Source organism: Streptomyces sp. DF42 (assembly GCF_058267695.1).
This window is the reverse complement of sequence record NZ_CM177859.1, coordinates 9,517,328-9,629,281: the sequence shown is the minus strand read 5'-3', so window position 1 is coordinate 9,629,281 and position 111,954 is coordinate 9,517,328. Positions and strand designations below refer to the sequence as shown.

107 protein-coding genes and 6 pseudogenes (2 of these 113 only partly in view) are annotated in these 111,954 nt (G+C 71.0%); 56 read left to right on the top strand and 57 right to left on the bottom strand.

All coding sequences use genetic code 11. From position 1 onward, the window contains the following. Positions 1-2,374, top strand: partial view of a SpoIIE family protein phosphatase gene (locus ACYUED_RS44355; RefSeq protein ID WP_491294728.1) — the 3' portion only. 89 nt of this gene lie to the left of the window's left edge; 2,374 of the gene's 2,463 nt are visible here — the last part of the coding sequence; its start codon lies beyond the left edge, outside the window; the stop codon is at positions 2,372-2,374. A 41-nt stretch (positions 2,375-2,415) separates the two neighbouring features. Here the strand turns inward: ACYUED_RS44355 and ACYUED_RS44350 are convergent. Together ACYUED_RS44350 and ACYUED_RS44345 are read right to left on the bottom strand one after the other, a co-directional pair. Then, positions 2,416-2,670: pseudogene (locus ACYUED_RS44350) on the bottom strand (transcriptional regulator); the annotation flags it as partial. A 58-nt stretch (positions 2,671-2,728) separates the two neighbouring features. Further along, positions 2,729-4,699 carry a potassium transporter Kup gene (locus ACYUED_RS44345; RefSeq protein WP_491290043.1) on the bottom strand — a complete coding sequence of 657 codons (1,971 nt, stop codon included), beginning with the start codon at positions 4,697-4,699 and terminating at the stop codon, positions 2,729-2,731. A gap of 185 nt (positions 4,700-4,884) precedes the next feature. Between ACYUED_RS44345 and ACYUED_RS44340 the strand changes: the two genes are divergently transcribed. Then, entirely contained in the window at positions 4,885-5,883 is a 999-nt protein-coding gene (locus ACYUED_RS44340; RefSeq protein ID WP_491290042.1) for a TIGR01777 family oxidoreductase, read from the top strand. Between the two features lie 29 nt (positions 5,884-5,912). Next, positions 5,913-6,353, top strand: a pseudogene (locus tag ACYUED_RS44335) (SAM-dependent methyltransferase); the annotation flags it as partial. A gap of 65 nt (positions 6,354-6,418) precedes the next feature. Here the strand turns inward: ACYUED_RS44335 and ACYUED_RS44330 are convergent. After that, positions 6,419-6,550 (bottom strand): hypothetical protein, encoded by a 132-nt coding sequence (locus ACYUED_RS44330; protein WP_491290041.1) that lies wholly within the window; start codon positions 6,548-6,550, stop codon positions 6,419-6,421. 314 nt (positions 6,551-6,864) lie between these two features. Here ACYUED_RS44330 and ACYUED_RS44325 point away from each other — a divergent pair, with 314 nt between their 5' ends. The 5 genes and pseudogenes from ACYUED_RS44325 (at position 6,865) to ACYUED_RS44305 (ending at position 11,273) form a co-directional block, all read left to right on the top strand. Continuing rightward, on the top strand, positions 6,865-7,332 hold the full coding sequence (locus tag ACYUED_RS44325; protein WP_491290040.1) for a MarR family winged helix-turn-helix transcriptional regulator: 468 nt from the start codon (positions 6,865-6,867) through the stop codon (positions 7,330-7,332). Between the two features lie 116 nt (positions 7,333-7,448). Continuing rightward, positions 7,449-9,119, top strand: a complete 1,671-nt coding sequence (locus ACYUED_RS44320; RefSeq protein WP_491294726.1) for an MFS transporter — start codon at positions 7,449-7,451, stop codon at positions 9,117-9,119. Next, a pseudogene (locus ACYUED_RS44315) lies at positions 9,109-9,543 on the top strand (aldehyde dehydrogenase family protein); the annotation flags it as partial. The gene ACYUED_RS44320 and the pseudogene ACYUED_RS44315, both read left to right, overlap by 11 nt. Positions 9,544-9,686: 143 nt before the next feature. Next, positions 9,687-9,983, top strand: a complete 297-nt coding sequence (locus tag ACYUED_RS44310) for a hypothetical protein (protein WP_491290039.1) — start codon at positions 9,687-9,689, stop codon at positions 9,981-9,983. Between the two features lie 780 nt (positions 9,984-10,763). Further along, positions 10,764-11,273 (top strand): hypothetical protein, encoded by a 510-nt coding sequence (locus tag ACYUED_RS44305; protein ID WP_491290038.1) that lies wholly within the window; start codon positions 10,764-10,766, stop codon positions 11,271-11,273. Positions 11,274-11,278: 5 nt separating this feature from the next. On the opposite strand, the gene ACYUED_RS44300 is transcribed toward ACYUED_RS44305, so the two are convergent. After that, on the bottom strand, positions 11,279-11,425 hold the full coding sequence (locus ACYUED_RS44300; protein ID WP_491290037.1) for a hypothetical protein: 147 nt from the start codon (positions 11,423-11,425) through the stop codon (positions 11,279-11,281). A 52-nt stretch (positions 11,426-11,477) separates the two neighbouring features. Here ACYUED_RS44300 and ACYUED_RS44295 point away from each other — a divergent pair, with 52 nt between their 5' ends. Then, positions 11,478-11,693 (top strand): DUF4177 domain-containing protein, encoded by a 216-nt coding sequence (locus tag ACYUED_RS44295; protein ID WP_266524541.1) that lies wholly within the window; start codon positions 11,478-11,480, stop codon positions 11,691-11,693. Between the two features lie 716 nt (positions 11,694-12,409). Here ACYUED_RS44295 and ACYUED_RS44290 read toward each other — a convergent pair. Then, positions 12,410-13,609 carry an amidohydrolase gene (locus ACYUED_RS44290; protein ID WP_491290036.1) on the bottom strand — a complete coding sequence of 400 codons (1,200 nt, stop codon included), beginning with the start codon at positions 13,607-13,609 and terminating at the stop codon, positions 12,410-12,412. 187 nt (positions 13,610-13,796) lie between these two features. On the opposite strand from ACYUED_RS44290, the gene ACYUED_RS44285 reads away from it, so the two are divergent. Further along, a complete protein-coding gene (locus ACYUED_RS44285) occupies positions 13,797-14,360 on the top strand; it encodes a hemerythrin domain-containing protein (protein WP_491290035.1) in 564 nt (187 codons plus the stop codon). 38 nt (positions 14,361-14,398) lie between these two features. Here the strand turns inward: ACYUED_RS44285 and ACYUED_RS44280 are convergent, their stop codons facing one another. Next, the gene (locus tag ACYUED_RS44280) at positions 14,399-14,926 is read right to left on the bottom strand and encodes a hypothetical protein (RefSeq protein WP_491290034.1); all 528 of its coding nucleotides are present in this window, start codon (positions 14,924-14,926) and stop codon (positions 14,399-14,401) included. 168 nt (positions 14,927-15,094) lie between these two features. Here ACYUED_RS44280 and ACYUED_RS44275 point away from each other — a divergent pair, with 168 nt between their 5' ends. After that, positions 15,095-15,628, top strand: a complete 534-nt coding sequence (locus ACYUED_RS44275) for a DoxX family protein (protein WP_491290033.1) — start codon at positions 15,095-15,097, stop codon at positions 15,626-15,628. Between the two features lie 5 nt (positions 15,629-15,633). Here ACYUED_RS44275 and ACYUED_RS44270 read toward each other — a convergent pair whose 3' ends face one another. Together ACYUED_RS44270 and ACYUED_RS44265 are read right to left on the bottom strand one after the other, a co-directional pair. Beyond that, complete coding sequence (locus ACYUED_RS44270; protein ID WP_491290032.1) at positions 15,634-16,416, bottom strand: alpha/beta fold hydrolase; 783 nt, start codon at positions 16,414-16,416, stop codon at positions 15,634-15,636. Between the two features lie 149 nt (positions 16,417-16,565). Continuing rightward, on the bottom strand, positions 16,566-16,802 hold the full coding sequence (locus ACYUED_RS44265) for a hypothetical protein (RefSeq protein WP_491290031.1): 237 nt from the start codon (positions 16,800-16,802) through the stop codon (positions 16,566-16,568). A gap of 297 nt (positions 16,803-17,099) precedes the next feature. Here ACYUED_RS44265 and ACYUED_RS44260 point away from each other — a divergent pair, with 297 nt between their 5' ends. Continuing rightward, complete coding sequence (locus ACYUED_RS44260) at positions 17,100-18,341, top strand: cytochrome P450 family protein (RefSeq protein WP_491290030.1); 1,242 nt, start codon at positions 17,100-17,102, stop codon at positions 18,339-18,341. A gap of 123 nt (positions 18,342-18,464) precedes the next feature. Here ACYUED_RS44260 and ACYUED_RS44255 read toward each other — a convergent pair whose 3' ends face one another. The 3 genes from ACYUED_RS44255 to ACYUED_RS44245 form a co-directional block, all read right to left on the bottom strand. After that, positions 18,465-20,015, bottom strand: coding sequence for a helix-turn-helix domain-containing protein (locus tag ACYUED_RS44255; protein ID WP_491290029.1), 1,551 nt, complete (start codon positions 20,013-20,015; stop codon positions 18,465-18,467). Positions 20,016-20,131: 116 nt separating this feature from the next. After that, entirely contained in the window at positions 20,132-21,316 is a 1,185-nt protein-coding gene (locus tag ACYUED_RS44250; RefSeq protein ID WP_491290028.1) for a GDSL-type esterase/lipase family protein, read from the bottom strand. Between the two features lie 16 nt (positions 21,317-21,332). Then, positions 21,333-21,911, bottom strand: a complete 579-nt coding sequence (locus ACYUED_RS44245; RefSeq protein WP_491290027.1) for a TetR/AcrR family transcriptional regulator — start codon at positions 21,909-21,911, stop codon at positions 21,333-21,335. Positions 21,912-21,981: 70 nt separating this feature from the next. Here ACYUED_RS44245 and ACYUED_RS44240 point away from each other — a divergent pair, with 70 nt between their 5' ends. The 7 genes from ACYUED_RS44240 to ACYUED_RS44210 all read left to right on the top strand — a co-directional run bounded on the left by ACYUED_RS44240 (position 21,982) and on the right by ACYUED_RS44210 (position 29,554). Next, the gene (locus ACYUED_RS44240; protein ID WP_491290026.1) at positions 21,982-22,476 is read left to right on the top strand and encodes an FBP domain-containing protein; all 495 of its coding nucleotides are present in this window, start codon (positions 21,982-21,984) and stop codon (positions 22,474-22,476) included. Positions 22,477-22,485: 9 nt separating this feature from the next. Further along, positions 22,486-23,106 carry an L-threonylcarbamoyladenylate synthase gene (locus ACYUED_RS44235; RefSeq protein WP_491290025.1) on the top strand — a complete coding sequence of 207 codons (621 nt, stop codon included), beginning with the start codon at positions 22,486-22,488 and terminating at the stop codon, positions 23,104-23,106. A 129-nt stretch (positions 23,107-23,235) separates the two neighbouring features. Then, the gene (locus tag ACYUED_RS44230; RefSeq protein ID WP_491290024.1) at positions 23,236-23,991 is read left to right on the top strand and encodes a dienelactone hydrolase family protein; all 756 of its coding nucleotides are present in this window, start codon (positions 23,236-23,238) and stop codon (positions 23,989-23,991) included. Between the two features lie 185 nt (positions 23,992-24,176). Continuing rightward, entirely contained in the window at positions 24,177-25,376 is a 1,200-nt protein-coding gene (locus ACYUED_RS44225) for a glycoside hydrolase family 64 protein (RefSeq protein ID WP_491290023.1), read from the top strand. A 449-nt stretch (positions 25,377-25,825) separates the two neighbouring features. Continuing rightward, complete coding sequence (locus ACYUED_RS44220) at positions 25,826-26,740, top strand: MHYT domain-containing protein (protein ID WP_491290022.1); 915 nt, start codon at positions 25,826-25,828, stop codon at positions 26,738-26,740. A gap of 194 nt (positions 26,741-26,934) precedes the next feature. Further along, the gene (locus ACYUED_RS44215) at positions 26,935-28,440 is read left to right on the top strand and encodes a metallophosphoesterase family protein (RefSeq protein WP_491290021.1); all 1,506 of its coding nucleotides are present in this window, start codon (positions 26,935-26,937) and stop codon (positions 28,438-28,440) included. A 79-nt stretch (positions 28,441-28,519) separates the two neighbouring features. Beyond that, complete coding sequence (locus ACYUED_RS44210) at positions 28,520-29,554, top strand: LLM class flavin-dependent oxidoreductase (RefSeq protein WP_491290020.1); 1,035 nt, start codon at positions 28,520-28,522, stop codon at positions 29,552-29,554. Positions 29,555-29,556: 2 nt separating this feature from the next. On the opposite strand, the gene ACYUED_RS44205 is transcribed toward ACYUED_RS44210, so the two are convergent. Further along, positions 29,557-30,531, bottom strand: a complete 975-nt coding sequence (locus ACYUED_RS44205) for a TauD/TfdA dioxygenase family protein (RefSeq protein WP_491290019.1) — start codon at positions 30,529-30,531, stop codon at positions 29,557-29,559. Between the two features lie 268 nt (positions 30,532-30,799). On the opposite strand from ACYUED_RS44205, the gene ACYUED_RS44200 reads away from it, so the two are divergent. Beyond that, the gene (locus ACYUED_RS44200) at positions 30,800-31,234 is read left to right on the top strand and encodes a cupin domain-containing protein (protein ID WP_491290018.1); all 435 of its coding nucleotides are present in this window, start codon (positions 30,800-30,802) and stop codon (positions 31,232-31,234) included. Here ACYUED_RS44200 and ACYUED_RS44195 read toward each other — a convergent pair whose 3' ends face one another. From ACYUED_RS44195 to ACYUED_RS44180, 4 genes are all read right to left on the bottom strand, one after another. Continuing rightward, positions 31,235-33,577: an ATP-binding SpoIIE family protein phosphatase gene (locus ACYUED_RS44195; RefSeq protein WP_491290017.1), complete on the bottom strand. Its 2,343-nt coding sequence runs from the start codon at positions 33,575-33,577 to the stop codon at positions 31,235-31,237. Between the two features lie 76 nt (positions 33,578-33,653). Continuing rightward, a complete protein-coding gene (locus tag ACYUED_RS44190) occupies positions 33,654-34,121 on the bottom strand; it encodes a peroxiredoxin (protein WP_491290016.1) in 468 nt (155 codons plus the stop codon). Beyond that, entirely contained in the window at positions 34,118-34,498 is a 381-nt protein-coding gene (locus ACYUED_RS44185) for a DoxX family protein (protein ID WP_266524483.1), read from the bottom strand. The genes ACYUED_RS44190 and ACYUED_RS44185 overlap by 4 nt, the downstream gene beginning before the upstream one ends. Positions 34,499-34,769: 271 nt before the next feature. After that, a complete protein-coding gene (locus ACYUED_RS44180) occupies positions 34,770-35,516 on the bottom strand; it encodes an AraC family transcriptional regulator (protein ID WP_491290015.1) in 747 nt (248 codons plus the stop codon). Between the two features lie 87 nt (positions 35,517-35,603). Between ACYUED_RS44180 and ACYUED_RS44175 the strand changes: the two genes are divergently transcribed. Next, on the top strand, positions 35,604-36,770 hold the full coding sequence (locus ACYUED_RS44175) for an MFS transporter (RefSeq protein WP_491294724.1): 1,167 nt from the start codon (positions 35,604-35,606) through the stop codon (positions 36,768-36,770). Between the two features lie 12 nt (positions 36,771-36,782). Here ACYUED_RS44175 and ACYUED_RS44170 read toward each other — a convergent pair whose 3' ends face one another. After that, positions 36,783-37,310, bottom strand: a complete 528-nt coding sequence (locus tag ACYUED_RS44170; protein ID WP_491290014.1) for a MarR family winged helix-turn-helix transcriptional regulator — start codon at positions 37,308-37,310, stop codon at positions 36,783-36,785. 464 nt (positions 37,311-37,774) lie between these two features. Between ACYUED_RS44170 and ACYUED_RS44165 the strand changes: the two genes are divergently transcribed. Further along, positions 37,775-38,149: a hypothetical protein gene (locus ACYUED_RS44165; RefSeq protein ID WP_491290013.1), complete on the top strand. Its 375-nt coding sequence runs from the start codon at positions 37,775-37,777 to the stop codon at positions 38,147-38,149. A gap of 19 nt (positions 38,150-38,168) precedes the next feature. Beyond that, complete coding sequence (locus ACYUED_RS44160) at positions 38,169-38,852, top strand: response regulator transcription factor (protein ID WP_491290012.1); 684 nt, start codon at positions 38,169-38,171, stop codon at positions 38,850-38,852. A 122-nt stretch (positions 38,853-38,974) separates the two neighbouring features. Here ACYUED_RS44160 and ACYUED_RS44155 read toward each other — a convergent pair whose 3' ends face one another. Next, positions 38,975-39,667, bottom strand: coding sequence for a TetR/AcrR family transcriptional regulator (locus ACYUED_RS44155; RefSeq protein WP_491290011.1), 693 nt, complete (start codon positions 39,665-39,667; stop codon positions 38,975-38,977). Between the two features lie 117 nt (positions 39,668-39,784). Between ACYUED_RS44155 and ACYUED_RS44150 the strand changes: the two genes are divergently transcribed. From ACYUED_RS44150 to ACYUED_RS44125, 6 genes are all read left to right on the top strand, one after another. Continuing rightward, positions 39,785-40,534 (top strand): SDR family oxidoreductase, encoded by a 750-nt coding sequence (locus tag ACYUED_RS44150; protein ID WP_491290010.1) that lies wholly within the window; start codon positions 39,785-39,787, stop codon positions 40,532-40,534. A gap of 21 nt (positions 40,535-40,555) precedes the next feature. Then, entirely contained in the window at positions 40,556-40,927 is a 372-nt protein-coding gene (locus ACYUED_RS44145) for a hypothetical protein (RefSeq protein WP_491290009.1), read from the top strand. Between the two features lie 122 nt (positions 40,928-41,049). Continuing rightward, a complete protein-coding gene (locus tag ACYUED_RS44140; RefSeq protein ID WP_491290008.1) occupies positions 41,050-42,042 on the top strand; it encodes an ATP-dependent DNA ligase in 993 nt (330 codons plus the stop codon). A gap of 142 nt (positions 42,043-42,184) precedes the next feature. Next, complete coding sequence (locus ACYUED_RS44135) at positions 42,185-42,961, top strand: NPP1 family protein (protein WP_491290007.1); 777 nt, start codon at positions 42,185-42,187, stop codon at positions 42,959-42,961. Between the two features lie 265 nt (positions 42,962-43,226). Further along, entirely contained in the window at positions 43,227-44,396 is a 1,170-nt protein-coding gene (locus tag ACYUED_RS44130; protein ID WP_491290006.1) for a lactate 2-monooxygenase, read from the top strand. After that, complete coding sequence (locus tag ACYUED_RS44125) at positions 44,393-45,373, top strand: 2-hydroxyacid dehydrogenase (protein WP_491290005.1); 981 nt, start codon at positions 44,393-44,395, stop codon at positions 45,371-45,373. The genes ACYUED_RS44130 and ACYUED_RS44125 overlap by 4 nt, the downstream gene beginning before the upstream one ends. Positions 45,374-45,379: 6 nt before the next feature. Here ACYUED_RS44125 and ACYUED_RS44120 read toward each other — a convergent pair whose 3' ends face one another. From ACYUED_RS44120 to ACYUED_RS44110, 3 genes are all read right to left on the bottom strand, one after another. Then, positions 45,380-46,990 carry an RICIN domain-containing protein gene (locus ACYUED_RS44120; RefSeq protein ID WP_491290004.1) on the bottom strand — a complete coding sequence of 537 codons (1,611 nt, stop codon included), beginning with the start codon at positions 46,988-46,990 and terminating at the stop codon, positions 45,380-45,382. 428 nt (positions 46,991-47,418) lie between these two features. Next, positions 47,419-47,796, bottom strand: a complete 378-nt coding sequence (locus ACYUED_RS44115) for a toxin Doc (protein WP_266524452.1) — start codon at positions 47,794-47,796, stop codon at positions 47,419-47,421. Positions 47,797-47,799: 3 nt separating this feature from the next. Then, the gene (locus ACYUED_RS44110) at positions 47,800-48,045 is read right to left on the bottom strand and encodes a hypothetical protein (protein WP_491290003.1); all 246 of its coding nucleotides are present in this window, start codon (positions 48,043-48,045) and stop codon (positions 47,800-47,802) included. 103 nt (positions 48,046-48,148) lie between these two features. On the opposite strand from ACYUED_RS44110, the gene ACYUED_RS44105 reads away from it, so the two are divergent. After that, positions 48,149-48,238, top strand: coding sequence for a 2OG-Fe(II) oxygenase (locus ACYUED_RS44105; RefSeq protein ID WP_491294722.1), 90 nt, complete (start codon positions 48,149-48,151; stop codon positions 48,236-48,238). A 114-nt stretch (positions 48,239-48,352) separates the two neighbouring features. Here the strand turns inward: ACYUED_RS44105 and ACYUED_RS44100 are convergent, their stop codons facing one another. Together ACYUED_RS44100 and ACYUED_RS44095 are read right to left on the bottom strand one after the other, a co-directional pair. After that, entirely contained in the window at positions 48,353-48,982 is a 630-nt protein-coding gene (locus ACYUED_RS44100) for a hemerythrin domain-containing protein (RefSeq protein WP_491290002.1), read from the bottom strand. Beyond that, complete coding sequence (locus ACYUED_RS44095) at positions 48,979-50,592, bottom strand: DHA2 family efflux MFS transporter permease subunit (protein ID WP_491290001.1); 1,614 nt, start codon at positions 50,590-50,592, stop codon at positions 48,979-48,981. Before ACYUED_RS44095 ends, ACYUED_RS44100 begins: the two co-directional genes overlap by 4 nt. 168 nt (positions 50,593-50,760) lie before the next feature. Between ACYUED_RS44095 and sigJ the strand changes: the two genes are divergently transcribed. Together sigJ and qcrB are read left to right on the top strand one after the other, a co-directional pair. Next, the gene (gene sigJ / locus ACYUED_RS44090) at positions 50,761-51,705 is read left to right on the top strand and encodes an RNA polymerase sigma factor SigJ (RefSeq protein WP_491290000.1); all 945 of its coding nucleotides are present in this window, start codon (positions 50,761-50,763) and stop codon (positions 51,703-51,705) included. Beyond that, on the top strand, positions 51,702-53,177 hold the full coding sequence (gene qcrB, locus ACYUED_RS44085; RefSeq protein ID WP_491289999.1) for a cytochrome bc1 complex cytochrome b subunit: 1,476 nt from the start codon (positions 51,702-51,704) through the stop codon (positions 53,175-53,177). Before sigJ ends, qcrB begins: the two co-directional genes overlap by 4 nt. Here the strand turns inward: qcrB and ACYUED_RS44080 are convergent. Beyond that, the gene (locus ACYUED_RS44080; RefSeq protein WP_491289998.1) at positions 53,168-55,411 is read right to left on the bottom strand and encodes a glycoside hydrolase family 9 protein; all 2,244 of its coding nucleotides are present in this window, start codon (positions 55,409-55,411) and stop codon (positions 53,168-53,170) included. The genes qcrB and ACYUED_RS44080 overlap by 10 nt on opposite strands. A gap of 151 nt (positions 55,412-55,562) precedes the next feature. Next, positions 55,563-58,658, bottom strand: coding sequence for a glycoside hydrolase family 2 TIM barrel-domain containing protein (locus ACYUED_RS44075; RefSeq protein ID WP_491289997.1), 3,096 nt, complete (start codon positions 58,656-58,658; stop codon positions 55,563-55,565). A gap of 256 nt (positions 58,659-58,914) precedes the next feature. Between ACYUED_RS44075 and ACYUED_RS44070 the strand changes: the two genes are divergently transcribed. Next, positions 58,915-61,299, top strand: a complete 2,385-nt coding sequence (locus tag ACYUED_RS44070; protein ID WP_491289996.1) for a SpoIIE family protein phosphatase — start codon at positions 58,915-58,917, stop codon at positions 61,297-61,299. Between the two features lie 4 nt (positions 61,300-61,303). Here the strand turns inward: ACYUED_RS44070 and ACYUED_RS44065 are convergent. Beyond that, a pseudogene (locus ACYUED_RS44065) lies at positions 61,304-61,537 on the bottom strand (RNA polymerase sigma factor); the annotation flags it as partial. A gap of 364 nt (positions 61,538-61,901) precedes the next feature. Here ACYUED_RS44065 and ACYUED_RS44060 point away from each other — a divergent pair. Together ACYUED_RS44060 and ACYUED_RS44055 are read left to right on the top strand one after the other, a co-directional pair. Beyond that, positions 61,902-62,609, top strand: coding sequence for a DUF4232 domain-containing protein (locus tag ACYUED_RS44060; protein ID WP_491289995.1), 708 nt, complete (start codon positions 61,902-61,904; stop codon positions 62,607-62,609). A gap of 109 nt (positions 62,610-62,718) precedes the next feature. Further along, positions 62,719-63,973: pseudogene (locus tag ACYUED_RS44055) on the top strand (SLC13 family permease). Positions 63,974-63,982: 9 nt separating this feature from the next. Here the strand turns inward: ACYUED_RS44055 and ACYUED_RS44050 are convergent. Further along, on the bottom strand, positions 63,983-65,791 hold the full coding sequence (locus ACYUED_RS44050; protein WP_491289994.1) for an RICIN domain-containing protein: 1,809 nt from the start codon (positions 65,789-65,791) through the stop codon (positions 63,983-63,985). Between the two features lie 437 nt (positions 65,792-66,228). Further along, entirely contained in the window at positions 66,229-67,131 is a 903-nt protein-coding gene (locus ACYUED_RS44045; RefSeq protein ID WP_491289993.1) for a helix-turn-helix domain-containing protein, read from the bottom strand. Between the two features lie 72 nt (positions 67,132-67,203). Here ACYUED_RS44045 and ACYUED_RS44040 point away from each other — a divergent pair, with 72 nt between their 5' ends. After that, positions 67,204-68,013, top strand: a complete 810-nt coding sequence (locus ACYUED_RS44040; RefSeq protein WP_491294721.1) for a phytanoyl-CoA dioxygenase family protein — start codon at positions 67,204-67,206, stop codon at positions 68,011-68,013. 9 nt (positions 68,014-68,022) lie between these two features. Here ACYUED_RS44040 and ACYUED_RS44035 read toward each other — a convergent pair whose 3' ends face one another. Further along, positions 68,023-68,994, bottom strand: a complete 972-nt coding sequence (locus tag ACYUED_RS44035) for an aldo/keto reductase (protein WP_491289992.1) — start codon at positions 68,992-68,994, stop codon at positions 68,023-68,025. A gap of 243 nt (positions 68,995-69,237) precedes the next feature. On the opposite strand from ACYUED_RS44035, the gene ACYUED_RS44030 reads away from it, so the two are divergent. Further along, positions 69,238-70,080 (top strand): endo alpha-1,4 polygalactosaminidase, encoded by an 843-nt coding sequence (locus tag ACYUED_RS44030; protein ID WP_491289991.1) that lies wholly within the window; start codon positions 69,238-69,240, stop codon positions 70,078-70,080. An 85-nt stretch (positions 70,081-70,165) separates the two neighbouring features. On the opposite strand, the gene ACYUED_RS44025 is transcribed toward ACYUED_RS44030, so the two are convergent. The 4 genes from ACYUED_RS44025 to ACYUED_RS44010 form a co-directional block, all read right to left on the bottom strand. Next, a complete protein-coding gene (locus ACYUED_RS44025; RefSeq protein ID WP_491289990.1) occupies positions 70,166-70,717 on the bottom strand; it encodes a flavoprotein in 552 nt (183 codons plus the stop codon). Between the two features lie 25 nt (positions 70,718-70,742). Then, positions 70,743-71,201: a nuclear transport factor 2 family protein gene (locus ACYUED_RS44020; RefSeq protein ID WP_491289989.1), complete on the bottom strand. Its 459-nt coding sequence runs from the start codon at positions 71,199-71,201 to the stop codon at positions 70,743-70,745. 287 nt (positions 71,202-71,488) lie between these two features. Then, positions 71,489-71,683 carry a ferredoxin gene (locus tag ACYUED_RS44015; protein ID WP_266525776.1) on the bottom strand — a complete coding sequence of 65 codons (195 nt, stop codon included), beginning with the start codon at positions 71,681-71,683 and terminating at the stop codon, positions 71,489-71,491. A 31-nt stretch (positions 71,684-71,714) separates the two neighbouring features. Further along, positions 71,715-72,914 carry a cytochrome P450 gene (locus tag ACYUED_RS44010; RefSeq protein WP_491289988.1) on the bottom strand — a complete coding sequence of 400 codons (1,200 nt, stop codon included), beginning with the start codon at positions 72,912-72,914 and terminating at the stop codon, positions 71,715-71,717. A 279-nt stretch (positions 72,915-73,193) separates the two neighbouring features. Between ACYUED_RS44010 and ACYUED_RS44005 the strand changes: the two genes are divergently transcribed. Continuing rightward, positions 73,194-73,817: a LysE family transporter gene (locus ACYUED_RS44005; protein WP_491289987.1), complete on the top strand. Its 624-nt coding sequence runs from the start codon at positions 73,194-73,196 to the stop codon at positions 73,815-73,817. Between the two features lie 110 nt (positions 73,818-73,927). Then, on the top strand, positions 73,928-74,374 hold the full coding sequence (locus ACYUED_RS44000; protein WP_266593653.1) for a nitroreductase family deazaflavin-dependent oxidoreductase: 447 nt from the start codon (positions 73,928-73,930) through the stop codon (positions 74,372-74,374). 125 nt (positions 74,375-74,499) lie between these two features. Here the strand turns inward: ACYUED_RS44000 and ACYUED_RS43995 are convergent, their stop codons facing one another. Next, positions 74,500-75,468, bottom strand: a complete 969-nt coding sequence (locus ACYUED_RS43995) for a cation diffusion facilitator family transporter (RefSeq protein WP_491289986.1) — start codon at positions 75,466-75,468, stop codon at positions 74,500-74,502. 95 nt (positions 75,469-75,563) lie between these two features. Between ACYUED_RS43995 and ACYUED_RS43990 the strand changes: the two genes are divergently transcribed. Both ACYUED_RS43990 and ACYUED_RS43985 read left to right on the top strand, forming a co-directional pair. Continuing rightward, positions 75,564-76,577, top strand: coding sequence for a glutathione S-transferase family protein (locus ACYUED_RS43990; RefSeq protein WP_491289985.1), 1,014 nt, complete (start codon positions 75,564-75,566; stop codon positions 76,575-76,577). 60 nt (positions 76,578-76,637) lie between these two features. Next, positions 76,638-76,922, top strand: coding sequence for a DUF4235 domain-containing protein (locus ACYUED_RS43985; protein WP_491294720.1), 285 nt, complete (start codon positions 76,638-76,640; stop codon positions 76,920-76,922). 27 nt (positions 76,923-76,949) lie between these two features. On the opposite strand, the gene ACYUED_RS43980 is transcribed toward ACYUED_RS43985, so the two are convergent. Both ACYUED_RS43980 and ACYUED_RS43975 read right to left on the bottom strand, forming a co-directional pair. After that, positions 76,950-77,342, bottom strand: coding sequence for a VOC family protein (locus ACYUED_RS43980; protein ID WP_491289984.1), 393 nt, complete (start codon positions 77,340-77,342; stop codon positions 76,950-76,952). A gap of 129 nt (positions 77,343-77,471) precedes the next feature. Continuing rightward, positions 77,472-78,191, bottom strand: coding sequence for a TetR/AcrR family transcriptional regulator (locus tag ACYUED_RS43975; protein ID WP_491289983.1), 720 nt, complete (start codon positions 78,189-78,191; stop codon positions 77,472-77,474). A 130-nt stretch (positions 78,192-78,321) separates the two neighbouring features. On the opposite strand from ACYUED_RS43975, the gene ACYUED_RS43970 reads away from it, so the two are divergent. The 4 genes and pseudogenes from ACYUED_RS43970 to ACYUED_RS43955 form a co-directional block, all read left to right on the top strand. After that, positions 78,322-79,824: an APC family permease gene (locus tag ACYUED_RS43970; RefSeq protein WP_491289982.1), complete on the top strand. Its 1,503-nt coding sequence runs from the start codon at positions 78,322-78,324 to the stop codon at positions 79,822-79,824. Between the two features lie 19 nt (positions 79,825-79,843). Next, entirely contained in the window at positions 79,844-81,478 is a 1,635-nt protein-coding gene (locus tag ACYUED_RS43965; RefSeq protein WP_491289981.1) for an amidohydrolase, read from the top strand. Between the two features lie 535 nt (positions 81,479-82,013). Then, positions 82,014-83,687: a hypothetical protein gene (locus ACYUED_RS43960; protein WP_491289980.1), complete on the top strand. Its 1,674-nt coding sequence runs from the start codon at positions 82,014-82,016 to the stop codon at positions 83,685-83,687. Between the two features lie 187 nt (positions 83,688-83,874). Further along, a pseudogene (locus tag ACYUED_RS43955) lies at positions 83,875-84,141 on the top strand (IS982 family transposase); the annotation flags it as partial. Positions 84,142-84,301: 160 nt separating this feature from the next. Here ACYUED_RS43955 and ACYUED_RS43950 read toward each other — a convergent pair. Genes ACYUED_RS43950 through ACYUED_RS43930 form a run of 5 tightly spaced genes read right to left on the bottom strand, consistent with a single transcriptional unit; the run spans position 84,302 to position 88,652 of the window. Further along, positions 84,302-85,549, bottom strand: a complete 1,248-nt coding sequence (locus ACYUED_RS43950; protein ID WP_491289979.1) for a cytochrome P450 — start codon at positions 85,547-85,549, stop codon at positions 84,302-84,304. Beyond that, on the bottom strand, positions 85,546-86,151 hold the full coding sequence (locus tag ACYUED_RS43945) for a GTP-binding protein (RefSeq protein WP_491289978.1): 606 nt from the start codon (positions 86,149-86,151) through the stop codon (positions 85,546-85,548). The genes ACYUED_RS43950 and ACYUED_RS43945 overlap by 4 nt, the downstream gene beginning before the upstream one ends. Next, on the bottom strand, positions 86,132-86,503 hold the full coding sequence (locus tag ACYUED_RS43940) for a DUF742 domain-containing protein (protein WP_491289977.1): 372 nt from the start codon (positions 86,501-86,503) through the stop codon (positions 86,132-86,134). Before ACYUED_RS43940 ends, ACYUED_RS43945 begins: the two co-directional genes overlap by 20 nt. Continuing rightward, entirely contained in the window at positions 86,500-86,910 is a 411-nt protein-coding gene (locus ACYUED_RS43935; RefSeq protein WP_491289976.1) for a roadblock/LC7 domain-containing protein, read from the bottom strand. The genes ACYUED_RS43940 and ACYUED_RS43935 overlap by 4 nt, the downstream gene beginning before the upstream one ends. 5 nt (positions 86,911-86,915) lie before the next feature. Beyond that, positions 86,916-88,652: a sensor histidine kinase gene (locus ACYUED_RS43930; protein WP_491289975.1), complete on the bottom strand. Its 1,737-nt coding sequence runs from the start codon at positions 88,650-88,652 to the stop codon at positions 86,916-86,918. A 314-nt stretch (positions 88,653-88,966) separates the two neighbouring features. Between ACYUED_RS43930 and ACYUED_RS43925 the strand changes: the two genes are divergently transcribed. Together ACYUED_RS43925 and ACYUED_RS43920 are read left to right on the top strand one after the other, a co-directional pair. Further along, positions 88,967-89,329: a DUF1304 domain-containing protein gene (locus tag ACYUED_RS43925; protein ID WP_491294719.1), complete on the top strand. Its 363-nt coding sequence runs from the start codon at positions 88,967-88,969 to the stop codon at positions 89,327-89,329. Beyond that, on the top strand, positions 89,326-89,889 hold the full coding sequence (locus tag ACYUED_RS43920; RefSeq protein ID WP_491289974.1) for a TetR/AcrR family transcriptional regulator: 564 nt from the start codon (positions 89,326-89,328) through the stop codon (positions 89,887-89,889). Before ACYUED_RS43925 ends, ACYUED_RS43920 begins: the two co-directional genes overlap by 4 nt. A 4-nt stretch (positions 89,890-89,893) precedes the next feature. Here the strand turns inward: ACYUED_RS43920 and ACYUED_RS43915 are convergent, their stop codons facing one another. Both ACYUED_RS43915 and ACYUED_RS43910 read right to left on the bottom strand, forming a co-directional pair. Next, positions 89,894-90,745, bottom strand: coding sequence for a hypothetical protein (locus ACYUED_RS43915; RefSeq protein WP_491289973.1), 852 nt, complete (start codon positions 90,743-90,745; stop codon positions 89,894-89,896). Between the two features lie 118 nt (positions 90,746-90,863). After that, on the bottom strand, positions 90,864-91,823 hold the full coding sequence (locus ACYUED_RS43910; protein ID WP_491289972.1) for a GlxA family transcriptional regulator: 960 nt from the start codon (positions 91,821-91,823) through the stop codon (positions 90,864-90,866). Between the two features lie 71 nt (positions 91,824-91,894). Between ACYUED_RS43910 and ACYUED_RS43905 the strand changes: the two genes are divergently transcribed. After that, positions 91,895-92,845, top strand: a complete 951-nt coding sequence (locus ACYUED_RS43905) for an NADP-dependent oxidoreductase (RefSeq protein WP_491289971.1) — start codon at positions 91,895-91,897, stop codon at positions 92,843-92,845. A gap of 7 nt (positions 92,846-92,852) precedes the next feature. On the opposite strand, the gene ACYUED_RS43900 is transcribed toward ACYUED_RS43905, so the two are convergent. Together ACYUED_RS43900 and ACYUED_RS43895 are read right to left on the bottom strand one after the other, a co-directional pair. Then, a complete protein-coding gene (locus ACYUED_RS43900; RefSeq protein WP_491289970.1) occupies positions 92,853-93,959 on the bottom strand; it encodes an NAD(P)-dependent alcohol dehydrogenase in 1,107 nt (368 codons plus the stop codon). Positions 93,960-94,181: 222 nt separating this feature from the next. After that, positions 94,182-95,636, bottom strand: coding sequence for an aldehyde dehydrogenase family protein (locus tag ACYUED_RS43895; protein WP_491289969.1), 1,455 nt, complete (start codon positions 95,634-95,636; stop codon positions 94,182-94,184). Positions 95,637-95,739: 103 nt separating this feature from the next. Between ACYUED_RS43895 and ACYUED_RS43890 the strand changes: the two genes are divergently transcribed. Together ACYUED_RS43890 and ACYUED_RS43885 are read left to right on the top strand one after the other, a co-directional pair. After that, a complete protein-coding gene (locus ACYUED_RS43890) occupies positions 95,740-96,177 on the top strand; it encodes a MarR family winged helix-turn-helix transcriptional regulator (RefSeq protein ID WP_491289968.1) in 438 nt (145 codons plus the stop codon). A gap of 242 nt (positions 96,178-96,419) precedes the next feature. Further along, the gene (locus tag ACYUED_RS43885) at positions 96,420-96,800 is read left to right on the top strand and encodes an anti-sigma factor antagonist (protein WP_491294717.1); all 381 of its coding nucleotides are present in this window, start codon (positions 96,420-96,422) and stop codon (positions 96,798-96,800) included. A gap of 34 nt (positions 96,801-96,834) precedes the next feature. Here the strand turns inward: ACYUED_RS43885 and ACYUED_RS43880 are convergent, their stop codons facing one another. Both ACYUED_RS43880 and ACYUED_RS43875 read right to left on the bottom strand, forming a co-directional pair. Further along, positions 96,835-97,788, bottom strand: coding sequence for a ribose-phosphate diphosphokinase (locus ACYUED_RS43880; RefSeq protein WP_491289967.1), 954 nt, complete (start codon positions 97,786-97,788; stop codon positions 96,835-96,837). A gap of 292 nt (positions 97,789-98,080) precedes the next feature. Continuing rightward, on the bottom strand, positions 98,081-99,271 hold the full coding sequence (locus ACYUED_RS43875) for a cytochrome P450 (protein WP_491289966.1): 1,191 nt from the start codon (positions 99,269-99,271) through the stop codon (positions 98,081-98,083). Positions 99,272-99,415: 144 nt separating this feature from the next. On the opposite strand from ACYUED_RS43875, the gene ACYUED_RS43870 reads away from it, so the two are divergent. Then, positions 99,416-100,078 (top strand): DUF4230 domain-containing protein, encoded by a 663-nt coding sequence (locus ACYUED_RS43870; protein WP_491289965.1) that lies wholly within the window; start codon positions 99,416-99,418, stop codon positions 100,076-100,078. On the opposite strand, the gene ACYUED_RS43865 is transcribed toward ACYUED_RS43870, so the two are convergent. Genes ACYUED_RS43865 through ACYUED_RS43840 form a run of 6 tightly spaced genes read right to left on the bottom strand, consistent with a single transcriptional unit; the run spans position 100,079 to position 103,816 of the window. Continuing rightward, a complete protein-coding gene (locus tag ACYUED_RS43865; protein ID WP_491289964.1) occupies positions 100,079-101,839 on the bottom strand; it encodes a complex I subunit 5 family protein in 1,761 nt (586 codons plus the stop codon). Beyond that, positions 101,839-102,186 carry a sodium:proton antiporter gene (locus ACYUED_RS43860; RefSeq protein WP_266525771.1) on the bottom strand — a complete coding sequence of 116 codons (348 nt, stop codon included), beginning with the start codon at positions 102,184-102,186 and terminating at the stop codon, positions 101,839-101,841. The genes ACYUED_RS43865 and ACYUED_RS43860 overlap by 1 nt, the downstream gene beginning before the upstream one ends. A gap of 8 nt (positions 102,187-102,194) precedes the next feature. Then, complete coding sequence (locus tag ACYUED_RS43855) at positions 102,195-102,935, bottom strand: MnhB domain-containing protein (RefSeq protein WP_491289963.1); 741 nt, start codon at positions 102,933-102,935, stop codon at positions 102,195-102,197. After that, entirely contained in the window at positions 102,932-103,192 is a 261-nt protein-coding gene (locus tag ACYUED_RS43850; protein ID WP_491289962.1) for a Na(+)/H(+) antiporter subunit B, read from the bottom strand. Before ACYUED_RS43850 ends, ACYUED_RS43855 begins: the two co-directional genes overlap by 4 nt. After that, the gene (locus ACYUED_RS43845) at positions 103,185-103,637 is read right to left on the bottom strand and encodes a monovalent cation/H+ antiporter complex subunit F (protein WP_491289961.1); all 453 of its coding nucleotides are present in this window, start codon (positions 103,635-103,637) and stop codon (positions 103,185-103,187) included. Before ACYUED_RS43845 ends, ACYUED_RS43850 begins: the two co-directional genes overlap by 8 nt. Continuing rightward, positions 103,634-103,816 (bottom strand): hypothetical protein, encoded by a 183-nt coding sequence (locus tag ACYUED_RS43840; protein WP_491289960.1) that lies wholly within the window; start codon positions 103,814-103,816, stop codon positions 103,634-103,636. Before ACYUED_RS43840 ends, ACYUED_RS43845 begins: the two co-directional genes overlap by 4 nt. Positions 103,817-104,259: 443 nt before the next feature. Between ACYUED_RS43840 and ACYUED_RS43835 the strand changes: the two genes are divergently transcribed. Further along, the gene (locus ACYUED_RS43835; RefSeq protein ID WP_266802273.1) at positions 104,260-104,742 is read left to right on the top strand and encodes a VanZ family protein; all 483 of its coding nucleotides are present in this window, start codon (positions 104,260-104,262) and stop codon (positions 104,740-104,742) included. A gap of 264 nt (positions 104,743-105,006) precedes the next feature. Here the strand turns inward: ACYUED_RS43835 and ACYUED_RS43830 are convergent, their stop codons facing one another. Beyond that, the gene (locus ACYUED_RS43830) at positions 105,007-105,243 is read right to left on the bottom strand and encodes a hypothetical protein (protein WP_491289959.1); all 237 of its coding nucleotides are present in this window, start codon (positions 105,241-105,243) and stop codon (positions 105,007-105,009) included. A gap of 108 nt (positions 105,244-105,351) precedes the next feature. On the opposite strand from ACYUED_RS43830, the gene ACYUED_RS43825 reads away from it, so the two are divergent. From ACYUED_RS43825 to ACYUED_RS43815, 3 genes are all read left to right on the top strand, one after another. Beyond that, entirely contained in the window at positions 105,352-106,389 is a 1,038-nt protein-coding gene (locus tag ACYUED_RS43825) for a PHP domain-containing protein (protein ID WP_491289958.1), read from the top strand. Positions 106,390-106,426: 37 nt separating this feature from the next. Continuing rightward, positions 106,427-107,089 (top strand): HAD family hydrolase, encoded by a 663-nt coding sequence (locus ACYUED_RS43820; protein ID WP_491289957.1) that lies wholly within the window; start codon positions 106,427-106,429, stop codon positions 107,087-107,089. 289 nt (positions 107,090-107,378) lie between these two features. After that, the gene (locus ACYUED_RS43815; RefSeq protein WP_491289956.1) at positions 107,379-108,338 is read left to right on the top strand and encodes an SDR family NAD(P)-dependent oxidoreductase; all 960 of its coding nucleotides are present in this window, start codon (positions 107,379-107,381) and stop codon (positions 108,336-108,338) included. 137 nt (positions 108,339-108,475) lie between these two features. On the opposite strand, the gene ACYUED_RS43810 is transcribed toward ACYUED_RS43815, so the two are convergent. Beyond that, positions 108,476-109,306 carry an alpha/beta fold hydrolase gene (locus tag ACYUED_RS43810; protein ID WP_491289955.1) on the bottom strand — a complete coding sequence of 277 codons (831 nt, stop codon included), beginning with the start codon at positions 109,304-109,306 and terminating at the stop codon, positions 108,476-108,478. 206 nt (positions 109,307-109,512) lie between these two features. Here ACYUED_RS43810 and ACYUED_RS43805 point away from each other — a divergent pair, with 206 nt between their 5' ends. Next, positions 109,513-110,541: an SDR family oxidoreductase gene (locus tag ACYUED_RS43805; protein ID WP_491289954.1), complete on the top strand. Its 1,029-nt coding sequence runs from the start codon at positions 109,513-109,515 to the stop codon at positions 110,539-110,541. 55 nt (positions 110,542-110,596) lie between these two features. On the opposite strand, the gene nrfD is transcribed toward ACYUED_RS43805, so the two are convergent. After that, positions 110,597-111,583: an NrfD/PsrC family molybdoenzyme membrane anchor subunit gene (gene nrfD / locus ACYUED_RS43800; RefSeq protein ID WP_491289953.1), complete on the bottom strand. Its 987-nt coding sequence runs from the start codon at positions 111,581-111,583 to the stop codon at positions 110,597-110,599. Then, a protein-coding gene (locus ACYUED_RS43795) for a 4Fe-4S dicluster domain-containing protein (protein ID WP_491289952.1) crosses the window boundary here: on the bottom strand, positions 111,580-111,954 show its 3' end. It continues 453 nt past the right edge of the window; only the last 375 of its 828 coding nucleotides appear in the window; its start codon lies beyond the right edge, outside the window; it ends in the stop codon at positions 111,580-111,582. The genes nrfD and ACYUED_RS43795 overlap by 4 nt, the downstream gene beginning before the upstream one ends.

The following is a 111,954-nucleotide window of genomic DNA, read 5'->3' as shown; positions in this document are numbered from 1 at the left end:
CAGGGGCGGGGACGGCGGTCCCGGGCGGACGTCCCCGGTCGGCAGGCTCGCAGCGACGGTGGAGCGCCTGCGCCGGGAGGTGCGGGCGGCCCAGGCCGAGGCGGACGGGCGTGCACTGATCGAACTGGCCAAGGGCATCCTGGTCGAACGGCTGGGCTGCGGACCGACGCAGGCCGCACGGCAGCTCGCCGAGCTGACCGAGCAGGCGGGGATGACGCCGCTCGAATTCGCCGTCGAGGTCATCAACCAGGCCTCGCGCGACCAACTGTCGGAGGTGGCCACCGCCTTCCTCGCCGCCACGTCCAGGACCGAGGCCGCCGGCTCACCGGGAGGCAGAGGCCCTTCCTCCGCCGTACGGCTGCGGGCGGCCGAGAGCGGTGCACTGGCCGCCCACGACACCCAGGCCGTCGCCGATTCCCTGCTGGAACACGCCCTGACCCCGCTGGGTGCGGAGGCGGTGGCCATCTGGTCTCTGGGCACCGACGGCTCCCTCACCCTGGCGGGCAGTGCGGGGTTCTCTCCCGCCGAGGCCGGACGATGGCGGCACGTGCCCCCGGGCGTGGCAACGGTCGCGCGGCGCGGGCTCGCCGAGCGCGCGGGCCAATGGATTCGCAGCCTTTCCGAGGCCGGACTGCCCTCCATCGGCCAGCACCACCATGCGGACGGCGGCCGGGTCGCCGTACCGGCCGGTGCCGTCGGTCGGATCCACGGGGTGCTGGAGATCGCGTGGGCCACCCCGTTGGACACTCCCGCCCCGCAGATCGTGCGCCAGATCGAGGCCCTGGCCGAGTTGTGCGCGCACACCCTGGAGACCTATGTCCCCCAACACCCCGACGCAGAGGCGAGTTTCGGGGTTCTGCCGGACGTGGCCGAACTGATGGACCTCTCCGACGGGCTCCACGACCCTGCCCTGGTGCTCGTGCCGCACCTGGACGCCGACGCACACCTCGTCGACTTCCGCATCCACCACGTCAACAGCCGCTTCCTGGACCCCGCCGGCCGGCCGCGAGGCGTCATAAGCGGCGCCCTGCTGCTGGAGACGTACCCCATGGCAGCCGGCCAGAGCGAGCTCTTCGAGCACGTGGAGCGCGTCTACGCCACCGGCGAGCCCTACCGCACCCGCCGGATGAGACTCACCGCCCTGGTGGACGACGTGCCCCTGGCGGCGGTTGCCGACATCAGCATCAGCCGGCACGGCGGCAGCGTCCTGCTGATCTGGCGCATCGAGGACGAGACGGCCCGCCTGGCGAGTCTGCTCCAGCACGCCCAACGCCTGGGCCGTATCGGCGGCTTCGAGGAGAACCTCCTCACCGGCGAGATCTCCTGGAACGCTCAGCTCTACCACCTCTACGGCAAGCCCGCCTCCAGCGTCCCCGTGCCGCTGGAGGACCTGGCCGCCCACGCCCATGCCGACGACGCCGTCACCATCGGCCGGTTCCTGCGGACGCTGCTGCACCATCGTCGGCCGGCGTCCACCTCGTTCCGCCTCCAGCGTCCCGACGGGGTGACCCGCCACATCCGCGTCGTGGCCGAGCCGGAGCTCGACTCCGACGGCCAACTGTTCGTCGTACGCGGGGCGTATCAGGACATCTCGGCCCACCACTGGACCGAGGTCGCGCTGGCCGCCACGCGCGACCAGCTCGCCCACAGCGAGCAGCGGGCCAGTGAACGCAACCGGCTCACCCTCCAGTTGCAGCACGCGATCATGCCTCCGGCGCAGGCGCCGCTGGAGGCTCCCGGGCTGCGCGTGGCCGTACGCTACCGCCCCGCGGAGACCCAGCATCTGGTCGGCGGCGACTGGTACGACGCGGTCGTGCTGCCGTCCCGGCTGGTTCTGCTGTGCGTGGGTGACGTCGCCGGGCACGGCATCGAGGCGGCCACCAGCATGGTCGTCCTGCGCAACGCGCTGCGCGGGCTCGCCGTGACGGGCGCCGGGCCGGGACAGTTGCTGTCCTGGCTCAACATGGTGGCGCACCATCTGACGGGCTCCGTCACCGCCACGGCGGTCTGCGGCCTGTACGACCCCGACCTCCACACCCTGCGATGGGCCCGGGCCGGCCATCTGCCGCCCGTTCTGGTGCGTGGCACCGAGGCGGCGCCCCTGCCCCTGATCAAGGGACTCCTGCTGGGTGCCGTACCCGAGGCCACCTACGAGGAGCACGAGGTCCAGCTGGCCGTCGACGACACGTTACTCATGTACACGGACGGTCTGATCGAACGTCGTGACCGGTCGGTGGAGGAGTCCCTCGCCCAGTTGCTGACGGCGGCTCGCATGATTTCTCCCACCTTGGACCAGCAGTTGGACCGCCTGCTCACACACAGCAGGTCGGACACGGACGACGACACCTGCATCGTCGGGATCCGCGTGGTCTGATACACGCCCCAGGACCGCGGCGGGCCCGGCACGCCCTGTTCGGCGGTGGTGGATGCGCCGACGGTGCAGGTGTCCTTGACCTTCACCTCGGTGACGGCGCGGACGACCATCAGGCCCTCGTCGTAGGCCCGGTGCGCCTTCCACCACAGGTTCACGAAGGCCTGGGAGCGGATCAGGTGCATCCAGTCGGTGCGATACAGCTCCCGGTTGTAGTTCGTCTCCCCCATGGTGAAGACGAACTTCGAGTACATCGCCTTGACGTGCTCCAGCGTCACCTCGTCGTCCTCGGCGATCGCCGGTCCGGGCGTCCCTGCCCGTATGCGGGGCGCCGCGGGCCGTCGGTCGCCGGTGCGTCTACAGCTCGATGTGCGAGCCCATGATGACGGTGCGTTCGCGGGGCAGGCCGAAGTGCTCGGCGGCGTCGGCCGTGATGTAGGAGGTGGCGATGAACAGGCGTTTGCGCCAAGGGGCCATGGTCGGGGCGCTGCCGCGCAGGAGTTCGATCTTCGACAGGAAGTAGGACGCGTGGTCGAGCTGCAACTGTCCCTCGGTCTGGCCGGGGTTGAGCATCGCCAGCGTGCCGGGCACATCCGGCGTCTCCATGTAGCCGATCCGAGCGGTGACGTGGACGATCCCGTCGTCGGCGTAGCCGAGATCGTCGATGACGATCCGTCGGTCGGCCGGGACGCGGGGCACGGGCTCGGTCTTGATGGACAGGATCACGACCTGCTCGTGCCGCACGTGGTTGTGCTCCACGTTGGCCCGCATGGCCAAGGGGGCCGTCTCCTTCCCCCGGTTGAGGAAGACGGCGGTGCCGGCGACCTGGATCGCCGGCAGCTCTCCGCTACGGAGGTCGTCGACGAACGCTCGCAGGGGGCCTTCGTGGCGAGCGCGTTCCGCGGTGACGACCTCGCGGCCGCGTTGCCAGGTCGTCATGACGGTGAACACGGTGAGGCCGATCAGCAGGGGCAGCCACGCGCCGTGGACGAGCTTGGTCAGGTTGGCCGCCACGAACAGCAGGTCCACGGAGAGCAGCAGGGTCGCGCCGATGACGATCAGCCACCTGGGCGTCCCCCATTTCGCGCGGGCGACGTAGAAGAACAGCAGGGTGGTGATGGTGATGGTGCCGGTGACGGCCATGCCGAACGCGAAGGCCAGCGCCGTGGAGCTGCGGAAGGCGAACACCAGGGTGAGTACCGAGACCATCAACAGCCAGTTGATCCAGGGGACGTAGATCTGCCCCATGGTGGACTCGGAGGTGTGCGCGATGCGGAGCCTCGGCAGATAGCCGAGCTGGGCGGCCTGGGAGGTGACCGAGTACGCGCCGGTGATCACCGCTTGGGAGGCGATCACCGTGGCCGCCGTGGCCAGCAGGACCACGGGCCAGCGTCCCCAGTCGGGCACGAGCAGGAAGAACGGGCTGCTGATGTTGTCCGGATCGTCGAGGATCAGCGCGCCCTGGCCGAGGTAGCTGAGGATGCAGGCGGGGAAGACGAGGAACAGCCAGGCGCGGGTGATGGCCGGGCGGCCGAAGTGGCCCATGTCGGCGTAGAGCGCCTCGGCGCCGGTGACCGCGAGTACGACGGCGGCCAGGGCGAAGAAGGCGGTACCGAAGTGGCCGAACAGGAAGCTCAGTGCGTACGTCGGTGACAGCGCCCGCAGAATGCCCGGGTGGTCGGCGATGCCGGAGACGCCGCACGCGCCGATGGTCAGGAACCAGGCGATCATGATCGGCCCGAACACTCGGCCCACCGCCGCCGTTCCACGGCGCTGCACCAGGAAAAGGATCACGATGATCACCGCGGTGATGGGCACGACCGCGTCGCCCAGCGACGGCTCGACGACCTTGACCCCCTCGACCGCGGACAGCACCGAGATCGCGGGGGTGATCATGCTGTCGCCGAAGAACAGCGACGCGCCGAAGATGCCCAGCGCGGCCAGTACGACGGCGGCCCGCCCGTCCCGCTGTGAACTCCACCGGCGCAGCAGCGTGATGAGCGCCATGATGCCGCCCTCGCCGTCGTTGTCGGCGCGCATCGCCAGCAGCACGTAGGTGATCGTGACAATGATCATGACCGACCAGAAGACCAGCGACACCACGCCGTACACGTTCTGCGTGCTGACCGGGACCGGGTGCGGGTCGCCCGGGTCGAACACGGTCTGGAGGGTGTAGATCGGGCTGGTCCCGATGTCGCCGAAGACCACGCCGAGCGCACCGATCACCAGCGCGAGCCGCACCGTTTGGCGCGGGCTCGCCGGTCGAGCCTCCGGCAACCGCGTCGCCGGCCCCTCTCCCGACGGGGTCTCGGCCTGGCGATCGGCCATCGTGATCCTCCTCCTCGCGGACTGCGGTGGCACGGGCCCCCGCTGCATCGGGGCGGACACTACCCATGCGCCGGCGCAATCGCCGGTAGGAGTGCGCCGACCCGTCTCGAACGGTGGGCCGAGCTCGAATTTGAACACGTTCAAACATCTGGTTAGGCTGAGCCCACCAGAGCTGAGGGGGCTCCATGAAGGTAGTGCTGCCCGGGGGAACCGGACAGGTGGGCGCAGTCCTCGACCGCGCGCTGACGGCGGCGGGTCACGAGGTGGCGGTGCTGACCAGGAGCCCGAAGCGGGAGCGTGAGATCGGCTGGGACGGGGAGACGATCGGCCCGTGGGCCGAGGCGATCGACGGCTGCGACGTCGTGATCAACCTGGCGGGGCGCAGCGTCTCCTGTCGCTACACCGACGAGAACCTGCGGGACATGATGGATTCCCGGGTGAACTCGGCGCGGGTCGTCGGCGAGGCGATCGCCGCCGCCGCACGACCCCCGCGGGTCTGGCTGCAGATGAGCACCGCGACGATCTACGCCCATCGCTTCGACGCGGCCAACGACGAGGCCACGGGGGTGATCGGCGGCTCGGAGGCAGGGGCGCCGGACTACTGGGCGTACAGCGTCGAGATCGCGAAGAACTGGGAGCGGGCGCAGGCCGAGGCGCCCACGCCGGGGACCCGCAAGGTGGCACTGCGCTCCGCGATGGTCATGAGCCCGGACCGAGGCGGAGTCTTCGATGTCCTGCTGCGCCTGACTCGGCTGGGGCTGGGCGGCCCGGTCGGCGGCGGCAAGCAGTACGTCTCCTGGATCCATGACGAGGACTTCGTGCGGGCGGTGGAGTTCCTGATCACCCGGGACGACATCGAAGGGCCGGTGAACCTCGCCTCGCCCGGCCCCCTCCCGCACCGGCAGTTCATGCGGGCACTGCGCGCGGCCCGGGGCGTCCCGGTGGGACTGCCGGCAACGCGCTGGATGGCGCAGCTGGGGGCGTGGGCGATGCGCTCGGACGCCGAGCTGTTGCTGAAGAGCCGCCGGGTGGTTCCGGGCCGACTGTGTGCGGCCGGCTTCACCTTCGCGCATCCCGAGTGGGACAAGGCCGCCGCCGACCTCGTACGACGGGCCAGGGCACCTCACTCGGCACAGACGGGCGAGCACGGGCCCAACCGCCTGCTGTCCCGCCAACGCCCCTGACCCCTGCCCCCTGCGCTTGCGACAGCAACAGCTGTCCCGAGGGAGTCACCGACTACATCGAGGCCGACGTTCGGAAGCCTGACGAAATCGTCCAACACGCCCGGCACACACTGGACTTCAATCGCCCCATCGCGCTCTCACCCATTGCGCTGATGCGCTTCATCACCGACGAGCAGGGGGCCCACGACATCGTCCGCGATCTCGTAGCCACCCTGCCGCAGGGCAGCTGTCTCGTGCTGTCGCACGCCTCGTCCGACCTGTTTCCGGAACTCGCCGAACAGGTCACCGCCGAGTACGCGAAGGGGGGCATCGAGCTCGGTCTCCGTACTCGTCCGGCAGTTGAGCGTTTCTTCGACGGCCTGGACCTCGTCCCGCCCGGCCTGGTGACGGCCACGGAATGGAACGCACCCGGCCGGACGACGGAGCCGGAGGCGAGTGGTATCTACGCAGGAGTGGCACGCGTCGCCTGAGTCGACACGCCGTCAACGCATCGCGGGGACAAGGCACTCGACCCAGCCACCTTCCGCGCGCCGACTCAGCCGAGGCGCCCGAGGAGCCAGGTGACGGTCCAGCGGACGAGCGCGCCCAACGCGGCCGCCAACGCCACCTTCCCAGTCTTGCGCGCGACACGGCGAACCCTTCCGGGCTCGTGCTCAGGCTTCGTCATGAGAACCACCATTCAGTGAACAGATGGACACTGACTGATCAGACTAAGGAGCGATGAGCGAATCGCTCCGGGTGAGACACCACTCAACTCGCCAGTGTTTCTTGGCTACTTCCCACAGGTGCTGTATGCCGTGAAGCACCCGGCCGCATCATCTTCGCCTTTGCCTTCACCTCTTGACGGGGCCGATTCAGACCTTTCGGTTCCGCCACGAGGGGCGCCCGCGTCGCCTTCTACGGGCTGACCGTCTCCCACAACGAAGCATTTACTTACAGTTGGTTGAGCAGTCCCAACTGATAAGCCTAGCGTTAGTACCCATGAAGGTGGATGACGGAACAGGGCACGGCGACACCCGCGACCCGATCGATACCGCCAGACTGGCGTCCGACCTCCGGCTCGCGATGGGCCGCGTGACCCGGCGTCTGCGCCAGGCTCATGCCGTGGGGGACGTGTCACTGTCCGGTATGTCGGTGCTCGCCCGGCTCTCCAACGACGGTCCCGACACGCCGACAGCCCTCGCCGACATGGAACGCGTGCGCCCGCAGGCGATGGCGAGCACCCTCGCCCAGCTCGAACAACGCGGGCTCGTCCGCCGTACCCCTGACGCCTCCGACGGGCGGCGGAGCATCGTGGCGATCACCGAGGAGGGACGCGCCATGCTGGCCGAGCGGCGCTCCGAGTCGGTTCACCGGCTCGGAGCCGTCATCGACGGGTTCACGGCCGAGGAGCGTGCCGCACTCACGGCGGCGCTTCCTCTCCTCGACCGTCTCGCGGAGCAGCTGTGAGCGGGCCGTTCGGGTTCGGCGCGCTGCGCTCGACGCGCGGCAAGGACACTCCCGTCGGACCGGGCTACAAGTGGGTCGCGCTGTCGAACACCACGCTCGGCGTGCTCATAGCCACGATGGACGCCTCCATCGTGATCATCTCGCTGCCCGCGATCTTCCGCGGTATCGGCCTCGACCCGCTCGCTCCGGGCAACATCGGCTACCTGCTCTGGATGATCCTGGGCTATCTGCTGGTCTCGGCCGTGCTGGTCGTGGTGCTCGGCCGGCTCGGCGACATGTTCGGGCGGGTACGGATCTACAACCTCGGCTTCCTGATCTTCGCGTGTGCCTCGGTGGCGCTCTCCCTGGACCCGTTCCACGCCGGGGCGGGCGCCCTGTGGCTGATCATCTGGCGCATAGTGCAGGCCTTCGGCGGCTCCATGCTCACCGCCAACTCGGCCGCCATCCTCACCGACGCGTTCCCCGCGCGGCAGCGTGGCATGGCCCTGGGCATCAACCAGATCACCGCGCTCGCGGGCCAGTTCCTCGGCCTCCTCGCGGGCGGCCTGCTCGCCGCCGTCGACTGGCGGGCCGTGTTCTGGATCAGCGTCCCGATCAGCATCACCGGGACGATCTGGTCCTACCTCAGCCTCCGTGAGACCTCGGCAGGCCGCCCCGGCCGGGTCGACCGGCTGGGCAACCTCACGTTCGCGGTGGGAGCCGGAATCCTGCTGGCCGGCATCACCTACGGCATCCAGCCCTACGGCGACAGCGCCACCGGCTGGGCGAACCCATGGGTCCTCACCGGCCTGATCGGCGGCGCCGCTCTGCTGCTCCTCTTCTGCTACGTCGAGACGCACGTCGCCGAACCCATGTTCAACCTGGGCCTGTTCAAGGTGCGCGCCTTCGCCGCGGGCAATCTGGCCGCCCTGTTGACCGCGATCGCGCGTGGGGGCCTGCAGTTCATGCTCATCATCTGGCTGCAGGGCATCTGGCTGCCCCTGCACGGCTACGACTTCGAGGACACGCCGCTGTGGGCCGGGGTCTTCATGCTCCCACTCACCATCGGCTTCCTGATCGCCGGGCCCGTCTCCGGTTTCCTGTCGGACCGGTTCGGCGCGCGTCTGTTCTCCACGGCCGGCCTGGTCGTCGTGGCGTGTTCCTTCCTCGGCCTGCTCACGCTGCCCGTCAACTTCGACTACGGGCTGTTCGCGGCGCTGCTGCTGCTCAACGGGCTGGGCCAGGGCATGTTCTCCGCGCCGAACACGTCCTCGATCATGGGCAGTGTGTCGCCCGAGTACCGGGGCGTCGCATCGGGCATGCGCTCCACGTTCCAGAACTCCGGTACCGCCCTGTCCATCGGTGTGTTCTTCTCCCTGATGGTCTCGGGGCTCGCCGCCTCGCTGCCCGGGACGCTGAGCAGCGGGCTCCAGACGCACGGCGTGCCGGCCGGCGCAGCCGAACAGGCGGCGGCGCTGCCACCCGTGAGCACACTGTTCGCCACCTTCCTCGGCACCAACCCCATCGAGCACCTGCTGTCGTCCAACGGAGCCCTCGACCACGTCTCCGCGGCGCAACGAGCGGCGCTGACCGGCCACACGTTCTTCCCGCAGCTGGTCTCCGGTCCCTTCCATCACGGCCTGACCATCGTCTTCAGTGTTGCCGCGGGCATGGCTCTGGTCTCAGCGGCCGCATCGGCGCTGCGCGGCAGCCACCGTGCCGGGTACGACGGTTCCCGCAAGGACGGGCCGAACCCGGCCGGCGACGCCCAGGAGACGTCACAGCCCCAGCACAACGCGCCGTCGTAACAGCCGCCCGGCCCCCACACGTTCGGTGCCTGCGGGGCGCGACAAGGGTCCGTGGCCCCGGACGGCGCCGACGGACCGCATCGCCGTTCTTCGGCGGCTCAACGAGCTGCGCGAGGCAAACGCCGAGAAGATCGCCGCCCACATCTCGCCGAGAACGGATCGGCCGGATGGTTCACACCGACGGCCGGCCGGGACTGAGCACGCAGGCAGCCGCCTACCTCAAGGCCGCCGAGGAGTTCGGCTGGGAGGAGCCCCTGTCACCCTCCGACCCCGCCTCCCCCACCCGAAGCGTCGGGCGCCGCGAGCCCATCGGCGTCGTGGCCGCCGTCATTCCGTGGGACCCCCCGTTCTCCGCGGCCATGGCCAAGATCATCCCTCCCTGCCGGCCGGTGACACCGTCGCCCTCAAGGTGTCCATGGACGACGGGCCCGCTGTCACCAAGGCCCGCCCACGGGCGCGGTTTCAGCCACCTCCGCGCACACCCCTTCGCGCACGCCCTTCGGCGTAGCTCACCCAATCGGCTGCGCTCGGCGCGAAATTGGCCGGGCGGCCGTAGAGGGTGACTGCATGAACACACCACTGCACAACCACCCGAACACGCCCGATCACGCCGAGAAGACCAGCACCCGGATTCCGCGAATACTCGCCGTGGGTACCGCCCTGGGCATCGCCTGTGCGGCGCTCGTGGGAGCCGCCGGGTCCGCCGTGGCCGCCCCGCACGACGACGCCAGGGACAAGGCCTCCTCGTCCGCCCAGGCCCGAGGCCACGGCCAGGAGGAACATCGCGGCCACGGTGGTTACGGCGGCTACGGCGACGACGGCGACGACTGCGACGGCCTCATCGTGCTCATCTGCCACGGATAACCGACCGGGCGCGGACAACCGTCGGCAAACAACTCGCAGCAGTTTCAGCGGACTTCGAGGCCTGCGGCCGGGAGCGGCCACGCCCGTCGCGGCGCCCACGTCGCCGTCTCATCGACGAGGATGCGAGCGGCACTCCAGGGTCCCGTGTTCTGCACATCGGCGACGATGTGCAGAACACGGGGCTTTCCGGCGTCTCCGGTCGAGAGGGCCAAGCGGCGCTGGGCGGCGCTGGGCGAGTCGTCGTCTCGGCTTGCATGCCCGCTCGGGCCGGTGCGTCCTCGGCTGTTCGGCGAGAGTCCCAACGACGCCTACGAGGCCGGCGCCGGACCGCACATCGTCGATGAGGTCGACGGCCGCACTGGTTCACACCGTAAGCGGTGGGAGACGAGGTAGGGGTGGTCCGTGGCGCGCGCCGTGCATCTCGACGGCCATCGGGCGCCGCGGGGCGCCGGCGGCGCCCAGCCCCGGGGCCGCAGCCGGCACGGGCACCGGTGCGACCAAGGGCGTGAACGGCAGCGTGGACCGTCCTTCCGGTCACCGGGCCCCCGGCCTCCGTCCCCTGGGCCACGATGACATCGGCACCCAGGTCCGATGCCGCACCCCGATCAACCTGGCGAACGGCGTCGTATACGCGACGGCGGACATCTCGCGCCGCGCGGACCGGCAGGTCATCCGGCACCCCCGAACGACACGGCCGGCCCGGGCATTAGCCTGGCAGTGCTGCTGGATCGATTCCGGACGCCTGGCCGCCCGAGAACAGACGAGAACGGAGCAGGCGACGTGAGCGACACGCAGACCGGCGACCGCGAAGGGGCTGCTGTACCGACGGCGAGAGCCGAGCTGCTCGAGCGAGTACGCCGGCACCGGCGGCAGACCCTGGAACTGCTGACCGTCTGCTCCATCGCCCTCGTCCCGTGGACCGTCCTGCTGGCGCTGACGTTGCCGTCCGGATACAGGGTCCACCACTGGCGCGCGGCCTGGGTGGGATTCGACGTTCTGCTGTTGGTCGCGATGGCGTCCACCGCGATACTCGGCTGGCTGCGGCACCGTGCGGTGATGGTGCCGGCACTCGCGACGGCGGTGCTGTTGGTCTGCGACGCGTGGTTCGACGTCTCGCTCTCCTTCGGCACCTCAGAGGTCTGGCCGTCGGCTGCGCTCGCCGTGTTCGGCGAACTGCCCCTCGCCTTCTACTTGATCCACCGCGTGATGGGGATGATCTCGCTGGCACGGTGGCCGTCAGCCGAGACCGCCAACGACGGTCACGGGCAGCCCACCGGCCCGGACGTCTGACGTTCTCAAGGGTGCACGCCCCCTGCCGGCCCTCCCGTGCTGTCCGTGCTGTCCGCGCTGTCCGCGCTGTCCGCGCTGTCCGCGCTGTCCGCGCCGGAGAAGATCGCGCCGAGGCGGGTCGGTGCCCGGTCACCGAAGGTTCCCGTGGCCATGATTGGCTGGTTTCCAGCCACCGCAGCCGATACACAGGAGGTCGCCTCAGCCATGAGCCACGCCTACACCTACGAGTACAAGGTCGTCACGTTCAGGGAGTCACTGATCGGTGACGCTCTGGACAGCGACAAGCTGGAGAAGGTCCTCAACAAGCATGCCGAGGACGGCTGGGGCCTCAAGGCGATCACCTCCGCCGACGTCAAGGGCCGGATAGGGCCCGGATCGGTCGAGGGCCTGCTGCTCACCTTCGAGCGGCCCCGCGCCTGACACAGGACCATCGCTTCCGCTGACGGGTCCGCGCACAGCGCGGGCCCATCAGCGCGTCGGCCGGCCGCCGTCGGACACCGTCCGGCCGTCCGGTCCCGGCGCGGCGCGGCGGGGCGGGGCGGGCGGGCGAGCGGGCGGGCGGGCGAGCGGGGCGGACAAGCCTCGGTGGACGTTCCGGACGACGTGTCAGCCCAGGGCTGTTCACCACTGGGCCCGCCTGTCGGCCTGCCTGCCTGTCGGCCGACCCCTGTCCCTCACTGGACAGTTAGGCTCGGGAGATGGATGACGCGTTGCCCCTGCTTGCGATCTTCGCCGGTCTCGTCGCGATCCTGTGCGGCCTTGCGTGGCTCGCGTCTCACGTGCGCCGCCGTGGTACGGCCGGTGTGGCCATGCGCTCGGCTCTGGCGTCGTGGGAGGAGGCGTACCGCGTGACCTCTCACGAGTCGTATCAGGAGATCAAGGCGCAGACGGACCGTAGGGCGCCCCTGCTGTCACCCGACGGCCACTGGCAGTCCGGGGACCGCGACGGCATGCGGACGGAACCGGGGCCCCGGCCGTCTCGGCCGTCCCGTCCGCGTCGAGGGCGGCGAGCGTCAGGCGGCTGGCTCGGCGCCTGCGTCAGAGGCGCTGACCGGACCGTCAGGCCTGCGCGCCGGCCCCCGGGCGAGGCATCGCGCGCGGTCGGAGGCGGCAGGAAGGTGTGTGTTTCCGGGACGTCATCGCCCGGCCGCAACGACGGCACCGCGCCCGTGCTCGCGCCACGCCCGCTCTCGGAGTTCCGCGGACATCAGCAACTCGACCGCCGTGCAGGCGAGCGCCTCCGTCGCCGCCAGCATCGCCCGGCGGCCGCGGTCGGAGGACGCCGCGGCGGCGAACTCGGCGGTGTGGTCGGAGCCGTCCGGATCCATGATCGCGACGAAGGGGTGGATGGCGGGCACGCGGCCGCTGACGTTGCCGATGTCGGAGGAGCCCGGGTAGACGCCGGGCTGGGGAGGCGTCAGGCCGATACCTGTGCGTGCGAGGTGCCGGGCGAACCGTCCTGACAGCACCCCGCTGTCGCGGAAGTGCTCGTAGGACGGGGAGACGCGCCCGAACGTGACCGTCGTCCCCGTCGCCCGGGCCACCCCTTGAGCGCAGGTCAGCAGCTCCCCCGCCAGCTCCTCCAGGGCGGTGGTCGTCCCTGCGCGCAGACCGAACAGTCCCTCCGCGTACTCGGGGACGATGTTCGTCGCCACGCCCCCGTCGGTGACGATGCCCTGCACATGTGAGGCCTCGGGGAGCCGTCGGCCCACGACGGCAAGGGTGTTGAACAGCTGGATGAGGGCCGCGAGGGCGTCGATGCCCTCGGTCGGGTTCCCGGTGGGGTGGGCGGCGCGGCCGTGGAAGCCGACGCGGTACCGCGTCTGGGCGGTCAGGGGCGCCCACTGCCAGCTGTGCACCCCGGGGTGGAACATCAGCGCGGCGTCGACATCGTCGAACAGGCCCGCCTCGGTCTCGGCGACCTTGCCACCGCCGCCCTCCTCGGCAGGCGTTCCCACGGCCCATACGGCTCCTGCGCCCTCCCCCACCACGGCCCGTGCCGCGAGCGCGGCACCGAGGCCGGCCGCGGCGATCAGATTGTGGCCGCACGCGTGCCCGAGCCCGGGCAGGGCGTCGTACTCCAGGAGCAGGGCCACCGCCGGGCGGCGTACGCTTCCCGCCCGCGCGGCGAACGCGGTGGGCATTCCGGCGAGACCACGCTCCACGACGAACCCCTCGCGTTCGAGTTCGCCGCTCAGCAGCCGGGCCGCCCGGTGTTCCTCGAAGGCGTACTCGGGATCCGCGTGCAGGGCGAGGGCGACCTCCCACAGGCGCTCCGCCCGCACGGCAACCTCCCTGACCACCCGTCCGACCGCCACGTCCACCGTGTCTGTCACGCCGGCCTCCCCAGGTGCGCCATCCATGTCGGCTCCTGTGGGCGGGTTCCAACAAGGCGGCGGCCCACACCCCGTCCGAACGGGCGAGCCGCTGTGGTCGGGCGTTAGCGCAGCGGGGGCCGGGGCACTCGGGGCTCGCGGTGGATCCGGACCGGGAGCCACCGCTTCCTGGCTGGAGGTGGAGAGCATGGGACATGGTGGAAACGTCATCGACGAGCTGATGACCGATCACCGGGAGGTCGAGGAGCTGTTCGGCCGGATCGAGGCACTGCCGTCCGGAGACAAGGACCGCAAGGTGTACGCCGACCAGGCCACGATGGAACTGGTGCGGCACTCGGTGGCCGAGGAGGAGTACCTCTACCCGGCGGTGCGGGAACACCTGGTCAACGGGAACACCATGGCGGACAGGGAGATCGAGGACCACTCCAAGGCCGAGCAGCTGATGAAGGATCTGGAGAGCTGCGAGGCGGGCGACGCCGAGTTCGACCGGCTGGTCGGGACGCTGATGAGCGAGGTCCGTTCGCACATCGCCGACGAGGAGCAGAACCTCTTCCCCCAGCTGCGCGCGGCGTGCACTGCGGAGGCACTCGACGACCTGGGCGACAAGGTCCGCCGGGCCAAGAAGCTGGCGCCGACCCGGCCGCATCCCTCGGCCCCGGACACCCCTCCCGCCAACAAGCTGCTGGCGCCGGGGGCCGGAGTGGTCGACCGGATGCGGGACGCGCTGAGCGGACGCGGCAAGCACGGCTGACGGGCTGCAGGCCGGCCCCCCGCAGCGGGTGGCCGGTCTCAGGCGGTGAGCGGGAGGGGCGGCTTGAGCAGGTGCAGCAGCTGGTCCTGGTGAAGTGCGACGACGGGGGCGAGCAGGTCGGGGTGGCGCAGCAGCGTCGCCGCCCGCAGGTCGCCGGCGTCGGGTGCGAGCAGGCGTCGGAACGCGACGGGCGTACCGGCCGTGTGGCTGCTCTCGGCGGCGGCTGCCACCGCGAGGGCGGCCAGTCCCGGGTCGCTCAGCAGGCCGGACGCCCAGCTGGCGACGACCTCGTCGACCCAGGTGCGCCAGGCGTGGACTTCGGTGTCCTGGCCGGTGAGGTCGTGCGCGCCCGCGAGCCGGTCGAGCCGGGCGGATCCGCCCGCGCCCGCCATCCCGACGAGCGCGGCGTCCATCGGGGTCGGGTAGCGCAGCCAGGCCGCGACCGTCACGGCCTGGCGGGCCTGCGCCTCGCACAGGGCCGAGGCCAGAGCGCCACCGCCCGAGGGATAGGCGCAGGTCAGCCACTGGGCGGTCGCCGCGATCAGCGGGGAGAGGTCTGCGAGCACTGCGGGGCCGTCCGTACTGCGTGGGAGGACAGGTAACTGGGCAAAAACGGTAACTCGCGGCCGCCGGAGAAGAACATGCCTTCACCTCGCCCGATGACGTGGCATCGACCACAGCACGGCGGGGAACCCGGTGGCTCTCTGCACGCGCTCCTACCCTGGGAGAAAGTCATGAGCTTCCTGCGTCTGGTCGGCCGCCCCATGCTCGCCTCGATGTTCGTCTCCGGCGGAATGAACTCGCTGCGCGCTCCCGAGCAGGTCGCCCCCGTGGCCGAGCCCGTCGTCCAGCCCCTCACCGAGCGGGTCGACGCCCTGCCCGACTGCACCGAACAGGTCGTGCGGCTCAACGGAGCCGTACAGCTGGTGGCCGGTCTGCTGCTGGGCACCGGGCGTCTGCCGCGGCCCGCCGCGCTGGCCATAGCGGCCACACTGGTGCCGACGACGCTTGCGGGTCACCGTTTCTGGGAGGTGGAGGATCCGGACGAGCGCGCCCAGCAGCGCATCCACTTCCTGAAGAACCTGTCGATGCTCGGCGGTCTGCTGATCGCGGCCGACGACACCGCCGGCGCCCCCTCCCTGGCGTGGCGGGGCCGTCATGCCGCCCATGACCTGCACCGTGAGGCTCATCTGGTACGGCGTTCCGTCGGTGCCTCCGCACGGCCCGCCGCGGCGGTCGGCGGTGTCAGGGCCAAGCTGGCGCGCTGATCACCTCACCCGCGCGCTGGGGTCACGAACCGGTCGAGGGCCGTGGTCAGTTCCGCCGGCTTCTCCACCGGCAACTCGTGGCCGGCGTCGATGATGCGGACCACCGCGTCCGGGTAGTCCTTCGCCATGCGCAGCATCTGCTGCACGGGCAGCTGAATGTCGTGATAGCCGTGGACCATGAGGGTGGGTACGAGGATCTCGCCGACCCTGTCCAGTACGTCGAAGGCGCGCATGGCGCCGTAGAGCGTCATGACGACCTCGCGCGGGGTGTCGGCGGAGGACTTGACGTAGGCGCGGATCTCGTCGCGAGGATGGCCGGGGGCGAAGGCGCGCTGGATGTTGGTGGCGACGAACAGCTTGTACGGGGCGAGGGTCGAGGCCGCCATCAGCAGACCCCTGCCGCGGCTGAAGGCCATGCGTCCGATGGAGTTGACCAGTACGAGGCGTTCGACCCGCTCGGGGTGGTCGAGGGTGATGGTCTGCGCGATCATGCCGCCCATCGAGTGGCCCACGAGAACCGCCCGGTCGACCTTCAGGTGGTCGAGGAGCGCGATGACGTCCCTGGCCAGCTCCGCGACGGTGCGCACCCCCGCCCCGCTGCTCTCGCCGTGACCGCGCAGGTCCAGGCGGATCACCCGGCGCTGCTCGGCGAAGTGCGTCATCTGGTGGTCCCAGCGGCGCCGGTTCGCCGTCCAGCCGTGGATGAACACCAGCGGCACGCCGTCGCCGTCGCGGGGGCCCTCGTCGTCGTACGTCAGCGCTGCGCCGTCGACCTCGAGCTGCGGCATCGGTGCCTCCTGAATGTGACCGGTTACTGGCGAGTAGGGTAGCGCTCGCCGAGGCACACGTCACCGGCGCAGGCGGAGAAAACCGACGCAGGCACACGGTCGGGCCCCGTGCGGGCGCACGGAGCCCGGGATTCTGGGGGGGGTGGGCGTCAGCCGCCGTCAAGGCGTGCGCGCAGGAGCCTCTTGCCCAGTTCCGCACCCTTGCGGCTGTCCGCCTGCGCCTTGCGGAACAGGTCGGCCACCTCGGTGTCCTTCTCGCGTTCGGCGTCCTGGATGTAGTTCTCCAGGCGCAGCGCGTTGCTCAGGCACGCCTCCACGTACCAGATGAGGTTGTAGTCCTTGTCCGGCGTGCCGGTCACGCCGCCGGTCTCCGTGTTGCTGGTCATCCGGACCTCCTCCAGCGGTAGCTGCTCCGGAGCCTGCCGAGTACCCGTCCCACGACGGGCATTCAGCCGACGCCCACAGGAAGCGGTGGGTGTGAATGCGGTGATGGCACACCCCAACGGGGCAGTCGATGATCCGAGAAGCGGGCCGCAAGTGCGACGGGGCGCCTCAGGCCGGAATGTCGCGGCGAAGTTTCGCTTAACCGTGCGAGAGCGAGGGGTGGCGATGTGTAGTGTGCTGCGAGTGTCCGCTGCAGGGGCCACGTCGCCCTGCCCGCCTTCCATTCCGGGAGATCCGTAGTGACCGTGACCGACCGGCTCGACCGCTTCGTCATCGACCCGTTCGGAGCCGACATCGCCGCCGAGAGCGCCCGGTTGCGCGCCCTGGGCCCGATCGTGCCGGTCGAGTTGCCGGGCGGCATCCCCGCCTGGGCACCGACCGGCTACGACACCCTGAAGGTCCTGATCCTCGATCCTCGGGTCAGCAAGGACCCGCGGCTGCACTGGAGGTTGTGGCCCGAGCTGGGTGAACACCCCTCGTGGGGCTGGATACTGGGCTGGGTGGGCGTGGTCAACATGCTCTCGGCGTACGGCGGCGACCACGCCCGGCTGCGCAAGCTGGTGGCGCCGAGCTTCACCCGTCGGCGCACCGAGACGATGCGCGCACGGGTGGAGGCGATCTCCGCGGAGCTGCTCGACACGCTGGAGGCGGCGGGCGCCGACGGCCAGGTGGTCGACGTCAAAGCGCTGCTCGCACATCCGCTGCCGATGCGGATCATCTGCGAACTGTTCGGCGTGCCGGACGAGTTGGTGGACGCCACGGGTCGGCTGATCGCGGCCATCATGGACACCTCCGACCCGAGCCCGGAGCACGCCGCGTCCGTGCAGCGGCAGATCGGGACGGTGCTGCCGGCGCTGATCGCCCACCGCAGCGAGCACCCCGGGGACGATCTGACCACCGAGTTGATCCGGGTGCGGGACGAGGACGGCGACCGGCTCAGCGACGAGGAACTGCTGTACACCCTGCTGCTGGTGATCGGCGCAGGGTACGAGACCACGGTCAACCTCATCGGCAACGCGATCGTCGCCCTGCTCAGGCACCCGGGACAGCTGGCCGCCGTACGTGCCGGGACGACCGGCTGGGACGGCGTCGTCGACGAGACGCTGCGGGTGCACCCGTCGATCGCCGCGCTGCCGCTGCGCTTCGCCGTCACCGACATCAGGGTCGGCGACGTCACCATCCCCGCGGGCGACGCCATCATCACGACGTACGCCGCCGCGGGGCTGGATCCCGTGCACTACGGGGCCGACGCGGACGTCTTCGACGCGGCGCGCGGGGCCGAGGACCATCTGGCGTTCGGCATCGGGGTGCACCGGTGCATCGGTGCTCCGCTGGCCCGGGTGGAGGCGCTGACCGCGCTGCCCGCTCTTTTCGGACGTTTTCCCGGGATGCGGCTGGCCGTCGGCGAGGACGAGCTGCGGCAGGTGCCGTCGTTCATCGCGTTCGGCTGGCAGGAGGTGCCGGTGCGGCTGCGCGCGTAGAACCGCAGCAAAGGGGGCCCGACCGGTCCCCCGTTCCGGTCGTGCCCCCGCCGCCCGTCGAATTTACGTCCAGGGCGGATCGGTTGTGTACCGCGTCAGTGCCCGCTGCGGTGTGCGCAGGGCTCACTTGTGCACAGGCGCGCCCGGATGGCCCCGGTTCGTCCGGTTGAGGTCGGGCTGGTCGAGGTCACCGAGGGCCAGGTGGGCCAGCACGACCTCGTAGAGATCGGAGCCGGAGGCGAGCAGTTGGCGTTCGAGGACGGGTTCCGCGCTGCGCACGTGCTCGCGCACGGTCTGCGCGTGCACGCCGAGGAGGTGGGCGGCGCGTTCGGCGTTGCCGCCTGCCGCGATCCAGGTGCGGAGGGTGCGGCGGAGGTCGCGGGCGTCGGACTCCAGGCGGCCGAGCAGGTCGTGTGCCCAGGTGCGCAATGCGGGGCCGGCCAGCAGGTCGCCGAGCGGAGGGTCGGCGGTGTCCGTGGTGCCGGCCGTGCCGGCGGGACCGGTCTCGTGGGGTTCCTCCGGCAGGCCGACGCGGGCCTTGAGCGCGAGGTGGACGACGGCTCGGGCGGGGAGGTCGGAGAAGTCCGCGTGCAGCAGGCCCTCCACGCGCTCCATGCGGGCGCGGACGGTGTTGCGGCTGACACCCAGGACCTTGGCCGCGTTCACGGCCGTGAACTCCAGGCCAAGGCGGGTGGTGGCGAGGAGTTCGGCGCGGGTGTGGTGCGCGAGCGTGTCCAGCGGGCGCAGGACCTCGGTCGTCCAGCCGTGGAGCACGGCCGGGTCCATCAGGCGTTCGGGGTGGGTGCGTTCGGCGTAGGCGGCCTGCCTGTCGGGTCGGAAGCGGGCGACGGCGAGGGCGCTGACGGCCTGTCCGTAGGCGGTCGCGGTGCGGACGAGGCTCTGCGGGGCGCTGCCGCCGAGGAAGGTGCCCGGCCGCCTGCCGACCAGCAGGCGCAGCTCCGCGGCGGCCGCGTCGTGCGGAGCGACGACGATGACGTGCGTGTCCACGGCGGGACAGCGCACGACCAGGGCCTGCTCGTCCGTCGCGTCCAGGCATTCCTCGGCGATGCGGTCGCGGTCCTGGGCGCCGGCTTCGAGCACGTAGACGCATGCTGTGTCGGTGTCGAGCAGGCCGGGCCACAGGCCTGCGGCGACACGACGCGCCGAGACGGTTTCCTCGACCATCAGGAGCTGCAGGATGGCCAGGCGCAGGTCGGACGTCGCCCGTTGCAGACGGCGTCCGGCCATGCTCGACTCGTGTGCCCTGAGCAGGAGTTCGACCACCTGGGCGGTGTGGGTCACGATGTCTGAGGCCCGCCGGTCGAAGGGGTCCGTGCGGGACACCACCAGTACACCGCCCGAGGCGGGCTGCGGCAGCTCCACTCTGACGAGGCGCAGATGACGCCCTTCGTCGTCCCAGGCCGCGGAGGCGATGCGGCCGGAGACGATGTCCGCGACGAGGCCCTCGTCGAGCGGTGTCGGCGTTCCGGCGAGGAGGCTGCCCGTGTCGTCTTGCAGACAGGCCGTCCCGTGCACCACGTCCGCGAGCCAGGCGGCGACCAGGCGGATGTCCCGTCCGGTCGGCCGGAGGTGGTCGAGCAGTTCCTGTGCCCACGTCGCGCCGTCGGCGCCCGTCACCTGCGCAGGGCGGGCCCGGTCCTTTCGGCCAGCCATCTCGGCCTTCTCCTCGTCCATCGCATCGACCTCGGCATATCGGTCGGGGACGTTACCTCACGTGTGCCCGAAGGCGACACGAGTACGACGTCCGAACGGCGAGGCGACGGTCGCCTTCACAGGCCCCGACCACCGAAGACGCCCCCTTCGGCGAAGGCCAGTTCGGCGAAGCGTTCGCCGATGCGGAGGTGGGTGGCGGCATCCGGGTGGAGCTGGTCGGGCAGCGGGAGTTCGGCCGAGTCGGACTCCCCGTACAGGTCGCGTCCGTCGAGGTAATGCAGGTTCGGGTCCTCGGCCGACCGTTGGGCCACGATGCGGTTCAGCTCGTCGCGGATCACGCCCAGGGCCAGTTTCCCGTCGGCGCGTTCCGCCGGATCGCCCATGGCGTGGAACTGCAGCCGGCCGTCGCCGAGTGAGGTGAAGTCGATGGCGCTCGGGCCGGGCGTGTCCTCGTGCATGGGGCACAGGATGGGTGAGACGACCAGCAGCGGTGTGGTGGCGTGACCTTCGCGGACGGTGTCGAGGAAGCCGTGGACGGCCGAGGTGAACGCGCGCAGGCGCATCAGGTCGGTGTTGACCAGGTTGATGCCGATCTTGACGCTGATCAGGTCGGCGGGGGTGTCGCGCAGCGTCCGGGCGGTGAACGGGTCGAGCAGGGCGCTGCCGCTCAGCCCGAGGTTGATCAGGTCCACGTCGCCGAGGGAGGCTGCGAGCGCGGGCCATGTGGTGGTGGGGCTCGCCGCGTCGGAGCCGTGACTGATCGAACTGCCGTGGTGCAGCCACACCTTGCGGCCGCTCGGCGGTGCCGGCTCCACGGCGGCGTCGGTGCGCAGGGCGACCAGTTCGGTTGTCTCGTTGTGCGGGAGCCAGATCTCCACGTCCTTGTCTCCCTCGGGCAGGCCGGTGAAGCGCAGGGTGCCCACGGGGCCGGGACGGACGTCGGTGGTGCCGGCGGCCATGTCGACGGTCACCGTGTTGCCGCCCGTGACGCTCGCGCGGCCGGCCGCGCGGCCGTCGACCAGGAGGTCGTACACGCCGTCGGGACGCGGCGGGGCGCCGACGTAGACGCGCTTGGTGGGCAGGGTGTCCAGTTCGACGGCGGTGGCACGCGTGCGGAAGGCCAGCCGTACGCCGGAGGGCTGGGACTCGGCGCCGGCCAGCTGTGGATCGGTGCACTGGGCGCGGGCCCGGGCGGGCAGTCGGTGCGGCAGTACGCCGTGTTCGGTGTGTGCCACGTCGAGTGCGCCGCGCAGCAGGTCGGCGGTGACGGGCGTGGTGATCCAGTCGTACGTGGTGTGCATGTACTCCGCCTGTCGTTCAAGTGGTCGGTGCGGTGGGCCAGTTGCGCAGCAGGGCGTCGAGGGCGTCCAGGATGCGCGTCCAGGACTCCTCGGAGCCGGGGCCGCTGTAACTGAAGCCGCCGGCTGCCTCCAGGCTCGAATAGCCGTGGAAGACGCTGCCAAGCAGCCGTACGGCGTGCGTCTCGTCCGGCTCCCTCAGGTCGTAGCCGCGCAGGATCGCCCGCGACATCTGGGAGTGGCGGACGCCCGCGCCGGCGGCGGCCGTCTCGGGGTCCAGTCGCAGCCGGGCAGCGGCCGACCGGCCGGGGTGTTCGCGGCCGTAGTCGCGGTAGACGTTCGCGAAGGCCACCAGGGCGTCCTTGCCGGCCCGGCCGGCCAGGGCGTCGGCGGCCCGGTCGGCCAGCTCCTCCAGGGCGAACAGGGCGATCCGGGTCCTGAGGTCCTGGGAGTTGTGCACATGCGAGTACAGACTCGCGACCTTGACGCCGAAACGCCGGGCGAGCTCCGAGACGGTCACCTGGTCGAATCCCACCTCGTCGGCGAGCTCCGCACCGGCCCGCACCACACGCTCCGTGGTCAGCCCTACGCGTGCCATAAGCAACCTCCCCTTCGGCTGAAGCGATTATGCGTTTGCCTAAACCTTTTAGGCAAATTACCGTGGCCTTATGGAACCGCTGACCGAGCAAGAGATCCGTGTGGCGTTCGTGAACTGCACCAAGGGCGAGGCCAAGCGCCTGAACATCCCCCGCGACCTGGCCCTCCAGCCCTGGGAGGACCTCGACTACCTCGGCTGGCGCGATCCACAGGCCCCCAACCGCGCCTACCTCGTGGTCGAGCTGGAGGGCCGCCCCAGGGCCCTCGCGCTGCGCGCCTCCGCCGCCGCTTCCTGGCAGGCGCGGCGCAGCATGTGCTCGATGTGCCTCACCACCCACTCCGGTGGGGTGTCCCTGATGGTCGCGACGAAGGCGGGGAAGGCCGGACAGCAGGGCAACTCGGTGGGCGCCTACATCTGCAGCGATCTGGCCTGCTCGCTGTATGTGCGCGGCAAGCGGGACGCGGGCGCCGGCGCACGGCTCCACGAGACGGTCACGCTGGAGGAGAAGATCAAGCGGACCGTGGCGAACGTCGCCGCGTTCGTCGCCAACGTGACCACGGCATAAGCTCGCCCAATGGCGAAGTACTTCGACGTGCACCCCGACAACCCCCAGCCGCGCACCATCACCCAGGTCGCGGACAGCATCCGCGCCGACGCGCTCATCGCGTACCCCACGGACTCCTGCTACGCGCTGGGCTGCCGGCTGGGCAGCCGTGACGGAATCGAGCGGATCCGGACCATCCGCCATCTCGACGACCGGCACCACTTCACCCTGGTCTGCCAGGACTTCGCGCAGCTCGGCCAGTTCGTACGGGTCGACAACGACGTGTTCCGGGCGATCAAGGCCTCGACGCCCGGTAGTTACACCTTCATCCTGCCGGCGACGAAGGAGGTGCCGCGGGTGCTGCAGCACCCGAAGAAGAAGACGGTCGGCGTGCGCATCCCCGACCACGTCGTCACCCAGGCCCTGCTCTCCGAACTCGGCGAGCCGCTGCTGTCCAGCACGCTGCTCCTGCCCGACGAGGACGAGCCGATGACACAGGGCTGGGAGATCAAGGACCGCCTCGACCACGTGCTGGACGCGGTGGTCGACTCCGGGGACTGCGGCACCGAGCCGACGACGGTCATCAACTTCTCGGACGGCGAGGCCGAGATCGTACGGCGAGGGGCCGGGGACGTCAGCCGGTTCGAATGAGGGCGTCCCGGTGAGGCCGGGGGCCCGTCGGCGGGACGAGTGGCCGTGCAACGATGGCCGCGACCGGCCCGTCAGGCCGACGTGTCGCTTCGCCGCAAAGTACGCAAGTACGCAGAGAGGTAGTCCCCCATGACCTCCGTACAGGGAACAGCCGTTGACGTCCCCACCGAGGACGGCGTCGCCGACGCCTATGTGGCACACGCCGCCGACGGCGGTCCCCGGCCCGGCGTCCTGCTCTACCAGGACGCCTTCGGGTTGCGCCCCCATCTGACGTCGATGGCCGACCGGATCGCCGAGGCCGGCTACACGGTGCTGGTGCCCAACATCTTCTACCGTCACGGGCGTTCGCCGGTCGCCGAGCTGCCGGAGTTCATCGACCCCGAAGCGCGACCGGAGATCTGGGGGAAGGTCTGGCCACTCATCCAGTCCCTGACGCCCGACCTCGCGATGCGGGACGCGGACGCGTATCTGCGCTGGCTGGCCGACTCCCCCCTGGTCGCGGACGGCCCGGTCGCGCTGACCGGTTACTGCATGGGTGCGCGGCTGGCCCTGTACACCGCGGGCACCTACCCGGAGCGGGTCGCGGCCGCGGCCGGGTTCCACGGTGGCCAGCTGGCGACGGACGCTCCCGACAGCCCGCACCTGGTGGCCGAACACGTCACCGCCGAGCTGTACTTCGGCCACGCCGACGAGGACTCGTCCCTGCCGCCCGAGCAGATGCAGCGCCTGGAGGACGCGCTGACCGCTGCGGGCGTACGCCACCGCTGCGAGGTCTACCCGGGCGCGGCCCACGGCTTCACGCAGGCGGACACCGCGTCGTACCACAAGGACGGCGACGAGCGGCACTGGGCCGCGCTGCTCGGCCTCCTCGAGCGCACCTTCTGACGCGTACCGCCCGAACCGGCCAAGGCGCCCGCGGAGTTCGCTCCGCGGGCGCCTTTCGTCGGCCATGTTCAACTTATTGACATGCACGCAGCCCGGTGCCAGTTTGAGAGCGCTCTCAAAGAGGTCCGGACCTACCCCCTCAGGTGATCCCCCCACAACAAGTGAACCCCCCACGGAGGTGGAGCGTGCTCAGAAAGCTCACTCACCGGCTCCTGGCCCCGGCAGCGGCGGCCGCGCTGCTCGCCGCGGTCCTCGCCATCCACTCGCCGTCGTCCGCCGACGCGGCGGTGCCCGACACCATCCCCCTGAAGCTGACCAACAACTCCGGTCGCGGTGAGCCGGTCTACGTCTACACCCTGGGCACCCTGCTCTCGACGGGCCAGCAGGGCTGGGCGGACGCGAACGGCACGTTCCACGCCTGGCCCGCGGGCGGCAACCCGCCGACCCCCGCACCCGACGCGTCGATCGCCGGACCCGCCACCGGCCAGTCGAAGACGATCCGGATCCCCAAGTTCTCCGGCCGGATCTACTTCTCCTACGGCCAGAAGCTCGTGTTCAAGCTGACGACCGGCGGTTTGGTGCAGCCGGCCGTGCAGAACCCGAGCGACCCCAACCGCGACATCCTGTTCAACTGGTCCGAGTACACGCTCAACGACTCCGGCCTGTGGCTCAACAGCACCCAGGTGGACATGTTCTCCGCGCCCTACGCAGTCGGGGTGCAGCGCGCCGACGGCAGCACGGCCACCACCGGACACCTCAAGTCGGGCGGCTACAACGGCTTCTTCAGCGCGCTGCGGGGGCAGCCGGGCGGATGGGCCAACCTGATCCAGGCGCGCTCCGACGGCACCGTCCTGCGCGCACTGGCACCGGGCTACGGTCTGGAGAACGGAGCCCTGCCGGCGTCCGTGATGGACGACTACGTGAGCCGCGTCTGGCAGAAGTACGCGACGAGCACTCTGACGGTGACACCGTTCACCGACCAGCCGGACACGAAGTACTTCGGCCGGGTGTCGGGCAACGTCATGAACTTCACCAACAGTTCGGGAGCGGTCGTCACCAGCTTCCAGAAGCCGGACGCGGACAGCATCTTCGGCTGCCACAAACTGCTCGACGCGCCCAACGACCAGGTGCGCGGACCGATCTCCCGCACCCTGTGCGCGGGATTCAACCGCTCCACCCTCCTGGCCAACCCCAACCAGCCGGACACCACGACGGCGCACTTCTACCAGGACACGGTGACCAACCAGTACGCCCGGAAGATCCACGCCCAGATGGCCGACGGCAAGGCCTACGCCTTCGCCTTCGACGACGTCGGCAACCAGGAGTCCCTGGTGCACGACGGCAGCCCGCAGCAGGCGTACCTGACCCTCGATCCCCTCAGCTGAAAGCCGAACACCGCGTTCCCGCACACGGGTTGTCCCGTGCGCGGGAACGGTGGGTCCGGCGCGATGCCCTGGATGTCCCGCGGCAGTGTGAAGCGGGCGGTCACGCTCCTCGGCCAACGACGTCTTCCACGTTCAGCCGGGGCATCGAGCAGTTCCACAACGGCTACCCGTGTCTCGACCTCACCGCTCTCGGGCGCCAGGAGGAGTGGGAGGAACCGAAGGGCCGCGCCGTCCCGCTCGGTCTCCAGGTGGGCGGCCCCGCACTGCGCCTGCCCGACGAATATGACATCTGAATGTGGCGCATGGCCGATACTCGCGCAAGAGTGACCGGAGTTAACCGCTGAGAGTTGAGAGTTATTCAGTTACCAGTGGTAATACCTTGCCTTCACCTGACCTCCACCCGTAGACCTTGCTCCACAATCTGCCATGGCTCTGGGGGGAGTTGGCATATGCACGGCACGGTTGACGGGTTCCGCTATGGCGCGGTGACCCCTGTGGCTGCCTATCTGATGGCCTGTCTGGGAGGGGCGCTGGGACTGCGCTGCATCGTCCGGTCCCTGCTCAACGAGGAGTCGTGGAAGCCTGGTTGGCTGGCGCTCGGCGCCGCGTCGATCGGCTGCGGCATCTGGACGATGCACTTCATCGCCATGCTCGGTTTCCAGGTCGAGGAGAGCGGGATCCGCTACGACACGGGCCTCACCCTGCTGAGCCTGGCCCTGGCGATCATCGTGGTCGGCATCGGCGTGTTCATCGTCGGCTACCGAGGCTCCGGAAGGATCACGCTGGGCGTCGCCGGCGCCGTCACCGGTATCGGTGTCGCCGTGATGCACTACCTCGGCATGGCCGCGGTGGAGGTGAACGGCGACATCCGGTACGACCCGCTCACCGTCGCCCTGTCCGTCGCCATCGCCATCGTCGCCGCGACGGCCGCGCTGTGGGCGGCCGTCAGCATCCGCGGCTTCATGACGAGCCTCGGGGCGAGCCTGGTCATGGGTGTGGCGGTGTCCGGCATGCACTACACGGCCATGGCCGCCGTCAGTGTCCATGTGCACGGCAACGGCAACGACTCCTGGGCGGGCGACTCGCCCACCTCCCTGCTGCTGCCCATGCTTCTCGGACCGGCCGTCTTCCTGCTGCTGGCCGGGGTGGTGGTCATGTTCGACCCGCTTCTGGTGCTGGGCGACGGCGAGTGGGGCAAGTCGGCCACGTCCCGGCGGACCTCGGCGGCCAAGGAGGCGAAAGAGCCCGTACCGCAGCACAGCAGCGCCGGCTTCGGCGCGCCGGTCGGCCAGGCCCGCCCCCGGCAGGATCACTACGGGGCCGCCTCGCCGCAGTGGGCCCCACCGCCCGGCCACGACTGGTGATCCGCGGCAGCCTTCCACGTGCGGACGGACCGGACGGTACAGCGGCCCGTCCACACGGGAAGCAGGCCCTCAACTCTGCGCGCCGGCCGGGTCCCCGCAGCGGGAGCCAGTAAGCCGGGCGACCGGCCGAACTCCCGCGTGGGGCAACCCACCCCACCAGGGGCGGAGGAAACCAGGATTGTTACGGTGCAGCGGTGTCTGACTCTTCACGCGATACCGCCGAAGGCGCCGGCTGGGGTTCCACAGAGCGCGGCGAGTACAAGCGGCTGATGCCGCACAGGACAGAGAAGCTCTCCTGGCTCAGCCCCAAAACGCTGTGGGCCGCTCGCAACGGCGTGCTGGCCTCATGGTTCGGGGACCCCACGGGCCGCACCCGCAGCAGATGGGTGGCCCAGCGCCAAGCCGCCGGCGCGCCCGCGGACAAGGTGATCCGGCGCGAGGACGCGGACCGGTTCTCGTTCATGGTCATCGGTGACACCGGGGAGGGCGACGACCCCCAGTACGCGGTGGTGCCGGGCTTCTTGAAGGTCAGTCAGGGGACGGACTTCGCTGTCATCGCCAGCGACGTCATCTACCCGGTCGGCAGCGCGGACGACTACGCCACGAAGTTCTTCCGCCCCTACCAGGACTACCGGGCGCCGATCTACGCGATACCCGGCAACCACGACTGGTACGAAGACCTCGGCGCCTTCATGCGCGTCTTCTGCGAGGACGCCCCGCCCCTCGCGCCCGAGCCGGCAGCGCGGCCGCTGACCCGGGCCTGGGCACGCGGTCTCCTGTGGCACCGACCGCGCCCGACTGACGGTCAACACCTGGGCGAGGCACGGCAGTTGCGGTCCGAGCCGGACCAACGGGCCGTCCAGCCGGGCCCGTACTGGGCCGTGGACGCCGGACCGGTGCGGATCATAGGCATCGACACGGGCCTGCTCGGCACCATCGACGCCGAACAGGGCGCCTGGCTGCGGGAGGTGTCGAAGGGCCCCCGGCCCAAGATCCTCATCACCGGCTCGCCCCTGTACGTCGACGGTGAGCACCACCCCTGCACCATCGAAGGGGGCAACGGCACCGTCGACGACATCGTCCGTGACCCCGACCACCACTACGTCGCGGCGATAGGCGGCGACATCCACAACTACCAGCGCTACCCGGTCCAGGTGGACGGTCGCACCATCCAGTACGTCGTCTCGGGCGGCGGCGGCGCGTTCATGCACGCCACCCACACCATCCCCCGCATCGACATCGCGAACGTCACCGAGAAGGACTTCCGCTGCTACCCGCTGCGCGGTGACTCCCTCGCCTTCTACAGCAGGCTCTACGGACGCCGCCTGCGCCTGCCGCGCCTGTTCACCCTCACCGAGCACGAGGCGATGGCCGTGATCGCCGAGCGACTCGGCATGGCGCCGACCCGTGCCCCGGGCGGCCCGGTGCGCGTCACCCGCCGTGCCAGCATCGTGGCCGGTCTGCTGGGCGCCGGCGGCCGCCCCGACCGCACCTCGCGCCTGCGCCTCCCGGTCCGCAAGATCTACACGCAGCTGTTCTCGCCGGGTTCGGCGACGTACAGTCCGCCCTTCTTCAAGTGCTTCCTGCGTCTGGACGTCACTCCGGAGGCGATCCGGCTGCGCTGCTTCGCAGCCACGGGCAACCGCGCCCAGGAGGTCGAACCGCCGGTCGAGGACGAGTTCACCATTCCCCTGACCTGAGCTTGAAAGTGGGAACACTTCTTGCGGGGATCCGGTTGACGCTGCCGTGGACCTTGATCGACGAACGACGGAGGACGCTGTGTCGCCGACCTCACGCCCCTTGCGCAAGCTGGGTTTCCTGACCATCGGCCTGTTCGACGAGACGGATCCGCGCCGGGGGCACGAGTCCACGCTGGAGATCATCGAACTGGGTGAGCGGCTCGGCTTCGACAGCGCGTGGCTGCGGCATCGCCATCTCCAGTACGGCATCTCCTCCCCCGTCGCGGTGATGGCGGCGGCCTCGCAGCGCACCAGCCGTATCGAGCTGGGCACCGCGGTCATCCCGCTCGGCTGGGAGAACCCGCTGCGCCTGGCCGAGGACCTGGCGACGGTCGACATCCTGTCCGGGGGCCGGATCAACCCGGGTGTCAGCGTCGGGCCGCCGATGCACTACGAGCAGGTGAAGGAAGCTCTGTACCCGGACACGGCCGAGGCCGAGGACTTCTCCTACGAGCGGGTGCGGCGCCTGCTGGATCTCGTGCGGGGCAAGAGCGCGACGGACTTCAGCGGTGTCGAGGGCTTCGAGGTGTTCTCGGACCGGGTGCAGCCCCACTCCCCCGGTCTGGGGCGCCGGCTCTGGTACGGCGGTGGCAGTCTGGGGTCGGCTCGCTGGGCCGGTGAGCACGGCATGAACTTCCTCACCAGCAGTGTCGTGAAGGCCGAAGGGGCGGGCGGGGAAGGGGACTTCGACTTCGCGGAGATCCAGCTGTCCCACATCCGCGCCTTCCGCGCCCATCACCAGGACGGCGAGGACGCGCGCGTCTCGCAGGGCCTGGTCGTCATCCCCACCGACTCCGCCTCTCTCGGGCAGCGTGCGAAGTACGAGGAGTACGCGGCCCGGCGCACCCCTCGCACGGCCTCACCTCAGGGCCCGGCCCGCCTGATGTTCGCGCCGGACGTCGTCGGCACCTCCGAGGAGATCGCCGAACGGCTTCGGGCTCATGCCGCGTTCCGCGAGGTGGACGAGGTGGCGTTCGCGTTGCCGTTCACCTTCGAGCACGAGGACTATGTGCAGATCCTCACCGACATGGCCACGAAGCTCGGTCCCGCGCTGGGCTGGCAGCCCGCCGGGTGAGGTCACCAGCGCCCCGGCTCGGTTCCGGTGATCGGCTGCGACGGCCTGCCGTCCACGCCGACGGGTACGTCGCCCGTCAGCATCACCCGGTGCATGATCCGTGGGACGTCGAGGTGGGTGTTGTCGCTGGGGGCGAGGTGGATGGTGGCCCGGTTGTCCCAGAAGGCCACGCTCCCCGGCTCCCAGCGGAACCGCACCGTGTACTCGGGCCGGACCGCCTGCTCCAGCAGCATGTCGAGGATCGCCCGGCTCTCCGGGCGGGAGACGTCGGTGATCTGCTCGAGGTAGTAGCCGTTGACGAACAGCACCCGCTCGCCCGTCTCGGGGTGCACGCGCACCAGCGGGTGCACGGAGGCGACCTGATGGTCCAGCAGGTGGCGCAGGTAGCTGTCGTCGCCGGGGCGCGGCTGGTAACCGACGCCCAGGCGGTGTTCCGCGCGGAGCCCGTCGACGAACGCCCGCACGGGAGCGGAGAGTCCGGCGTAGGCGGCCGCCAGGTTCGACCATGTCGTGTCACCGCCGTAGGGCGGTACGGTCTCGGCGCGCAGGATCGTCGCGGCCGGCGGGTCGATGCGCGCGCCGTGGTCGCAGTGCCAGCCGCGCAGCAGCGTGTGCCGTCGGCGCTGCAGCCACTCGTCGTGCTCCATGCCGAACCTCCCGCCCAGCTCAAGGCGGTCGGCGGTCGTCTCGACCTCGGGGACGTCCGGCGGCGAGGCACTGCCCCGTTTGCGCGGCACGACGGGCTTGCCGAAGCGGCGCGCGAACGCCACGTGCCCGGCGTGGTCGAGCCGCTGCCCGCGGAAGAACACCACCTTCCAGCGCAGCACCGCCGCCCGGATCGCGGTGACCACGGCATCGTCCGGTGCGGAGGCGAGATCGACCCCTGTGATCTCGGCTCCGATGTGCCCGGCGACCGGTTTCACCTCGATCCCCGCGGTCTGTTCGACGCCCGTCACCGTGTCCCGCTCCGTCGTCATACGCGCTCCGATGATCACCGGGCCGACCCCGCTCGGCCGGTCCCGTATCCGATCTTCGCAGGGAACGCGGGGGACGTTCCATGCCCGGATCCCGGGTCTCAGGGACGACAGGAAGCCGGCGGACGTGTACGGGAGCGGACCGCCGTATGACGCCTGAGTACGGATTGAATCATTCAGGCCCCAACTGCCTTTGTGGACCTCTATGTTCACGTCGTCACTCGGTCTTCGTCCCCTCGTCCCACGTCCCTCGTCTCGGGAGGCTTTTCACATGCGTAACGCGCTCCGTACCGCCGTCGTCGGCGCGGTCGTCACCGGCACCGTTCTGACCTGCAACACCGCCGGAGCCACGCCGCCCGGCCCGGGGGTGAGCGGGCGGCTGATCAGCCAGACCACCGTCGGGGACACCGACTACGTCGTCCGGGAGATCACCGTCCCGCCCGGCCAGAGCACCGGCTGGCACTACCACGACGGCACGGTCTACGGCTTCGTCCGACAGGGCACCCTCAGCCACTACCACGCCGACTGCGCCGAGGACGGCGTCTACAGGACCGGCACGACCCTCCGCGAGCCGGGCGGACCGAGTGACGTCCACCTCGGCCGCAACGAGGGCACCACTCCACTGATCCTGGAGGTGCTGTACATCCTGCCGCACGGTGCGCCCTTCTCGGAGGACGTGCCGAACCCGGGCTGCTCGTTCCAGTGATCACTGCGGGGTCAGCGACTGTTCGGCCCAGATCGTCTTGCCCTGGCCCGTCTGCCGACTGCCCCAGCGCTGGGTGAGCTGGGCGACCAGCAGCAGTCCGCGGCCGCCCTCGTCGAAGGCGTGCGCCCGGCGCAGGTGCGGTGAGGTGGAACTGCCGTCGGACACCTCGCAGATGAGGGTGCGGTCGCGGATCAGCCGCAGCTGGATGGGGGGCTGGCCGTACCGGATCGCGTTGGTGACCAGTTCGCTGACGACGAGTTCGGTGACGAAAGCCGCCTCGTCCAGCCCCCAGGCCGTCAGTTGCTCGGTCGCCGCCTGCCGGGCCGCGGCCACGCGCTCCGGGTCCGGGGTGATGTCCCAGGTCGCGACCCGGTCCTCACGCAGCGCCCGGGTGCGCGCCAGGAGCAGCGCCACGTCGTCACCGGGCTCCTCCGGCAGCACGGCCTTGAGGACCGTGTCGCACAGCATGTCGAGGGTCCCGGCGGGGGCGGAGAGCGCGCGGCACAGTTCGTCGATGGCGTGGTCGACGTCACGGTCGCGGTCCTCGATCAGGCCGTCGGTGTACAGGGCGACCAGGGAGCCTTCCGGCAGTTCCAGCTCGGTGGCCTCGAAGGGCAGGCCGCCGACACCGAGCGGAGGCCCGGCCGTCATGGGGATCAGGCTCGCGGTGCCGTCGGGCAGCACGAGGGCGGGCGGTGGGTGGCCGGCCGCGGCAAGACTGAGGCGACGCGAGACGGGATCGTAGACGGCGTACAGACAGGTGGCACCGAGCTCGGCGGCCTCGGCACCGCTGTCGTCCGACGCCAGGTGGATGACCAGGTCGTCGAGGTGCGTGAGGAGTTCGTCCGGCGGCAGGTCCACGTCCGCGAGGGTGCGTACGGCCGTACAGAGGCGGCCCATCGTCGCCGAGGACGGGATGCCGTGTCCGACCACATCGCCGACGACCAGGGCGACACGGCTGCCGGACAGCGGGATGACGTCGAACCAGTCGCCGCCGATGCCGACCGGCGATCCGCAGGGCAGATAGCGGTGGGCCACTTCGACCGCCGCCTGTCCGGACAGTCCCCTCGGCAGCAGGCTGTTCTGCAGCGCCAGTGCGGTGGTGCGCTCGCGGGCGAAGCGGCGCGCGTTGTCGATGCAGACCGCGGCCCGGCTGGCGAGTTCCTCGCCGAGAACGGCGTCGTCGTCGCCGTAGTCGTCAGGATTCGCGATACGGACGCCGACCGCGACGCCCAGCGTGGTGCCCCGGGCCCGCAGCGGCACCGCGAGCATCGAGTGGACGCCCCTGCGGTACGGGCGGCCCACGGGCTCCCGCGTGTTGCGCTCGGCGACCCACCGCACGAAGTCCGGCTCGCCCGCCTGGCTGAGGACGGCCCGCCCCGTGTGCAGGGCCTTCGCGGTCGGCGAGAACGGCGGGTAGATGTCGGTGTCCCCCACGTGCACGGCGGCCTCGGGCGTGCCCTCGGTGGCGGAGCCGTGGGCGACCCGCCGCATCATGACGTCGGCCTCCGGCATCACGGGCCGCTCCTCCGCGCCGAGGACCCAGTCGAGCAGGTCGACACTGGCGAAGTCGGCGTAGCGGGGCACCAGGAGTTCGATGAGTTCCTCGGCGGTGCGGACCACGTCCAGGGTGGTGCCGATGGAGGCCGCCGCCTCGTTCAGCAGTGCCAGGCGCTGACGGGCCCAGTACTGCTCGGTGCTGTCGAACGCGGCGAGCGCGACCGCGTACACCTCGCCGGAGGGCTCCCGCAGCGGCCACATCTCCGTGGTCCAGGCATGATCCCGATTCAGTGCCGGGGCACCGCCGTAGCTCTCGTAGCGGGTCGCGCTGCCCGTCTCGGCCACATGGCGCAGATGGGCCAGGAAGCCGCTGCTGTGCTCGGCGTCCGCCACCGTGTCAGAGAAGAACCGGCCGAGCAGGGCGTCCTCCGGCACGCCCATGACGCGGGACGCGACGTCGTTGAGGCGCAGATAGCGCTGGCGGACGTCGAAGACGGACATCGACATCGCGGCCTGTTGAAAGGCCCGGCCGGCCAGGACGGAACGGTGGTGGTCACCGGCGGGATCGGCCGTGATCATGTAACCGCCGGCCTCGCCGGCCTCGGTCAGCATCACGCACGCCCGCACCATGAGCGGGACAGCGGAGCCGTCGCGATGCCGCACCACGACGGTGCCGGTCAGCGCGGCGACGGCCTCGGGCGGGGGTTCCTCGGCGAGCAGGTCCCGCACCGGCCGGCCCACCGCCTCGCCCGCCGGGTATCCCGTCAGTTGCCGGGCGCCCTCGCTCCACCCTGTCACGATGCCGCGGGCGTCCACGACCGCCGCGTTAGAGGCGTGCTCCATAGCCCTCAGAATGGTGCTTTTGTCCCACCGCTTCAACCGAAACGGAGGACCGGCCGGGTCCTCCGCTTCGCGGGTGTCACTTCTGTTGTGCGCGCAGAGCGGCCAGAGCCCGGTCGGCGTGGGTGTTCATCCGCAGTTCGCTGCGGACGATGTCGAGGACGGTGCGGTCCTGGGCTATGACGAAGGTGACGCGTTTGGTGGGTGCCAGGGTGAAGCCGCGCTTCACGCCGAACAGCTCGCGGACCGTTCCGTCGCGGTCGGAGAGCAGCGGCATGCCGAGCGTGTGGCGGCCCGCGAACTCCTGCTGGCGTTCGACGGGGTCGCCGCTGATGCCCACGGGCTGGGCGCCGACGGCGGCGAACTCAGCTGCCAGATCGCGGAAGTGGCAGGCCTCCGCCGTGCAGCCGGCGGTCAGGGCGGCGGGGTAGAAGAAGAGCACCACCGGCCCGTCGGCGAGCAGTTCGGACAGCATGCGGGGGGTGCCGGTCTCGTCCGGCAGTTCGAAGTCGTCGACCTTGTCACCGATGGCGAGGCGCTCCGTCACGACCGTCCCTCCCCGCTCCTCGCGACGCTGCGGGCCCACAGCACGAGGGGCAGCTGCAGGGGCAGTCGTCCCAGGGCCGCGGCCTTCTGCGGGGTGGGGCGGTGGCGCCAGTCGACGGCCATCTTCACGTTGGCGGGGAAGACGCCGACGAAGAAGGCGGCCGCGGCCAACGCCGAGGCCTTGCGGGTGCGGGGCAGTGCGATGCCCGCGGCCAGTGCCAGTTCGGCGGCGCCGCTGACGTACGTCCATGTCCGGGGCGCGCCCGGCAGGGCACGCGGAATGGTCGCGTCATATGGGCTCGGCGCGGCGAAGTGGGTGACGCCTGCTGCGGCCAGCAGGCCGGCGAGCAGCAGGGGCGAGCGTTCGGACCGTGGCACGGTTCCTCCTCTGATGACCTGCCGGGCGATGTTACCGGAGGGTAGAGAGGCGACGTACCGGGCGTCCGGCATGGGCGGCCTTCCGCTCTCTCAGACCAGGGCGACCGCGGCCTTTCCGCGGGCGTGCCCTTGTGTGGCACCTGCCGTCGGCGACGTCGGCCGGGCACTGCCCCCGGAGGCGGCCCTCGTCTGCCTTGACGAAGGTACAGCGTCCGCCCGGTGCACTCCCTCGAGGTATACGGCGTATGCCCGCGACGCCGCCGTACCGGGCCTAGGTGCGGCGGTTGTGGGTGCCGGGGGTGTAGCCGAAGGAGCGGCGGAAGACGTCGATGAAGGCGCTGGTGGAGGACCAGCCGCAGTGGTGGGCGACGCTGGTGACGGGTGTGTCGTCGGCCAGCATGCGCAACGCGTGGTACAGCCGGGACTGGGTGCGCCATTGCGGGAAGGTCATGCCGCACTCGCTGCGGAAGAGGCGGCTGAGGGTGCGCTCCGAGGCCCCGGTCGCGGCGCCGAGCGCGGCAAGTGTGCGCGGGTCGGCGGGGTTCGCGTGGAGCATCGCGCAGACGGCGGCCAGGCGGGGGTCGGTGGGGGTGGGCAGGCGCATCGGCTGCTGGGGCGAGGCGCGCAGTTGGTCACGCAGGACGGCGAGCAGGCGGCGGCGTTCGGGTGTGGTGTCGTCCGGGTCGCGGGTGTAGGCCAGGATCAGCTCGCGCAGGAGCGGGCTGACGGCGAGGACGGTGGGGGCGTCCAGGGCGAGCGGGTTGTCGTCGGCGGGCAGGCCCACCAGGTGCAGGTCGAGGTGGCCGTGGGCGCGGTGGGCGTGGACCGTGCCGGCCGGGACCCAGATGGCGCGGGTGCCCGGCGCGAACCAGGTGCCGGCTTCGGTCGTGACGGCGAGGACACCGGCGCCGGCGTAGACGATCTGGTGGTCGTCGTGGCGGTGCGCGTCGATGCGTTCCCCGGCGGCAAGGCTCCGGGCGTGCGTCGGCGCCTTGGGCGAGTGGCGGATGTTCGACACAATCAGGCAGATTAACGGAAGTTGGCCGGCACCCGGTGCCGCGACGATCGCAGGGTGTCCATCCTTCGCAACCGCCCCATCACCCTGATGTCCCTGGGCCACGCCTGCGTCGACGTCTACCAGGGCGCCGTGGCCGCGCTCGTGCCGTTCTTCGTCTCCGAGCGTGCCTATACGTATGCCGCGGCCTCGGGCATCGTCCTGGCCGCCTCCCTCTTGTCGTCGGTGGTGCAGCCACTGTTCGGGGTGCTCACCGACCGGTGGCCGATGCCGTGGCTGCTGCCGGTCGGCGCACTGACCGGCGGCGCCGGTGTGGCTCTGTGCGGGGTCGGCGACTCGTACATGCTGACGCTCGCGGCGGTCGCGGTGTCCGGGATCGGTGTGCCCGCGTACCACCCGGAGGCGGCGCGCGCGGCCCGCGCTGCCGCGGGTGGCAGCAACACGGCGATGGGCTGGTTCTCCTTCGGCGGCAACATCGGCTTCGCGCTGGCACCGCTGCTCGTCGCCGCAGTCGTCGCCGACGGAGGCCTGAACGCCTCTCCCCTGTTGGTCGTCCCGGCGCTGGCGGGGGCGGCACTGTGCGCGGCCGCGGCGCGCTCCTCGGGGAGCCGCGCGGCGGACTCCTGTGGGGTTGCGGCCTCCGGCGCCGACGACTGGACGTCGTTCGTGCGGCTGTCCGCTGCGATCGTGTGCCGCTCGATCGTCTTCGTCGGCCTGAGCGCGTTCGTCTCGCTCTACGTCCGGCAGCGGACGGGCGGCGGTGAGGCGGCCGGCACGGCGGCGCTGTTCGTGTTGTACGGGGGCGGCGCGCTCGGCACGATGGCCGGGGGCAGACTCGCCGACCGATACGGACGCATCGCGGTGGTGCGCCGGTCGTACGCCCTGACCGTCCTGGCCGTCGCCGGCGTGATCCTCGTGCCCGGTCCGGCGGTCTACCTGTTCGTCGCGCTCACCTCGGCAGGGCTCTACGTCCCCTTCGCGCTGCACATCACGCTCGGCCAGGACTTCCTGCCGCGACGGCCGGGCACCGCGAGCGGGGTCACCCTGGGGCTGACGGTGAGCGTCGGTGGGCTCGCCGCCCCGGCTCTGGGTGCGCTGGCCGACGCCACCTCGCTGCGGACCGCCCTGATCCCGCTGATCATGCTGCCCGCCCTGGGCCGACTCCTGCTGTGCGGTCTGCGCGAGCCCGACCCGGCGGTGGAGCCGGCGCCCGTACGGCAGCCATCCCGCCGACGCCCCCGCACCACCTCGGCGTGAGCCTGCGTCGGGTCAGGCGGTGCCCGCCCGCGCGACCGGCTGCTCCTCCGCGTCGTCGAAGGAGTAGGAAAGGAAGTCGTCGACCATGCGGTGGAAGAGAGTGGCCAGCTGCCGCAATTCCTCCGGCTTCCAGTCCGAGAGGGCAAGCTGCATGCCGCGGGATCCCGCGTCCCGGACGCGGACTATGGCCTGTTGTCCGGCCTCGGTGAGCTGGATGCGCTGGGCGCGACGGTCGTCGGGGTCGGGAACGCGGGTGACGTAACCGGACTTCTGCAGTTGCTGCACCGTGCGCGTGACGTGGGACGCCTCCACTCCCAGCCGGTTGGCCAACTCTCCCGGGCGCAGTGGCTCAGCATCAGCGACCTGCCGCAGCAACGCCACGGCCGCGCGGTCCAGCGGCACACCGGCGAGGGCCATCAGCTGGTCATGCTTCCGAGCGCGCGTACTCAGGTAGGTGATGCGAGTGAGCGCCCGCTCGATCTCGATCACTTCGTCCGAGGCGGGGGTGTCGGCGATTTCGTGGAGCGGTGGAGGGGACATGCGATCCACTTTACCATATTGTTGCGTAACTCAAGTAATCTACTGCGTGTGCTGTATTGCGTTTACTCCGCATAGAAACAGCGGGTCATCTCGCTCACGGTGACCTCGCTGCGCACGTCCACACCCCGCTCTGCAGGGGCGCGGGTGAGCATCATGCCGCCCTCCTGGCCGACGGAGTGGGCGAGGGGCACTGGCGCCGGTTCGAGGACGTCCGGCGTCCGGCGTCCGGCGTCCGGCGTCCGGCACAGCATCCGTCGTCGACGCGGCGGGTGAGCGGCTCACCCGCAAGGACCCGTGGCGATCCGGCCACCGCCGAACCGGCCGCAGGGGTGCCCGCCCCCGTCTGACCTCCCCGGCTTCCCTCCGAGAGCGTCGCTCGTGTGGCGGGACACGGGCGATCCTCACCCGTCGTTCCCGGCATGCATCGCCCACCATTGCTTCCAGGACCCGACCGGAAAGACGCGATGAGCATCCCTTGGCAGCGCTATGCGGGCGACCACCTCCGCACCGTCGACACCATGATCCTCACCGACCTCACCTGTACGACGTCCTCGGCGCTGGGCGAGATGAAGGCCACCGTGGGTGTGTTGCGCCAGAAAGACGAGGACCACCTGACGATCACCTTCACCGACGACGGCACGTGCGCCGTCGTCGCGAGCCCCGCCCCCGGGGCACGGCTTCGGGCTGATCGGCATGCGCGAACGCGCCCACTCCGTCGGCGGCGCCCGCCAGGGCCGCCACCGCTGGAGGACGGATTCGAGGTCGCCCCCCGACTCTCCCTCTACCCCACCGCTCCCTGCCGTGACGGACTCCCCGGCGCCAGGGAACGGCAGCCATGAGACGACAAGAACGGACACCATGACCCTCCGCGTGCTGCTCGCCGACGACCAGGCCCTCCTCCGGGCCACGTTCCGGATCCTGATCGACTCCTGCGACGACATGGAGGTGGTCGCCGAGGCCACCAATGGCGGCGAGGCCGTAGCCCTCGCGCGCGTGCACCGCCCCGACCTCGCGCTGATGGACATTCGCCTGCCCGGCACCGACGGCCTGGCCGCCACGTCCGCGATCTGCTCCGACCCGGATCTGTCGAGGACGCGCGTGCTGATCCTCACCACGTTCGAGATCGATGCGTACGTCGCGCAGGCGCTGCGGGCCGGCGCGAGCGGGTTCCTCGGCAAGGACGTGACCGCCGACGCGTTCCTCGACGGCATCCGGACCGTGGCCGTGGGTGACTCGCTGCTCTCCCCGCTCGCCACGCGCGCGCTGATCACGCGCTTCCTGGCTGCCCCCGCGCAGAGGGTGCGCCCGACGGCGTCCGTGGATCTCTCCGCACTGACCGCAACTGAGCGCGAGGTGATGGGCTGGGTGGCGGAGGGCCACTCGAACGAGGAGATCGCCAAGAAGCTCTCCGTCAGCCCGCTCACGGTGCGCACGGAGGTCCACCGCGCCATGACGAAGCTGGGCGCCCGCGACCGCGCCCAACTCGTCGTCATCGCCTACCAGTCGGGCCTCACGACGGTCTCGCCGCCCGCGGAGCGATAACCGCTGACATCTCACATCCACACCTGACATCCGCCATCCAACGGCCAGCGTCCGGCATCAGACGCCCCACGGCTCACGGCTCACGGCTCACGGCTCACGGCTCACGGCTCACGGCTCACGGCTCAGCCTGCTGAGAGTCTGTCCAGCCACTGTTCCAGCAGCGCCGACTCGGCAGGCGTGAACACCGGGGCCTGTTGGGCACGCAGGCGGGCGGCCAGGGTCGCGGCGGCGACAGGGACGGCCCTGTCCCGTTTACTTGGCTCGCTCGTCTCGGCGGGACGGGTCAGCGAGTCGAGCACGCTGTCACGCAGTCGCTCGGAGAACTGCGGGTCCGGGTACTGCTCCGGTCTGGTCAGCATCGACAGGGCCGCGCCGACGTTGGCCGACATGATCATCTGGGTGGCGAGGGCGGGCGGGACGGTGAGCCGGCCGGCGGCAGCGCAGCGTTCGAGGATCCCGTGCAGCAGGGCGTGCGCCTCCTGGGCGGCCGCGGGCGGTGCCGTCAACTCGGGCGAGTACATCAGGCGGTAGTGGTTGGGGTGTTCCAGCGCGAAGCGCATGTGGTTGTCCCAGCCGCTCCGAAGGTCGGCGACCGGGTCGTCGCTGGGCCGGGCGGCCCGCTTCGAGGCGAGATACTCCGCGAAACCGCGGTCGACCACGGCGGCCAGCAACCCGGCCTTGTCGCCGAAGAGCCGGTAGAGCATCGGCGCCCCCACCCCGGCCGCCTCGCAGACCGCGCGCGTCGAGACATCCGCGACCGGCGCCTTGGCCAGCAGGTCCGTGGCGGCTTCCAGGATCTTTTCCCTCGCATCCATACGTCCACGGTACGCCATTCGTAGCGCCGATACGAAAGGGGCTGTACCGCCGCTACGCATACGTGTTATCGTCGATACGAATCAGTCGTAGCAGCGCTACCAGTAAAGGATGCAGTCATGACCACTCAGCCTCGGACGGACCGGCGCGCCGCGATCGTGACAGGCGGATCGCGCGGCATCGGACGGCAGGTCGCCCAGCGGCTCGCCGCCGACGGATTCGCCGTGGTCGTCGGATACGCGGGAAACAAGGACGCGGCCGACGACGTCGTACGCACCATCGAGGCGGCGGGCGGCACGGCGTACGCAGCCCGCGCCGATGTCGGCGACGAGACCGAGGTCGCCGCCCTGTTCGACCTGGCGGAGGCCACGTACGGCGGCGTGGACGCGGTCGTCCACGCGGCTGGGCGCATGGCCCTCTCCCCCGTCGCCGAGCTCGACCTCGGTGAGCTCGACGCCGTGTACCGCACCAACATCCGCGGCACGTTCGTCGTCGACCAGCAGGCCGCCCGCCGACTGCGCCCGGGCGGGGCGCTCGTCAACTTCTCCACCTCGGTGGTGGGTCTCGCCTTCCCCGGTTACGGCGCCTACGCCGCGAGCAAGGGCGCGGTCGAGGCGCTGACGCTGATCCTCGCCCGGGAGATGCGCGGCCGTGACGTGACGGTGAACGCCGTCGCGCCCGGTCCCACCGCCACCGAGCTCTTCCTCGACGGCAAGGACGAGGAGACCGTCGCCCGCCTGGCCGCGCAGCCCCCGCTGCAGCGACTGGGGACGCCGGAGGACATCGCCAACGTCGTGTCCTTCCTCGCCGGCCCCGAGGGCCACTGGATCAACGGCCAGGTGCTGCGGGCCAACGGCGGCATCATCTGACGGCGCGCCACGTCCTTCGATGTGAGCCATGCCGCGGAACTCGTACGGTTCGGCATCGACACCTCGATCGTCGTGCCGGGCGCCTTCACCTCGGGCACGAACCACTTCGCCCGCGCCGGAGCACCGGCCGACGCCGACCGGGCCGCCGCCTACGACAGCCGGTACAAGGCGCTGGTGGAGGACGTGCACGAGCGGCCGGCCGGGCTGATACCGCCGGACGCCGATGTCGCCGACGTGGCGGAGGCCGTCGTACAACCGTCGAACTGCCGCCCGGCAGGCGGCCGTTCCGGATCCACGTGGACCCGAGCCGCGACGGCAGTGAGGTCGTCTCCGCCGTGGCCGACCGCATCCGCGTCGAGTTCTTCCGCCGGGTGGGTCTCGACGATCCACTGACCCCGGTAAGCAGTCTGTAGGCAGCTTGGTTCAGCTGCGGACAGCGCCGTTCAACAGCGCCGTTCAGGGGAAAGCGGCGCGCGGAGCGAATGGCGGCGGGCCGCACCGTCGACAGTCATCCCGTGACGCTCCCCCTGATCCCGCCCATGCTCGCCAGGGCCGGCAAGCTGCCGCCCACCGCACAGGACGCCCGCTGGGCCTACGAGACCAAGCAGGACGGCCAGCGCGTGGTGGCCTACCTCGAAGGGGACGGCAGCGTCCTGCTGCGCGCACGGTCCGCGGAGGACATCACCGGCGCGTACCCCGAGCTGCGGCCGCTCGGCACGGCGCTCGGTACGACACCGACCGTGCTGGACGGGGAGGTGCTGGCGCTGGACGACCGGGGGCGCGCCGACTTCCAGTTGCTGCAGTCCCGCATGGGGCTGGCGCACGCGCCCGGCAGGGCGGCACGGCAGGCGGCGAATGTGCCCGTGCACCTCGTCCTGTTCGACGTGCTGCACCTGGGCGGGCAGGACCTCACGGCGCTCCCCTATGCCCGACGGCGGGGGCAGCTGGAGCGGCTGGATCTCGACGGTCCGTTCTGGTCCACCCCGGCCGCGCTGGTCGGGAACGGCGACCAGGCCCTGCGGGCCACCCGTGAGCACGGTCTGGAGGGCCTGGTGTGCAAGCGACTGGACTCGGTGTACGAACCCGGGGTGCGTTCCCGGGCCTGGATCAAGATCCGCAACATGCACAGTGAGGACGTCATCGTGGGCGGCTGGCTGCCCGGCAGGGGGCGGCTGTCGGGGCTGCCCGGCGCCGTCCTGGTCGGGCAACGGGCCGCGGGGCGGCTGCGGTACGTCGGGAGCGTGGGCACCGGCTGGAGCGAGGCCGAGCGGGCGCAACTGGCGGCACTGCTGGGGGCCGCAGCGACCGACGTATGCCCCTTCGACCCCGTACCGCCGGTCGCGGGGCCCCACTGGGTGGTGCCCCGGCTGGTCGGCGAGGTCCGCTACAGCACCCGTACCCGGGCCGGAATGCTGCGCCAGCCGTCGTGGCTGCGGCTGAGACCCGACCTGGCGCCCGAGGAGTCGTCGGCCGACATCCCGGACGATCCGGACCGGCCCACGCCCTGACACGCCGTCATCAGCCGAACACTGGGCTGCGCTTCACCACTGGTACGCCTGCGCCCTCTTGGCCCGGAAGTGAAAACCGGGGATGCTGAACTCCCTTGCCCCCCAAAGCCGTTGGGCTGTCCCGGACCAGGAGGAGGACGCAGTGTCGTCGCAGAAGTCCAAGCTGCATCGCAGAAGGTGGCTGACCGCTCCGGCGGTTGCCGCCACGCTCGTCATCGCCTTCCCCGCCGCCGCCTTCGCCGCCCCGCCCCAGGCGCTGCCCGCGGCCGCGGACGCCGCGGAGTTCACGTACCAGCCGGCTTTCGACTACGACACGGACGGCTGCTACTCCAGCCCCGCCATCGGCCCCGACGGCACGATCAACGGCGGCCTCAAGCCGACCGGCGCCCTCAACGGGCAGTGCCACGACGCCTCCGAGCTCGACAACACCAACAGCTACTCGCGCTACAGGTGCAACAACGGTTGGTGCGCGTACATGTACGGCCTGTACTTCGAGAAGGACCAGGCTCTCGCCTGGAGCAGCATCGGCGGGCACCGGCACGACTGGGAGCACGTGGTGATCTGGGTGCAGGACAACCAGATCAGGTACGTCTCGACGTCCAACCACGGCTCGTTCTCGGTGCAACGGGCCTCCGAGGTCCGTTTCGACGGCTCGCACGCGAAGATCGTCTACCACAAGGACGGCATCAGAACGCACTGCTTCCGGCTGGCGAACACGAACGACGAGCCGCCGGAGAACCACAAGCACACCTGGCAGTACCCGCCGCTGGTCGGCTGGAACGGCTACCCCGCGGGCCTGCGCGACAAGCTGAGCGCCTACGACTTCGGCAGCGCCCACTTCGGTCTGAAGGACGGCAACTTCGCCGCACATCTCTCGTCGGCGAAGCCGTCCGGAATCGCGTTCGATCCCAGCGCCTGATCGCGCCACCCCCGGGTGCGGTCGTGCACGATCGACGGGCGAGCGGCCGAACCCGTCCTGCCCGGTGACGCAACCGGACACCATACGGTGGACGCGGTCCTCGGGGTGTAGCTCGTCGGCGTCCACCGGCCCGCGTTCTCACAGCCCCGTGAACCGGCGCGCGTCCTGGGTGAGTCGGCGGTCGCACCCTGCCTCTTCACCCGACCTACCGGCCGGTATCGTCGGCGTGCAGCGCGTTCTCTGAGACGAGAGACGGGACCCTTCCATGGCCAAGCACTGGGCGGACTTCCAGTACGAGATCTATCTCAACGGGATGTCGGGCGCCGTACCCAGGCTGCCCACCGACCTGACCCGGCTGGAGGAGCTGACCGAGCAGCGCCTCGGCCCCGGACCGGTCGGCTACGTCGCGGGAAGTGCGGGCGACGGCAGCACCGCACGGGCGAACAGGGCGGCACTCCAGCGACGCCGGATCGTGCCGCGAATGCTGCGGGACGTGCACGAGCGGGACCTGTCGGTCGAGGTGCTGGGCCGTGCCCTGCCCGCCCCGCTGGCACTGGCGCCCGTCGGCGTGCTGTCGATCATGCACCCGGACGCCGAACCGGCCGCCGCCCGGGCCGCCGCCGCGCAGGGGGTGCCGTACATCCTGTCCTCGGCGTCCAGCACGCCGATGGAGCAGGTCGCGGAGGCGATGGGCGACGCGGAGCGCTGGTTCCAGCTGTACTGGGCCAAGGACCGTGAGGTGACGCGGAGTTTCCTGAGCCGGGCGAAGGCGGCCGGGTTCACGGCGCTGGTCGTCACCCTGGACACGCCGTTGCTGGCCTGGCGCCCCCGCGATCTCGACCAGGCCTATCTCCCCTTCCTGCACGGTGTCGGCACGGCGAACTACTTCTCCGACCCGGCCTTCCAGGCGGGCCTCGCCAAGCCGGTGCACGAGGACCCGAACGCGGCCGTGCTGCATTTCGTCGGAATGTTCGCCGACCCGGGCAAGACCTGGCCCGACCTGGCGTTCCTGCGGGAGAACTGGGACGGCCCGATCGTTCTCAAGGGCATCCTGCACCCGGACGACGCACGGCTCGCCGCCGACGCCGGCATGGACGGCGTGGTCGTCTCCAACCACGGCGGCCGTCAGGTCGCCGGATCCGTCGCGGCCGCCGACGCGCTGCCCCGGGTGGCCGAGGCGGTCGGAGACCGGCTGACCGTCCTGTTCGACAGCGGCGTGCGCACCGGAGACGACGTTTTCAAGGCCCTCGCGCTCGGCGCGCGGACGGTGCTGGTGGGGCGGCCGTACGTGTACGGGCTCGGCCTCGACGGGCAGGCGGGCGTCGAGCACGTGATCCGCTGCCTGCTCGCCGAGTTCGACCTCACGCTCGCCCTGTCCGGACACGCCTCGCCCGCCACGATCGGGCCCGCCGACCTCATCGAGGAATCAGCATGACCACTGCCCGGAAGAACGTTCTCGCCGTCGTCGCCCCGCACGTCGGCGGCCGTGCCGCCGGCGCCGGACTCGCCACCCTCTTTCCCGGCGAGGCGAACGTCACCGTCGTCGAGGCGACCGACGAGGACCCGGCCGCCCTGCAAGCGGCGCATGTGATCATCACCGCGCTGTCCCCCGTGACGGCCGAACACCTGGCCGCCGCAGCGGACTTGGAGCTGGTGCAGTGCGCCAGCCACGGCTTCGACTACGTCGACCTGGAGGCCGCCAGGGCCCAGGACGTACGCGTGTGCAACATCGGCTCCAGCGGCGCCGAGTCGCAGAACGTGGCCGAGCAGACCTTCGCCCTCATGCTCGCGCTCGCCAAGCAGCTGATCCCTGCGCACACCGCGCTCGTCGAGGCCGACTGGGCGCTGCCCCGGCTGCAACGCTCGCTCACCGAGCTGTCCGGCAAGACGCTCGGCATCGTCGGGCTGGGGAACATCGGGCAGGAAGTCGCCCGCCGCGCGGTCGCGTTCGACATGAGCATCATGTACACCGGCCGCCGCAGGCTGCCCGAGGAGACGGAGGCCCGCCTCGGCGGGGCCCGCCACGTACCGCTCGACGAACTGCTGCGCACGGCGGACTACGTCTCGCTGCACGCCCCGCTGACCACCGAGACCCGGCATCTGCTCGACGCCGGGCGACTCGCGCTCCTCAAGCCGACGGCGTTCGTGATCAACACGGCGCGTGGCGCCCTCATCGACCAGGACGCCCTCGCGGACGCGCTGGAGAAGGGCGCCCTGGCCGGGGCGGGCATCGACGTCTTCGATCCCGAACCGCCCACCCAGGCCCTGCGTCTGCTCAGGTCCCCGGGCGTGGTGCTCTCACCGCACGTCGGCGGGGTGACCCGCGAAACGCTGGTCCGCATCGCGCTGGCCGCCGTGCAGAACGTGGCCGGCTTCCTGTCCGGCGGGAAGCCGAAGGACGTCGTGGGCTGAACCCGGTCACATGGTCCGCTCCGACAGTCGCGCGGTGCGCACCACGGGGCTGTCGGTGCCCGTGATCGACAGCGAGCCCTGGTCGGCCGACGCCGTCGGATCTGCCAGCCAGCGCTGCGCCGGTGAGCCCTCGCGGACCTTGACGACGATGTCCGCGCCCGGGTCCTCGGCGGTGGCGGTGAGGGCGAGCTGCTTGTCCCAGCGGGGCAGCAACTCCCCCTTCGCGGTGAGGTCGTAGCGCACGTCGTCGCCCCGCTTGTCCTTCTCGGCGGCGCACTTGCCGAGGACGACCACGCCGGCGTCCACATGCGAGTCCAGGCACAGGCCGGCGTCCGCCACACTGCGCACCAGCCCGTTGCTCTCGTACGACCACCGCTGGGTGCGAGCGTCCGAGCATGCCGCCAGCTCGGTCCCCGCCCCGGCTTTCGCCTCGCCCCTGATGCCGAGGCACAGGTCCGCGCCGGCGTTGCGCAACCTGGACCGGCCCGGCGCCGTGGGGAGGTGGGCGGTTCCGGGTGACGACTGGGAGCCGACGCCCGGCGTGGTCCCGCTGTTCGCGGCGTTGGAGGCGGCCGGGTCGACGCCGTCGTCGTGCGAGAACAGTCCGGCCGCGAACACGGTCGCGAGCAGCCCGGCGGAGGCGACGCCCACTCCGGTCAGCAGCGCCCGCGAGTTCCGTGGCGCCCCGGAAGACCGGCGGCCCGGGAGCGGGAAACGGGGCATGATGCGCGGGCGTCCTCCGCCGTGCCGTGCGGAGGAATTGCGCGTGCGCTCCGGCTGCTGTGCGCGGCCCGGTCGGCTGTCGAGGTAGCGAAGGGCGCCCCAGCCGAGCACCGATTCGGCCAGAAGTACGCCCAACCCGCCCTCGAAATGGCTCAGTTGCTCAGCGGCGAAACGGCAGTAGGGGCACTGGGCCAGATGCTGCTGGACATCCGGCAGCAGGGTCCCGCCCCGGCGAATCGGAACGTCGAGGAGGCGGTTGTAGAACCGGCAATCCTTGCTCGGCGCGAGTTCCCGATGGGCATGTACACAACCTTCGCGGAATTTTTCACGCGCCTGTTCGAGTGCCGCCGACGCGGTGTCGGTATCCATGCCGAGCAGGCCGGCGGGGATGGAAATGGGCTCCGCCTCGACCTCGGTGTGCCAGAGCAAACACCGGGAAAGTCCGGGAAGGGCCTGAAATGAACGCTCGGCCAGCTTGCGATTTTCGGGCGTCATGGACTTCGCCGTACGCATACCGCGCCCGCCGGCCGGTTTCAGCAGCTCCGGCAGAACGCCGGATATCCGGTCCTCTGCGGACCACACCCGGGCTGTCTCCCTGACGGCCACCAGGAGGCGGGGGCGCACCGCGAGCGCGGCCTCGCCCAACGCCAGCCGGTCGAGGACCTGGTGAAACGTGGCCGCGGTCACCATGGAGACGACGTCGGTCCGGGAGGCGAGGCAGATCTCCGCGTAATCGCGGGCGGGCTGCCAGTGCCGCGCCATGAGCAGCGCGACGGATTGGGCGACCTCACCGTCGGGACGACCCCTGAGCCGGGTGGCGAGATTCTCGTCGGATTCTCCGGGAACCCCGCCTGGCGGCGGGTAAGGGGGTCGAGGTGGGTGGGGGGTGGGCACTGAGCGGATTCCTTCCCACGCGCATGGGACATACAGGAGGGCGTGAATTCAGCTATGTCCGTTCGCCCCGGTTCCGATAGGCCGATCGACACCCGGCCATTACACCCCCCGCACGGATAGTTCACTCTTGCACAACACACTCATGACCAACAAGCCACTCAGGCAACGTCCGACTCTTTGAAAGTTGGTCAGAAGCGGCGACAACCCGCCTCACCCGCATGAGCTTTCGTCATTCCATGCGCCCCGTGTGAAAGAGGCGCACGCGCCGGAGCGCCGCGCACGCTCCCGGCGCGCACCACCCCGTAGTGCACTGGGTACGGCCCTTCTCGGAGGCCCTGCGCAGGACGGCGGCTCTCCTGCGCCGCACGGGCCGCCGACCTTGTTCCTCCCGCCCTCGGTCGGCGGCCCCGGGGGCGGGTCGACGGCTCTCAGATCTGCCAGGAGCGCAGCCGGTCGGCCGCGCCGTAGACATCGGCCTTGTTGGACATCAGATCGCGGGCAAGGTCGACGAGGGCGCCGTAGGGCGGATCGATGCCGACGCCGCTGACGAACATGTACGCCACGGCCGTCGCGCAGGCGAAGCGTGCGTTGGCCGCGGGCAGGGGCCTGAGCAGGGCGAGGGTGTGCAGCAGGGCGGCGGCTCGCCAGGCCGGGTCGGAGTCCACGCCCAGGCGCGGCGGGTCGACACGGTGGCGGGCGACGGCGGCGACCAGCGCGGAGAAGTCGTTGACGGTGGGCTGGTCCGGCAGGACCTCTTCGTGGCGCTGCAGCAGCCAGGGCACGTCGATGTGGATGACGGGTGCCATCGGTCAGGCGACCCGCCCCTCGCTGGTGTGGGCCGGCTCGTCTTCGGGGAAGGCGGCCGCGAACTCGTCGGCGTGGGACGCGAAGAAGCGGCGGAAAGCTTCCGCGCCCTCCTGCAGCGCACGGTGCCGGGCTATGTCCGCCGCGGCGGCCTCGCGCACGAGTGCTTTCATCGACGTACCGCGCTCCTTGGCGATCTGCCGCAGGTCCTCAAGTTCGCGGTCGCTGAACTCGACATTCAGGGCTGGCATGCCTTCACGGTACCGCTGTGGTACTTACTCGTAAATATGTGCAGGCCACAGCACCTCTCGGCCGGTACCTTCCGGGCTTGTCACCGGCTGAGGACCAGGTCCGATTACCGTCGGTGACGGGCTGCACGGCGTGAGCACGGTCCGCTCCGGCCGCCGGCACACGCTGGGCATCGTCTTCCACGACGCCGCCTGAGCGGCCGTGGCGAGTCCCGTGCGGTACCGCGCCCCGTAAGAGGCAGGGCACGGTACCGCACCACCATCCCCGCCCGCGGGTTCGTCAAACCGCTTACAGCGGAGCGCTTGGGCGTCAGGCTCCGGCCCACAGGCCCCTGCGCCGGTACCTCCCCTCCCACAGAAGGCGGTTGAGGATCCGGGCCGGCGGCGGCAGGGCGCCCAGGAAGCGGGCACGGTCGGCCGGCGGGGCGCCGTCGACGATCCACGGCACGAACACCGAGGCGCCGCGCAGGCCTTGGGTCCTGCGGATGCGGCCGGTGAAGGCGGCCCAGTCGGCTGCCGTCAGGACGTCCTGCATCAGCGGCAGGGCGCTGTCCTCCTCGTGCTCCAGGTGGTCGTCGAGGGTGGCCGCCAACGCCCGTACGAGATCCGGAAGTTCGGGCGCGCAGTCGGCCAGTGCGGTGTCGACCGCCGCGAGCAGCGGGTCGATGCGGGAGTGTTCCGCCTCCATGTCGTCCAGCAGGGCGAGGTCGCGGGGGCGGCCGGCGGCGCGTTCGCGCACCCGCGGCCACAGACCGCCGTCCTCGGTGGTGTGGTGGATGTGCAGCTGCCGCTTGAAGTTCTCCCAGCCGGCACGGACCCGGGGCGAGCCGGCCCGCCCTTCGGCGACGGCGGTCGCGAGGCGCTCCAGATCGCGACGGAAGGCGTCGTGGGAGGCGTACATCGGAGTGAAGTCGATCGTCTTCCGCGGGCTGTCGGTCATCGGCCGGCCTCTTCCAGTTCGGGATCGGACACGGGCAGGGCATGGGGGTTGGCGGACGGGCCGCTGTGGCGCCGTACGGCGAGACAGGCGAGCGATCCGGCCAGCAGCACGGCCGCGGACACGTACACGGCCGGGCCCATGGCGTCGACGAAGCCGTGGCCGAAGACGTCCCCGCCGAGGGCGCGCATGCGCTCGGCGACGTCCTGCGGCACCCCGTGCGGCACGCCGCCCTGCTGCCGGGCGCCGACATCGGACTCGGCCCCGGAGAAGGCGGCGACGAAGGAGTCCCGGTACCCGGCGGGCAGCCGGCCGGCGCTCTCGCGGGCCCGGTCCGTCAGCGTGGAGGCGAGCTGGTTCTGGAGCACCGCGCCCACGACGGCGCCGGCGAGCACGGAGCCGACCTGCCTGAGCGCGTTGGTCACACCTGAGGCCGCTCCCGCGAGCCGGGCCGGGACGCCCCGCATGACCTCGGTGGCCATCGGGGCGAAGGTGCACCCGACGCCGAGCCCGGTGAGCAGGAGCGGGAGGGCGATGCTCAGCCATCCCGACCCGACGTCCGCGACCGCCGCCACCCACGTCAGACCGGCCGCCCAGGCGAGCAGGCCGCCCATGAGGATGAACTTGCCGCCGATCCTGTCCGCGAGGGCGCCGGCGGGCCCGGCCGTCACGAAGGAGCCGATGGCGACGGGGAGCAGGACCAGCCCGGACTTGAGGGCGCTGAAGCCGAGCACGGACTGCAGGTAGATCGTCAGCGGCAGGAACATGCCGACGACGCCGAACGACACCGTGACGCCGACGAGGTTGACGAGGGTGAAGTTCCGGTCGCGGAAGAGGGCGAACGGGACCAGCGGCTCGCCCGTCTGCCGGCCGCGTTCGTGCAGCAGGAACGCGGCGAACAGGACGGCGGCCGAAGTGAACAGGCTCCAGATCCAGGGGTTCCAGTCGTAGCGCTGCCCCTCGGTGAGCCCAAAGGCCAGGCAGAACAGGGCAGTTGAGGCGAGAACCACGCCGAGGGTGTCGAAGCTGTGGCGTACCGTGCGCTGTGCGCCCGGGATGATCGCCGCGGTCATCACCAGCACGATCACGCCGAACGGCAGATTGACGAAGAAGATCCACCGCCAGCTCAGGTGGGTGATCAGGGCCCCGCCGAGGATCGGCCCGAGCGCTCCGGACACGCCCGCGACCGCTCCCCAGATCCCCATCGCCACACCGCGCCGGTCGGCCGGGAACACCTCGGCGATGATCGACAGGGTCTGCGGCATCAGCAGCGCCGCGCCCAGCCCCTGCACCGCCCGGAACGCGATCAGCTGGGCGGGGTCCCGGGCCAGGCCGCAGGCGAGGCTCGCCAGGGTGAACAGGGCGACTCCGGCGGCGAAGAGGTTGCGTTTGCCGCGCAGGTCGCCGAGGCGCCCGCCGGTGATCAGCAGGACGGCCAGCGCCAGGGTGTAGGCGTTGACGACCCACAGGATCTCGTCGAGGGACGCGTCCAGGTCCTCGCCCAGTTGCGGGATCGCGATGTTCACGATCGTCAGGTCGAGGAGGGTCATGAAGAACCCGAGCGAAAGGGTGGCGAGAATCGCCCACGGGTTGCCGTGCCACTTCTTGAACACGATGTCGGTCTCCTAGTGTCGGACTCGCGTTCAAGAGGGCGGGGCGGCGGGCGAGTGTGACACGGCGGGACTTCCCTGAGACGTGGGTCACATTTCGTCTCTTGGATGTCACATTCCGACCCCTGGGCGGCCTCGCAGTAGTGAGTACGCCACCGGGGAGGCCCACGTATGTCCGAACGCTCTGTGACCGATGAGGCGACCGATGTCTTCATGGACCATCGGGAGCTGTTGTTCGGCCTCGTCTACAACATGCTGGGCAGCGTCGCCGACACCGAGGACGTGCTGCAGGAGACCTGGCTGTCGTGGTCGGGCCGGGGCGCCGCCGGCGTCGCCAATCCGCGCGCCTATCTGGTCCGTATCGCCGTCAACCACGCCTTGCAACGCCGGGCCTCGATCACCCGCCGTCGCGAGACCTATGTCGGCCCGTGGCTGCCCGAGCCGCTGGTCGCCGACGGCGCGAGCGCCGACGACCCGGCCCTGCGCTCCGAGTCCGTGTCCATGGCCATGCTGGTGGTCCTGGAGTCACTGACCCCGCTGGAACGTGCGGTGTTCGTCCTCAACGAGGTGTTCGGGTACGCCCACACGGAGATCGCGGAGATCATCGACCGCACTCCCGCGGCGGTACGGCAGCTCGCGCACCGCGCGCGGGGCCATGTCCATGCGCGGCGGCCGCTGTACCAGGCGCATCCGCGGGTACGGCGAGAGGCGACCGAGCGGTTCGTGCGGGCCGCGTTCGGCGGGGACATCGCCGCGCTGATGGAGATCCTGGCGCCGGACGTCACGGTGTGGACGGACGGCGGCGGCAAGCGCAGGCCGGCGGGACTGCGACCGGTGCACGGCCGGGACAAGGCGGTCCGCCTCATCACGTCGTACGCGGCTCGGCGCGGCCCGCAGAACCTCGACCTGCGCTACCGCCGCGTCAACGGCGACGACGCCGCCGTGCTGTTCCAGGGCGACTCCCCGTACGCGGTGATGGTCATGGACCTCACCCCCGAGGGCGACCGGGTGTCCGATGTCTACATCGTCACCAACCCCGACAAGCTCACGCACGTGCACAAGGACGAGGCCCAGGACCAGGACCAGGATGAGGTCGAGGGGGCGGAGGCGGAGTGACCGTCATCGAGACCCCCGGCAAGGGTGAGCGCGTCGCCGACTGGCTCGACGGCCGCCTCGGCATCCACTCGCTCGGCAGGAAGTACCTGCGCAAGGTGTTCCCGGATCACTGGTCGTTCCTGCTCGGCGAGATCTGCCTGTACAGCTTCGTGGTGCTGGTCCTCAGCGGCGTCTACCTCACCCTGTTCTTCCATCCGTCGATGAACGAGGTGACGTACCACGGCAGTTACGTCCCGCTCAACGGCGTGCGGATGTCCGAGGCGTACGCCTCCACGCTCGACATCAGCTTCGACGTGCGCGGCGGCCTGCTGATCCGGCAGCTGCACCACTGGGCGGCGCTGGTCTTCGTCGCCGCGATGCTCACGCACATGATGCGGCACTTCTTCACGGGTTCGTTCCGCAAGCCCCGTGAGATCAACTGGCTGTTCGGCTGGACGCTGCTCCTCCTCGGCCTGTTCGAGGGCCTGTTCGGCTACTCGCTGCCGGACGACCTGCTGTCGGGGACGGGCCTGCGCTTCGTCAACGGCGCCCTGCTGTCGATGCCCGTCGTCGGCACCTATCTGTCGATGTTCGTGTTCGGCGGCGAGTTCCCCGGTCATGACATCGTGGCCCGCTTCTACTCGCTGCACATCCTGCTGATCCCGGGCGTCATGGCCGCGCTCGTCGTGGCGCACCTCATCCTGGTCGTCCACCACAAGCACACCCAGTTCGCGGGGCCGGGCCGCACCGAACGCAACGTCGTCGGCACGCCGTTCATGCCGGTGTACCTGGCGAAGGCGGGCGGATTCTTCTTCCTGGTCTTCGGCGCCCTCTCGCTCGTCGCGGCCGTGGCGACGGTCAACCCGGTCTGGGTCTACGGCCCCTTCCGCCCCGACCAGGTCTCCACGGGCGCACAGCCCGACTGGTACCTGGGCTTCGCGGAGGGTCTGGTCCGCATCATGCCGGGCTGGGAGATCACCCTGTGGGGCCACACGCTGGTACTGGGTGTGCTGGTCCCGGTCGTGGTCTTCCCTCTCCTCCTCGTCTCCATCGGGATCTACCCCTTCCTGGAGTCCCGGATGGCCGGCGGCCGAGGCGAGCACCACCTCCTGGACCGCCCGCGCAACCGCCCCGTCCGCACGGCGATCGGCGCGTCCTGGATCAGCCTCTACCTGATCCTGCTGGCGGGCGGCGGCAACGACATCGTCGCCACCCGCCTGCACCTGTCCATCAACACGGTCACCTGGACGGTCCGCGTCGCGGTGTTCGTCCTCCCGGCCGTCGTCCTCGTCGTCACCCGTCGCATCTGCCTCGGACTGCAACTGCGCGACCGCGAGCTGGTGTTGCACGGCAGGGAGACCGGCGTGATCAAGCGACTGCCGCACGGCGAGTACGTCGAGGTGCACCAGCCGCTCGATCAGGCCGAGTTGCACACCCTGACCGCCCATCGTCGGCGGCAGGGAGAACTCGTGGAGCGCGAGCCTCAGTCCTGATCCGCCACGAAGGACGCCATCCGGGCCAGGGCAGCGTTCCAGTTGATGGCCGTCTCGTTCGTCGACCAGGACTGGATGTCGTCGATGTAGCAGAACTGGCCTGTGCAGCCCTTGAGTTTGCTCTGTGCGTAGGGGTCCTGGATGGACGAGTTCGGTCCGCCGGCCAGGGTGCCGTGCGGCGGGTTCGGAAGGTCCGGGTCGAGTTCGTGTGCGTACCAACGGCTGTGCTGGTTATGGGAGTTGACCTCGCCATAGCCGGTGACGTACGAGATGTTCAGCGCGTTGCGGCCGAGGATGTAGTCCATGCTCTGGACCGCGCCGTCACGGTATTTCGAGGATCCCGTGAGGTCGTACGCCGTCGCGAGGACCACGGCGTTGTTGAGGACCTGGTGACTGGAGCCCCAGTCGTAGATGTTGTCCGCGGGCGCGTACGGCATCCCGTACGGCTGTGCCCCGAGCGTCGCCAGATAGCGGTCGGCGCCCTCGACGACCGACCGCCGCACCCTGTCCCGGCCGGGCAGCTTGTTCGGCACCGTCGCCAGGTCCAGCCGTCCGGCCGCGGCCGTCCTGCCCCAGTCGAAGCCGAGGCTGCCGAAGATGTCGGCCGTGTTCAGCGGGGAGTTGAGCACGTAGTCCGCGAACTGCTTCTGCCCCGTGGTGAGATACAGCTCCGCCGCCGCCCAGTAGAACTCGTCGGTCGCGTCGGCGTCGTCGTAGGCGCCGCCTCCGACGCCGTCACTGGCGGAGGCGTACATGCCGGGGTGGGCGAGGGCCGCCGACCAGGCCTTGCCGGCGGCCGTCAGCGCCTTCGCCGCGAAGGCGCGGTCGTAGGGCCGGTACAGACGGGCCGCCTGGGCGGCGGTCGCCGCCAGGTTGAGGGTCGCCTGAGTGGACGGCGGGTGCAGTTCGCGCTTCTGCGGGTCCTCGCTCGGCAGCAGGGGCAGGCCCGTCCACTGCTCGTCGTGGATCTTGTGATGTGCCATGCCGGCCAGCGGCTGTCCGTCGGGCACCTGCATCTTCAGCAGGAACTCCAGCTCCCAGCGGGCCTCGTCGAGGATGTCGGGCACCTTGTTCCCGCTCTCCGGGATGGCGAGGGTGCCGTCCCGCAGCTTCCCGGACTCCCCCGTGCGGGCCAGCAGTTCGCGTTCGTAGGTGCTCAGCAGCTCCCAGGTGGCGATACCGCCGTTGACGACGTACTTGCCGTGGTCGCCCGCGTCGTACCAGCCGCCCGTCACGTCCAGGGTGTAGTCGCACACGCCCGGCTGGCAGGGGACCTTGGTGTCGCCCTGGTTCGGCGCCACGCCGAGATGCCCGGCAGCACGCGCGTACCCGGGCCGCAGGTCGTCCCGTATCGCGATGCCGCTGCGCTGTGTGTAGTAGTACTTCACCGAGTCGAGCCTCAGCTGCTCGTACGCGCTGGTGCCGATGTCGAACGGGCGGCTCGCCTCCCCGTCCGCCACCAGCGTGAACCCCTTGCCCCGCTTGTGGTAGGCGCCGAAGTCGATGGAGTGGACGTTCTGCCCGGAGGAGACGTCGGCCCCGCGCGGGACGGTCAGGCCGTGGGCGACCGTCGCCCCTTCGGCGTTCTTCAGCTGCCAGGGCAGTTTCGAGGTGGCGTCGGTGACGAGCGTGGCGTTCTTCGGGCCGGAGGGCAGATAGGCGACCTGATTGACGCGCACCCGCGGCCCCGTGTCCGGCTCGTACACCTCGGGCGGCACCCCGCCCAGCAGCGACACGTCGTCCATGCACATCCGCCAGGCGTCCGCGCTCCCGCCCGCCTGCAGGGCGACCTGGCCCTGCGTGGTGTCGACGGGCGAGGTGAACGTGTACGAGTAGGTGTCGCCGGAGACACTCAGCTGCGGGCTCACCTCCAAATAGGTGTCGTACGGGGCCACTTGCAGCCCGACGACCGCCCGCACCACGTGTCCCCCGGGCGAACCGGACGCCTTGAAGCTGAACTTGTACGACTCTCCCTTCACCAGGGTGACGTCGTTCTGGCCGACGGCTGCGTCCCAGCGGTTGGCGGTGCCGCCGGGCACGTCCGCGCAGAGCCGCCCGTCGGAGAGGGCTGCGGTGACGTTGGTGGTCGTCCACCAGGGGTCGCTGGTGGTGTCGAAGGTGCCGTTCTTCAGCTGCTCGACCTCGTCCGCGACGGCCGGTCCGGCCGGTAACGCGGTGAGTGCCGCTCCCAACAGGGCGGTGATGGTCAGCAGGACGGTTCTGCGTCGTTTCACGTCTGGGCTCCTCGGGCGGAGGGGCGGGTGACGCTCGCCATCACGATGGGAGCGCTCCCAGATGCGGACGCAGCTCATGTTTGTTCGCGCCATGACATCCCGTCAACGGTCCGGACGGGACTGGTTTTCCGCCCGGACCGTCACGACCCGCTCAGCCGGCGGGCGCCTCCAGCTTGCTGATCCGCACCGCACCGGCGACTTCGCCCGGGTGAGCGCTGGTCAGCGTGAGCCTCAGCCGGGAGCCGCGCGCGGCGTCGAAGGTGATGACCGTCGGCGCGTCCGTGGCGCTCGCCCAGTCGACCGCCGCTCCGGTGACGGGCACATACCGGTGGCCGTTCCACACGGCCGCCTCGACCGAAGCAGGCAGGCTGTGTGTCGCGTCCACGGTGAAGGAGACCTCCACGCGGTCGAAGGTGCGCGTCCGGCCGTAGTCCACCAGGACCCAGTCCCTGGTCCGGGCGCCGTTGAACGCGGGCAGCAGGGCCGTGGCCGACTTCGCGAAGGCGTTGGACCAGCCGGTGGCCGCGTCACCGTCGAGCATCGCCGCGGGAAGCGTGTCCGGGCGGCCCGAGTAACTGGCGTCCGCGGACGGGTGGTTCGGGGGCGCCGGGTGCTGCGGTGCGAAGGCGGCCGCCGGGGTGGTCGCGACCGACCCGGCGGGTGTGGTGCGCACGGTCGCCGTGCCCGACCGCAGCCCCTCCGCCCGCGCGGTCACATTCAGGGTGCCCGCCCTGGTGCCCGAGCGCACGATCGCGAGCGCCTTGCCGTGGAAGGCGGTGCGGGTGCTCGCCTGGTAGCGCTCGGCGCTCTCCTCGCGGCCGTTGTCGAGTCCGGCGATCGAGCCACCCTTCACATCGAAGGTGATCAGATGCTCGGCATCGGGCACCACCACTCCGCGGGCGTCGACGACGTCCGCGGTGACGAACACGAGTGAACGCCCGTCCGCGGCCAGGGACGTGCGGTCGGCAGTGAGCCGTACGGCATGCGCCTGGTCCGCCGTGCGCAGCACGTCGGTGGCGACCACCTTGCCGCCCTTGCGGGCCACCGCCTTCAACTCGCCCGGCTCGTAGGGCACTTTCCAGATGAGGTGGAGCTTGCCCGCGCTGCCGTTCGGGCTGGTGTAACTGCCCGGGTAGGGGCCCGTGGTGAAAGTCCTGTCGTCACCGGTCGCCTCCGTGGTCTCCAGATACGTACGGCCGTCCGTGGTCCTCTTCGTGTCGAAGGAGCGCGTGCCGAGGGATTTTCCGTTGAGGAACAGTTCGACGTCGGCGACGTTGGAGTACGCCCACACCTCGACAGTGTCGCCCTCCTCGTGGTTCCAGCTCATGGGCAGCAGATGGACCATGGGCTCGCCGGTCCACTGGCTCCGGAACAGGTGGTACATGTCCTTGGGGAAGCCGGCCGTGTCGACCGCACCGAAGAAGGACGCCTTCACCGGGAAGACGTCGTACGGGGTGGGCTCCCCGATGTAGTCGATGCCCGACCAGAGGAACTGGCCGGCGAACCACTTCCGGTCGCGGTCCTTCTTGTGCCCGTACTCCCCGCTCATGGTCCAGGAGGCCAGGTTGTTGTCGTAGGACGAGGTCGCGCGCCTGCCGGGGGTGTGGTTCTCGCCGGTGTTGAGGTGCTCCGGCTCCTGGTACGCGCCACGCGTCGAAGTCTCCGAGGAGGACTCGGACTCGAAGAGGAACAGGTGCGGGTAGGCCGCGTGCAGAGCGTCCACCGACTTGGCGGTGTTGTAGTTGAGGCCGAGCCCGTCGAGCTTGGCGAGCATCAGGTCGGCCGCGGATCCCCTGGCGGGCACACCGTGGTACTTGTTCGAACCGATGACCAGCGGCCGGGTGTCGTCGGCGGCCTTGATCGCGCCGATGATCCGGTCGGCCATGCCGAGGCCCGCGGTCGAGGTGGAGTCGGGGATCTCGTTACCGATGGACCACAGGACGACGGCGGGCGAGTTGCGGGCGGCGAGGACCATCTCGGTGGCGTCCCTCTCGCACCACTCGTCGAAGAAGCGGCCGTAGTCGTACGTCGTCTTGCCGGTCCGCCAGCAGTCGAAGGCCTCCACCATCATCACGATGCCCAGCTCTTCGCAGACCTGGATGATCTGCGGCGAGGGCGGGTTGTGGGAGGTACGGAAGGCGTTGACGCCCATCGACTTCATGATGGTCAGCTGGCGGCGCACCGCGTCGATGCTGATCGCCGCGCCGAGGGCGCCCTGGTCGTGGTGCAGGTCGACGCCCTTGATCTTGGTGGGGGTCCCGTTGAGCGCGAAGCCCTCGTCGGGGTCGAAGCGGTAGCTGCGGATGCCGAAGGTGGTGCGGTAGGTGTCGACGGCTTTGCCGCTCACGCGCAGTTCCGTCTCCAGGGTGTAGCGGTGCGGGGCTTCGATGTCCCACAACTTGGGCCCTGGGACCGTGAGTTCATGGACCTCGGCCGCCTTGTCGGTCGTGTCCACCGTGGTCGCCCGGCGGGCCACCGTCCGCCCGTCCGGGTCCTTGACCGTCGAGCGGATCTCGACCTCGCTCGCGGCGCCGGACTCGTTCACCACGGAGGTCCGTACGCGTACGACGGCCCGCTCCCGGGTGATGTCCGGCGTGGTGACGTGGGTGCCCCAGCGATCCACGTGCACCGGCTCGGTGACCACGAGGCGGGCCTCGCGGTAGATGCCGCTGCCCGAGTACCAGCGGCTGCTGGGCAGTTGGTTCTGCACCTGGACGGCGATCACGTTCTCCGTGGTGCCGTCGGTGTGCAGCAGGTCGGTCAGGTCGAAGGCGAAGCCGGTGTAGCCGTAGGGGTGCCGGCCGGCCTTCGTGCCGTTGCAGTACACGTACGAGTCCATATAGACGCCGTCGAACTCCACCGAGATCCGCTTGCCGGCGAACCCGGACGGCAGGGTGAAGGCGAGGCGGTACCAGCCGAGGCCGCCGGGGAGGAAGCCGGTGCCGCTGGTGGTGCCGTGCTCGGTAGTGGGGGTCTGCTCGATGCTCCAGTCGTGCGGGACCGCGACCTCGCGCCAGGCCGAGTCGTCGTAGCCGGGGTCGGCGGCCCGTGCGTAGGCGCCGGTCGGGTCGGTGATCCCGCCCGGGTTCACCAGCGCGAAGCGCCATCCGTCGCGCAGGGCGACCGTGCGGCGGCCGGATCCGCCCGCGGCGGCCTCGGCGGCCCGCGCCACCGGGCTGCCGAGAAGCGCTCCGGCTGCCGGTGCGGCCGTGGAAGCGATAAGGACCGATCTCCGAGTCACTGTCATGGCGGCTCCCCCTCATCAGGGCCCAGAAGTACTCACAACTGATCGTGAACAAACAGATTCTGACGCCGGGCCACGCGTGGCCGTCAAGGGTGCGGTGGCGTCGTTCTGTCCCACGGGACACAACGGCCGGATTTCCCCCTTGACCGTCCGGCCGTTCGCGCCAGGGAGTTCCCGTCCGCGCAGGACGCGGACGCACTAGGCTGGAACTCAAGTGGCTCACCGGTTCACTGTGAGTGTTCGCGATGGAGTGGCGGAGATGAACCCGGAGTATCCGTTCGACGATGCCGCGACGGCGCGTGCCGCCGTCGACGACTCGGGCACGCTCGTCGAGTGGAACGCCGGCGCGGAGCAACTGCTCGGCTGGCCGGCCGCCGAGGTCGTGGGCCACCCCGCCGGGCGTCTGCTCGCCGACGGCGGGCCGCACGAGCCGTTCCCGCCCGACGGACTGCGCTGGGACGGCACCGTCACCTTGCTCCACCGGGACGGAGGTGAGGTGGCCGTGTGGCTGGTGGCCCACCACCGACGGGCGCAGGACGGCGGCCGCGGCCGCTGGCACGCCTTCAGCCCGCTCCAGGGCGGCGGCCCCCGCTCCCCGGAAGACGCACTTGCCACCGCCGCGCTCACCCAGTCACCCTGCGCCGTCGCCGTCTACGACGAGCGGCTGCGGCTGCGCCACATCAACGACGCCATGGCCGACGTGATCGGGCTGCCCGAGGAGCGCATCCAGGGGCTGCGCCTGTCCGAGATCGGCGGCAGACCGGAGAGCGAGCAGCTCGAGGAGAACATGGTGCGGGTCCTCGTCTCCGGGCGGGCGGCGGACATCCAGATGTACATGCGGACCGGCGGCGAGGTCGCCGCGCACGCCTGGCTGGCCCGGATGGCCCCGGTCAGGGATGCCGAGGGGCAGGTGCGGGGCGTGTGCCTGGCCGCCCACGACTTCACCGACAACTACCTCGCCCGCGAGCGGCTGCAACTGGTCAACGAGGCGAGTGTGCGCATCGGCTCCACCCTCGACATCACCCGTACGGCACAGGAACTGGCGGACGTGCTCGTGCCCGCGCTGGCCGACCTGGTCAGTGTCGACCTGCTCGACCTGCAGGAGCACAGCGTCGAACCCCCGCCGCGGCTCACCGCCCCGATCGAGATGCGCCGCGCCGCGCACGGCTCGGTCAACCCCGGCACGCCCGAGGCCGTCCTCAAACCCGGGCAGCTGGAGGTCTATCCCGACGGCTCGCCACAGGCCGACTCTCTGGTGGCGGGCCGCACGATCGTCGCCTCGCTCTCCTCGGGCGCACTCGACAAGTGGCTCAGCTGGAACAAGGCGCGCGCCCAGCGGGTCAGGGAGTACGGCTTCCACTCCACGATGTCCGTGCCGATCCAGGCCCGCGGTCTGACCCTCGGGGTCGCGGTCCTCACCCGGTTCCGGCGCCCCGACCCGTTCACCGCCGACGACATACTGCTCGCGGAGGAGGTCACCGCCCGGGCCGCCGTGTGCATCGACAACGCCCGCCGTTTCTCCCGCGAGCGCGAGACCGCCCTGGCCCTGCAGCGCAGCCTGCTGCCCCGCTCGCTGCCGCGCACGGCCGCCGTCGACGCCGCCTCGCGCTACCTACCGGCGGCGCGGGCGGGGGTGGGCGGTGACTGGTTCGACGTGATCCCGCTGTCCGGGATGCGGGTCGCGATGGTCGTCGGGGACGTCGTGGGCCATGGCATCCAGGCCTCGGCCACGATGGGCCGGCTGCGTACCGCCGTCCGCACGCTCGCCGACATCGATCTGGCCCCCGACGAGCTGCTCACCCACCTCGACGACCTGGTGGTGCGGCTGTCGGCGGAGGCCGGCAACGACGGCAGTCCCGGCGAGGTCGGCGCCACCTGCCTGTACGCGGTGTACGACCCGGTGTCGCGGCGTTGCACGATGGCCCGGGCCGGACATCCGCCGCCGGTGGTGGTGCCGCCGGGGGGCGAGCCGAAGCAGGTGGAACTGCCGGCCGGGCCGCCGCTGGGTCTGGGCGGGCTGCCGTTCGAGTCCGCCGAGCTGGAGCTGCGTGAGGGCAGCGTGATGTCGTTCTACACGGACGGCCTGATCGAGACCCGCGAGCGGGACGTGGACGCCAGTCACCAGCTGCTGTGCGACGCGCTGGCGACGTACTCCGACTCGCTGGACGAGACATGCGACCGGGTCCTGCACTCCCTGCTGCCGACGGGCGGCGCCCTGGACGACGTGGCCCTGCTGCTGGCCCGTACCCGCGGACTGCCCGCCTCCCAGGTCGCGACCTGGCACATCCCCCCGGACCCGGCGCTGGTCGCGCCCATCCGCAAGCAGGCCGTGGGGCAGCTGGACACCTGGGGGCTGCAGGACGCGGCCTTCACCGCCGAGCTGGTGGTGAGCGAGCTGGTCACCAACGCGATCCGGTACGGCGCCCGACCGATCCGGCTGCGGCTGATCCACGACACGGCGACACTGATCTGCGAGGTGTCCGACACCAGCCACACCGCCCCGCATCTGCGCCGGGCCAAGACGTGGGACGAGGGCGGCCGCGGGCTGCTCCTGGTCGCCCAGCTCACCGAGCGCTGGGGCAGCCGTCACACCGCGGACGGCAAGACGATCTGGGCGGAGATCGGCCTGCTCGACGAGGACTGAGCGCTCAGGGCGTGTCCGCCAGCCAGGGTCTGACCTGCCGGCGCGCCTCGTGCAGCCGCGACTTGAACGTGCCCAGCGGGATCCCGGCGCGCTCGGCCCCCTCGGCGTACTCCAGCTGGCAGATGTCGCGGTACACCAGCGGCTCGACCAGCTGGGGATGCTCGCGCTCCAGCCGGTCCAGCGCCTCCAGCAGGTCGAGGCGGGATCCGGCGATGACGCTGGTTGTGCGCGGGTCGGCGTGCCGCTCCGCGTCGATCGGGGCGGGCACTACGCCGGCAGCCGCGCCTACACCGGCCAAACCGAGCACGGCCGGATCCGCGGCTGGAGCCGCTGCCCGGGAGGCGGCTCGGTCACGGAGGCCGCGCTCGCCCCGACGGCCGGCGGCGGGCAGACTCGGGTGTACGTGCAGATCCGCCAGAGTGGCCGGGCCTCGGCGACCGACCGCGTTCTCGACTCCGTACGCGTCGCAAGCTGACGCGGACCACTCGGGCCGCGCGCGAACTTTTCCGTCCCGGCACGCATCGGACCTGAGTGACGGGGCACAGAGCGCCGTACGCACACGCCAGGGTGTGTGCGTGAAATCACCGGGAGTGTTGAGGACCATGACGAAGAAGTCCCCCTCCGTACACCGGACGGCCCTGCTCACGAGCGCGGTCGCGGTGCTGGCTCTGCTGACCGCCTGCGGCAGCAGCGGCGACGGCACCACGGCGAGCTCGCCGCGGACGCTGTCCGGTACGGCCGCGCCCGCCACCGGCGCCCACAGCAGCGGCCGGGCCAGCGCATCCCCCTCCGCGTCGGGCACCGCGCAGGGCGGGGCCACCACTACCGCGTCCAAGGCCACGCCCAGTTCCAGGTCCACGTCCACGTCCACGCATGCCGGCGCGGGCGGTGGCGGGCGTTGTCACACCTCCGAGCTGCGGGCGAGCGTCGGGCGGAACGACCCGGGTGCCGGGCAGGAGAACTTCCCGATCGTGCTGACCAACACGTCCGCCCGCACCTGCACCGTGCGGGGGTACCCGGGTGCCGCGTTCGTCGACGCATCGGGCCGGCAGCTGGGCCCGGACCCGAAGCGTGAGTCGGGTACGCCCACGACGGTGACGCTGGCGCCGGGCAAGAGCGCCTGGGCCGGCATGACGTTCTCGAACCCCGAGGTCAGCGGAGCGCACACGGCCACTCCGGCCTCGCTCCTTGTGACCCCGCCGGACGAGCGGGACCACCTCTCGGTGAAGTGGACGGGCGGACCGGTCCCGGTGTCCGGCAACGCGTCCTCCGTGTTCCTGATGGTGTTCAGCCCCGGTACCGGCGCCTGAGCGGGCGGGGGCCGGGCGGGACCGTTCACCTCGACCTGCTTTCATTGAAGGCGCCTCCCCCACCCTGATTCGCACAGATCCGCACAGATCCGCCCTGAAGGACCCCACTCTGAACACCCCGCTCGCCGAAACGCTGTCCGTCGTCCTGCTCGTCGCCGTCCTCGCATGGGCGGTGTTGCGCCCGAGGGGCCTGCCCGAGGCGGTGCTGGCGGTCCCGGCCGCCGGGTTGGTGGTCGCGACGGGCGCGATCTCCCTGGACCACGCACGGGCCGATGCGGCGAGTCTCGGGCCCGTCGTCGGCTTCCTCGCCGCGGTGCTGGTGCTGGCGCACTTCTGTGACGTCGAAGGACTCTTCCAGGCGTGCGGGGCATGGATGGCCCGGCGAGCGGCGGGCTCGCCAGGGCGGCTGCTGGTGGCGGTCTTCGTACTGGCGTCGGCGATCACGGCCGTGCTCAGCCTGGACGCCACCGTGGTGCTGCTGACACCGGTGGTGCTCGCCACCGCCGCCCGGGCCGGTGTGCGGGCCAGGCCGCACCTGTACGCGTGCGCCCACCTGTCGAACACGGCCTCGCTGCTCCTGCCCGTCTCCAATCTCACCAACCTGCTGGCCTTCGAGACGAGCGGTCTGAGCTTCACCCGGTTCGCAGCGCTGATGGCACTGCCGTGGCTGGTTGCGATCGGCGCCGAGTACCTGGTCCTTCCGGCGCTACTTCGCCGACGACCTCACCGCGTCCCTGCACTCCCCCGAACCCGGTGAGACGCCCGAACTGCCCGTGTTCGCGCTGGTCACCGTGGCGTGCACGCTGGCCGGGTTCGTCGTGGCCTCGGCCGTCGGCATCGAGCCGGCCTGGGTGGCGACGGCAGGTGCGCTGGTGCTGGCGGTCCACGCGATGCTACGGCACCGGGCCACCCCTCTCTCGGCGCTGCGGGCCTCCTCCCCTGCGTTCCTCGCGTTCGTCCTCGCGCTCGGCATCGTCGTGCGGGCCGTGGTGGACAACGGCCTCGCCGACGCGCTCGACGACGTGCTGCCCGGCGGGTCGGGGCTGCTCGCACTGCTGGGCATCGCCGCGCTGGCCGCCGTACTGGCGAACCTGATCAACAACCTTCCCGCGGTGCTGGTCCTGCTGCCGCTGACCGCCTCGGCCGGGCCCGGTGCGGTGCTGGCGGTGCTGCTCGGCGTGAACATCGGCCCGAACCTGACCTACGCGGGATCGCTGGCGACGCTGCTGTGGCGGCGCATCGTGCACGGGCACGGCCAGGACGTGAAGCTCGCGGAGTTCACCCGGCTGGGTCTGCTCGCCACCCCGGCCGCGCTCGTGTCGGCCGTGGCGGCGCTGTGGCTGTCGCTGCAGGTCGCCGACTGAGCCTGCCGGTCAGGGGCGGCCGTCGCCGCCGTGGCCGTGACCAGGGTCCGAGCCGTACCCGCCCCATCCGCAGTAGGACGGGTTGTAGTAGCAGTAGGAGTTCGCGGGATAGGAGCCGGTCGGCGTCGGCTGGGTGGCCCTCGGCGTCGTGGACGGCGTCGGCGTGGGGCCCGGTGTCCTGGAGGCCTTGGGGGTGGGCGTGGCCGAGGGCGAGTGCAGGGGACCGCTGTCGGTGTCCCAGTTGACCACCTGCATCTGGAGGTCGGCCTTGGAGGTGTCGAAGACCCAGCGCTGGGCGGTGCTGTCGTCGCGGGTCTTGACGACCAGCGCGCCCGAACCGTCGGTGGCGGCAGGGGTCAGCGCCAGGTCCTGGTCCCAGCGCGGAACGAGCGTGCCCTGCAGGGTGAAGTCGTAACGGATGTTCCTGGCACCCGGCTTGGACGCGCCCGTGCACGAGGCGAGCTGCACCGAGAAGCCGAGGTGGGAGTCCAGGCACAGGCCGGGGGCCGCGACGCTGCGCAGACGGCCGTCGGTCTCGTACGACCACTGCTGGACGGCGGCCGAGGAGCAGTCGGCGAGTTCGGTCTCGGCTCCCTCGACGGCCTTCTTGCCGATGACAGCGACGCACAGTCCGGAGTCGACGTTGTGCAGCCTGCCGCGCAGGGGGCCCTGGGTGCCCGTGCTGGTGCTGACCCAGGACGGGTCGGTGGCCGGCGAGCCCTTGCCGCTGCCGGGTCTCTCGGAGGGGTGGCCGCCGTCGGCCGCGGTACCGCCGTCGCCGGAACCGAGCACGGACCACAGGACCAGCGGGAGGACGATCAGCCCGCTCACCGTCACGACGGCCGCGGCGAGATTGCGGCGGCGGGCTGCGGTGTGCCGGGCCGCCCTGTGGGCCGAGCGGCGGGCGGCGGCGCGGCCGCCGGGACGGGCGCCCGTGCCGGGAGACGGGTACTCGCGGGTGAAAGGCTCGCCCCGCATGGGCGGGGCCGGGATCTCCTCGGGAAGAGCGCCGGGCTCCTCGGGCCTGGAGGCGCGGGATTCCACGTAGGCCCGGGCGCCCCAGCCGAGCACCGCCTCCGCCAGGGCGAGGCCGATGCCGTGGTTGAACTGTGCGAGTTGGCCGGCCGTGTGGCTGCAGTGCCGGCAGCCGGCGAGGTGGGCGTTCAGGTCGGGGTCGATGTCGACACCACCACGCCGGTAGGTCACGTCGAGCATGCGCAGGTAGCGTCGGCATTCCTGCTCGGGGGCGAGTTCGCGGTGGACCTGGAGGCACTCCTCGCGCAGGCGTTCACGGGCCCGCTCCAGCTCGACGCGCGCGTCCTCCTCCTCAAGGCCCAGCAGGCCGCCGGGTATGTCCAGTGACTCGGCCTCGACCTCCACGTGCCACAGCAGGCAGCGGGCCGACTGGGGAAGCCGCTGGAAGGCCCCGGACAGCAGACGCCGGTCGGCCGTCGGGAGCAGGCGGGCCGCGACGCGGTCACCGCCCTGGGAGCACAGCTGGGGGTGGAGGTGTTCCCGTCTGTGGTCGTTGTCCCACTCCGCGGCGATGCGGCGCACGGTGACGAGCAGTTGGGGGCGCCAGGCGGACGTCGGCCCGTTCTGCCGCAGGGTCTCGCCGAAGAGCCGGGTGAATGCGGCGGTCGTGAGCATCCCGGCGGAAGGGACACCGTCGGTGCACAGCCGTGCGTAGGCGAACGCCGCTTCCCAGTGCCGGTCGAGCAGCTCACCGACGGGCTGCAGCGCGGGCGTCGACCCCGTCCACTTCTTGAGCTCGGCGCTCAGTTGCTCGTCGGTGACGTCGAACCGGCGGTCGGACATGGGGGAATTCGACAGGCCGGCGTCAGTCACGGCTGCATTCCTCTCGGCGGCATGCGCATAAAGTCCATACCATTGGGTATGGGGACCCGCCGCCTGTGCGACAGTGTCCGCCCGTACAGGATTCAGCAGCTCGAACGCCCACCTGGGGAAGCTCTTTCGAAGCGTAGGTCGAACGGGGAGCGGCCTCGTGCGCCCAGCAAAAGAATCCATTGTCTGCGCGCCGACAGGGCACACCTTTACACAGGCCAGGGAGCCCTAACAAGAGATCTCGCGGTTTTGTGCTTTGCCTGCCCACCGAGCGGATTTGACGAATCGTCAATCCTATCGGGGCAGTAATCGGGAATGGGATTCAGCCGGCTCGCGGTGCGGCCCCCTCCGCCAACCATTGAAGCGGCCGTCCCGCCGCACATCCGACGGGTCGAACGGCGTACTTCGGCTCACGTTTCAACCATTGAGCCGCCCCTCCGGTACGCGCCGGGCGGCGCACCATAACGCGTGTGGAAGACGCGGCTGAAGTGGAAGGGGCTGGCGAACCCCGAAGCCGCGGCCACCCTGTCCACGGACAGATCCGTACTCTCCAGAAGCCGTGCGGCATGCCGCAGACGGGCCTCGCGCAGCGCCCGCATCGGGGACTGCCCGGACTGCCCGGTGAACAGATGGGCGAACCGTGAGGGCGACAGCGACACGCTCTCGGCGAGTGAGCGCACCGTGTGCGGGGCACCGGGGTCCGCGGCGATCAGCGCCTCGGCGTGCCGCACCCGGGGGTCGGTGCCGGGAGGGGGCGACGGAGGCCGCGCGGTGGCGGCCGTGAGCAGGACGATCTCCTCCAGCGAGGACAGGGCGAGTTCCCGGGCCGCGGTGCCGTGCGCGACCGCGACCCGGTCGTCCGGTGCGGCGGCGGGCGGTGCCTCCGTTCCCGTCCAGCGGGCATCGGCGAGCATCCGGCGGAAGGCCGCCCCGACCCGGTCGTGCAGGGTGGCCGGGGTCGGCGTGACGACGAACAGTCCGTCGCCGGTGCCGTACGGGCGCAGCCACGGCGCCCAGGCAGGACGCGCCTGGCAGTGCACCCACCAGAACTGCCAGCTGCGGGCGCCCGGTTCGACGGCGTACTGGTGCCGGACTCCCGGGGCGAGCACCACCAGGTCTCCCGCGCCCGCCCGTGCCTCGGCCGCTCCCTGGCGCAGCCGGCCGTGCCCGCCCGTCGTCCAGGTGAACAGCCAGCTGTCGGCGCCCCGCGGCCGGTCGACGCCGTACCCCTGGAGCCGGTCGTAGCGGCCGACCACGACCAGGCCCGGCGGCGGCGCAGCGGTCTCGGGCAATCCGTCAGCGTTCACGGGCATCCTCCTCAGGCATGCGGCGGCCTAGCGTGATGAGCCGAGGACACCTGACCGAGGAGTGGACGCATGACAGCCATGGACATGGACGCCGCCGGCACCTCCATCCTGACCCAGGACGGGCTGACGCGGTTCGAGCAGGACGGGTTCACCGTCGTGCGCGGGCTGTTCGGCTACGAGGAGATCGACCGGCTCCGCGCGGAGTTCGCGGCGCTGCACGCGGGCGGGCCGGTGCCCGGCCACTTCCAGCCGCGCACGTCCGAGGATCCGCTGGCGGCGTACCCGAGGGTGATGCACCCGCACGAGATCAGCGAGCCCGCGCGGCGCCTCCTGCTCGACGCCCGGCTGCGCACGGTGCTGGAGGCTCTGCTCGGCGAGGAGGTCCTGGCCGCCCAGAGCATGTTCTACTTCAAGCCACCGGGCGCCCGGGGGCAGGCGCTGCACCAGGACAACTTCTACCTGCGGGTCGAGCCGGGCACCTGTGTGGCGGCGTGGGTGGCCTGCGACGTCATCGACCGGGACAACGGCGGGCTGGAGGTCGTCCCCGGTACGCACCGGATGGACCTGTTCTGCCCCGAGGAGGCGGACGCCGACGTGTCGTTCGCGCGGGAGTTCGTTCCCCCGCCGCCGGGCCTCGCGGCCGTGCCGGTCGACATGGCGCCCGGAGACGTCCTGTTCTTCAACGGCAGCCTGGTGCACGGCTCGCAGCCCAACCGCACGCCGGACCGTTTCCGCCGCTCGTTCATCGGTCACTACGTGGGGCGGTCGGTGGAGCGCATCGGGCGCTACTACCGCACGGTGACGATGGACGGTGAGCGGGTGCTGCTGGCGGAGAGCGAGGGTGCGGGTCCGTGCGGCACGGAGTTCGAACCGCACGGGCCCCACTAGGGCCACTCGTCAGCTGTGACCGACGATGGGGTGCGGCGCGTACGGCTGCTCCAGCTCCTCGATCTCCTTGTCGCTGAGCTCGAGTTCGACGGCGGCCACCGCGTCCTCGATGTGGTGCGGCTTGGCGGCGCCGACGATCGGCGCCGCCACCGTGTCCTGGTGGAGCAGCCAGGAGAGGGCGATGCGGGCGCGCGGGACGCCTCGGTCGCCCGCGATGCGGGTGACGGCCTCGACGATGGTGCGGTCGCTCTCCGGGTAGAGGCGGCTGCCGAAGTCGTCGTTCTCGCTGCGCTCCGTCACGGTGCCCCAGTCCCGGGTGAGCCGGCCGCGGGCGAGGGGGCTCCAGGGCAGGACGCCCACGCCCTGGTCGGAGCAGAGGGGCAGCATCTCGCGCTCCTCCTCTCGGTAGAGGAGGTTGTAGTGGTTCTGCATGGACACGAACTTGGTCCAGCCGTGCCGCTCGGCGGTGTACTGCATCTTGGAGAACTGCCAGGCGAACATCGAACTGGCGCCGATGTAGCGCGCCTTGCCCGCCTGCACCACGTCGTGCAGGGCCTCCATCGTCTCCTCGACGGGGGTGTGCGGGTCGAAGCGGTGAATCTGGTAGAGGTCGACGTAGTCGGTGTCGAGGCGGCTCAGGCTGTGGTCGATCTCGGCCATGATCGCCTTGCGGGACAGGCCGCCGCCGTTGGGCCCGGGCCGCATCCGGCCGTGCACCTTCGTCGCGAGGACGATGTCGTCGCGGTTCGCGAAGTCCCGCAGCGCCTTGCCGACGATCTCCTCACTGGTGCCGTCGGAGTAGACGTTGGCCGTGTCGAAGAAGTTGATCCCGGCTTCCAGCGCCTGCCGGATCAGGGGACGCGAGGCCTCCGCGTCGAGGGTCCACTCGTGCACACCGCGGTCGGGCAGGCCATAGGTCATACAGCCGAGACAGACCCGCGACACGTCCAGGCCCGTCGAACCGAGCTTCACGTACTGCATCGTTGCTGCTCCTGCCTTCGGGATGGGTACGAGGGGGAGCGTACGACTTCACCCGTACTTCCAGCACCACGCCCTCTTGACGCAGGGCCCGCGTCGGCGCTTTGATCTTCGGCGTAGCCGCTCAGCGGCATACAGAGGTACGCCCAGCCGGTAGCGGACGAGTTCCAAGTCCGGCCAAAGTCGCCAGGATCACCCGGACACCCGGTCCGAGGCGGGGTCGTACCCGCGATTGATGGAGCGGACATGCCCGCCAAGGGTGCCTCTCGCGTCGGACGTCTTGGGACGGCCGTCGGCGCCTGCGTACTTCTCACCGCCGCGTTGTCGGCGTGCGGTTCCTCCGGCAAGGAGTCGGCCGGCACGTCGAAGCCGTCCGCCGAGCTGCACCTCCCGCCCCGCCACGCCGGCTTCGACTACCAGATCGGCGGCGCCTATCCCCCGCCGCCGGGCACCCGCGTCGTCAGCCGAGACCGTACGGCCTCCCCTGCGCCCGGCCTGTACAACGTCTGCTACGTCAACGCCTTCCAGTCCCAGCCGGGCGAGCGCACCTCCTGGCCCTCCGACCTGCTGCTGCGGGACGGGCGGGGCAAGGTGGTCGTCGACGGGGACTGGGGAGAGGCACTGCTCGACATCCGGACGCCGGCCAAACGGCAGCGCGTGGCGGCCCGGATCGGCCGATGGATCGACGGCTGTGCCGCCAAGGGATTCGACGCGGTCGAGCCGGACAACTACGACAGCTACACCCGCTCCCGGCACCTGCTGACGGCGAACGACGCGACGGCCTTCGTCACGCTCCTGTCCCGGCACGCGCACGCCCGGCACCTGGCGATCGCGCAGAAGAACACGGTGGAGCTGGCCGGGCTGAGGAAGCGGACGGGGCTCGACTTCGCGGTGGCCGAGGAGTGCGCGGAGCACGACGAGTGCGGGGCGTACGCGAAGGCGTTCGACGACCGGGTGCTCGTGATCGAGTACTCGGACAGCGGGCTGCGCAAGGCCCTTACAGGATTCGGCGACCGACTGAGCATCGTCCGGCGGGACGTGATGGTCTCGACGCCCGGCAGCGACGACTACGTCCGCAGGGTCCGGTGAGGGCGAGGACCGACGGGATGCCCCGTCGGTCGACTGCCGCTCACGCACCTGCACTTCACCGTCACCGGCGGGCCCTGAGTGCGTGTCAGCCCCCGTTCAGTCGGTCCAGCACCCGCTCCCACCCGAACGACGGTCGCGCACCGTCCTCTCCCCCCTCACCGGAGTACGGCTCACCGAACCGGACGCCCATCCCACGCAGGCGTGTCAGGCTGTCCTGATAGGCGGGGTGGGCGGCCAACGCGTCGGCGACGCACGGGAGTACGGCGACCGGGACACCCAGACCGTATGTCTCGCACAGGGTGGCCACGGCCAGGGTGTCGGCCAGACCCGCCGCCCATTTGTTGATCGTGTTGAAGGTGGCGGGCGCGACGACGACGGCGTCCGGCGGCGGGAAGGGGCGCGGATCACCGGGGGTGCGCCAGGCGGAGCGTATGGGACGGCCGGTCTGTGCCTCGACGGCCCTGCTGTCGAAGAAGCCGTTCATGGCGACCGGCGTCGCGATGACGCCGACCTCCCAGTCCCGCTCCTGCGCGGCGGCGATCAGCCTGCTGACGTCCGCGGCGATTCCCGCGGCGCAGACGACGACGTAGAGGAACGGCTTCTCGGCCTGCGGGGGTTTCCCGGCCTGTTCGGTCATCCGCGCACACTACCCAGGGGCATCGCTACTCGATCGGGAAGGACCGCCCCCGCTCGGCCTCGGGCCGCGGGCCGTGGATGCGGCGTTCCTTCTCCTCGATCGCCACGTCGTTGATGCTGGCCTCGCGCCGGGTCATCAGACCGTGCTCGTCGAACTCCCACAGTTCGTTGCCGTAGGAGCGCCACCACTGGCCGTCGGCGTTTCGGCACTCGTACTGGAAGCGGACCGCGATGCGGTTGCCTTCGTGGGCCCACAGGTCCTTGCGCAGCGCGTACTCCTGCTCGCGCTCCCACTTGCGGGTCAAGAACCGCACGATCTCGGCCCGGCCGGTGACGAAGGTGTCGCGGTTGCGCCACACCGAGTCCTCCGAGTAGGCGAGCGCCACCTTGTGCGGATCGCGGGTGTTCCAGGCGTCCTCGGCGGCCTGGACCTTCTGCGCGGCGGTCTCACGGGTGAACGGGGGCAGGGGCGGACGGTCGGCCATGGGTTCCTCCTCGACGGGCGGACAACAGTATCCGGGGCGGCGCGACGTGCGCCGGCGCGGCCGACTCGCCGAGTTCGTGGAACGGCGGGGGCCCGGGAGCGGAGCCTCGCCGTCTTCAATACGGGGCTGTCCCGCCGGGTTCGTGGCAGCGGGGGTGTCCGGCGCCCTGGGCGGGGAGCTGTTCCTGCCGCCTAGGGTGCCGTGGTCAGCGCCGGGATCACCGAGAGCACCGAGCCCGCGCGGCGGGCGCGGCAGGCGACGCGGCGGCTGCCGCTGTCCCGCCGACCTCACCCTTCGGACACGGTGATGGCGCCCACCGGACAGGCCCGGGCGGCTTCCCGCACCATCGGATCGCCGCCGCCGTCCTCGCGGCCCGGCAGCAGCGTGCTGAATCCGTCGTCGTCCTGGGTGAAGACGCCCGGGGCGGCCATCGCGCACTGGCCGGCCCCGATGCAGACGTCCTTGTCGATGTCGATGTCGATGTCCCTGTCGATGTGCATGGCCTGCAGCCTCTTACCAGGTCACGGGGAGTTCCAGCATCCCCTGGATCGTGTCGCCGGGCTTGAAGGGGATCTCGTCCGCCGGAGCGGCGAGGCGCAGCGTCGGCAGCCGGTCGAAGAGGGTGTGCAGGGCGATCTCCAACTCGGCACGGGCCAGGTTCTGGCCGAGGCACTGGTGGATGCCGAAGCCGAACGCGACGTGGTGGCGGGCGGAGCGATGCCAGTCGAGGGTGTCGGGTGCGGGGTAGACGTCCTCGTCGCGGTTGATGACCGAGGTCACGAAGATGACGCCGTCGCCCGCCCGGATCGTCGTATCGCCCGCCTCGATGTCCTCGGTGGCCCGGCGCAGCAGCCCGTCCGCGATGGACAGCATCCGCATCAGCTCCTCCACCGCCGAAGGCACAAGCTCCTTGTCGCCGCGCAACTCGGCCAGCCGCTGGGGGTGTTGGAGGAGCGTGAAGGTGCCGAGGGAGATCATGTTGGCGGTCGTCTCGTGACCGGCGATCAGCAGGATGGTCGCGAACGAGATGACCTCCTGGCGGTCGAGCACTCCCTCGCGCAGCTGCTGGTGGACGAGTTCGTCCAGCACGCCGTCGCCGGGCTCCGGCTGTTTCTGCTTGTGGTCGATCAACTCCTCGAAGTACGCGTCGAGTTGGTGGCGTGCGTCCTGCACGTCCTCGACCGTGGGTCCGCGCAGCAGCCGGCGTGACTGTCCCTCGAAGAACTCGTGGTCGGTGTAGGGGACGCCGAGCAGGGCGCAGATCACCATCGACGGCACGGGCAGCGCGAAGGCACTCACCAGCTCGGCGGGCGGCCCCTGGGCCACCATCGCGTCGATCCGCTCGTCCACGATCCGCTGGATCTCGGGGCGCAGTTCGACGGCCCGTCGGAGGGTGAAGCTGGGGACCATCATCCGCCGCTGAGTGCGGTGTTTCGGGTCGTCGACTCCGAGCAGCGCGACCCTCCGGCTCTTCACGGCCGAGAAGCGTTCGGTGGGTGCCGGGAAGCCGGGATGGGTGCGGTCCGCCGACAGCCGCTGGTCGGCCAGCAGATCGCGGGCCAGGGCATGACCGGTGACCAGCCAGGCCGGACGGCCGTCGTAGAGGGTGATCCGGGACAGCGGGCGGGTGGCGCGCAGGGGCTTGTAGGCGGTGGGCGGGTGGTAGGGACACGTCCGGTCCTGGGGGAACGCGACGGGTTCCGTTTCCGTCATGGAAAGACCTCACAGACGAAGAGCGTGCGTGGTGCAGACCTTCATTAGATGCCCGGGGCATCTATGGGGCGACGTGAAGTTCGGCCAGATCGGTGGTCCCGGCAAACTGGCCGGGGATACTCGCTCACGCATCGGAATTCGGTTGTGGGCGGGCCGTGGCCGCGTCCACAATCCGGTCATGCCTACGACCTTCGCCCTGCTGCCGCTGACCGCCACCGCCATGCCGGTGCGGTTCCAGCAGCAGTCCGGCCGGCACCGGAGGCCGACGCTTCCCGCGTCGTGACCGCCGCGCTCGTCGCGGGCCTGGTCGCGGGCTACGGCATCGCCGTTCCCGTGGGCGCGGTCGCGACCTACCTCGTGTCCCTGACCGCCCGTACGTCGCTGCGGACCGGTGTCTGCGCGGCGCTCGGCGTCGCCACCGCGGACGGGCTCTACGCCTTGCCGGCCATGCTCGGCGGCTCCGCTCTCGCGGCCGCGCTGCGACCCGTACTGGGGCCGCTGCGCTGGGCCTCGGCCGTGGTGCTGGCCGCCCTGGCGGTGCGGGGCGCGGTCGCGGCCCTGCGGCAGTACCGCGGTCACCGGCTCACCGCCCGTTGCGGCCCGCCTCCTCCGAGTGCCGTACGGGCGTATCTGAGCCTGCTGGGGATCACGCTCCTCAACCCCACCACGGTGATCTATTTCGCCGCGCTGGTGCTCGGCACCCGGACCTCACAGGCGGCGGCGCCCCTGGAGCAGGGCGTCTTCGTCGCGGCGGCCTTCGCCGCGTCCGCCAGCTGGCAGCTCCTGCTCGCCGGGGGCGGGGCTCTGCTCGGCCGGGCGCTCACGGGCCGGCGCGGGAGACTGGTGACGGCGCTGCTGTCGAGTGGCGTGATCACGGCACTCGCGGTACGGATGGTGGGTTGATCTTGACCGATGCGTGGCCGAAGGCCGGTGCGGTATGGATGAATCCTGCGCACACCGGTGTTGAACCACGGTGGCAGTCAGCCGTACGACACGACGATGGGACGGATGCCATGCCTCTCGAGGGCGAGTACGAACCGAGTCCGGCGCAGTGGGTGCGGGATCAGGTGGAGCTGTACGAGAGCTCCGGTGGCACGAAGGGGACGACCCTGCGGGACACCGGGCTGCCGGTGATCGTGCTCACGAACCGCGGCGTCAAGAGCGGGAAGATCCGCAAGACGCCCCTGATGCGCGTCGAGCACGACGGCCGCTACGCCGTGGTCGCCTCGCAGGGCGGCGCCCCCGAGCACCCGGTCTGGTACCACAACCTGAAGGCCGACCCCCAGGTGGAGCTCCAGGACGGACCGGTGAAGCGGGCCTACGTCGCCCGCGAGATCAGCGGCGCCGAGCGGGACGAGTGGTGGGAGCGTGCCGTCGAGGCCTATCCGCCGTATGCCGACTACCAGGAGAAGACGGACCGGCAGATCCCGGTCTTCGTCCTCGAATCCGGAGAGAAGTGATCCGGGCCGGGGGCGGGGGCCTGATCACCGGGCCCTGAACCGAGCCGGGACCCCTCCCTGAGAGGGGTCCGGAAAAAATCTTCGGTCGAGCACGCATGAAGCGGATGGCACCGGGCACGCGTGCGTCAGGCCCCGCCGCGTTCCCCCGTCGCGGCGGGGCTTTCCAGTGCCTCCTGGGCCGGCCGGTCGGTGATGTCGAGGAAGATCTGGTCGGCCTCGGACACGGTGTTGGCCAGGGACTTCTTGATCCGTACGGCGACCTCCTCGACCCGCTCGCTGTCCAGCCCGGGCACCAGGTCGACACGGGCGGCCACCAGGGCCGTGTCGAGGCCCGTCTTCATCGTGAACAGTGCCTCCACGCTGTCGATCTCGGGCTGCGCTTCGAGCAGCGCGCGGATCCGGGCCGCCGTCTCCGGGTCGGCGGACTCCCCGATGAGCTGGTCGCGCGCCTCGCTGCCCAGCTGGTAGGCGACGAAGACGAGCAGCACGCCGATCGCCAGCGACGCCGACGCCTCCCACACCACCTGTCCGGTGACCATGTGCAGTGCCATGCCCGCAGCGGCCAGCGTCACGCCGAGCACCGCCGTGCCGTCCTCGGCGACCACCGTGCGCAGTGCGGGGTCGCGCATACCGCTCCTGCCGCCCTGCTGTCGTACCTGATGCAGCGCCCTCAGTAGTGACGCGCCCTCCGCGACGAAGGCGACGCCGAGCACGATCAGGCCCGCCACATAGCCGCTCAGCTTCTCGTCGGCGCCGTTTCTGAGGGCCTCGACGCCCTGGAAGAAGGAGAAACAGCCACCCATGACGAAGATCCCGACGGCCGCGAGGAGCGACCAGAAGAACCGCTCCTTGCCGTAGCCGAAGGGATGCCGCGTGTCGGCCGGGCGGCGGCTGCGGCGCAGCGCGGCCAGCAGGAAGACCTCGTTGAGGCTGTCGGCCACGGAGTGCGCGGCCTCCGAGAGCAGAGCCGGTGATCCGGCCAGCAGGCCGCCGACGGCCTTCGCCACCGCGATCACGAGATTCGCCGCGAGCGCCACCAGCACGGTGACGCGAGTCCTGCGGTCTGTCCTGTCGTCCGAAGATGTCCCGCTCACCTTCGCCGACTGCCCCTCTCGGGGCGGCTCACACCGTGCGGGCGGCCGAATTCGGGGAACGCGTCCCTGAGGGACACGCACCTCAGGGAGGAAACATGGGCGGCGGGGGCAACAGCACGTACGGGAAGAAGTCGTTCAAGCGGTCCAAGAGCCACTTCACGGATCGGATCACGGCGGACGGCCGGGACGGGTGGCCGGTGGAGGCGGGCCGATACCGGCTGGTGGTCAGCCGTGCCTGTCCGTGGGCGAGCCGGGCGCTGGTCTCCCGCCGTCTGCTCGGACTGGAGAACGCCCTGTCCCTCGCCGTGGCCGACCCGGTCCAGGACGACCGCAGCTGGCGCTTCACCCTGGATCCGGAGGGCCGTGACCCGGTCCTGGGCATCCGTTTCCTCGGCGAGGCCTACGAGCGGCGGGAGACCGGCTACCCGGGAGGCGTGAGCGTGCCCGCGGTCGTCGACATCCCCAGCGGGAAGCTGGTCACCAACGACTACCAGCAGCTCACCCTCGATCTCGCCACCGAGTGGACCGCTCTGCACCGCGACGGGGCACCCGACCTGTACCCGCACGCCCTGCGGGACGAGATCGACGCGGTGATGTCGGACGTCTACGAGGACGTCAACAACGGTGTGTACCGGGCGGGTTTCGCCACGGACCAGGAGGAGTACGAGGCCGCGTACACCGGCGTGTTCCACCGTCTGGAGCTGCTCACGCAGCGGCTTGCGCGGCAGCGCTTTCTGGTCGGCGACACCCTCACCGAGGCCGACATCCGGCTGTTCACCACCCTGGTCCGCTTCGACGCCGTCTACCACGGACACTTCAAGTGCAACCGCTGGAAGCTGGCCGAGAACCCGGTCCTGTGGGCGTATGTTCGTGACCTCTACCAGACGCCCGGCTTCGGTGACACCGTCGACTTCGACCACATCAAACGGCACTACTACCAGGTCCACACCGGCATCAACCCGACCCGGATCGTGCCTCTCGGGCCGGATCCGTCCGGGTGGCTGACGCCCCATCACCGCGAAGAGCTCGGTGGCCGGCCGTTCGGCGACGGGACGCCTCCGGGGCCCGCTCCCGCGGACGAGCAGGTCGCGCCGCAGGGCCGGCCCTGACCGACGCACCGGCCCCGATCGACGAAGGAGACAGACGTGGCGAAGACCAAGAAGAAGAAGATGAAGCTGCCCCTCGCCTACAAGCCCCTGGGATTCGCTCTGGGCTGGGTCAGCGGCTCCCTCGCCGGGCTCGCGTTCCGCAAGACGTGGATGGCGCTGCGGCACGAGGAGGACGCGCCCGACGCCCTCGACCAGGAGCGTGGCTGGGGGGAGATACTGCTCGCCGCCGCGGTCCAGGGCGCCCTGTTCGCCGTGGTGCGCAGCGCCGTGGACCGCACGGGCGCGAAGGCCATCGAACGCTCCACCGGCGTCTGGCCGGTCGCCGAGAAGGGCGGCCGGGACTGACGCCGGTGGAGCGGCCGGTGGGGCGGCTCAGCCCTGCTTGGGTGCCGTCGGCGTGACGCGGAGCAGGGTGAAGGAGTGGCCGGCCGGGTCGGCGTACCCGCGTTGCTCGAACGGCCCGGAGGCGTCCTTCGTCTCCAGCGGGCGCCCGCCCAGCTCCACGACCTTGCGCTCCGCCTCGTCCAGGTCCGCCACGACGAAGTCCAGGTGGGCCTGGAGGGAGTTCTCGGGGCGCGGCCAGCTCGGCGGTACCGCGTTCACATCGCGGCGGAAGGCCAGCCGGAAGCCGTCGGCGCCCCTGATCTCCACACGGTTGGCGGTCGCATCCGTCTCCTCGCCCTCCAGCAGTTCCTTGTAGAACAGGGCGAGTTTCTCGGGCTCGGCGCAGTCGAGCACCACGTAACCCGCTTCCACCAGTGGCATGTCTCCTCCGAACGGTCCGGGGCGCGGGGCGTCGTGTCCCGCCGCTCCTGTACCTCACGGATATCCCGGTCCGGCCCTTTCAGTCGGCCACCAGCCAATTCCCGTACGAACGCGCCGAGTTGGCGGGCGTCACGTCTCCTGACCCGCTCGGATCTCCGCCAGTCGCGCCGCCGCCGCACTCAGGAAGAGGTCCAGTGCGGCCGGGTAGGAGCTCTGACGCATGTCGGCCACCAGATGGCGGGCGGTGGCGGCGATGTGGGGGTGTGTGTCGGCGGGGAGCCGCGCGTAGGTGGCCCGCCACACAGCCGTCTCCGCCTCCCGGGCGGCCTTCGGCAGGGCGGCGCTGGCCGAGTCGAGGGCGCCGAAGGCGAGGGACTGGTCGACGAAGGCGTGATAGATGCGCACCGCCTCGCCGTCGGGGAACCCGGCGTCGCGCAGCACACCGAGGATGGTCTCCACGGCGTGGATCTCGTACACCCGTCCGGTCACCCGGTAGGAGCTGAGGACGGATGCCCGCGGATGGGCGAGGGAGCCCGCGTGCATGCGCAGACCGAGGTCCCTGAGGTCGGCGCGCCAGTCACCGGTGGGGCGCCAGGTACGCAGGGTGCTGCCGATGAGTTCGTCGGTGACGGCGAGCATCAGGTCGTCGGTGTGCCGGAAATAGCGGTACAGCGAGCTCGGGTCGGCACCGAGCGCGTGGCCGAGGCGCCGGACGGACAGCGCCGCCGCGCCGTGTTCCTCGATCAGGCGCAGGGCGGTGGCGACGATCAGCTCCTCGGAGAGGACGACGCCCTGCTTGGTGGGGCGTCTGCGGCGTCGGGCATCGGGTGGGACGACGCGCTCGCTCATGGACTGCCTCCCTGGGACCGGTGCCGTGCCCGCACTTTATGACAACACCGTTGACGTGTTAAGCCCCCGGGCAGTTTCATGTGCGGTCACCGGGCCGACCAGGCCCCACGGTGCGAGCGGAGACCCGGCCATGTCCGACACCCCCTTCGGTGCAGATCCACCAGCGCGGCCCGAGCTGCGCAAGTCTCTCGGCGTCCTGGACGGCGTCGCCATCGCCGCGTCCAGCACGGCGGCGACCACCAGCATCGGTATCGGCCTGGGCGTCACGGCCGGTGTGGTGGGCCTGCATCTCCCGGCGATCATGCTGCTGGCGTTCCTGCCGGTCCTCGGCATCGCGGGCGCCTTCTCCCGGCTGAACCGGGTGGAGCCGAACGCGGGCAACGGCTATGTGTGGGTGGGTCGTTCGCTCAGTCCGTGGCTCGGTTTCATGGTCGGCTGGGTGACCATCGTGGCGACGCTGGCGTTCCTCGCGTACACGACGGCCGTCACCGGGTCGGCAATGATCCAGCTCGCCGGGGAGTCGGGGCTGCACCGGGTGGCCGGGCTCGCCCTGGACCCGGGCTCGACCGTGCAGACGACCGCCGTCGGCATCGTCGTCCTGATCGCGGTCACCGTCACCGCCGTCACCGGCGTCCGGACCGCGGCGCGGCTGCAGTCCGGGCTGCTGGTCTTCGAGTACGTCGTCCTGCTCGGGTTCTGCGGATACGGCATCATCCACGGCCCGCACGCCTTCAGCCTGAGCTGGTTCGACCCGTTCGCGATCCCGTCGGCGAAGGCGCTCGCGCAGGGGATGCTGCTTTCGGTGTTCTGTTACTGGGGCTTCGAGACCGCGTTCAGTGTCAACGAGGAGGTGCGCGAGCCGCGCGACGCCTCCCGCGCCGGCCTCATCACCCTGGTCACCATGCTGATGCTCTTCCTGCTCGGCTCGGTTGCCTTCCAACGGGTCCTGACCGAGCCGGAGTTGGCCGGGCACGGCGCCCAGGGCCTGGCGTACTTCGGAGACCGGCTGGCCTCCCAGCCGGTGGCGGCACTGCCTCTCGTGGCCCTGATGTTCTCGGCGGTCGCCTCGCTGCAGGCCGGCGTGATTCCCACGGCCCGGGCGATGTTCGCGATGAGCCGGGACCGCACCCTGGGGCCCGTGTGGTCCAAGGTGAGCCCCCGCTACGGGACGCCGGCCGCCGGCACGCTGCTGATCGGCGCCCTGGCGACAGTGATCGCGGCACTCGCCCTGGTCATTCCGCGGCTCTCGGACATGATCATGGCGACGGTGAGCGCCGTGGGCATCGTGGTCGCCCTGTCGTACGCCCTCACCGCGCTCGCGGCGGCCGTCCGCTTCCGCTCTCTGCTGCGCGAGAACTGGCGGGAGGGCATACGGGCAGTCGTGCTTCCGACGCTGAGCGCGGCGGCGCTGCTCGGACTCGGCGGCTATCTCGGCTGGTCCTTCTACACCTCCACCGACCATCTCGAACTCCGCGCGGACAACGGCTGGTTCCTGCTCCTCACTCCCGTGGTGATGATCGCGTCGGGCTTCGTGGCCGCCGCGTGGGCCAAGTGGGTGCGCAGGTCGCCGTACTTCCGCACGGGCGACGGCACGGACGCCGACGCGCCGCAGCTGCTCGCCACGTCCAACTGACCCCCACCAGGAACGGACCATGCACACAGATCTCATCTTCACCGGCGGCCCGGTCCTCACTCCCGCGGGCCGCACCGCCACCGCCGTGGCCGTCACCGGCGACCGCATCACCGCTGTCGGGCACGCCGAGGTCCTGGATCTCGCCGGACCTCGGACCGAAGTGGTCGACCTGGCCGGACGGTTGCTGCTGCCGGGCTTCCAGGACGCGCACGTCCATCCCCTGCCGGCCGGCCTGGAACTCTCCCAGTGCGATCTGACCGGGACCAGGACGGCCGAGGAGACGGTCGCCGCCATCCGTGCCTACGCCACGGCGCACCCGGAGCAGGAGTGGATCACCGGGGGCGGCTGGTCCATGGAGGCCTTCGAGGGCGGCACGCCGACGAGGGAGCTCCTGGACGCGGTCGTGCCGGACCGGCCCGTCTACCTGCCCAACCGCGACCACCACGGCGCCTGGGTCAACAGCCGTGCACTGCGGCTGGCGGGCATCGACCGGGACACGCCGGATCCGGCCGACGGGCGGATCGACCGGGACGCGGCGGGAGATCCGAGCGGAACGCTGCAGGAGGGCGCGATGCAGCTCGTCGGGCGTCTGACACCGCCGGTCACCCCGGCGGACCGGCTGGCGGCGCTGCTGCACGCGCAGCGCCATCTGCACGCCCTCGGCGTCACGGCCTGGCAGGACGCTCTCGTCGGGGACTTCCTCGGCATGGACGACCCGTCGCAGGCGTATCTGACCGCCGCGCGCGACGGCTCGCTGACCGCTCGTGTGGTCGGCGCCCTGTGGTGGGACCGTGAGCGCGGGGCCGAGCAGATCCCCGAACTCGTCGAGAGGCGGGCGGCGTCGAGCCACGGCCGGTTCCGCGCCGGCAGCGTCAAACTGATGCTGGACGGGGTCGCCGAGACCGGGACGGCGGCGCTCCTCGACCCGTATCTGGACCCATGCGGCTGCGCCACCGCCAACCGCGGCACGAGCTTCATCGACGCTGGGCAACTCCCCACGTACGTGACCGAGTTGGATTCCCTCGGCTTCCAGTGCCACTTCCACGCGCTGGGCGACCGGGCCGTACGCGACGCCCTGGACGCCATCGAGGCCGCGCGTGAGGCGAACGGGCCGAGCGACACCCGGCCGCATCTGGCGCACCTTCAGGTCGTGCACCCCGACGACGTGGCGCGCTTCGCCCGGCTCGACGCCACCGCCAACATCCAGCCGCTGTGGGCCGCGCACGAACCGCAGATGGACGAGCTGACGATTCCCTTCCTGGGGTCCGAACGGGCCGCGTGGCAGTACCCGTTCAGGGCGCTGCTGCGTTCGGGGGCCCGGCTCGCGGCGGGCAGCGACTGGCCGGTCAGCAGCCCTGATCCGCTCCAGGGAATCCACGTGGCGGTCAACCGCCTGACGCCCGACGGCAACGACGCCCCGGTGTTCCTGCCCGGCGAGCGCATCGGCCTCGCCGAGGCGTTGAACGCGTACACCGCGGGATCGGCCCATGTGAACCACCTCGACGACACCGGCCGGGTGCAGGCGGGCGCGCTGGCCGATCTGGTGGTGCTGGACCGCGATCCGTTCGACGGGCCGAGCTCGGCGATAGCGGAGACGGGTGTGGCGCTGACCTACGTGGGAGGGGAGGCAGTGTACGCAGCCGAAGAGGCGTAAGCAGTAACGGACATCACGGTGAGGTCACGCGTAGATCATTTAGGCTATGGGCAGCCTCGTATCGCTTCTCGGTTCAACTTTCGGCCACAGGAACTGAGTTCGAGGGCGCGGGTGGTCATTTCGGCCACCCGTTCGCAGGGCGGGGGGCTCTGCATCACCGTCTCCCGGAAGGACATGGTCATGGTGCACGGCAACACAGTTGACGCGGCGACGCAGGTGCTCGTCGTGTAACAGGAGTGCTTCGACAGGGGCGGGCCGTTCGTCGTAGGTCAGTCGGGCGATCGGCTCCATTTCCTCGGCCGTCGAGCAGCAGTCGCACCCCTGGCGGCCGTTCGTGGCATGAACCCGAACCGGTCGCGTGAGTCCGGCCGTTCGACGACGCCGGCACGGCATGCACAGAAATCACTCGGACACGACCGACCGACCGCTGAGGTCGGCCGATTCCGTTGTCATGACCACAGCCTGATGGGATACCGGTGTGAAATTTCGAGTCAGAGGTGCTGTTCCGAAGACGTCCGCCGACAGCCCGCTCCCCGTGCAGCCAAGCGCCCAGCCCCAGCCCACGGAGGCGGGGAACACCCTGGCTCGCCTCCTGGTGAAACGCATCAACGGGAGCACGGAGCAGTACCGAAGGGCCCAGAGCGCCGCTCAGCAGCGGCTGGACGCACTCGGATCCCCCCACTCCGGTACCACGCTGCATGTGGAAGGAGCCCTCCATCTGGCGCGGCCCGCGTTCCTCCCGCCCGACGAGGAGGGCTCCGCCAGGTTGAGGCACCTCGACACCGGCCTGCGCGTGATCGAAGAAGCCTTCCCCCAGGTCAGCATCGATATTGAGGTCTGCCGACTGACCTGCATGATGCTGGAAGGGGCCTGGAGGAGCCGGGCACTCACCCCGCCGCGCGAGGAGGATCGGACGACCGCCTGCTCCTGCCCTCTGTGCCGTCGGCTGCCCACGCCCCCCATACGCACGCTGGATGACTACCGTTGGCGGCAGAGCGCCGGTCGTCCCCTCACCGTCAAGACCTGGCCGAACCGCCGCGAACTCGACAGCGTCCTGACCGGCGGATGGTCCTGGACCCGGCAGATGAACGACCTCGAACGAGACCTTGGCCACCGCCACCGCTTCGAGGACGACATCCTCGTCTTCCACGAGTACAAACGCGTGATCGACACCATCGACACAACACGCCTCACCCAACACGTCGAAGGCCGCCTGGCCGAGAATTTCAGCACGAACAGCGCACGGGCCCTGGTCTCCGGACTCTTCGCAGCCCATAAGCGATCCGTTGACGAGTACTGGCTCCAGCAGCACGAGGCGGGCAGCGTCACCCTCCCCCAGAGCAACCCACTCAGCCAGAGCACCTACTCGATCCTGCAGATGCTGGACTGCCTGTTCTGGCACGTCGCACCAGACACCGAACTCTGGCAGGAAGAAAACCTCGCCTCCCTGCTGCTGTGCCGCGTCATCGACGACATGGCCGACGTACGAGCCGACGCCCTCACCGGCGAGATCAGCAACTTCTGGCTCGCCGACATGCCCACCCACACCAAGGCCCTCTACGCCGCCTGCGCCATAGCCATCGTCAAGTACGGCTGCATGCCCGAGGCGCACAGCCCGATGTGGAACACCTGGCTGATGACCACCACCGTCGTCTGGATGGGGCTCACGGGCCGTCACGCCCTGTGGTTCGACGGCATCACCGAGGGCCTTCCCCCGACCGAGGGATGCCCGATGTGCGACCTGCAGCCCAACCCGTGCACCGGCATCCTCACCCACGGCACCACCCTCACCCTCGCCCCGCGGCCCACCGTGCCGGCACTGAGCACCCGGGCCGCCGAGCTGTCCGCGCGCTGCCGAGCCCAATTCCCCCAGACGTGGCCCCTCTTCGACGCCGAGCTCCATGCCTTCGAAGCACTGCACGGCCCCTGGTACGGCAACACCGACAGCGCATGGGAGATCTTGCGCCGCACCTACATCGCCGCTGTGGAGGCATCCAGGGCCGCGCCGTCTCCGGCCCGCGCCCGTCAGATCCAACAAGACGCCGGCGTAGTCGGATCCGAGAGGTTCCACACCCTGCACGACCCTCGAACCGGGAGGGAAGACACCGCACTCCTCGCCTACATGTTCGGCGCCGCCCACCCTCATTTCCTCTGGAACGCCACGGGATATCGCCCCACGGACGTCGCGGGCGACTGGCTCGACGGCTGACGCCACCTCGGACCTGTACTGCGGGGCCGTGGGGCCGTTGTGCTCTTGCGGCCGGGTGGTCGTCCGGGGCCTGAGGTGGGAGGGTTTCGGTGCTCCGACGGGCAGCACGCCGGCGGGCAGAGGTGCCGAAGTCGCGCCGGACGGGGGCAGGAGTGAGTCCGTTCGGCGGCCCCGGCTGCTACCGCGGCCGACGCGGCCTCGCTCCCACGTCAGTGACGCCGAACCGGTCACCCTCGCGGTCATGTCCGCGCTACTCCGGCCACATCTCCGAACGGCGGTGGCCGGGGCGCGCGGACCGGGACTTCCCCCATCTGCCCCCCTCGCCTGCTCCAGCAGTCCGGCTGCAACAAGCGGCTCATTGTGGAGCGTTGACGTGGGGTGGTGGGTGGTGGGCTCCACTCCCGTCGGCTGCGGCGGCTCCCGCGAGACCGCCAGGCGGACCGACGCCGCCGGATGTCTACTGCGCGTCCCTGGTCATCGGCCGCTGCGCCGCGGCCAAGGAGTGGCCCGGTGGCCTCGGCCGAACTGGCCGGACTGGCCTCGTGGACGACCTGCCGGCCGTGTGAGGAGACGGCGCTGCCCGGCCGGGGGGTTGCGGCCGGGCAGCGGTGGTGTCAGACGGAGAACTCGACCGGCAGGCTGTCGAGCCGGGACTCCCAGGTGGAGGCGGTCGAGGAGAGCTCGTCCGACGACGCGGACAGGCGCAGGCCCGGCAGCCGGTGCAGCAGGACGTCCACACCGACCTCGATGATGGACTGGCCGATGTTCTGCCCCGGGCACTCGTGCGGTCCGGCGCTGAACGCCAGGTGCGACTGGTTGCCCTGCACGGCGACGGCCGCGTCGGGCCGTACCTCCGGGTCGAGGTTGCCGGCGGCCAGGCCCAGGACGAGCAGTTCTCCCTCCTGGATGTGATGGCCTCCGAGTTCCAGGTCGGCGGCCGCGAACCGGCCCGGCAGCACGGCCAGCGGCGGAGTGTCCCACATGACCTCCTCCACCACCGAGGAGATGTTCAGCTGCCCGCTGACCAGGCCGGACAGCCGGGCGGCGTCGGTGAGGACCAGTTGCAGGACCCGGGCCAGCAGGTTGCTGGTGGTGGTGTGCGCGGCGATCAGCACCAGGCGCAGGTGGCTGACGACCTCGTCGTGGTCGAGCCCGGCCGGGTGCTCCAGGAGAGCCGTGGCGAAGTCGGAGCCGGGCTCGGCCCGCTTGCGCTCGGCGAGTTCCGCGAGAATCTGCATGATCCGGTCGTTGTGCTCGAGGGCGCCCTCGCCGCCCTTGAAGACCTGGGCGCACGACTCGACCAGGCGTAGACCGTCCGCCGCGGGGAGGCCCAGGATCCGGGTGAGCACGAGCATCGGCAGGTGCTCGGCGTAGTCGGCCACCAGGTCGGCGCGCCCGGCGTCGGCGAACGCGTCGATCTGTTTGTTCGCGAAGTACGTGGCGTGTCGCCGCACACCGCGGCTGGACGCCGCGAGCAGCCCGTCGGTGACCGCGCCGCGCAACCGGCGGTGCGGTTCGCCGTCCTGGGAGACGCAGTCGGGCCGCCAGCCGACCATCGGGATCAACGGTGACGTCTCGGAAACACGTCCCTCCCGCCAGTCCCGCCAGATGCGCGCGTCCCGGCTGAACTGGCGCGGGTTGTCCAGCACTCGCCGGTTGTCGCGGTAGCCGAGGACCAGCCAGGCGGGGACGTCGCCCTCGAGCAGCACCGGCGCCACGGACCCGTGCTCCTTGCGCAGCCGCTCGTAGATGCCGTACGGGTCGGTCGATGCCTCCGGCCCGAACAGCCGGGTGAGGTCGGCCCCGTGTGCAACGGGGCACCCGCTCGGGGTGTCGGGATCGTTTAAGGGCTGGGCGTTCATCGGGACTCCATTGCGACGGCGGAGCGGTCCTTCAAATGCTGGATCAGCGCGACGAGCACGTCACGGCTGGCGGCCCGGTCGCGGGCGTCGCAGGCCACGACCGGGATGTGTTCGGGGATGTCCAGGGCGTCGCGGATCTCCTCGACCGGGTAGTGCTGGGAGTCGGGGAAGACGTTGAGCGCGACGACGAACGGTACGTCCTGCCGTTCCATCTCCTCTATCGCCCGGAAGCTGGAGGCGAGGCGTCGGGTGTCGACCAGGACCACCGCGCCGAGCGCACCCTTGAACAGGCCGTTCCACAGGAACCAGAAGCGCTCCTGGCCGGGGGTGCCGAACAGGTACAGCATCAGGCTGTCGTTGAGGCTGATCTTGCCGAAGTCCAGGCTGACGGTGGTCTCCGTCTTGTCGGCGACGCCGATGAGGTGGTCGACGTCGGCACTTGCCTGGGTGAGTGTCTCCTCGGTGGTCAACGGCTTGATGTCGCTGACCGAGCGGACCATGGTGGTCTTCCCGGTGCCGAAACCGCCGGCGATCATCACCTTCACCGAGCGGGTGCCACCGTCCGCCGGGCGGCCGGGGTGGTCAAAGCCGTTCAAGTCCACTGAGTACCTCCTCAAGGAGCGCGAGGTCGGGCCCGCGGCCGGCGCCGTGTGCCGGGATGGGGTCATGGGCTTCGACGCGACCTGCCTCCAGCAGATCCGCCAGCAGCACCGCGAGAATGTTGAAGGGCAGTCCGAGGTGGGCGCCGAGTTCGGCCACCGACAGCGGATCGCGGCAGCGCCGGAGGATGTCCTCGTGTTCGTGCTGCATGCTCGCTACGGGGGCGGTCAGGGCGACGATGAGGGTCGCCACGTCGAGACTCGACGCCGAACCGCCCGGTCCGCTGCGTCCCCCCGTGAGGACGTAGTAGCGCTCGAGACCGGACGGGTCCGTGGGCTGGCGGGGAGCACTCATCCAGAGTGCTCCTCCACTCGCGGAGTGGTTCCGAGGAGCTCACCCATCCTGCGAGCCATGTCCCTCATCTGGTGGCCGAGCAGGCCCTGGTCGAGGCCTTCCCGGGCGAGAACACCGAGATACGTCTCCACACCGGCGCGTACGACGAAGAGATGGCCGCCGTCGACCTCGATCATCGCCAGCCGCAGCTGCCCCGCGTACTTGGGGAACTGCTCGGCGACCGGCTGGGCCAGGGCCTGCAGTCCGGCCACCACGGCGGCGAACCGGTCCACGTCGTCGGGGTCTTCGGCGCCAAAGGAGGTGATGGCCTTGCCGTCGCTGGAGGCCACGAGGGCGAAACGGATCTCCGGGATGGATTCCACCAGATCGCGCAGCGCCCAGCTCACGTCGGTTCCCTGTTGCGTCATGTGGACTAGTCGCTCTCTTCAGTGCGGTGCTCGGTGGACTCGCGGCCGGCGGGCGCCGTGTCCTCCGTGGTGTACTCCTCGCCTGCCTCACGTCCGGCGGTGGCGAAGGCTGCCAGGCCGGTGAACGAGGCGTCCGGCGGGACGGCGGAGACGGCGGTCTCCTCGGTCCGCTCGACCGGCCGGTGCCGTGCCTCCTCCTCCCCCTCGTGCCGCTTGCTGCGGCGCCGGGGAAGTCCGCCCGGCGTGGTGTCCGCCCTCTCGGAGACCTCGGTCACCGGCTGGGCGGACGCCGCCGCACGCACCGGCGCGGCCGCGGCGGGCTGGGCCGCCGGAGTCGACGCGGCGGTCGCGGCACTGGTCGCGGCAGCCGCGGGCAGCGGGCTGAAGTACTTGTGCGGGACCACGACCACCACCGAAGTACCGAGCCAGGGCGAGTCCGCGAAGGTGACGCGGATGCCGTAGCGGCGGGCGAGGGCACCCACGACGCGCAGACCGATGTTGGCATCCTCGGAGATACCGCCGATGCCGGGTCCGGCCGCGGTGCCGATGAGAGCCTCCTGGGCCTCGCGCTTCTTCTCCTCGCTCAGGCCCTTGCCGGAGTCCTGGATCTCGATGCCGACGCCGTTGGGCACTTCCTTGCCCGAGACGAGCACGGGCTCGCTGGGCGGCGAGTAGCGGGCCGCGTTGTCCAGCAGCTGCGCGAAGATCAGCGTGAGGTGGTCCACCAGACCGCCGTCCACGCCGAGTTCGGGCAGATGGCGGACCTCGATGCGGTGGAAGTCCTTGATCCGGCCGATGCCGCCGCGCACCACGCTGAGCAGGCGCTGCGGCTCCTGCCACTGCCGGCCCGGCCGGTCCGAGCCGCCGAGCACACCGATGCTCGCGGCGAGCGAGTCGGCGGGGCCGAGCTCCTGGTCGAGTTCCATCAGGCCGCGGGCCACGGACGGCAGCCGCCCGTGCTCGCCCTGCATCTCGTGCAGCCGGCCACGGAGCTTGCTGGTCAGCACGTGGATACGGTTGCCGATGCTGATGACGGCCTGCTCGGCGGAGGTCGAGCGGTTGAACTCCTCCTCCACACCGATCAGGGCCGTGCGCAGCGCCTTGCGCAGTTCGGCCTGCAGGTCGGCGCTGACCTTGGCGCGCTGGTTGGCCGCGGGCAGCAGGTCGTCGATGGCGTCGCCTGCGCGCAGCTGCCGCAGCGCTTCGGGCAGCTGCTCGTTCGCGAGCCGGGCGACCGCGTCGTACTGGTGGGCGAGCTGCTCCCGCCAGACCTCGCCCTGGTCGGCGAGCTGGGCCTCGTACGACGTGGCCTGCTCGGCGAGGCGCGCCTCGAAGGCCCGTGTCTGTTCCGCGAGTTGGGCGTCGTACGACGAGGTCTGCTGAGCCAGCTGCGCCTCGTAGGCGCCGGACTGGTCGGCGAGCTGTGCCTCCAGCGAGCCGCGGTCGACGCTGAACTTCCGCTCCAGGCCCGCGACATGCTGCTGCCACTGCTGCGAGTGCTCGGCCTGCGTGGTGCGGAAGGCACCCTCGGTGCGGTTCAGCTGCGTGCGGGTGCGAATCAGCAGCCGTACGCACACGGCGCTGGCCGCGGTGGCGGCGATGCCCGCGACACCGGCGGCCATTCGCTCGGAGCTCATGAACGTTGCGGCAACCGTCCCGCCTCCTAAGGCCAGCGGCATCAACCACCAGCTGTACCAGGCGACAGGGGCCCGCGCCGCCGGCGGCGGGGTGGCGAGTTCCATCTGCATCCTTACGAGCAACACGATCGAACAGGGGGGCGTGCAAGGGGGAGCTGCACTGATGCATGCATACGCACCACGAGAGGACCGTCAACGGACACGTCAACTCGCAGCGCCGATGGGGAGCTTATCGGGTTTGAACCCGAAAGGATCAAACTCGGTCGCCCGCGGAGGTGAGGGTTCCATCACTGTCAGGCAGCAGCTCGCACATCGATAAATACCTTTGCCCACCTGGGGGGCATGGTCGCGGCCGCGATTGACTTCTTGGACAGGTGTCCATCTATAGTGGACACCTGTCCAAGAAATGGAGTCCGATGATGGAGACTGTTGCGAACGTGCTGGTCGGTCTCGTGGCCGCCCTGCACGCTTACATCCTGGTGCTGGAGATGTTCCTGTGGCAGAAGAAGCCCGGGCGGGCTCTGCACGGGTTCGACCGGGAGATGGCGCGGGCGACCGCACCGATGGCCGCCAACCAGGGGCTCTACAACGGCTTTCTCGCGGCCGGTCTGGTCTGGGGTCTGATCGCGGCGGACCCGACCGGATTCCGGGCGCAGGTGTTCTTCCTGAGCTGCGTCGTGATCGCGGGCGTCTACGGCACCGTGACGGCCAACCGCCGCATCCTGTTCGCGCAGGCGCTGCCCGGCGCTCTCGCCCTGGCCGCCGTCCTGATCGCGCGGTGAGCCGTCCCGCACCGGAGGACCCGCGGGCCGCACGCACCCGGGCGCGGCTGCGGGAGGCGCTGCTCGCGGAGTGCGCCGAACGGCCCCTCGCGGAGGTCGGCGTGGCCGCCCTGGTGCGCCGGGCCGGGGTCGGCCGGGCCACGTTCTACGTCCACTACGCCGACCTGGAGGCGCTGGCGGTCGACGCGTGCGCGGACGTCGTCCGCGAGGCCGTTCAGGCGTTGCACTCCTGGACGGGGCGGCCCGACCCGGTGCACGCGCCGCCCGCGCTCGCCGAGTTCTTCGGCTCGCTCGCCCCGCACGCCGGCCTGTACCGGGCGCTGCTGACCCCGGGCGGCGGCGGGCCCCTCGGCCGGGTGCTGCACCGGGACCTGCGCGCCTACAGCCTGCGCGAGCGCGAACGGGCGGGCGCGGCGGACGCACCCCTGGTCGCCTCGGCCGTGGCCGCGACCTTCGCCGGCGTCCTGGCCGACTGGCTGCACGGGCTCCTGGACGCCGACACCGCTCAGATCGCCGACGAGGTCTGGCAGTTGCTGGTGGCGTTGCACGCCAGTCGGTGACGGGTCACGCGCAGCCCGTGCCCTCCTTCACCAGCGGCCAGGCCTCCACGCCGTCGGACGTACGGACGTAGGCCTTCGCCGGATCGTCCGTCAGCCACAACTGCCGGTCGTGGAAGCGGTATCCGGTGTCGTGGGCGTCGGCCGGCATTCGGACGTCTCCGTCGTACGGCGAGGTGAGCATGCCGTCGGGGAGCACCCCGTCGGGATCGCGGGCGTACAGGCCCTGCTTCCGCTCTCCCAGTTCCAGGAAGTGCGCCTTCTCCCAGTCGCAGTGTTCCGGTCCGACCGAGCTGTTCACCTCGGTGATCGGCACCCGCTTGCCCTGCCGGTCCTTCCAGATCTCGTACCACTGCTTGTCCGTGTAGCTCTCCGGGAGTTCGGACGGATCGCAGGACGCGCTGGTCTCCGGGCCCCAACCGGGCCGGTTCTTCCGGTCCTTGGCCACGACGACGGCGACCTTGGTCCTGCCTCCCACGTCGAAGGAGTACAGGACACGGTCCGACTCGCTGCGCTCCGCGCGGTAGCCGTGACGGGGAACGTCGGGCTGCTCCATGTCGAAGTAGGCCTTGAGGCCTTCCTCCGGATTCGTCCCTCCGTCGCCCTCGCTCCACGGCTCGCCGCCGCCGCCCGAGTAGATCTCCCCGTCGCACTCCAGGGCCCGGCCCGCGGCCCCCGACTCGATCCTCGTGGCGCGGGCGCTGTCCTCGTCGAGGTTCTTCGTCGGCACGTGCAGCGGCCCGCTGTAGGGCACGGCCGGAGCCGTCCCGTCGACGACGAGGTCCTGACCCCTCTCACCTCCGCACGCCACCGCCGCCGCCGCGACCAGTACGGTCGTCACCGCAAGTCTTCCGCGCATCCCCGCCCCTGTTCGCCGCGCTCCGCCTACGGTCCTTCGACGCGGCAACGGCACGGAATGTTCGTTCGCGGCTAGGTGTATTGATCACGAGCGTTGTTAACGGTCGTGATCAATACACCTAGCGGGCCGCCGCCTGGAACGTACGCCGGTACGCCTGAGGCGAGACCCCGATCGCCGCGTGCAGGTGCTGGCGGAGCGAGGCGCCCGTGGCGAAGCCGACGTGACCGGCGATCTGGTCGACGGACAGGTCGCTGGACTCCAGCAGGTGCCGGGCGCGGGAGACACGCTGCTGGACGATCCAGCGGCCGGGGCTGAGGCCGACCTCGTCGTTGAAGCGGCGGGCGAAGGTGCGCAGGCTCATCCGGGCATGGCCGGCCAGCCCGGTCAGGGTGAGCGGTTCGTCCAGGTGCTCCAGAGCCCAGGCCCGGGTGGCCGCGGTGCTCGCGGCCCCGCTCTCGGGGACCGGCTGCTCGATGTACTGGGCCTGGCCGCCGTCCCGGAAGGGGGGCACCACGCAGCAGCGGGCCACGAAGTTGGCCAGTTCGCTGCCGTGGTCGGTGCGGACGATGTGCAGGCAGACGTCGACACCTGAGGCCGCGCCGGCCGAGGTGAGGACGCGGCCGTCGTGGACGAACAGGACGTCCGGATCAAGGTCGACGTTCGGGTACCTGCGCCGGAACAGGTCGACCACGTGCCAGTGCGTGGTGGCCTTGCGGCCGTCGAGGAGACCCGCCGCGGCGAGGACGAAGGCGGCGGTGCAGATGGAGACGATCCGTGCGTCCGGGCGGATCCGCGCGAGCGCGGCGGCCACCTCGGCCGGCAGTTCGGTGGGGATGTGCGAAGGCGTCACCGAGGCGACGACGACCGTGTCGGCCGTGGCCAGGATCTCAGGGCCGTGATCGACACCGATCGTGAAGTCCGCGCTGGTGCGCACCGGTTGACCGTCGACGGTGCAGGTCAGCACCTCGTACCGGCCGCCGGCCGCGCCGAAGATCCGGCTGGGGATGCCCAGCTCGAAGGGGTAGACACCGTCCAGGGCCAGCACGACGACCCGTTCCACCTGCCGCTCACACGTCATGGCACGATCCTATCGAAGCTTGGCAATCGTGCCATTTTCTTGTCGGGCGACCCCGGGCACGCTGGTTCACCATGAGCACTGTGAACACGATGCGAGCCATCAGCCAGGACACCCTCGGCGGTCCCGAGGTCCTGAAGGTCGTCGAGCTGGAGCGGCCCGAGCCGCGTACGAACGAGGTACTGGTCCGGGTCCGCGCCGCCGGCGTCAACCCGACCGACTGGAAGCACCGCGCGACGGGCGGTTTCCTGGGCGAGCCGCCCTTCGTCCTGGGCTGGGACGTCTCCGGCGTGGTCGAGGCGGTCGGTATCGGAGTCGTCCGATTCCGGCCCGGCGACGAGGTCTTCGGGATGCTGGCCTACCCGTACGGCCACGGCTCGCACGCCGAGTACGTCACCGCCCCGGCTCGCTGGTTCGCGCCCAAACCGGCCTCGCTCGACCACACGCAGGCGGGCGCGCTGCCGTTGGTCTCGCTGACCGCCTGGCAGGCCCTGGTCGAGTACGCGGACCTGCAGCCGGGGCAGCGGGTGCTGATCCACGCGGCGGCGGGCGGGGTCGGCCATGTGGCCGTGCAGATCGCCAAGGCCCGGGGCGCGTACGTGATCGGCACCGCCGGCGCGGGCAAGCACGGGTTTCTGCGCGACATCGGGGTGGACGAGGCGATCGACTACCGGGAGACGGACTTCACCGAGTCCGTGAAGGACGTCGATGTCGTCCTGGACGCGATCGGCGGCGAGACCTCCACGCGCTCGCTGCGCGTGCTGCGGCCGGGCGGAGTCGTCGTCTCGATCCTGCCGGTGGGCTCGGCCGACTTCCACGAGGAGGCCGAGCGGCTCGGGGTCCGCTCGCTGCGGATGCTCGTGGACGCCTCGCACAGCGGCCTGAAGGCGATCGCGGAGCTGGTGGAGGCGGGGAAGCTGCGCCCCGCGATCGCCGGCACCTTCCCGCTGGCCGATGCCGCCGAGGCGCATGCGCTCGGCGACACCGGCCGGACCATGGGGAAGCTGGTCCTGACGGTCGACTGACGGTCTGTCAGAACGTGAGCACGGGCTTGATCGCCTTGCCCGCGCCCATGTCCCGCACCGCCTGGTCGATGTCCGCGAACGGATAGGTACTGATCAGGCGGTGCAGCGGCAGCCGTCCTTCCTTGACCAGCTGGACCAGCGCCGGGATGAAGGTCTGGGTCTCGGCGTCGCCGAGTGTGAGGCCGACGACCTGCTTGCCGCCCAGCAACCCGTTGACGTCCAGGGCGACTTCGCTGCCGAAAGGCGGGGCGCCGACGACTACCAGGGTGCCGCGCGCGGCGAGCGCGTCGACGCCCTGGCGCAGCACGGCGACACTGCCGGTGGTTTCCACGACACCGTCGGCGCCCTGGCCGCCGGTGATCTCCGCGAGCGCCTCGGCGAGGTCGGTCTCGCCGACGTTGACGGTGTGGGTGGCACCCAACTCCTCGGCCAGCGACAGCCGTTCGCCGATCTTGTCGACGGCCACGATCCGCGTGGCCGGGGTCAGGGCGGCGGCCATCACCGCGGACAGGCCGACGGCGCCGGCGCCGAGGACGACGACGGTGCTGCCCGTGACCGGCTTCAGCACGTTCCAGACGGCGCCCACTCCGGTCTGTACTCCGCAGCCCAGCGGCGCGATGGACTCCAGCGGTACGTCGGCGTCGACCTTGACGAGGCTGCGCTCGTCCACCAACGCCCGCTCGGCGAAGGAGGACTGGCCGAAGAAGTGGCCGCCGATCGGGGTGCCGTCCCGGCTGATCGTGCTGGTGCCGTCGGCACGGACACCGCCGATGAGGTTCAGCGGCAACCAGGTCGCGCAGTACGCGGGGTGACCGCCGTGGCAGTTGCGGCACTCGCCGCAGGAGCTGAACGACAGCACGACGTGGTCACCGGGCCCGATGCCGGTGACAGCCGGGCCGACGGCCTCGACGACGCCGGCGCCTTCGTGGCCGAGCACGCCCGGCAGGGGGAAGGGCAGGCCGCCACTGGCGACTCCGAGGTCGGTGTGGCACAGACCGGTGGCCACCATGCGGACGACCGCCTCATGCGGTCCGGGCTCGTCGAGCTGGACCTCGGTGAGGGTGAAGGGCGCCCCGCCGGACTCGACGACCGCGGCACGGGTGGTGATGGACATCGTACGAACTCCCTGTGTTTTCAGGCGTGTTCAGCCGAGAAAGCCGAGCGCGAGCCAGTGCCGCGTCAGTCAAGGTTTGCCCGTCAGGGAGCGGCGTCCGGTGCGTGCTCTCGGCGTACTGGCCGGAAGTCCCTCGTACTGGACGTACTTGGGCTTTCGGCCGGTTCGAGGGCGGGGCGCGTGCCGGGCGTCGCGACGGGGCGAACCTTGGCTGACGCGGCGCTAGTCGAGCGAGACGACGACGGACTTGACCGTGCTGTACGCGGCCAGGGCCTCGGGCCCGTACTCGCGGCCGAAGCCGGAGTCCTTGACGCCGCCGAAGGGCACCGCGGGGTCGAGCATGGCCCAGTCGTTGATCCAGACGATGCCCGCCCGGAGGCGGTCGGCGATGCGGTGGGCGCGGGCGAGGTTCTGGGTCTGGATGCCCGAAGCGAGGCCGTACGGCGTGGAGTTGGCGAGGTCGACCGCCTCGTCCTCGCTGTCGAACGGCTGCACCGTGAGGACCGGGCCGAAGATCTCCTCCTGGACGACCCGGGAGTCATTGGACAGGTCGGCGATCACCGTGGGCTTGTAGTAGTAGCCGCCGTCGAGGTCGAGCCGCTCGCCGCCGCAGACGATGCGGCCGCCCTCCTTGCGGGCCAGGTCGACGTACTCCTCGACCTTCTTCAGGTGCTTCTCCCCCGCCATCGGTCCGACGACGGTCTCCGGCTGCCGGGGGTCGCCGACCGGGACGCCGGGCACGGCCTCGGCGAGGATGCCGAGCACGGTGTTGTGCACCTGGCGCGCCACCAGCAGGCGCGGGCCGCCCATGCAGAACTGGCCGGTGTTGAAGACGAAGGCCTTGATGATCGCGCCAACGGCCTTCCCCAGGTCGGCGTCCTCGAAGACGATGTGGGCGGCGTTGCCGCCGAGTTCCATGGTCACGGGCTTGAGGGCCTCGCCGGCGGTGGACGCCACGTGGCGGCCGACCGCGGTGGAACCGGTGAAGGCGACCTTGTCGATCCCCCGGTGGCGCAACAGCGCCTCGCCCGCCACCGGGCCGGTGCCGGTGACCACGTTGACGACGCCGTCCGGGACACCCGCCTCCTTGAACAGCCGGGCCATGTAGAGGGCGCTCAACGGCGTCTCGTCGGCCGGCTTGTGCACCACCGTGTTGCCGGCCGCGAGCGCGGGGCCGATCTTCGAACCGGCAAGAATCAGCGGGAAGTTGAAGGGTGTGATCGCGGCGACCACGCCGAGCGGCTCGCGCTTGGTGTAGGCGAGCGCGTTCATGGGTGTGTCGCGGATGGAACCGTCCAGGGAGTGGGCGAGGGCGGCGAAGTGCTCGTAGTCGTTGGCCGCGTTCGTGATGTCGACGGCGTGGCACAGCGAGATGGGCTTGCCGACGTCCAGGCTCTCCAGCCGGGCGAGTTCGTCGGCGTTCTCACGGATCAGCTCGGCGACGCGGTGCAGGATCCGGCCCCGCTCGCGCCCGCTCAGCCCGGACCAGGTGCCGTCGTCGAAGGCCTCCCGCGCGGCGCGCACGGCCGCGTCCACGTCGGCGGCGCCCGCCTCCGCGACGGTGGTGAGGACCGCGCCCCGGGAGGGGTCGACCACCTCGGTGCGCGCTCCGTCGGCGGCCTCGCGCCACTGCCCGCCGACAAACAGCCGTCCGGGTTCGATCTCGAAGGTGGTCATCACCACTCCTCAGCCTCATCGCCAAGATTTCAACAAACAGGATTCCTGTTGGTCCGCAGTTTCATTACAGACAGGTTTCCTGTCAATGCTCTAGACTGAACTCATGCTGCACTCCCAGGCTACGAAGACATCTCCGTCCCTGCTCTACATGGTCAAGCAGGTGGAGCTCGTGGTGCGCTCGCACCTGGACGAGCTGGTCAAGCCGTCCGGGATCACCGCGCTGCAGTACACCGCGCTCACCGTCCTGGAGCGGCACGACGGACTGTCGGCCGCGCAGCTGGCCCGCGACTCGTTCGTCACCGCCCAGTCCATCGCTGATCTCGTACGGTCCCTGGAGAACCGCGGGCTGGTGCGCCGGGAGCGCAATCCGCGCAATCGGCGAGAGCTGCTGATCCTGCTGACCGACGCCGGCCGGGAGCTGCTCGCGCGGCACGCGGCGCCGGTTCGGGAGCTGGAGGAGCGCATGGTCCGGGATCTCACGGCCCACCAGTCCGAGCAGTTCCGCCAGGCACTTTCCAAGGCCTGGCACGCCCTGTCGTAGACCCGCGACGCCCTTCAGGGGGCGGCTCCGCGCAAAAGCTGTGTCGCAATTCAAAGACATATGTCAATCGAACATGCTCAAATTCATTCCAACGAGGGTAACTTGCAGAGCGGAGAACTCAGTTGCGCTCACTCGGGACCTGGGGGCTCGTCGGCACTCGTACGCTCGCTGCACACTGTCACCCCGGCCCCCGGTGACCTGCAACCCCGCAGCGGACGGAGCAGGTTGGAGGCGATGTCGTGGTGCACCAGGAACCTGCGCCGTTCACCCGGCATCTCCGTGTCCACCAGGACCGGGGCCACACGGTGCTCGAACTCCGCGGCGAGATAGACATCGCCGCGGCCGTGGAGGTCGCCCCCTATCTGGACCGGGTGACGGCCCATCCCGATGCCCGCCTGGTGATCGACCTGACGCAGGTCGACTTCTTCGACTGCTCCGGGTTGCGGCTGCTCTACCGGGCGCGTACCCGCATGCTCGACCAGGACGGAGAGCTGCGGCTCGTGTGCACCCACCCGCTCACGCTGCGCATCATGCGGGTCACCGGCCTGGCCCGGCTGCTTCCCGCGCATCCGTCCCTGGACGCGGCCCTGGGCCAGCCGGAGGCCACCTCCGGGTCGTTATGACGGCCGTCCTCGTCACTGCGACCCCTCCTGTTGTCTATTCGCTTCGCGGCTCGTCGAACAGGGCGCTGACGGACTCGCCGTTGTGAATGCGGCGGACGGCCTCGGCGAGGGCGGGGGCGATGGACAGGATCCGCAGCTTCTCGGTGCGCTCCTCCTCCGGGACCGGCACGGTGTTGGTGCACACGATCTCCAGCACGTCGGGCTGCTCGCCGATCCGCTTCAGTGCCCCGGCCGCGAACAGACCGTGCGTACAGGCCACCCGGATCGACCGCGGCCCCAACTCCCTCAGGCGCTCCAGGAGTTCCAGGACGGTGCTGCCCTTGGCGATCTCGTCGTCCAGCACGATGACGTCCCGGCCTGCGACGTCGCCGATCACGGTGCTGATGGAGACCTGGTCGTCGGCGTACCGCTGCTTGGCGCCCGCGGCGACCTGGGCGCCGATCATCCGGGCGAAGGCCGCCGCCTCCTTGGCGTTGCCGAGGTCCGGCGAGACGACGGTGGTGCGGGTCAGGTCGTACTGCCGAAAGTGGGCGGCCAGCTCACGCAGGGCGTGCAGGTGGTCGACCGGTACCGAGAAGAATCCGTGCACCTGCGGCGAGTGCAGCGTCATGGTGAGGACGCGGCTCGCGCCGGCGGCGACCATCAGGTCCGCGACGAGCCGGCCGCCGAGGGAGATCCGGGGCGCGTCCTTCTTGTCGGAGCGGGCGTAGGAGTAGTGCGGCATCACCACGGCGATCCGGGCCGCCGAGGCGCCGCGGGCCGCGTCGCACATCAGCAGCAGCTCGACGAGATGCTCCTGCACCGGTTTGACCAGCGGCTGGATGAGGAAGACGTCCCGCTCGCGGCAGTTGGCCTGGAGCTGCACCTCCAGGCAGTCGTTGGCGAACCGGCTGACCCGGGTCGGACTGAGCGGCACGCCGAGGTGCGCACAGACTTCGGCCGCCAGGCCGGGGTGGGCACTGCCGCTGAACACGGAGATGTCTCGCACAATCCGCTCCTCGCATGATCATTCCGGGGGACGGGTTCATGCTACTGACCGGAAAAATCGGTAGCGGTGCGCCACCGGCCGCGCGCCATCGTGCCGGCGTACGAGTTCCGTCACCTCAGGAGGCTCCAAGCGCGGACTGCTCGGAATCGTCCGGCTCGGCAGCGTCGACGCGGCGACACCTGCACGGACGGCGACACTCGTGCGGACGACGGCGAGATCGAGCGTCACCGTGGCGTCGCCAGGTGGTCGCGGGTGCCAGGGGACCGTGAACTGCGGTCTCCCTGGGGCATGTTCACCATGACACCGGCAGCCTTCGCGGGCTTCGCGTCATCTGGCCCTCCCGCCACTCGATCGTCTCGGGCGTGAACCCGGCGCGCAGATGCGGGAAGCGGGACGCCAGGCGGTGCAGGGCCAGGCCCAGTTCCAGGCGGGCGAGCCAGGCGCCCAGGCAGTGATGAGGGCCTGCGCCGAAGATCACGCCGGGTGAGGCCGACGGTGTGAACAGATCGGGCGGGCCGGGCGGGAACACGTCGGGGTCGCGGCCGGCGGAGTTGGTCTGGACGGCGACCACGCTGCCCGCAGGGATCGTCACTCCCCCGACGTCCGTGTCCTCGACGGCCCGCCGGATGAGGCCGGGCAGCACGCGCCCCTCGCTCAAGGGGACGACACGCAACAGCTGCTCGACCGCGACGGCCGCCTTCTCCTCGTCCTCGGCGAGTCCGGGCCAGGCCTCCTGCCGGTCGGTGAGGAGGTAGACGACGATGTTGCCGAGCGCCGTCATGGTGGTCTCGTGGCCGGCCACGACCAGCCCGCACACCAGGCGCACCAGCTGTCGCTCGTCGATCCCGAGGCTGTCGCCCGCCGCCACCAGGCCGCTCACCAAGTCGTCGCCGGGAACCTTGCGCCGCTCGGCGACCAGGTCGGCGCCGAACGCCCCGAACTCCCCCATGGCGGCGGCGACCTCCTCTCGCGTGTGCGCGCCGCCCGAGAGCGCGTGGTCGGCCCAGTGCCGGATGCGTTCCCGGGCCGGCCGGTCGAGGCCCATCAACCGGCTGATCACCGACACGGGCAGCGGGCGCGTGAACCCCTCGATGATGTCGGCGGGTCGCTCCTGGGCGCCGAAGTCGTCCAGAAGTGTCTCCACCACTGAGGCCACCCAGGGCCGCCAGCGGGCGACCGCGCGAGGTGTGAAAGCCCGCTGCACGGTGCTGCGCAGCCGCTGGTGCGGCTCTCCGTCCAGGTTGACCATGCCGTCCGGGTCGTCCAGCAGGTTCGGTACGGCGAGCAGCGGCGGGGCGTCCGCGGAGTGCAGGGAACTCCTGTTGAAGCGGGGGTCCATGAGCACCTGCCGCACATCGGCGTACCGGGTCACGAGCCACACCGGGGTGCCGGTGGCGAGGGTGCCCCGCCGGGGCGGTCCGGGCTCGGGGAGGTCGAGGCGGTGCATGGGGCAGAGGGGCCGGGACGTGCTGTCTGTACTCATCCGGGACTCCAGGCGCGCCGGTACGGAGACTTCTCCACGCTAGTGCGCCCGCGCTGCTTCCGTCAGGGGCGCCAATCGGCCAACAAGACGGTCTGCCAAGGGCTTTGGGGGGCATTCGCAACAGTAGGAAGGAGGGCCGTCGCCATGACGACTCCCATCAGGCGCGTGTCCAGGCGCATGCCCGGCTGGGCGAAGGCGGTGAGCGCCGTCGTGCTGGTGCTCGTGGTGTTCTTCGCCGGGATCCGGCTCAGTGTGCTCCCTGGCCTCAAGGACCTGTTCGGCACCCAGACGCACGACCGCTCGGGACCCGCACTGCTCCAGTCCATCCAGGACATGAGCCGTTACGACGCAGCCTCCGGCAACTTCCAGGTCGTCGTCGACCTGGAAAAGGACACCAAGTTCCTGCCCGACGCGATTCGCGGCTCCCGCACGCTCTACATCGGTGCGGGCACCGTCGACGCCTACGTCGACCTGGGCAAGGTCGGCAAGGACGACGTGACGGTCAACCGCGACCGTACGTCCGCCACGCTCCGGCTGCCGCACGCGGCGCTCGGCAAGCCGGCCCTGGACCCCGACCACTCCTACGCCGTCTCCAAGCAGCGCGGTCTCCTGGACCGTCTCGGCGACCTGTTCTCGGACAACCCCAACAGCGAACAGGCCGTGCAGAAGCTCGCGATCAGGCGCATCGGTGACGCGGCCAAGGAGAGCGAGCTGACCAAGCGCGCGGAGACCAACACCACGGGCATGCTCGACGGTCTGCTGCGTTCGCTCGGCTTCAAGGAGGTGCATGTCAGCTATGCCGGCTGATCAGATGCCCGCGATCCCCGGCAGGGCCAGAGCTCCGAGCAGCGCGGCGCCCACCAGCACCCATGCCACGTAGTCCCCGACGTGCCCGGACTGCAGGCGCCGCAGCGGCAGCGCCCAGTCCGGGGCGGCGAACAGCTTCGGGCGGGTGACGGCGACGGCCGCGAGGCCCACGGCGAGCACGGTCGAGAGCAGGCCGAGCAGCACGCCCGCCGGGGTCCAGTGCGCGGAGGTGATCACGCCGCCGGACCCGGCCTCGTTCACCGCGTGCGCCACGACGCCGGCGAAGCCGGGGGCCACCCCCACGGCCAGCGCTCCGGCCAGCAGCACCGCGGGCACCGCGGTCATGGTGTCCGGGACGCGGCTGAGCCGCTGTCCGGTCTCGGGCGGCTCGCCGGAGCCGGTCGTCTCGTACTCGCCCCCGTCCCGGGGCCTTGGGCCGAGGCCGAGGAACACCCCTGCCGCGACCCGCAGCACCGCCGCGGCGGTCACCGCGCTCGCCGCGACATACAGCACGGTGAGAGGTCCTTTGACGGCCTCCTCCGTGACGGACTTGCCGAGGGCCGTGCCGAAGGGCGGCAGCCCCGCGAGGCCGAGCGCGCCGACGACGTACATCACGGCGACGGCGCGCAGCTCCCGGGCCCGTCCGTGCAGCGCGTGCTCGTCGACGCTGCCGTAGCGGTCGAGGAGGATGCCGGTGCAGGCGAACAGGGCGGCCTTCACACCGGCGTGGCCGAGGATGTACAGCGCGATCCCGTCGTCGGCCTCGGGTGTCAGGACGCCGATGCCGATGAGGAACAGCCCGGTGTGGGCGACCGTGGAGTACGCGAGCAGCCGTTTGATGTGCCGCTGGTACCAGCACATGACCGCGCCGATCACGGCTGTCAGCACGCCGAGCACCACGAGTACCCGCTCCAGGTCGTGGGCGGGCACCCCGCCCGGCCCGGAGAACACCGCCCCGTACACCCGCCAGACGCCGTACGCGCCCATCTCGACCATGAGGCCGGAGAGCAGCATGCACACGGGGGTGGGCGCGACGGCGTGCGCGTCCGGGAGCCAGAAGTGGAAGGGCACGGCGGCGGACTTGACCAGCAGGCCGGTCAGGACGAGGACGAACGCCGCGAGGGTCAGGGCGTCGGGCCCGCCGTGGGCGTCGAGCCCGCGGCCGATCTGCGTCATGGCCAGCTCGCCGGTGCGGGCGTACAGCAGCCCGATGCCCATCAGCATCGCGTAGGCGCCGAGCGAGGTGACGACCGCGAAGGTCAGCGCGCCCTGCACGGCCCTGGCCTCCTCCACACGGGTGCCGGTCAGGGCGTACGCGACGACGCTCATCAGCTCGAAGAACACGAACGCGTCGAAGAGGTCGCCCGCGATCGCGAATCCGCACATGCCGCCCTGGAAGAGCAGCATCAGCGCCGGGAAGGAGCCCGCGCGGCCGCGGGGTGGTTCGTCGAAGTAGTGCCAGGAGTACGCCAGTGCCGCCAGGGTCAGCACCGAGGCGAGCGCGGCCATGCCGAGCCCGGGCCCGTCGCCGACCAGGACGATGCCGACGCTCCGGCCGTTGACGGGCGTCCAGCCGCCTGCCCACTCGGTCATGGGCGGGGAGGAGTTGAGCAGCAGCACGATCGCGAGTCCCGCGGTGCCGCCCGAGACGGCGCAGGCCACGGACTCGGCGACCACCCGGGGCATGCGGCGGCCGCCGATGACCAGCAGGGCGGCCCCGAGGAGCGGGACGGCGACGAGGAGCGGCAGCAGGTCGTTCATCAGCCGCGCAGCTCGGAGAGTTCGTCGGGGTCGACGGTGCCGTGCCGCTTGGAGATCTGCACGACGAGCGCGAGCAGCAGGGCGGTGACGGTGGCGCCGACGACGACGTCGGTGAGGGTCAGCGCCTGCACGATCGGGTCGACGACCGGCCGCGAACCGGGCTTGATGTCGGAGAACACGGGTGCGGTGGCGCCGTCGCGGTAGCCGACGGCCAGCAGCAGGACATAGGTGCCGGCCTGGCAGACCGACAGACAGCCGACGGCGTGGATCAGGTTGCGGCTGGTGGCCAGGCCGTAGCAGCCGGCCAGGAAGACCCACACGGCCACCAGGTAGGGCAGCACGTCCATCACGGAGTTCACTTCCCGCTCTCCTCCTCGATCTCGACGGCCTGGTCCAGGAAGCCGGCGAGCAGCACGACGACCGCGCAGGCCACCTCCATGCCGATGGCCGCGTTCAGCAGGGGGACGGTGCCGCCGGAGGACAGCGTGTTGAACGTCCCGTACGGCAGCAGGGTGTTGGCGAGGAAGGCGGAGCCTCCGATCAGGCTCGCGAGGCCGGTGACGAGGTAGGCGGAGGTGGCGAGCGCGTCGCCGACCTCGTACGCGCCGACCGGCCGGATGCCTTCCAGGGCGCGGTAGTCGGCGCCCAGATAGAGCAGGTGCAGGGCGGTCGCGGCGACGACGCCGCCCTGGAAGCCGCCGCCGGGGCTGAGCTGCCCGTGCGCGACGACGTACAGGCCGGCGAGCAGGGCAACCGGCAGGACGGCGAGGGCGTAGCGGCGTACGGGCAGGGCGACTTCGGCGGGTTCGGGCCGGGCGCGGTGTTCGTTGCGGGTCTGGCGCAGCAGCGCCACGCAGCCGAGGACGGCGGCGAACAGGGTGGACATCTCGCCGAGGGTGTCGAAGGCGCGCTGGTCGAAGTTGACGGAGGAGATGGTGTTGGCGGTGTGCCGGGCGAGGGAGGCGCGGACGGCCCGGTCGCCGTACGGGTGCCGGTCGCCCCCGAAGGACGGCAGCTTGAGGCAGGTGGCGACGAGCAGGACGGCGAGACCTGCGGCTCCGGTCAGCAGGACGCACAGCCGGGCGCGCCGGCTCACCGCTCGCGTCCCTTGCTCCGGCCGCGCCGCCTGACCTTGCGGACGGTGAGCATGAGCAGCAGTGGCGTCAGCGCGGAGCCGACGGCCAGCTGGGACAGACCCACGTCGGGTGCCTGGAGCACGGTGAACAGCACGGCGAGGACGACGCCCAGGACGGCCAGGACAAGGGCCTGGCGGGTGGGGTCACGGGTCGCCACGGCCACGGTCGCGGAGGCGGCGACCAGCAGCAGCGCGACGACGATCACCGCGTCAGCCACGGCGGACCCCCCTCACTCCGCCGGACAGGGCGCGCGAGGCGACGAGGTTTCCGCTGATCAGCAACGCGCCGATCACCAGCAGCTTGGCCATGGCGCGGCCGGGGCCGGTGGCCACGCACAGCGCGATCACCGTCACCGCGCCGAGGCCTGCGACCGTCCAGGTCGGCCCCCAGGCGCGCGGCGGGTCCTCGGCCAGTTCGTCGGCGAGCAGCCGGGCGAAGACGAGTGTGCCGACGGGGCCGAGCAGGGCGAGGGCGAGGCCGAGATCGACGTAGGAGGGGCGGTGATAGCCCTGCGCGAGGAGCAGCATGCCCGGGGAGGCGAGGGCGGTGGACAGGTTCTGGGCCACGACCCGGCGCCGCAGCGGCCCGGTGGCCACGCCCCACAGGGCCGTTCCCAGGCCGCCGCCGAGGCCGACGGTCGCGGCGAGCGTCCAGCCGTTCACGCCCCGGTCACCGCCCGTCGCGCGGCCCGGGCCGCCACCGCGCCCACGCAGGCGGCGCCCGCGCCGACCGCGAGTTCGAGCGTGTCGACCGTGCTGATGAGGAACAGCCAAAGAACGGCGAGCGCGGCCCACCAGGCGAGCAGTTCGGCCGCGGCGCGGAGCGTCGTACGCGGGGTCATGCGTCACCTCCTCGGTTCGGCTCACGCACCGTCATGACGAGATGTCCGTTACGTCCTTGCGGGGCATCCAAACATCGCTGCGGGCGCCGCGGGTGGCGGCGCGCGCAGGTCTGAGCCCGGAGTGCCCCTACCGCAGGAAGGGAAACCGGACGGTGCCCGGACCCGGGCCGAAAGCGGACGGCATTCTCGGCCGCCGAGCGGGTAACCGCCTGACAACGCAGGGAAGTTGAAGACTGGAGGACCAGGTGTCCCGTGCAGCCCTGACCCCACGCTCGTTGCTGCGCCCGCGTACCGCCAAGGCGGAGAAGGCAGGTAGGACGGAGAAGGCAGGTAAGGCGGACAAGACAGGGAAAGCGATACTGGGCAAGGCTCGCAGGACGCGGTCGGGGAAGTCGGCGAAGTCGTCGCGCGGGGCGCGGCAGACCCCCCGCGAGCGGCATGCCCTGCCCCTGCCGCTGCGTCTGCTGGCGATGCTGTGTGCCTTCGGGGTCATGGTGGCGTTCGCCGTGGTGCTGGCCCGGCTGACCCTGGAGCCCTCCCCCGCGTCGGTCTCGCTGACACACACGAACCTGCACCCGGGACGCTCGCTCAAGGCCTATCTGGACCAACCGGCGCTACGGGACGCGGTGAAGCAGATCGGCGGCAACATCCTGTTGGGGGTGCCCTTCGGTGTCCTCGTCCCGGTGCTCGCGCCGCGGGCCCGCGGGCTGCTGCGCGTGCTCACACTGACCGCGGTGGTGATGCTTCTGGTGGAGTTCGCGCAGGGCGCGCTGATCACCGGGAGGGCCTTCGACATCGACGACGTCATCCTCAACACGACCGGTGCGCTGATCGGCTACGTCCTCCTGGGCCGGCGGATGGGACGGGCGGTGCACGCCCGGGAGCGGCTGCCGCGCGGGGCGGCCAAACGGACGAAGGGCGCGTAGCCGACCCCTTCGACTGGTCCGCACCAAAGTAGTGACGAGATCCTTGTCTCACCCCTTAAAGCAAGAGGCGACGCCTTCACCTCCCACCCCGGCCGCCGCACCCGTGCGCCGCACCCGTGCGCCGGCCGCCGTACGGAAGGAAGTGCCGTGGCCTCCCCGCGCCTGCTGCGCAGATGTTGCTCGGCCAACGGCACCCGGCTGCAGCTGTGGACCTGCATGGGCGGCGCCGACCAGATGTGGCCGGTCGGCCGAGCCGCACCCCTCTCAGTGCGGTCTCCAGGTGAACTTGTCCCCGCCCACCCAGCGCACCACGTCGGGATCGTCGAGGTCGTGGACCGTGATGCCGAACGCGGCGGCGGCCTCGAGGACGTCGGTGACGGACTTGGCCTCGCCGACCACCTCTCCGTCGATCTCCACGATCCGGAACGGCGGTGTGCTCGGGTGCACCCCGAGAACCATGATCCGCGGACGTGAGACACGCGGGCTCTCTATTTCGGTCATGGAATAGAGCGTAGGACGCTTTCCGGGCCCAAGGCTCGTCACCGCCCGATCGATCGGCACACCGTGCGGCCCGCCCGCGGCTGGGGAACCCTGGAGGTGGAGGTCACCATGGATCCCCTCGACGCACTGGACCGGATCGCCTTCCTGCTGGAGCGGTCGCTGGCGCCGACGTACCGCGTCCGCGCGTTCCGCACGGCGTCGCGCGTGCTGAAGCCGCTGCCCGGGGACGAGGTGCGCGAGCGGGCGGCCGACGGGTCGCTGGAATCGCTCAACGGCATCGGCCCGAAGACGGCGCAGGTGGTGCGGGAGGCGCTGGCCGGGCAGGTGCCGGGCTATCTGCAGAAGCTGGAGGGCGAGGCCGCGGCACCGCACGCCGGGGGCGGTGAAGGCCTGCGGGCGCTGTTGCGCGGGGACTGCCATCTGCACTCCGACTGGTCCGACGGGGGCAGTCCGATCGAGGAGATGGGCCGGACCGCGGCGGCACTCGGACACGAGTGGGCGGTGCTCACGGACCACTCGCCGCGGCTGACCGTCGCACGCGGCCTCTCGGCCGAGCGGCTGCGCGAGCAGCTCGACGTCGTGACGGAGCTGAACGCGGCCTGGGCGCCGTTCCGGCTGCTCACCGGCATCGAGTGCGACATCCTCGACGACGGCTCCCTCGACCAGGAGCCGGAGCTGCTGGAGCGGCTCGACGTCGTGGTGGTGTCCGTGCACTCCAAGCTGCGCATGGACGCCCGCTCGATGACCCGCCGCATGGTGGCCGCCGTACGCGATCCGCGCTCGGACGTCCTCGGGCACTGCACCGGGCGGCTGGTGACCGGGCGGGGGCGGCCCGAGTCGGAGTTCGACGCGGACGCGGTGTTCGCCGCGTGCGCCGAGACCGGCACGGCCCTGGAGGTCAACAGCCGCCCGGAGCGGCTCGACCCGCCGCGGCGGCTGCTGCGCCGGGCAGTGGACGCGGGGGTCCTGTTCTCGGTCGACACCGACGCGCACGCGCCCGGACAGCTGGACTGGCAGATCCTCGGCTGCGCCCGGGCGGAGGAGTGCGGGGTACCGGCCGAACGGGTGGTGAACACCTGGGCCCTGGACGACCTGCTGGCCTGGACCCGGCAGCGACGTACACCGGCGGGAGTGGCGCGTCCCTGACGTGGTACTCGTGCGGCCGAAGAGCAAGGGAGCGCGCATGGAACGGGCGGCCGTGTTCGACGTCGACGGGACCCTCGTCGACACCAACCACCTCCACGTGGTGACCTGGTGGGAGGCATTCCGCCAGGCGGGCCACACAGTGCCGACGCACGCCATCCACCGGGCCGTCGGGCTCGGCTCCGACGATCTCGTCGCCCATCTGCTCGGCGACGACCGCGACACGGACCGGGACGCCGAACTCAGCGCCGCGCACGAGGCGTTGTACGGCCAGTACTTCGCCCGGCTGCCCGCGTTGCAGGACGCCGGGCGGCTGCTGCGGCGCCTCGACCACGACGGCTGGACGGTGGTCCTCGCCACGTCCGCCAGCGGCCCCGAGTTGTCCGCGCTGCGCCGCGCCATCTCCGCCGACGACGCGATCACCGCCACCGCGAGCGCCGATGACGTCGAGGAGGGCAAACCGGCGCCCGAACCCGTCGAGCACGCCCTGGAGTTGGCCGGCGTGCCCGCGGACCGGGCGGTCTTCGTCGGCGACACGGTGTGGGACATGCGGGCGGGCAGCCGGGCGGGGGTGCACTGCGTGGGAGTGCTGTGCGGCGGCATTCCGCGCGCGGACCTGGAGGAGGCCGGGGCTCGGACCGTGTACGACGACCCCGCGCACCTGCTGGCGAACCTGGCGGACAGTCCCCTGCGGCAGCGGTGACGCACATCACCCCGTAACCCGGCGGGCAGAGGAACACCCGCAAGAGGTTGTCCGTTGAACAACACGTGGGTGCGGATGGGACAGTGTCCCCGGGCCTCACCTTTTGCCCACAGGGACGATCGTTCGGCTGAAGCCCTGTGGAGCCTTTCGCCGAGAGGCGACCGCCATCCGCGCCCACACCTCGACTGCCCCGACCGAGATTCCCCCGTCCGGTCGGGGCTCTTCTCCGCCCGCCCGGCCGCAGGGTCCGCTTGACTTCGAGAGCACTCCAATACGTAGCGTTCCCGGCATGATCACTGCACAGCACAAGATCGGGTCCGGCTTCGGTGCCAAGAGCACCGCCGAGGACGTCCTGCGCGGCATCGACCTGACCGGCAAGCTGGCCGTCGTGACCGGCGGCTACTCGGGACTCGGTCTGGAGACCACCCGCGCGCTCACCAAGGCGGGCGCCCATGTCGTCGTCCCCGCCCGCCGCCGGGCCGCCGCCGAGGAGGCGCTGGCCGGCCTCGGCGGCGTCGAGGTGGACGAGCTGGACCTCGGCGACCTGGAGAGCGTGCGCGGCTTCGCCGAGCGGTTCCTCGCCTCCGGGCGGAACATCGACATCGTGATCGACAACGCCGGCATCATGGCGTGCCCGGAGACCCGGGTGGGGCCCGGCTGGGAGGCGCAGTTCGCCACCAACCACCTCGGCCACTTCGCCCTGGTCAATCGCCTGTGGCCGGCGATCGCGCCCGGCGGTGCCCGGGTCGTCGCCGTGTCCTCCCGCGCCCACCACTTCGCCGGCATGCGCTGGGACGACGTCGAATGGCGGCAGGACTACGACAAGTGGCAGGCGTACGGCCAGGCCAAGACCGCGAACGTCCTGTTCGCCGTCCACCTCGACAAGCTCGCCCGCGAGGCGGGTGTCCGCGCCTTCTCGCTGCACCCCGGCGGCATCATCACGCCCCTCCAACGGCATATCCCCAAGGAGGAGATGATCGAGCGCGGCTGGATCGACGAGGACGGTACCGTGCTCAACCCCGAGGGCTTCAAGACCCCGCCGCAGGGCGCGGCCACCCAGGTGTGGGCGGCGACCTCGCCGCAGCTGGACGGCCTCGGGGGCGTCTACCTGGAGGACTGCGACGTCGCCGACATCGCGGTGGAGGGCGGGTCGACCGGTGTCAAGGAGTGGGCGATCGACCCGGAGCAGGCCGCCCGCCTGTGGGAGCTGTCCGCGGAGCTGACGGGCGTGAACGCCTTCGCCGGCTAGTGCGATGCGCCAGGCGTCGTTTGCCCGTCGAGGAGCGGCGTCCGGTGCGTGTCCTGGGGATCCCCCCGGCCGGAGGCCGGCGGGAGTGCCGGCCGGAAGTCCTCGTACCGGACGTGCTCGGGCTTTCGGCCGGTGCGTCAGCTCGTCATGAACTCCCACAGGTCGGCGTTGAGTTGGTCGGCGTGGGTGGCGAACAGGCCGTGGCCTCCGTTCTCGTAGACCTTCAGGGTGGCGTCCGGGAGTATCCGGGCGGCGCGCTGTCCCGTCAGCTCCAGAGGGGCCGAGGTGTCGTGCGTGCCGTGGACGACGAGCGCCGGCAGGTCGAGCCCCGGCAGTTCGGGGGCGACGTCCACGACCGCGACCAGTTCCTGGACGGCGGCGGTGGAGTGCGGTGTGGAGAGCTGGGCGCGCTCGACGAAGTACCGCACATACGCCGGTGACACGTCGTTGCCGGGCCGGTCGACGGCGAAGAAGCCCGGGGCACCGTCCTGGAAGAACGCCGCCCGGTCACGCCGGCACTCCTCGTTGGCGGCCCGCACCGCGGCCTGGTCCAGGCCGCCCGGATTGTCGGCGGTGCGCACCACCCCCGGGGCGATACCGGCGACGAAGGCGACGCGTGCCACCCGGCCGGCGCCGTGCCGGGTGAGGCAGCGGGTGATCTCCACCGTGCCCATCGAGTGACCGACCAGGGTGACCTCGCGCAGGTCCAGGTGATCGAGAAGCCCGTGCAGGTCGTCCGCGAGGGTGTCGAGGTCGAAGCCGTTCCACACGTCCTCGGAGCGCCCGTGCCCCCGCCGGTCCGGGCTCACGCAGCGATACCCCCGCGCCGCCAGCGGCAGCATCTGGAACTCCCACATCTCCGATCCCATGTAGGCGCTGTTGACGAAGACGGCCACCGGGCCGTCGGCCGGGCCGTAGTCGACGTAGTGCAGCTGCGTGCCGTCGGCGGGACTGGCGAAGCAAGGCATGGGACGTCCTCCTGCGATCCGGTGGAATGGCTACGTCCTTCATGGTTTCGGGAGCCGCCGCGCGGGTCGATTACCTCCGGCGTCATGGAGGTCCGATGCCGTCGGAGGAGGTGGAGGAGACGGCAGGTGAACCCGCGCCGGACGGGTACTCGGTCACTCCTCTCCAGTCGAGCGGCCGGAAGGAGCCGAAGGGGAAGGAGCCGAAAGTGAGCAGCACAACGGGCAGCAGGATCGTGGTCACGGGCGCGACCGGCAATGTAGGCACCAGCGTGGTGCGTCTTCTCTCGGAGGACACGCAGGTCGGTTCCGTGGTGGGGCTGGCCCGGCGGATCCCCGACTGGTCGCCCGCCAGGACGGAGTGGTCCGCCGTCGACCTTGCGTCCCAACAGGCCGACCTGACGGAGGAGTTCGCGGACGCCGACGCGGTGATCCATCTGGCGTGGGCGTTCCAGCCGACGCATGATCCGGCGACCACCTGGCGCACGAACGTCCTCGGAAGCATCCGGGTCTTCGACGCGGTGGCGGCGGCCGGGGTGCCGACGCTGGTGCACGCGTCGTCGGTGGGCGCCTACTCACCGGGGCCGAAGGATCACGCGGTGGACGAGTCATGGCCGACGCACGGCTGGCCGGACGCCGCGTACTGCCGGGAGAAGGCCTATCTGGAGCGTGCTCTGGACACGTTCGAACGCGAACGTCCCGAGGTGCGGGTGGTGCGCATGCGCCCCGCGTTCCTCTTCAAGCGGGAGTCGGCGAGCGAACAGCGCCGGATCTTCGGCGGCCGCTTCCTGCCGGGCCCGCTGGCACATCCGGAGCTGCTGCCCTTCCTGCCCGACATCCCCGGTCTGCGGGTACAGGCGCTGCACACCGACGACGCGGCCAGGGCCTATGTGCTCGCGCTGGCCTCCGAGGTCCGCGGGGCGTTCAACCTGGCGGCGGAACCCGCCGTCGACGCGGATCTGATCGGCCGGATGCTGGGCACGCGCCCGGTCCGGCTGCCCCGCGCCGCGGCCCGCTCGGCGATCGCCGCCGCATGGGGGTTGCATCTGCTGCCTGCCTCGCCGCATCTGTTCGACGCGGTCCTGCGCCTGCCGCTGATGGACTGCACACGCGCGCACACCGAGCTGGACTGGCGCCCGGAGCACACGGCCGACAACGTGCTGGAGGAGTTCCTGCAGGGCCTGCAGCGGGGCGAGGGGGCTGCGACGGAGCCGATGCAGGGGCACAAGGTGGGCTGACAGGTGGGCCGGCCCCCCGCCCGCCGCGCCACCCGCCCTCGGCGGGACCGTCCCGCTATCCGTCCTCGGCGGGTCGGTCTGCCTGCCCCTCTTGGTCGAGCTGATCGAGCCGTTCTCTTTGCGGCACCACCGTGTACTTCGGGTCCTCCGCCGAGGCCGTGCCCGCCGCGAAGACGCCGAGGCGGGTGCACACCGAGCCGGTGAGGAGGGCCAGCCCCGAGACGACCGCGGGCGCCCGGCGGCCACCGAAGGCGGCGGCTCCCAGGGCACCGGCCGCGGTGAGACACCGCGCGGCGCGCAGCAGAGTGCCGGCCCTGCCTGCCCGCCAGGTCTCGGCGACCATGCCCAGCCGCCGCTCCGCCGCCTCCTCGGCGGCCAGGTCGGCCAGCGCGGCCAGCCCGGCGGCACAGCGCGCGGGTGCGTTCTCGTGCGCGGGCCCGGCCACCAGCGCCATACCGGCCGCCGCGGCCGTGGCGGAGGCGCCGAACAGATACGGCAGCTCGCGGTGGGCGCCGTGCCAGGCCGGCACGGCGGTGTCGGCGACCAGGACCCCGGTGTACGTGGCGACCGCCGGTCCGAGCAGCGCCGCGGCGCCGGTTGCCGCGCCCCCGAGTCGCGGCAGCCGGCCGGTCACCGCGCTCGCGGCGGCCGCTCCCGCTGCCGGTGCGTACGCCGACAGCAGCCAGGAGCCCATGCTCATGGGTGAGGTCGGCTTGAACACCCGCAGCATGTTGGCGAACCGGCTCGGCCGGCCGAGGTCGTGGATCAGCGCGGCGGTCGACAGGGACACGGCGGTGAGCGAGGACACCTTCAGTGCCGTGGCGGTCGTCGTGCGGCCGGTCAGGTGGGCGCCTGCCGCGAGGACCGACCCGGCACCCGCGAGTCCGCCGAGGAAGAGATACCCGCCGACGTCCAGCGCGGCCCAGGACGGTGCCTTGATGACCGGACGGCCGTAATAGGACGCGAACTCCGCACGGGGGACGACGGGTTGTTCGCCACGCCCGCGTCGCCTGCGCCCGCTCCTCGGCTCGCTCACGGTCATCGCCGGCCACCTCCCGCCTTTCCCGTGACGGCGAAGCAGGCCGCCAGGCCGCCGAGCAGGGACAGGGCCGCGGCGCCCGCGTGTTTCCACATGGCCGGCAGATCGCGGGTGGTGACGACGGGGTCCGGCGGCAGCCCGTACACCTCGGGCCGGTCCAGCAGCAGGAAGAAGGCGCCGTCGCCGCCCACACCGTCGCCGGGGTCGTCGCCGTAGAGGTGGGCCTCGGTGACTCCGTCGTCGTGCAGCTGGTCCACCCGCAGTGCGGCCCGCTCGCGCAGTTCGTCCAGCGGGCCGAACTGGATGGACTCGGTGGGGCACGCCTTGGCGCAGGCCGGTTCCTGTCCCGCGCCGAGGCGGTCGTAGCACATGGT

Coding starts and splice junctions, on each gene's coding strand:
- ACYUED_RS43910 (WP_491289972.1), bottom strand. CDS start 91,823: ATGACGTGTGAGCGGCAGGTGGAACGGGTCGTCGTGCTGGCCCTGGAC.
- ACYUED_RS44115 (WP_266524452.1), bottom strand. CDS start 47,796: ATGGCACCCGTCATCCACATCGACGTGCCCTGGCTGCTGCAGCGCCAC.
- ACYUED_RS44205 (WP_491290019.1), bottom strand. CDS start 30,531: ATGACGACGGAGCGGGACACGGTGACGGGCGTCGAACAGACCGCGGGG.
- ACYUED_RS43930 (WP_491289975.1), bottom strand. CDS start 88,652: ATGGAACTCGCCACCCCGCCGCCGGCGGCGCGGGCCCCTGTCGCCTGG.
- ACYUED_RS44030 (WP_491289991.1), top strand. CDS start 69,238: ATGCCCGCCAAGGGTGCCTCTCGCGTCGGACGTCTTGGGACGGCCGTC.
- ACYUED_RS44285 (WP_491290035.1), top strand. CDS start 13,797: ATGGGACATGGTGGAAACGTCATCGACGAGCTGATGACCGATCACCGG.
- ACYUED_RS43980 (WP_491289984.1), bottom strand. CDS start 77,342: ATGCCACTGGTGGAAGCGGGTTACGTGGTGCTCGACTGCGCCGAGCCC.
- ACYUED_RS43905 (WP_491289971.1), top strand. CDS start 91,895: ATGAGCACTGTGAACACGATGCGAGCCATCAGCCAGGACACCCTCGGC.
- ACYUED_RS44240 (WP_491290026.1), top strand. CDS start 21,982: ATGGAACCGCTGACCGAGCAAGAGATCCGTGTGGCGTTCGTGAACTGC.
- ACYUED_RS43925 (WP_491294719.1), top strand. CDS start 88,967: ATGGAGACTGTTGCGAACGTGCTGGTCGGTCTCGTGGCCGCCCTGCAC.
- ACYUED_RS43820 (WP_491289957.1), top strand. CDS start 106,427: ATGGAACGGGCGGCCGTGTTCGACGTCGACGGGACCCTCGTCGACACC.
- ACYUED_RS44250 (WP_491290028.1), bottom strand. CDS start 21,316: ATGCACACCACGTACGACTGGATCACCACGCCCGTCACCGCCGACCTG.
- ACYUED_RS44325 (WP_491290040.1), top strand. CDS start 6,865: ATGAAGGTGGATGACGGAACAGGGCACGGCGACACCCGCGACCCGATC.
- ACYUED_RS43840 (WP_491289960.1), bottom strand. CDS start 103,816: ATGACCCCGCGTACGACGCTCCGCGCCGCGGCCGAACTGCTCGCCTGG.
- ACYUED_RS44300 (WP_491290037.1), bottom strand. CDS start 11,425: ATGGCCACGGGAACCTTCGGTGACCGGGCACCGACCCGCCTCGGCGCG.
- ACYUED_RS44310 (WP_491290039.1), top strand. CDS start 9,687: ATGAACACACCACTGCACAACCACCCGAACACGCCCGATCACGCCGAG.
- ACYUED_RS44160 (WP_491290012.1), top strand. CDS start 38,169: ATGACCCTCCGCGTGCTGCTCGCCGACGACCAGGCCCTCCTCCGGGCC.
- ACYUED_RS44255 (WP_491290029.1), bottom strand. CDS start 20,015: ATGGCTGGCCGAAAGGACCGGGCCCGCCCTGCGCAGGTGACGGGCGCC.
- ACYUED_RS44075 (WP_491289997.1), bottom strand. CDS start 58,658: ATGACAGTGACTCGGAGATCGGTCCTTATCGCTTCCACGGCCGCACCG.
- ACYUED_RS44125 (WP_491290005.1), top strand. CDS start 44,393: ATGACCACTGCCCGGAAGAACGTTCTCGCCGTCGTCGCCCCGCACGTC.
- ACYUED_RS44150 (WP_491290010.1), top strand. CDS start 39,785: ATGACCACTCAGCCTCGGACGGACCGGCGCGCCGCGATCGTGACAGGC.
- nrfD (WP_491289953.1), bottom strand. CDS start 111,583: ATGACCGTGAGCGAGCCGAGGAGCGGGCGCAGGCGACGCGGGCGTGGC.
- ACYUED_RS44170 (WP_491290014.1), bottom strand. CDS start 37,310: ATGTCCCCTCCACCGCTCCACGAAATCGCCGACACCCCCGCCTCGGAC.
- ACYUED_RS44100 (WP_491290002.1), bottom strand. CDS start 48,982: ATGACCGACAGCCCGCGGAAGACGATCGACTTCACTCCGATGTACGCC.
- ACYUED_RS44270 (WP_491290032.1), bottom strand. CDS start 16,416: ATGCCGCAGCTCGAGGTCGACGGCGCAGCGCTGACGTACGACGACGAG.
- ACYUED_RS44035 (WP_491289992.1), bottom strand. CDS start 68,994: ATGCAGTACGTGAAGCTCGGTTCGACGGGCCTGGACGTGTCGCGGGTC.
- ACYUED_RS44235 (WP_491290025.1), top strand. CDS start 22,486: ATGGCGAAGTACTTCGACGTGCACCCCGACAACCCCCAGCCGCGCACC.
- ACYUED_RS43815 (WP_491289956.1), top strand. CDS start 107,379: ATGATCACTGCACAGCACAAGATCGGGTCCGGCTTCGGTGCCAAGAGC.
- ACYUED_RS44000 (WP_266593653.1), top strand. CDS start 73,928: ATGCCTCTCGAGGGCGAGTACGAACCGAGTCCGGCGCAGTGGGTGCGG.
- ACYUED_RS43870 (WP_491289965.1), top strand. CDS start 99,416: ATGACGACTCCCATCAGGCGCGTGTCCAGGCGCATGCCCGGCTGGGCG.
- ACYUED_RS44020 (WP_491289989.1), bottom strand. CDS start 71,201: ATGGCCGACCGTCCGCCCCTGCCCCCGTTCACCCGTGAGACCGCCGCG.
- ACYUED_RS43915 (WP_491289973.1), bottom strand. CDS start 90,745: ATGCGCGGAAGACTTGCGGTGACGACCGTACTGGTCGCGGCGGCGGCG.
- ACYUED_RS43830 (WP_491289959.1), bottom strand. CDS start 105,243: ATGACCGAAATAGAGAGCCCGCGTGTCTCACGTCCGCGGATCATGGTT.
- ACYUED_RS44245 (WP_491290027.1), bottom strand. CDS start 21,911: ATGGCACGCGTAGGGCTGACCACGGAGCGTGTGGTGCGGGCCGGTGCG.
- ACYUED_RS43900 (WP_491289970.1), bottom strand. CDS start 93,959: ATGTCCATCACCACCCGTGCCGCGGTCGTCGAGTCCGGCGGGGCGCCC.
- ACYUED_RS43935 (WP_491289976.1), bottom strand. CDS start 86,910: ATGACGCAACAGGGAACCGACGTGAGCTGGGCGCTGCGCGATCTGGTG.
- ACYUED_RS43875 (WP_491289966.1), bottom strand. CDS start 99,271: ATGAGTACAGACAGCACGTCCCGGCCCCTCTGCCCCATGCACCGCCTC.
- ACYUED_RS43895 (WP_491289969.1), bottom strand. CDS start 95,636: ATGACCACCTTCGAGATCGAACCCGGACGGCTGTTTGTCGGCGGGCAG.
- ACYUED_RS43810 (WP_491289955.1), bottom strand. CDS start 109,306: ATGCCTTGCTTCGCCAGTCCCGCCGACGGCACGCAGCTGCACTACGTC.
- sigJ (WP_491290000.1), top strand. CDS start 50,761: ATGTCCGAACGCTCTGTGACCGATGAGGCGACCGATGTCTTCATGGAC.
- ACYUED_RS44010 (WP_491289988.1), bottom strand. CDS start 72,914: ATGACGGAAACGGAACCCGTCGCGTTCCCCCAGGACCGGACGTGTCCC.
- ACYUED_RS44265 (WP_491290031.1), bottom strand. CDS start 16,802: ATGACCAGCAACACGGAGACCGGCGGCGTGACCGGCACGCCGGACAAG.
- ACYUED_RS44220 (WP_491290022.1), top strand. CDS start 25,826: ATGCACGGCACGGTTGACGGGTTCCGCTATGGCGCGGTGACCCCTGTG.
- ACYUED_RS44175 (WP_491294724.1), top strand. CDS start 35,604: ATGTCCCTGGGCCACGCCTGCGTCGACGTCTACCAGGGCGCCGTGGCC.
- ACYUED_RS44345 (WP_491290043.1), bottom strand. CDS start 4,699: ATGGCCGATCGCCAGGCCGAGACCCCGTCGGGAGAGGGGCCGGCGACG.
- ACYUED_RS44110 (WP_491290003.1), bottom strand. CDS start 48,045: ATGCCAGCCCTGAATGTCGAGTTCAGCGACCGCGAACTTGAGGACCTG.
- ACYUED_RS43860 (WP_266525771.1), bottom strand. CDS start 102,186: ATGGACGTGCTGCCCTACCTGGTGGCCGTGTGGGTCTTCCTGGCCGGC.
- ACYUED_RS44340 (WP_491290042.1), top strand. CDS start 4,885: ATGAAGGTAGTGCTGCCCGGGGGAACCGGACAGGTGGGCGCAGTCCTC.
- ACYUED_RS43940 (WP_491289977.1), bottom strand. CDS start 86,503: ATGAGTGCTCCCCGCCAGCCCACGGACCCGTCCGGTCTCGAGCGCTAC.
- ACYUED_RS44195 (WP_491290017.1), bottom strand. CDS start 33,577: ATGGAGCACGCCTCTAACGCGGCGGTCGTGGACGCCCGCGGCATCGTG.
- ACYUED_RS44320 (WP_491294726.1), top strand. CDS start 7,449: ATGGACGCCTCCATCGTGATCATCTCGCTGCCCGCGATCTTCCGCGGT.
- ACYUED_RS44295 (WP_266524541.1), top strand. CDS start 11,478: ATGAGCCACGCCTACACCTACGAGTACAAGGTCGTCACGTTCAGGGAG.
- ACYUED_RS44045 (WP_491289993.1), bottom strand. CDS start 67,131: ATGCCCGTGAACGCTGACGGATTGCCCGAGACCGCTGCGCCGCCGCCG.
- ACYUED_RS44025 (WP_491289990.1), bottom strand. CDS start 70,717: ATGACCGAACAGGCCGGGAAACCCCCGCAGGCCGAGAAGCCGTTCCTC.
- ACYUED_RS43950 (WP_491289979.1), bottom strand. CDS start 85,549: ATGAACGCCCAGCCCTTAAACGATCCCGACACCCCGAGCGGGTGCCCC.
- ACYUED_RS43970 (WP_491289982.1), top strand. CDS start 78,322: ATGTCCGACACCCCCTTCGGTGCAGATCCACCAGCGCGGCCCGAGCTG.
- ACYUED_RS44275 (WP_491290033.1), top strand. CDS start 15,095: ATGAGCTTCCTGCGTCTGGTCGGCCGCCCCATGCTCGCCTCGATGTTC.
- ACYUED_RS44155 (WP_491290011.1), bottom strand. CDS start 39,667: ATGGATGCGAGGGAAAAGATCCTGGAAGCCGCCACGGACCTGCTGGCC.
- ACYUED_RS44060 (WP_491289995.1), top strand. CDS start 61,902: ATGACGAAGAAGTCCCCCTCCGTACACCGGACGGCCCTGCTCACGAGC.
- ACYUED_RS43965 (WP_491289981.1), top strand. CDS start 79,844: ATGCACACAGATCTCATCTTCACCGGCGGCCCGGTCCTCACTCCCGCG.
- ACYUED_RS44200 (WP_491290018.1), top strand. CDS start 30,800: ATGCGTAACGCGCTCCGTACCGCCGTCGTCGGCGCGGTCGTCACCGGC.
- ACYUED_RS43865 (WP_491289964.1), bottom strand. CDS start 101,839: ATGAACGACCTGCTGCCGCTCCTCGTCGCCGTCCCGCTCCTCGGGGCC.
- ACYUED_RS44050 (WP_491289994.1), bottom strand. CDS start 65,791: ATGTCCGACCGCCGGTTCGACGTCACCGACGAGCAACTGAGCGCCGAG.
- ACYUED_RS44165 (WP_491290013.1), top strand. CDS start 37,775: ATGAGCATCCCTTGGCAGCGCTATGCGGGCGACCACCTCCGCACCGTC.
- ACYUED_RS43985 (WP_491294720.1), top strand. CDS start 76,638: ATGAAGCTGCCCCTCGCCTACAAGCCCCTGGGATTCGCTCTGGGCTGG.
- ACYUED_RS44130 (WP_491290006.1), top strand. CDS start 43,227: ATGGCCAAGCACTGGGCGGACTTCCAGTACGAGATCTATCTCAACGGG.
- ACYUED_RS44330 (WP_491290041.1), bottom strand. CDS start 6,550: ATGACGAAGCCTGAGCACGAGCCCGGAAGGGTTCGCCGTGTCGCGCGC.
- ACYUED_RS44040 (WP_491294721.1), top strand. CDS start 67,204: ATGGACATGGACGCCGCCGGCACCTCCATCCTGACCCAGGACGGGCTG.
- ACYUED_RS43825 (WP_491289958.1), top strand. CDS start 105,352: ATGGATCCCCTCGACGCACTGGACCGGATCGCCTTCCTGCTGGAGCGG.
- ACYUED_RS43890 (WP_491289968.1), top strand. CDS start 95,740: ATGCTGCACTCCCAGGCTACGAAGACATCTCCGTCCCTGCTCTACATG.
- ACYUED_RS44070 (WP_491289996.1), top strand. CDS start 58,915: ATGAACCCGGAGTATCCGTTCGACGATGCCGCGACGGCGCGTGCCGCC.
- ACYUED_RS43990 (WP_491289985.1), top strand. CDS start 75,564: ATGGGCGGCGGGGGCAACAGCACGTACGGGAAGAAGTCGTTCAAGCGG.
- ACYUED_RS44230 (WP_491290024.1), top strand. CDS start 23,236: ATGACCTCCGTACAGGGAACAGCCGTTGACGTCCCCACCGAGGACGGC.
- ACYUED_RS43975 (WP_491289983.1), bottom strand. CDS start 78,191: ATGAGCGAGCGCGTCGTCCCACCCGATGCCCGACGCCGCAGACGCCCC.